The 115,343-nt window shown below is 46.8% G+C and carries 96 protein-coding genes and 4 pseudogenes (1 of these 100 running past the window's edge); 83 read left to right on the top strand and 17 right to left on the bottom strand.

Features of this window, described 5'->3' with window-relative positions; translation table 11 throughout:
- The 27 genes and pseudogenes from ARB69_RS04785 to srtB form a co-directional block, all read left to right on the top strand.
- Positions 1 to 3,285: the 3' portion of a SpaA isopeptide-forming pilin-related protein gene (locus ARB69_RS04785; RefSeq protein ID WP_055151461.1), read on the top strand. The gene continues 861 nt to the left of window position 1, outside the view; 3,285 of the gene's 4,146 nt are visible here — the last part of the coding sequence; the start codon falls outside the window, past its left edge; its stop codon occupies positions 3,283 to 3,285.
- 147 nt (positions 3,286 to 3,432) lie between these two features.
- Complete coding sequence (locus ARB69_RS04780; RefSeq protein ID WP_002607887.1) at positions 3,433 to 3,738, top strand: hypothetical protein; 306 nt, start codon at positions 3,433 to 3,435, stop codon at positions 3,736 to 3,738.
- 9 nt (positions 3,739 to 3,747) lie between these two features.
- A complete protein-coding gene (locus tag ARB69_RS04775) occupies positions 3,748 to 4,023 on the top strand; it encodes a hypothetical protein (RefSeq protein WP_055151459.1) in 276 nt (91 codons plus the stop codon).
- Positions 4,024 to 4,154: 131 nt separating this feature from the next.
- On the top strand, positions 4,155 to 4,751 hold the full coding sequence (locus tag ARB69_RS04770) for a hypothetical protein (protein ID WP_002607885.1): 597 nt from the start codon (positions 4,155 to 4,157) through the stop codon (positions 4,749 to 4,751).
- Between the two features lies 1 nt (position 4,752).
- Positions 4,753 to 5,445 carry a hypothetical protein gene (locus ARB69_RS04765; RefSeq protein WP_055151457.1) on the top strand — a complete coding sequence of 231 codons (693 nt, stop codon included), beginning with the start codon at positions 4,753 to 4,755 and terminating at the stop codon, positions 5,443 to 5,445.
- A 12-nt stretch (positions 5,446 to 5,457) separates the two neighbouring features.
- Positions 5,458 to 5,682, top strand: coding sequence for a hypothetical protein (locus ARB69_RS04760; RefSeq protein ID WP_003433202.1), 225 nt, complete (start codon positions 5,458 to 5,460; stop codon positions 5,680 to 5,682).
- A gap of 754 nt (positions 5,683 to 6,436) precedes the next feature.
- Entirely contained in the window at positions 6,437 to 6,889 is a 453-nt protein-coding gene (locus tag ARB69_RS28220) for a TnpV protein (RefSeq protein WP_334291931.1), read from the top strand.
- Positions 6,890 to 7,377: 488 nt separating this feature from the next.
- Positions 7,378 to 13,710 (top strand): LPD25 domain-containing protein, encoded by a 6,333-nt coding sequence (locus ARB69_RS04755; protein WP_334291932.1) that lies wholly within the window; start codon positions 7,378 to 7,380, stop codon positions 13,708 to 13,710.
- Between the two features lie 80 nt (positions 13,711 to 13,790).
- Positions 13,791 to 14,120: a DUF6664 family protein gene (locus tag ARB69_RS04750; RefSeq protein WP_032512170.1), complete on the top strand. Its 330-nt coding sequence runs from the start codon at positions 13,791 to 13,793 to the stop codon at positions 14,118 to 14,120.
- 1,409 nt (positions 14,121 to 15,529) lie between these two features.
- Positions 15,530 to 15,607 (top strand): annotated as a pseudogene (locus tag ARB69_RS28215) (SEC-C metal-binding domain-containing protein); the annotation flags it as partial.
- A gap of 29 nt (positions 15,608 to 15,636) precedes the next feature.
- Positions 15,637 to 16,836, top strand: a complete 1,200-nt coding sequence (locus tag ARB69_RS04740; RefSeq protein ID WP_003433206.1) for a hypothetical protein — start codon at positions 15,637 to 15,639, stop codon at positions 16,834 to 16,836.
- 79 nt (positions 16,837 to 16,915) lie between these two features.
- Positions 16,916 to 17,899, top strand: a complete 984-nt coding sequence (locus tag ARB69_RS04735) for a DUF3991 and TOPRIM domain-containing protein (protein ID WP_003433207.1) — start codon at positions 16,916 to 16,918, stop codon at positions 17,897 to 17,899.
- A gap of 73 nt (positions 17,900 to 17,972) precedes the next feature.
- Entirely contained in the window at positions 17,973 to 18,266 is a 294-nt protein-coding gene (locus ARB69_RS04730) for a hypothetical protein (protein WP_002607879.1), read from the top strand.
- Positions 18,267 to 18,372: 106 nt separating this feature from the next.
- Entirely contained in the window at positions 18,373 to 18,513 is a 141-nt protein-coding gene (locus tag ARB69_RS26610) for a DUF3789 domain-containing protein (protein WP_148484482.1), read from the top strand.
- Positions 18,473 to 18,805, top strand: a complete 333-nt coding sequence (locus ARB69_RS04725) for a plasmid mobilization protein (protein WP_032512172.1) — start codon at positions 18,473 to 18,475, stop codon at positions 18,803 to 18,805. Before ARB69_RS26610 ends, ARB69_RS04725 begins: the two co-directional genes overlap by 41 nt.
- Positions 18,805 to 20,214, top strand: a complete 1,410-nt coding sequence (locus ARB69_RS04720; RefSeq protein ID WP_055151452.1) for a relaxase/mobilization nuclease domain-containing protein — start codon at positions 18,805 to 18,807, stop codon at positions 20,212 to 20,214. Before ARB69_RS04725 ends, ARB69_RS04720 begins: the two co-directional genes overlap by 1 nt.
- The gene (locus ARB69_RS04715; RefSeq protein ID WP_055151450.1) at positions 20,156 to 20,971 is read left to right on the top strand and encodes a PcfB family protein; all 816 of its coding nucleotides are present in this window, start codon (positions 20,156 to 20,158) and stop codon (positions 20,969 to 20,971) included. Before ARB69_RS04720 ends, ARB69_RS04715 begins: the two co-directional genes overlap by 59 nt.
- Positions 20,972 to 20,977: 6 nt before the next feature.
- The gene (locus tag ARB69_RS04710) at positions 20,978 to 21,841 is read left to right on the top strand and encodes a hypothetical protein (protein ID WP_055151496.1); all 864 of its coding nucleotides are present in this window, start codon (positions 20,978 to 20,980) and stop codon (positions 21,839 to 21,841) included.
- A gap of 15 nt (positions 21,842 to 21,856) precedes the next feature.
- Positions 21,857 to 22,054, top strand: coding sequence for a hypothetical protein (locus tag ARB69_RS04705; RefSeq protein WP_002607873.1), 198 nt, complete (start codon positions 21,857 to 21,859; stop codon positions 22,052 to 22,054).
- On the top strand, positions 22,041 to 23,834 hold the full coding sequence (locus ARB69_RS04700; RefSeq protein ID WP_055151449.1) for a VirD4-like conjugal transfer protein, CD1115 family: 1,794 nt from the start codon (positions 22,041 to 22,043) through the stop codon (positions 23,832 to 23,834). Before ARB69_RS04705 ends, ARB69_RS04700 begins: the two co-directional genes overlap by 14 nt.
- Positions 23,835 to 23,848: 14 nt before the next feature.
- Positions 23,849 to 24,202: a hypothetical protein gene (locus tag ARB69_RS04695; protein ID WP_003433223.1), complete on the top strand. Its 354-nt coding sequence runs from the start codon at positions 23,849 to 23,851 to the stop codon at positions 24,200 to 24,202.
- A gap of 67 nt (positions 24,203 to 24,269) precedes the next feature.
- Entirely contained in the window at positions 24,270 to 24,875 is a 606-nt protein-coding gene (locus ARB69_RS04690) for an MT-A70 family methyltransferase (RefSeq protein WP_003433225.1), read from the top strand.
- The gene (locus ARB69_RS04685; RefSeq protein WP_003433227.1) at positions 24,868 to 25,704 is read left to right on the top strand and encodes a hypothetical protein; all 837 of its coding nucleotides are present in this window, start codon (positions 24,868 to 24,870) and stop codon (positions 25,702 to 25,704) included. Before ARB69_RS04690 ends, ARB69_RS04685 begins: the two co-directional genes overlap by 8 nt.
- A gap of 14 nt (positions 25,705 to 25,718) precedes the next feature.
- Positions 25,719 to 26,159, top strand: a complete 441-nt coding sequence (locus ARB69_RS04680; protein ID WP_032512173.1) for a PrgI family protein — start codon at positions 25,719 to 25,721, stop codon at positions 26,157 to 26,159.
- Positions 26,156 to 28,489: a VirB4-like conjugal transfer ATPase, CD1110 family gene (locus tag ARB69_RS04675; RefSeq protein ID WP_055151447.1), complete on the top strand. Its 2,334-nt coding sequence runs from the start codon at positions 26,156 to 26,158 to the stop codon at positions 28,487 to 28,489. The genes ARB69_RS04680 and ARB69_RS04675 overlap by 4 nt, the downstream gene beginning before the upstream one ends.
- Positions 28,490 to 28,502: 13 nt before the next feature.
- On the top strand, positions 28,503 to 28,907 hold the full coding sequence (locus ARB69_RS04670) for a DUF6075 family protein (RefSeq protein WP_003433231.1): 405 nt from the start codon (positions 28,503 to 28,505) through the stop codon (positions 28,905 to 28,907).
- Positions 28,908 to 28,921: 14 nt separating this feature from the next.
- Positions 28,922 to 29,695: a class B sortase gene (gene srtB, locus ARB69_RS04665; protein ID WP_003433232.1), complete on the top strand. Its 774-nt coding sequence runs from the start codon at positions 28,922 to 28,924 to the stop codon at positions 29,693 to 29,695.
- A gap of 129 nt (positions 29,696 to 29,824) precedes the next feature.
- Here srtB and ARB69_RS04660 read toward each other — a convergent pair whose 3' ends face one another.
- Positions 29,825 to 31,126, bottom strand: a complete 1,302-nt coding sequence (locus tag ARB69_RS04660; protein WP_055151443.1) for an IS110 family transposase — start codon at positions 31,124 to 31,126, stop codon at positions 29,825 to 29,827.
- 425 nt (positions 31,127 to 31,551) lie between these two features.
- Here ARB69_RS04660 and ARB69_RS04655 point away from each other — a divergent pair, with 425 nt between their 5' ends.
- A complete protein-coding gene (locus tag ARB69_RS04655) occupies positions 31,552 to 33,315 on the top strand; it encodes a lysozyme family protein (protein WP_003433233.1) in 1,764 nt (587 codons plus the stop codon).
- A gap of 29 nt (positions 33,316 to 33,344) precedes the next feature.
- Here the strand turns inward: ARB69_RS04655 and ARB69_RS04650 are convergent, their stop codons facing one another.
- The gene (locus ARB69_RS04650) at positions 33,345 to 33,704 is read right to left on the bottom strand and encodes a helix-turn-helix transcriptional regulator (protein WP_032512174.1); all 360 of its coding nucleotides are present in this window, start codon (positions 33,702 to 33,704) and stop codon (positions 33,345 to 33,347) included.
- A 171-nt stretch (positions 33,705 to 33,875) separates the two neighbouring features.
- Between ARB69_RS04650 and ARB69_RS04645 the strand changes: the two are divergent.
- The 22 genes and pseudogenes from ARB69_RS04645 to ARB69_RS04550 form a co-directional block, all read left to right on the top strand.
- Positions 33,876 to 34,349 (top strand): annotated as a pseudogene (locus tag ARB69_RS04645) (ATP-binding cassette domain-containing protein); the annotation flags it as partial.
- A gap of 14 nt (positions 34,350 to 34,363) precedes the next feature.
- Positions 34,364 to 36,100, top strand: a complete 1,737-nt coding sequence (locus ARB69_RS04640; RefSeq protein WP_003433237.1) for an ABC transporter ATP-binding protein — start codon at positions 34,364 to 34,366, stop codon at positions 36,098 to 36,100.
- Positions 36,101 to 36,111: 11 nt separating this feature from the next.
- A pseudogene (locus ARB69_RS26605) lies at positions 36,112 to 36,532 on the top strand (metal-dependent transcriptional regulator).
- A gap of 400 nt (positions 36,533 to 36,932) precedes the next feature.
- A complete protein-coding gene (locus ARB69_RS04630; RefSeq protein WP_055151440.1) occupies positions 36,933 to 37,361 on the top strand; it encodes an ECF-type sigma factor in 429 nt (142 codons plus the stop codon).
- 228 nt (positions 37,362 to 37,589) lie between these two features.
- Positions 37,590 to 38,213 carry a TetR/AcrR family transcriptional regulator gene (locus ARB69_RS04625; RefSeq protein WP_055151437.1) on the top strand — a complete coding sequence of 208 codons (624 nt, stop codon included), beginning with the start codon at positions 37,590 to 37,592 and terminating at the stop codon, positions 38,211 to 38,213.
- Between the two features lie 111 nt (positions 38,214 to 38,324).
- Positions 38,325 to 40,097 carry an ABC transporter ATP-binding protein gene (locus tag ARB69_RS04620; RefSeq protein ID WP_055151434.1) on the top strand — a complete coding sequence of 591 codons (1,773 nt, stop codon included), beginning with the start codon at positions 38,325 to 38,327 and terminating at the stop codon, positions 40,095 to 40,097.
- A 1-nt stretch (position 40,098) separates the two neighbouring features.
- A complete protein-coding gene (locus tag ARB69_RS04615; RefSeq protein ID WP_055151431.1) occupies positions 40,099 to 41,832 on the top strand; it encodes an ABC transporter ATP-binding protein in 1,734 nt (577 codons plus the stop codon).
- A 23-nt stretch (positions 41,833 to 41,855) separates the two neighbouring features.
- On the top strand, positions 41,856 to 42,662 hold the full coding sequence (locus ARB69_RS04610) for a class I SAM-dependent methyltransferase (RefSeq protein ID WP_044986622.1): 807 nt from the start codon (positions 41,856 to 41,858) through the stop codon (positions 42,660 to 42,662).
- Positions 42,663 to 42,886: 224 nt separating this feature from the next.
- Entirely contained in the window at positions 42,887 to 43,843 is a 957-nt protein-coding gene (locus tag ARB69_RS04605; protein WP_055151493.1) for a helix-turn-helix domain-containing protein, read from the top strand.
- A gap of 126 nt (positions 43,844 to 43,969) precedes the next feature.
- On the top strand, positions 43,970 to 44,581 hold the full coding sequence (locus ARB69_RS04600) for an MptD family putative ECF transporter S component (protein WP_055151428.1): 612 nt from the start codon (positions 43,970 to 43,972) through the stop codon (positions 44,579 to 44,581).
- Entirely contained in the window at positions 44,578 to 45,279 is a 702-nt protein-coding gene (locus ARB69_RS04595; RefSeq protein ID WP_004611453.1) for an energy-coupling factor transporter transmembrane component T family protein, read from the top strand. Before ARB69_RS04600 ends, ARB69_RS04595 begins: the two co-directional genes overlap by 4 nt.
- Before the next feature lie 10 nt (positions 45,280 to 45,289).
- Positions 45,290 to 46,768 carry an ABC transporter ATP-binding protein gene (locus tag ARB69_RS04590; protein ID WP_004611452.1) on the top strand — a complete coding sequence of 493 codons (1,479 nt, stop codon included), beginning with the start codon at positions 45,290 to 45,292 and terminating at the stop codon, positions 46,766 to 46,768.
- A gap of 2 nt (positions 46,769 to 46,770) precedes the next feature.
- Complete coding sequence (locus ARB69_RS04585) at positions 46,771 to 48,597, top strand: ABC transporter ATP-binding protein (RefSeq protein ID WP_055151425.1); 1,827 nt, start codon at positions 46,771 to 46,773, stop codon at positions 48,595 to 48,597.
- A complete protein-coding gene (locus ARB69_RS04580) occupies positions 48,590 to 50,323 on the top strand; it encodes an ABC transporter ATP-binding protein (RefSeq protein ID WP_055151422.1) in 1,734 nt (577 codons plus the stop codon). The genes ARB69_RS04585 and ARB69_RS04580 overlap by 8 nt, the downstream gene beginning before the upstream one ends.
- Before the next feature lie 148 nt (positions 50,324 to 50,471).
- Positions 50,472 to 50,897, top strand: coding sequence for a metal-dependent transcriptional regulator (locus ARB69_RS04575; protein ID WP_044986668.1), 426 nt, complete (start codon positions 50,472 to 50,474; stop codon positions 50,895 to 50,897).
- 401 nt (positions 50,898 to 51,298) lie between these two features.
- Positions 51,299 to 51,739, top strand: coding sequence for an ECF-type sigma factor (locus ARB69_RS04570; protein ID WP_003433242.1), 441 nt, complete (start codon positions 51,299 to 51,301; stop codon positions 51,737 to 51,739).
- Between the two features lie 584 nt (positions 51,740 to 52,323).
- Positions 52,324 to 52,710 carry a type II toxin-antitoxin system PemK/MazF family toxin gene (locus ARB69_RS04565; RefSeq protein WP_055151420.1) on the top strand — a complete coding sequence of 129 codons (387 nt, stop codon included), beginning with the start codon at positions 52,324 to 52,326 and terminating at the stop codon, positions 52,708 to 52,710.
- An 83-nt stretch (positions 52,711 to 52,793) separates the two neighbouring features.
- On the top strand, positions 52,794 to 52,940 hold the full coding sequence (locus tag ARB69_RS27090; RefSeq protein ID WP_003433249.1) for a hypothetical protein: 147 nt from the start codon (positions 52,794 to 52,796) through the stop codon (positions 52,938 to 52,940).
- A gap of 51 nt (positions 52,941 to 52,991) precedes the next feature.
- Complete coding sequence (locus ARB69_RS04560; protein ID WP_242857532.1) at positions 52,992 to 54,752, top strand: recombinase family protein; 1,761 nt, start codon at positions 52,992 to 52,994, stop codon at positions 54,750 to 54,752.
- A 34-nt stretch (positions 54,753 to 54,786) separates the two neighbouring features.
- Positions 54,787 to 54,969, top strand: coding sequence for a nucleotidyl transferase AbiEii/AbiGii toxin family protein (locus ARB69_RS27605; RefSeq protein ID WP_242857530.1), 183 nt, complete (start codon positions 54,787 to 54,789; stop codon positions 54,967 to 54,969).
- Positions 54,966 to 55,109, top strand: coding sequence for a hypothetical protein (locus ARB69_RS27600; protein ID WP_242857528.1), 144 nt, complete (start codon positions 54,966 to 54,968; stop codon positions 55,107 to 55,109). Before ARB69_RS27605 ends, ARB69_RS27600 begins: the two co-directional genes overlap by 4 nt.
- Before the next feature lie 156 nt (positions 55,110 to 55,265).
- Positions 55,266 to 56,474 carry a GNAT family N-acetyltransferase gene (locus tag ARB69_RS04550; protein WP_055151417.1) on the top strand — a complete coding sequence of 403 codons (1,209 nt, stop codon included), beginning with the start codon at positions 55,266 to 55,268 and terminating at the stop codon, positions 56,472 to 56,474.
- Between the two features lie 148 nt (positions 56,475 to 56,622).
- Here ARB69_RS04550 and ARB69_RS04545 read toward each other — a convergent pair whose 3' ends face one another.
- Positions 56,623 to 57,204: a uracil-DNA glycosylase family protein gene (locus ARB69_RS04545; protein WP_055151414.1), complete on the bottom strand. Its 582-nt coding sequence runs from the start codon at positions 57,202 to 57,204 to the stop codon at positions 56,623 to 56,625.
- A gap of 423 nt (positions 57,205 to 57,627) precedes the next feature.
- Here ARB69_RS04545 and ARB69_RS04540 point away from each other — a divergent pair, with 423 nt between their 5' ends.
- The 10 genes and pseudogenes from ARB69_RS04540 (at position 57,628) to ARB69_RS04505 (ending at position 67,000) form a co-directional block, all read left to right on the top strand.
- Entirely contained in the window at positions 57,628 to 58,314 is a 687-nt protein-coding gene (locus ARB69_RS04540) for a flavodoxin family protein (RefSeq protein WP_055151411.1), read from the top strand.
- Positions 58,315 to 58,385: 71 nt separating this feature from the next.
- A complete protein-coding gene (locus tag ARB69_RS26600) occupies positions 58,386 to 58,538 on the top strand; it encodes an NUDIX domain-containing protein (RefSeq protein WP_157355614.1) in 153 nt (50 codons plus the stop codon).
- Positions 58,535 to 58,900: an MmcQ/YjbR family DNA-binding protein gene (locus ARB69_RS04535; RefSeq protein WP_050640704.1), complete on the top strand. Its 366-nt coding sequence runs from the start codon at positions 58,535 to 58,537 to the stop codon at positions 58,898 to 58,900. The genes ARB69_RS26600 and ARB69_RS04535 overlap by 4 nt, the downstream gene beginning before the upstream one ends.
- 176 nt (positions 58,901 to 59,076) lie before the next feature.
- Positions 59,077 to 59,160 (top strand): annotated as a pseudogene (locus ARB69_RS28425) (helix-turn-helix transcriptional regulator); the annotation flags it as partial.
- Positions 59,161 to 59,505 (top strand): XRE family transcriptional regulator, encoded by a 345-nt coding sequence (locus ARB69_RS04530; RefSeq protein WP_420319452.1) that lies wholly within the window; start codon positions 59,161 to 59,163, stop codon positions 59,503 to 59,505. It begins immediately after the preceding pseudogene.
- Positions 59,506 to 59,657: 152 nt separating this feature from the next.
- Entirely contained in the window at positions 59,658 to 60,146 is a 489-nt protein-coding gene (locus tag ARB69_RS04525) for an RNA polymerase sigma factor (protein ID WP_050640703.1), read from the top strand.
- Positions 60,136 to 60,723, top strand: a complete 588-nt coding sequence (locus tag ARB69_RS04520) for a zf-HC2 domain-containing protein (RefSeq protein WP_055151408.1) — start codon at positions 60,136 to 60,138, stop codon at positions 60,721 to 60,723. The genes ARB69_RS04525 and ARB69_RS04520 overlap by 11 nt, the downstream gene beginning before the upstream one ends.
- A gap of 149 nt (positions 60,724 to 60,872) precedes the next feature.
- Positions 60,873 to 63,662: a PAS domain-containing hybrid sensor histidine kinase/response regulator gene (locus tag ARB69_RS04515; protein ID WP_055151405.1), complete on the top strand. Its 2,790-nt coding sequence runs from the start codon at positions 60,873 to 60,875 to the stop codon at positions 63,660 to 63,662.
- A gap of 51 nt (positions 63,663 to 63,713) precedes the next feature.
- Positions 63,714 to 66,107, top strand: coding sequence for an ATP-binding protein (locus ARB69_RS04510; RefSeq protein ID WP_055151401.1), 2,394 nt, complete (start codon positions 63,714 to 63,716; stop codon positions 66,105 to 66,107).
- Positions 66,108 to 66,250: 143 nt separating this feature from the next.
- The gene (locus ARB69_RS04505) at positions 66,251 to 67,000 is read left to right on the top strand and encodes a class I SAM-dependent methyltransferase (protein WP_055151398.1); all 750 of its coding nucleotides are present in this window, start codon (positions 66,251 to 66,253) and stop codon (positions 66,998 to 67,000) included.
- Between the two features lie 175 nt (positions 67,001 to 67,175).
- On the opposite strand, the gene ARB69_RS28010 is transcribed toward ARB69_RS04505, so the two are convergent.
- Both ARB69_RS28010 and ARB69_RS04500 read right to left on the bottom strand, forming a co-directional pair.
- Positions 67,176 to 67,550, bottom strand: coding sequence for an EAL domain-containing protein (locus tag ARB69_RS28010; RefSeq protein ID WP_330377524.1), 375 nt, complete (start codon positions 67,548 to 67,550; stop codon positions 67,176 to 67,178).
- A gap of 41 nt (positions 67,551 to 67,591) precedes the next feature.
- On the bottom strand, positions 67,592 to 69,277 hold the full coding sequence (locus tag ARB69_RS04500) for a PTS sugar transporter subunit IIC (protein WP_330377523.1): 1,686 nt from the start codon (positions 69,275 to 69,277) through the stop codon (positions 67,592 to 67,594).
- A 255-nt stretch (positions 69,278 to 69,532) separates the two neighbouring features.
- Between ARB69_RS04500 and ARB69_RS04495 the strand changes: the two genes are divergently transcribed.
- From ARB69_RS04495 to ARB69_RS04470, 6 genes are all read left to right on the top strand, one after another.
- Entirely contained in the window at positions 69,533 to 70,180 is a 648-nt protein-coding gene (locus ARB69_RS04495; RefSeq protein WP_242857526.1) for a GntR family transcriptional regulator, read from the top strand.
- A gap of 24 nt (positions 70,181 to 70,204) precedes the next feature.
- Positions 70,205 to 71,548: a hypothetical protein gene (locus ARB69_RS04490; protein WP_242857525.1), complete on the top strand. Its 1,344-nt coding sequence runs from the start codon at positions 70,205 to 70,207 to the stop codon at positions 71,546 to 71,548.
- A gap of 24 nt (positions 71,549 to 71,572) precedes the next feature.
- Complete coding sequence (locus ARB69_RS04485) at positions 71,573 to 72,550, top strand: threonine ammonia-lyase (protein ID WP_050640695.1); 978 nt, start codon at positions 71,573 to 71,575, stop codon at positions 72,548 to 72,550.
- Between the two features lie 40 nt (positions 72,551 to 72,590).
- Positions 72,591 to 73,601, top strand: coding sequence for an asparaginase (locus ARB69_RS04480; RefSeq protein ID WP_055151389.1), 1,011 nt, complete (start codon positions 72,591 to 72,593; stop codon positions 73,599 to 73,601).
- A gap of 33 nt (positions 73,602 to 73,634) precedes the next feature.
- Entirely contained in the window at positions 73,635 to 75,053 is a 1,419-nt protein-coding gene (locus ARB69_RS04475; RefSeq protein WP_055151386.1) for a purine-cytosine permease family protein, read from the top strand.
- Between the two features lie 130 nt (positions 75,054 to 75,183).
- Entirely contained in the window at positions 75,184 to 75,945 is a 762-nt protein-coding gene (locus tag ARB69_RS04470; RefSeq protein WP_050640692.1) for a creatininase family protein, read from the top strand.
- Between the two features lie 120 nt (positions 75,946 to 76,065).
- Here the strand turns inward: ARB69_RS04470 and ARB69_RS04465 are convergent, their stop codons facing one another.
- Together ARB69_RS04465 and ARB69_RS04460 are read right to left on the bottom strand one after the other, a co-directional pair.
- Positions 76,066 to 77,622 (bottom strand): response regulator, encoded by a 1,557-nt coding sequence (locus ARB69_RS04465; RefSeq protein ID WP_083487016.1) that lies wholly within the window; start codon positions 77,620 to 77,622, stop codon positions 76,066 to 76,068.
- Positions 77,600 to 79,426, bottom strand: a complete 1,827-nt coding sequence (locus ARB69_RS04460; protein ID WP_055151380.1) for a sensor histidine kinase — start codon at positions 79,424 to 79,426, stop codon at positions 77,600 to 77,602. The genes ARB69_RS04465 and ARB69_RS04460 overlap by 23 nt, the downstream gene beginning before the upstream one ends.
- 195 nt (positions 79,427 to 79,621) lie before the next feature.
- On the opposite strand from ARB69_RS04460, the gene ARB69_RS04455 reads away from it, so the two are divergent.
- From ARB69_RS04455 to ARB69_RS04435, 5 genes are all read left to right on the top strand, one after another.
- Positions 79,622 to 80,926: an ABC transporter substrate-binding protein gene (locus tag ARB69_RS04455; RefSeq protein ID WP_055151377.1), complete on the top strand. Its 1,305-nt coding sequence runs from the start codon at positions 79,622 to 79,624 to the stop codon at positions 80,924 to 80,926.
- Between the two features lie 293 nt (positions 80,927 to 81,219).
- Positions 81,220 to 82,095: a carbohydrate ABC transporter permease gene (locus ARB69_RS04450; RefSeq protein ID WP_055151374.1), complete on the top strand. Its 876-nt coding sequence runs from the start codon at positions 81,220 to 81,222 to the stop codon at positions 82,093 to 82,095.
- Positions 82,088 to 82,918 (top strand): carbohydrate ABC transporter permease, encoded by an 831-nt coding sequence (locus ARB69_RS04445; protein ID WP_025655876.1) that lies wholly within the window; start codon positions 82,088 to 82,090, stop codon positions 82,916 to 82,918. Before ARB69_RS04450 ends, ARB69_RS04445 begins: the two co-directional genes overlap by 8 nt.
- A gap of 34 nt (positions 82,919 to 82,952) precedes the next feature.
- Positions 82,953 to 85,079, top strand: coding sequence for a glycoside hydrolase family 36 protein (locus ARB69_RS04440; protein ID WP_055151371.1), 2,127 nt, complete (start codon positions 82,953 to 82,955; stop codon positions 85,077 to 85,079).
- A gap of 79 nt (positions 85,080 to 85,158) precedes the next feature.
- Positions 85,159 to 91,002 (top strand): LamG-like jellyroll fold domain-containing protein, encoded by a 5,844-nt coding sequence (locus ARB69_RS04435; protein WP_167702482.1) that lies wholly within the window; start codon positions 85,159 to 85,161, stop codon positions 91,000 to 91,002.
- Between the two features lie 106 nt (positions 91,003 to 91,108).
- Here ARB69_RS04435 and ARB69_RS04430 read toward each other — a convergent pair whose 3' ends face one another.
- Positions 91,109 to 92,794, bottom strand: a complete 1,686-nt coding sequence (locus tag ARB69_RS04430; protein ID WP_055151365.1) for an ABC transporter ATP-binding protein — start codon at positions 92,792 to 92,794, stop codon at positions 91,109 to 91,111.
- Positions 92,795 to 92,999: 205 nt separating this feature from the next.
- Here ARB69_RS04430 and ARB69_RS04425 point away from each other — a divergent pair, with 205 nt between their 5' ends.
- The 3 genes from ARB69_RS04425 to xylB all read left to right on the top strand — a co-directional run bounded on the left by ARB69_RS04425 (position 93,000) and on the right by xylB (position 96,066).
- Positions 93,000 to 93,761 carry a DeoR/GlpR family DNA-binding transcription regulator gene (locus tag ARB69_RS04425; protein ID WP_025655880.1) on the top strand — a complete coding sequence of 254 codons (762 nt, stop codon included), beginning with the start codon at positions 93,000 to 93,002 and terminating at the stop codon, positions 93,759 to 93,761.
- A 133-nt stretch (positions 93,762 to 93,894) separates the two neighbouring features.
- Entirely contained in the window at positions 93,895 to 94,566 is a 672-nt protein-coding gene (locus tag ARB69_RS04420; RefSeq protein ID WP_050640684.1) for a fructose-6-phosphate aldolase, read from the top strand.
- A gap of 21 nt (positions 94,567 to 94,587) precedes the next feature.
- Positions 94,588 to 96,066: a xylulokinase gene (xylB, locus tag ARB69_RS04415; RefSeq protein WP_050640683.1), complete on the top strand. Its 1,479-nt coding sequence runs from the start codon at positions 94,588 to 94,590 to the stop codon at positions 96,064 to 96,066.
- A gap of 102 nt (positions 96,067 to 96,168) precedes the next feature.
- Here xylB and ARB69_RS04410 read toward each other — a convergent pair whose 3' ends face one another.
- Both ARB69_RS04410 and ARB69_RS04405 read right to left on the bottom strand, forming a co-directional pair.
- Positions 96,169 to 96,375, bottom strand: coding sequence for a hypothetical protein (locus ARB69_RS04410; protein WP_050640682.1), 207 nt, complete (start codon positions 96,373 to 96,375; stop codon positions 96,169 to 96,171).
- A gap of 2 nt (positions 96,376 to 96,377) precedes the next feature.
- Positions 96,378 to 96,812 carry a hypothetical protein gene (locus tag ARB69_RS04405; RefSeq protein ID WP_197278214.1) on the bottom strand — a complete coding sequence of 145 codons (435 nt, stop codon included), beginning with the start codon at positions 96,810 to 96,812 and terminating at the stop codon, positions 96,378 to 96,380.
- A gap of 248 nt (positions 96,813 to 97,060) precedes the next feature.
- Between ARB69_RS04405 and ARB69_RS04400 the strand changes: the two genes are divergently transcribed.
- Positions 97,061 to 98,092 carry an ArsR/SmtB family transcription factor gene (locus ARB69_RS04400; protein ID WP_050640680.1) on the top strand — a complete coding sequence of 344 codons (1,032 nt, stop codon included), beginning with the start codon at positions 97,061 to 97,063 and terminating at the stop codon, positions 98,090 to 98,092.
- A gap of 867 nt (positions 98,093 to 98,959) precedes the next feature.
- Positions 98,960 to 99,889, top strand: a complete 930-nt coding sequence (locus ARB69_RS04395; protein ID WP_050640678.1) for a DMT family transporter — start codon at positions 98,960 to 98,962, stop codon at positions 99,887 to 99,889.
- Here ARB69_RS04395 and ARB69_RS04390 read toward each other — a convergent pair.
- The 6 genes from ARB69_RS04390 to ARB69_RS04365 are packed head-to-tail and all read right to left on the bottom strand — an operon-like array spanning position 99,828 to position 107,051.
- On the bottom strand, positions 99,828 to 101,900 hold the full coding sequence (locus tag ARB69_RS04390; RefSeq protein ID WP_055151362.1) for a diguanylate cyclase: 2,073 nt from the start codon (positions 101,898 to 101,900) through the stop codon (positions 99,828 to 99,830). The two genes, ARB69_RS04395 and ARB69_RS04390, sit on opposite strands and share 62 nt — an antisense overlap.
- A gap of 20 nt (positions 101,901 to 101,920) precedes the next feature.
- Positions 101,921 to 102,280, bottom strand: coding sequence for an Hpt domain-containing protein (locus ARB69_RS04385; RefSeq protein WP_050640676.1), 360 nt, complete (start codon positions 102,278 to 102,280; stop codon positions 101,921 to 101,923).
- A gap of 10 nt (positions 102,281 to 102,290) precedes the next feature.
- The gene (locus tag ARB69_RS04380) at positions 102,291 to 103,106 is read right to left on the bottom strand and encodes a Cof-type HAD-IIB family hydrolase (RefSeq protein ID WP_055151359.1); all 816 of its coding nucleotides are present in this window, start codon (positions 103,104 to 103,106) and stop codon (positions 102,291 to 102,293) included.
- A gap of 2 nt (positions 103,107 to 103,108) precedes the next feature.
- Positions 103,109 to 104,479 carry a UDP-N-acetylmuramoyl-tripeptide--D-alanyl-D-alanine ligase gene (locus tag ARB69_RS04375; protein ID WP_055151357.1) on the bottom strand — a complete coding sequence of 457 codons (1,371 nt, stop codon included), beginning with the start codon at positions 104,477 to 104,479 and terminating at the stop codon, positions 103,109 to 103,111.
- 15 nt (positions 104,480 to 104,494) lie between these two features.
- Positions 104,495 to 105,550 carry a D-alanine--D-alanine ligase gene (locus ARB69_RS04370; RefSeq protein ID WP_055151354.1) on the bottom strand — a complete coding sequence of 352 codons (1,056 nt, stop codon included), beginning with the start codon at positions 105,548 to 105,550 and terminating at the stop codon, positions 104,495 to 104,497.
- A 52-nt stretch (positions 105,551 to 105,602) separates the two neighbouring features.
- Positions 105,603 to 107,051 carry a nicotinate phosphoribosyltransferase gene (locus ARB69_RS04365; protein ID WP_050640672.1) on the bottom strand — a complete coding sequence of 483 codons (1,449 nt, stop codon included), beginning with the start codon at positions 107,049 to 107,051 and terminating at the stop codon, positions 105,603 to 105,605.
- Between the two features lie 200 nt (positions 107,052 to 107,251).
- On the opposite strand from ARB69_RS04365, the gene ARB69_RS04360 reads away from it, so the two are divergent.
- The 7 genes from ARB69_RS04360 to ARB69_RS04330 all read left to right on the top strand — a co-directional run bounded on the left by ARB69_RS04360 (position 107,252) and on the right by ARB69_RS04330 (position 114,250).
- Positions 107,252 to 108,184: an AEC family transporter gene (locus tag ARB69_RS04360; RefSeq protein WP_055151351.1), complete on the top strand. Its 933-nt coding sequence runs from the start codon at positions 107,252 to 107,254 to the stop codon at positions 108,182 to 108,184.
- 160 nt (positions 108,185 to 108,344) lie between these two features.
- A complete protein-coding gene (locus ARB69_RS04355; RefSeq protein ID WP_070102333.1) occupies positions 108,345 to 109,553 on the top strand; it encodes a PucR family transcriptional regulator in 1,209 nt (402 codons plus the stop codon).
- 140 nt (positions 109,554 to 109,693) lie between these two features.
- Positions 109,694 to 110,773, top strand: coding sequence for a DUF917 domain-containing protein (locus ARB69_RS04350; protein WP_055151490.1), 1,080 nt, complete (start codon positions 109,694 to 109,696; stop codon positions 110,771 to 110,773).
- 47 nt (positions 110,774 to 110,820) lie between these two features.
- On the top strand, positions 110,821 to 111,759 hold the full coding sequence (locus ARB69_RS04345; protein ID WP_050640669.1) for a DUF1177 domain-containing protein: 939 nt from the start codon (positions 110,821 to 110,823) through the stop codon (positions 111,757 to 111,759).
- A gap of 88 nt (positions 111,760 to 111,847) precedes the next feature.
- Positions 111,848 to 112,528, top strand: a complete 681-nt coding sequence (locus ARB69_RS04340) for an AroM family protein (protein ID WP_050640668.1) — start codon at positions 111,848 to 111,850, stop codon at positions 112,526 to 112,528.
- Between the two features lie 27 nt (positions 112,529 to 112,555).
- Entirely contained in the window at positions 112,556 to 113,506 is a 951-nt protein-coding gene (locus ARB69_RS04335) for an aminopeptidase (protein ID WP_050640667.1), read from the top strand.
- Positions 113,507 to 113,596: 90 nt separating this feature from the next.
- Entirely contained in the window at positions 113,597 to 114,250 is a 654-nt protein-coding gene (locus ARB69_RS04330; RefSeq protein WP_050640666.1) for an aspartate/glutamate racemase family protein, read from the top strand.
- A 110-nt stretch (positions 114,251 to 114,360) separates the two neighbouring features.
- On the opposite strand, the gene ARB69_RS04325 is transcribed toward ARB69_RS04330, so the two are convergent.
- Positions 114,361 to 115,098 (bottom strand): lysophospholipid acyltransferase family protein, encoded by a 738-nt coding sequence (locus ARB69_RS04325; RefSeq protein WP_050640665.1) that lies wholly within the window; start codon positions 115,096 to 115,098, stop codon positions 114,361 to 114,363.
- Between the last annotated feature and the right edge of the window lie 245 nt (positions 115,099 to 115,343).

Raw genomic sequence — 115,343 nt, 5'->3', positions numbered from 1 at the left:
AGCCTGCAGGATGTTGTGACCGGTGTGGAAAATGCAGATGCAGTAAAAGCATATCTGAATGTGGAGACACCTACCGGTACAATCGCACTGAAAAAGACCTCTGAGGACGGCGTCGTTGCAGGTATTTCCTTTACGATCAAGGGCGAGAACTTCAACAAAACCGTTACCACAGACGAAAACGGCAATCTGACTGTGGAGGGATTGTTCCCCGGCACTTACACCATTACGGAACAGTCCATTGATAAGTATGAGCCGCAGGAAACTCAGACCATTACGCTGATCGGCGGCAAGACCACCACGGTAAACTTCAATAATACGCTGAAAAGAGGCAGCCTTGAAGTTGTAAAAACTTCAGAGGACAGTCTGGTTGAGGGCGTGACGTTCCACCTTTACGGAACATCATTAAGCGGTTTACCGGTAGATGAGTATGCTGTGACCGATGCCGAGGGTGTGGCAAAGTTTGAAAATATCCTGATCAGCGGCAATACCCCGTATGTCCTTGAGGAAGTAGATACCGCCATCCGCTATGTGATTCCGGCAAGCCAGACTGCTCCGGTGGAATGGAATAAGGTCACAGAGCGCAGCTTTACCAACATCCTCAAAAAATTCAATGTAACTGTCACAAAGACAGATGCTGAAACCGGGACACCCCAGGGGGATGCTTCCCTTGCCGGTGCAGTTTATGGCATCTATAAGGGCGAAGAGCTGATTGACACTTACACCACAGACGGAAACGGACAGTTTACCACAGATTACTATGTGTGCGGCAATGACTGGAGTATCCGTGAAATCAGCCCATCGGAAGGCTATCTGCTTGATGAAACTATTCATCATGTAGGGGCAGAGCCGGAGCTTTATACCGTAGAGCTGAACAGTACCGCCAACGATGTAAATGAACAGGTAATCAAGGGAAATATTGCGATCATCAAACACACCGATGACGGAGAAACCCAGATTGAAACACCCGAAGAAGGCGCAGTTTTTGAAGTCTATTTGAAATCGGCAAACAGTTATGCCGACGCCAAAGACAGCGAGCGTGATCTTCTGACTTGTGACGAGAATGGTTTTGCCCAGACAAAGGACTTGCCTTATGGGATCTATACGGTCAAGCAGACATCCGGCTGGGAAGGCCGTGAGCTGATGAAACCGTTTGATGTGTTTATCAATTCGGATGGACAGACTTACCGTTATCTCATCAATAATGCCAACTTTGAAAGTTATATCAAGATCGTGAAGAAAGACGCTGAAACAGGCAACACCATCCCGTATGCCGGTGCCGGTTTCCAGATCTATGACCCGAATGGCGAGCTGGTAACGATGACTTTCACTTACCCGGAAGTCACAACCATTGACACGTTCTATACTACGGTAGACGGCGAACTGATTACTCCGCAGACACTGGAGTATGGAACCGGATATTCCCTGGTTGAAGTGCAGGCTCCATATGGCTATGTTCTGAATTCTGAACCTGTCTATTTCGATGTGGTACAGGAGGATTCTTCTGAGGAAAGCGGCATTACCGTCATTGAGGTGGTCAGGGAAAACGTAGCCCAGAAAGGAACCATTACCATTTCCAAATCCGGCGAAGTGTTCAGCTCTGTTACGGAAGCTGGAGGAATGTATCAGCCTGTTTTTGCCGTCGGCAGCCTGGAAGGTGCGGTATATGAGATCACCGCAGCCGAGGACATCTATACACTGGATGGAACCCTTCAGGCTTCTAAAGGCGAGGTTGTGGATACCATTACCACAGGTGCAGACGGGACGGCAACCAGCAAGGAACTGTATCTTGGCAGCTATGAAGTAAAGGAAATCACGGCCCCGTATGGCATGGTTCTCAATGACGAAATTCACTCGGTTGAGCTTATCTATGCCGGTCAGGAAGTAGCGGTGACCGAAACTTCCACCAGCTTCTACAACGAAAGGCAGAAAGTTGAAATTGACCTGACCAAGAGCCTTGAAGTCGATGAGGATTATGGCGTTGGAAACAACGGTGAGATCTTTGATGTTTCCTTTGGGCTTTATGCAGCCGAGGAACTGACCGCCGCTGATGGAACGACCATTCCGGCTGACGGTCTGATCGAGGTGATTACCCTTGATGAGAATGGACACGGAAAGGCAGTCAGCGACCTGCCGATGGGCAGCTATTATGTACAGGAAATCAATACCAATGCGGCCTATCTGAAAAATGAAACCAAATACCCGGTTGTCTTTGAGTACGCCGGTCAGGAAACCGCTGTCGTTTCCATTACTGCCAATGAGGGTGAAGCCATTGAAAATGATCTGATCTATGGAGCTGTCAGTGGAAAGAAATCCGATGAGGATGGAAATGCTTTAGGCGGTGCGCTTATCGGTATCTTTAAGATTGGTACCGAGGAATTTACAACCGAAACAGCGATTGCAACTACCACATCGGAAGATGACGGTAGTTTTTCTTTTGCTAAAGTGCCATATGGAAACTGGATCATCCGTGAGATTGAAAGCCCGACGGGTTATGTACTTTCCGATGAAGAAATTCCTGTAACCATCCGCAAGGTAGACGAGGTTGTGGAAATTGAACTGGTCAATGAGTTTATTACCGGCAGCATCGAGCTGGCAAAGGTGGATGAAGATTATCCTGACAATAAGCTGACCGGTGCTGTTTTTGAAGTCTATGCAGATAAAAACGGTGACGGAAAACTGGATGACGGCGATGAACTGCTGGGAGAAATGGGCGAACTGGGCGATGGTGTTTACCAGATGAGCGACCTTCGCTATGGAAAATATCTTGGCCGTGAAAAGACAGCGCCGGAAGGATTCCTGCTGGATGAGAATGTTTATCCGGTGTCCATTGAGGAAGATGGAAAGGTCTATACAGTTGAAAACGAAGCAGGTGTTGGATTTATCAATGCAGCGCAGAAAGGCTCTCTGAAGATCGTAAAAACTTCTTCTGACAAAAATGTAGAGGGCTTCTCCTTCCGTGTGACAGGAACAAACGGATATGACCAGACCTTTAAGACCGATAAAAACGGTGAGATCTTCATTGAAGGTCTGCGAATTGGCGAATACACGGTATCTGAGGTCAGCGACAGCGTTTCTTCTGGATATATCCTGCCTGCCGATAAGCAGGTAACCATCAAGGTAGATGAAACAGCTACCGTAGAAATGCACAACGAACTGAGAGAAACACCGAAAACAGGGGATGACTTCAATCCTGCTCTTTGGATCGGGCTGGCGGCGGTTTCCGTGCTTGGTGCCGGTGTCTTAGGTTTTGTTGGCTTCAAGAATAAAAAGAAAAAGGAGGATTAAAGCATGGAGGTAAAAACAATCCTTGTAATCGCACTTGTTGTGTTCATTGCAGGCGGAGCCATCTGGCTGAACATCCGCCACAGAAATAAGAAGTGATCGTGGAGGGGCGGCAAAACATGCCGCTCCTTTCCTTTATGGAGGTATCCAATGGAAAATCTGAAAACCATGGAGGGCAAGATCAAAGCCATCCTGAAAAAAGACGAGGAAACCAGGGATGATGATATGCTGCTCTACCTGAAGGTGTGCAATGCCTATCTGAAAGATGCCGGGGCGATGCCTCTGGCTGAGGTCATGACGCAGTACAAATATCTTGGCTTGCCGAGTTTTGAGAGCGTATGCAGGATACGGAGAAAACTTCAGGCAAAGCACCCGGAGCTTGCTGGGAGCAGCCATGTGCGCCGTGTCCGTGCCAAAGGAGAAAAAGATTATCGCAGCTATGCGAAAGAATCGTGAGGTCTGCCTATGAATGAAGAAAAGCGCATCAATGCCGGTTATGAGATCATGGAAAGCTGTACCATCGGGAGTACGGAATTGGTGATCGGCCATAACCCGAAAGCCTCGAATCCGTATGTCTGCTGGTATTGCAAAAACGGAACGGATTATTTCTGGGGCTGCTATGTCAATGAACTTTCTGCGGCGAGGGAGAAACTGAATGAGCGGTATCAGACGGAATGCCGTCTGCCTTACAACAACCCTTCTTCCCCAAAGCAGAAAAGCGGTGATGACCGTGAACGGTAAAAAGAAGAAATATGACTGTACGACCTGCCCCTATCCCCGATATAAGGACAGGTCAATGATTTTCTGCGATGTCTGTATCCGAAAAATCTTAGACGAGCAGAACAGGAAAAAACAAAGAAAGGATGATGCTGATGAATGACGAGAAAAGGATGATCGGCAACTATGCTGTGGAACAGAGTATCCACATCGGAAAGAAAGAAGTTGTTTTCTGTGTCGATAAACGGGCGGAACATCCCTATGTAGTCTGCTACTGCGATTACAATAATCCGTTTTCCGCACCATGGCCAACCGACGCCGTAGGCACAGAGGATTATCTGGAAGCTATGCAGATTTTTTGTGATCGTGTGCAGACACAGATCGAACAGACACGAGCCGAACAGGAAAAATTCAAGTTTAACCCTACCCCCTTTACAGTCGCTGACTGTATTCCTGACATGAGGAATAAAAGCATTGTGGGCAAGGTGGTTGTGATCAATGCAGAACCGAAGCGATACGAATATCAGCACGCTGCTTACCAGCTTGTACTTGCGGAAGGCGGAAACGGTGCCACCGGCGGCAGAGGTCAGGCAGTCTTTGGTACCTGCCTTGCTACCGGCGAGCATAGCCGCTGGGAACGGTATGATGTCCTTGGTGAGATCAAGCCGGAGCGTATGCCCCAATGGGCCAAGGATGCCTTGAAAACTATCCAGAAAGAGCAAAAAGCGAAACACAGCCGGGAGGAACGTTGATATGGAAATCAGACCATTAACTGCGGCTGAACAAAATTATGTGTATTCACAGAGTTCTCAAATCAGCGGACAGACCGGCAATATTGGCCATTTGCGGGGCGATTTTGCTGACTCTGGATATGGTTTCTATACCATATGGTTTGATACCAGACCGCAATGGAAATCAGAAGAATTTAAGAATGAGCTTGATGAAGTAGTGAATACCCTGCGGGAAAATCACGGATTATTGCATAACCGATATGATATGAAGGCTTTCGCAAAGAGCTATCCTTCAAGTGCTTTGCAGGGAAATTACTGCACAGAATATGGGTTTCGGATGGACACGGAGAAATATGCCTTTTTATTCCGGTGCAATCCGACAAAGGGTGACTATAACTTCTATTGGTACTGTTATGTGAAAGAATGGCTGGACAGACATATGGAGAAAGTAGCACAAGGGATTCGATTTATTGATCCGCATTACAAAGAATTGTTCCGTATTCCTGACGGAGGGAAAATTATTCTTCATTTATCATGGGGCGAAACTGCGGAACGTTCCTGCCGCTTTATTGATGAATACCATACAGAGATCGACGGAAATATCTATCACATTTGTGAATTTGCCGAGCGTATGGAAAGAAACGGCCACACTTATGAACCCAAACCCCAGGAACCACCACATAAAACCGTCAGGCATAAAGAATATGAACGATAAGGAGGATAGATAATGGCGATCAACCAGAAAGCGGTCAAAGTCATCAATAAGATTCTGGACGCTGGTTTTACCGATGAAAAAGCAATCTCCGCCATGACGATGGACGATATTCTCTCTATCCAGGGCATTACCGTGGCGGATATTGCGCTCATCAATGAATTGCAGAAAAGCATAAAAGCAAACAGGGTGATTTCCTTTTTGACGGAGAGGACAAGGAATAATCCTGAAAATCAATAAGGAGGTGGAAATGAAATGGCTGCAAAGTATCAGCTGATTACCGAGCTGTATCGGCGCACAGAAATTGCGGTAGCTAAGAACCCGCAGACATGGCAGAACTTTCTTGCCGCTGCCTGCCGGAATTACAAATGCCGCTTTGACGAACAGCTCTTAATCTTTGCCCAGCGCCCGGATGCGGTTGCCGTGGCACAGCTTGAAACCTGGAACAAACAGTTCCGGCGCTGGGTAAATAAAGACAGCAAAGGGATTGCGGTATTTGACCCCAAAGGCCGCAGGAATACCCTGAAATATTACTTTGATGTGTCAGACACACACGAAGGTTATTACGGCAGCCGTCCTGTTCCGATATGGCAGATGGAAACCCGATACGAGCAGCCTGTGATGGAACGGCTTTCTGACAGGTTTGGAGAACTGGAAAGTACCGATCTTGCCTCTGCCCTGATGGAAACAGCGAAAAATGCCGTGGAAGATCATCTGCAGGACTATCTTTCACAGCTCAAAGATGTGACAGCGGACAGTTTCTTAGAAGAACTGGACGATTTGAATATTGAGGTCATGTACCAGCGGCTGGCCGTAAACAGTGTGGCATTTATGCTGGTCAGCCGCTGTGGTCTGGATACGGGCGAATACTTTGAACGTGAGGATTTTCAGGACATTGTGAACTTTAATACCCCTGCCACTATTAACGCCCTTGGTATTGCAACAAGTGACATTGCGGAAATGGCACTCCGGGAAATCTCACAAACGATCCGGGATGTGCAGGTGGCAGAAAAAACACAATCCCGCACCTTTGCGCAGGAAACACAATCTTCGTATGATAGAAGCAGAAAACAACCCGAAAGGAGCAATAATCATGGAGAACATCACATATACCCGTCAGGGGGATTATCTTATTCCCGACCTGACATTACCGACAGAGCCAGAACTTCCGCTTGGCAGATACGCATTGATGCACCGGGATTATCTGGAGCAGCACAAGAGAGTGACCTATCTCAACCTTCTGACACAGGGCAGGCTGAACGAGCATCTGTACCAGACGGAACAGACAGCGCTCCAGAGGCTGGAGCTTCTGACGAAGCAGCTGTCAGCCGAGCAGGGCGTGACGGAGGAACTGAAAGAGAAAGCACCGATGCAGTGGGTGGGAATGATGAACAACATTCGCAGTCAGGCGGAGGAGCTGATCCTGAACGAGCTGATCTACCGCTAAGCACAGCCAATGAAGAAGAAGTCATAGCCAATCTTCCTACCGTAGAGGAACAAATCGAACAGATTGCAGAAGCAGAGGACGAAAAATCCTCTGCTTTTTCTGTTTCACAGGAAGATATTGACTCTGTCCTGGTAAGAGGAAGCGGCTTTGAAAATGGCAAGTACCGTATCTACCGTCAATTTCAGAAGCATGAGGATAAGAAAGCCAACATTGCCTTTCTTAAAAATGAGTACGGCACCGGCGGCGGTACGCACAGTTATCCCGATGGGACACAGGGCGGGACATGGCATGACAGTAAAGGGATCGGAATTGAAAAGCATGGTTCCTATACCAACCCCGACCTTGTACTTTCGTGGTCAAAAGTAGAAAAACGGATCAGGGAACTGATTCAAAATGACCGCTATTTCAATGCCAAGGAAAAAGACCACTATCCTGAATTCCTGGAAAGTGTGGAAGCTCCCCAGTATGAAATTGATGCACAGCGGAAAATGGCAAGGCAGCGTTTTATTGATGCTCACCGTGAGCTTCCGCCTGCGGATAAGAGAGATACCCTTTCTTTGCGGCTGTCTGATTTTATCCGTGATCTGGATCATTACGAAAAGGATCTGCTCAAAGAAGTGGATCGTGCCGATCTTGCCGATGTTCCTGCCGAACAGATGGAGCAGCTTCTTTCAGAGCCTGCCACTGTCCAGCAGCTGCTTGATTTTCTGACGAAAGTGCAGAGGCAGACTGTCAGCGTTTACAGCCGGAGCAATGCATGGCGCTTTTCCCAGGAACTTCTGGAACTTCACCCTGTCCGCTACCTCTATCACGAGGGAGATACGGTGTATCTGGGAGCAGATAAATATGAAGTATCTGCCTTTGATGAAACTGCTGTATCCCTTCAAAATCCTGAATTTCCCCTGTTCGGGAAAGAAATGAGCCGGACGGATTTTGAAGAAAAGCTCCGTGAAAATCCTGCCAATGACCACCTGAAGGTCATCATTACAGAAATGCAGGACAAGGAAACACCTGCCGAAACAAAGCCTGACCGTCTGGTATTTTCTATTGGCTTTTCAGAACACCCCGCCTTTTATGACCGGGAACTGAAGGATCGATACACCGACCTGAGCTTTGCCCTTGGCAATTATCTTCTGGGTGTTTTGGACGAGAAGCAGCACCGGGAAAGACAGGCGGAAGAAAATCATGTTGGATGGTATCACAAGACCGATTTTGAGATTACGGCCACTATCGGCGGCGAGGATTTTCACTATGAGGGACGCTTTGACATTGGAGATGGCGAGGGCGATCTGATTGCCCATATCAAAAACTTCTATGAATACTCCCTTTCCCCCAACTGTCCATTTATTCCCGAATGGAAGAAACAGGGCGAGGATTTCTATCGTGAGAAACTAGAGAGCCTGCAATGGGGACGAGATGTATTCCTTCCCTATCTGGAACAGCATAAGACGCTGACGCCAGAGGACGAGAAGCTCTTTGCGGAAATCATGTCAACCGAAAATGACTGGTTCCGTGTCCCGGAGGACAAGAATACAAGCCTTGCCGGGCGTTTGGTGGACTTCATTGAGGAAGTTGATCCATATGAGTATCAGGACACCTTGGAAGTTGGAGAAACCAAAGAGGATGCTATTCAGAAAATCGAGGCAGATTTAGCTGATCCGGCGCATGTGCAAAGTTATGTGGAACAGCTGACGCAGTGGCAGGAAGAATTGGAGGATGAAGAACAAAAAGAGATCTGCAGACAGCTTATTGCTGAATTGCAGCCCATTGCCAGACAGGAAGAAAAAGAACAAGATGGAGTTTCACAGGATTCTTCCGACCTGATCGGTAAGGAAATCGTGATCGACAACCGAAGATACCGGATTGAACGTGTAGGAGAAATCAGCGGTGATGTGTCTATGCGTGACATCACGTTCCAGAACCATGTTGGTTTCCCGATCAATCGTGTGGAAAAAATCAGTTATATCCGCAGGCTTTTGGAGCAGCCACAGCCAGAGCTTTCCTCGGAAGAACACACAGACAAATCCGCTGCGCCTTCTTCTGACCGGCACAATTATCGGATTACGGAAGATACTTTAGGTGTCGGCGGTGCAAAAGAAAAATTCAGAAACAACATGGCAGCCATCCATCTGCTCCATGAGCTGGAACTGGAAAATCGTCTTGCTACACCCGAAGAACAGGAAGTCCTTGCCCGTTATGTTGGCTGGGGCGGCCTATCCATGGCCTTTGACGAGAACAATGCTGCCTGGGCAGAAGAATTTAAGGAGCTGAACGCCAGCCTCTCCCCGGAAGAATACCGGGCAGCTATGGAGTCCACTCTGACAGCGTTCTATACCCCGCCGGTTGTCATCAAAGCCATGTACGAAGCACTTGACCATATGGGATTTTCCGGCGGTACGATTTTGGAACCGTCCTGCGGAACCGGCAATTTCTTTGGCCTGATCCCGGATGGTATGGCAGGCTCAACGCTTCACGGTGTAGAAATCGACTCTCTTACGGGAAGAATTGCAAAGCAGCTTTACCAGAAAGCCAGCATTGCCATTGAGGGATTTGAGCAGACGAGGCTTCCCGATGACCACTTTGATGTCGTTGTCGGCAATGTGCCGTTTGGCGATTTTAAGGTCAATGACAGCCGTTACAACGCCCAGAAATTCCTGATCCACGATTATTTCTTTGCGAAAGCATTGGATAAAGTCCGCAGCGGCGGCGTAGTGGCCTTTATCACTTCCAAGGGAACGATGGACAAAACAAGCCCGGAGGTGCGGAAATATATCGCACAAAGGGCGGAACTTTTAGGAGCCATCCGCCTGCCGAACAATACGTTCCGTGCCAATGCAGGGACAGAAGTCACCAGTGACATCCTCTTTTTGCAAAAGCGTGACCGCATTGCAGATGTGGAACCGGATTGGGTACACCTGGATACCGATGAGAACGGGATCACGATGAACCGCTATTTTGTACAGCACCCGGAAATGATCCTGGGCGAAATGAAAATGGAAAGTACCCGTTTTGGTTTTGACTCTGTCTGTAAGGCATACAAAGACATTCCACTTGCAGACCTGTTAAGCAAAGCTGTCCAGAACATTCAGGGAGAAATCCCGGAGTATGAAAAAGGGATTGATGAAATCTCGGATGAGCCGGACGCTTCTGTTCCTGCCGACACAAATGTGCGCAATTTTTCCTTTACCATGGTGGATGGAAAAGTCTACTTCCGGGAAAATGACCGCATGACCCCGGCCACAGTATCTATGACCGCAGAGAGCCGCATCAAGGGATTGATCCAGATCCGTGACTGTGTCAGAAAGCTCATCGAGTATCAGACGGAGGATTATCCAGAAGAAATGATACGCACCGAACAGGAAAACCTGAACCGGCTGTACGATGCGTTTTCCCAAAAATACGGGCTGATCAACAGCCGTGGCAACTATCTGGCCTTTGCATCAGACGAAAGCTACTTCCTGTTATGCTCTTTGGAAGTGCTGGATGATGAGGGCAATTTCAAACGAAAAGCAGATATGTTCACGAAGCGGACGATCAAGCCCCACCGGGAAGTTACTTCTGTGGAAACGGCCAGTGAAGCCCTTGCCCTTTCGATTGGGGAAAAAGCGCTTGTTGACCTGCCTTATATGGAGCAGCTTACAGGCAAACCCCAGGAGGAACTGGTACAGGATTTGCAGGGCGTGATCTTCCGTATCCCTGTTTCGGAACCGGCAAAATATGTGACTGCTGACGAATATCTGTCCGGCAATGTGCGGACAAAACTTTTAAGCGCACAGGCTGCGGCAAAGGAAGATCCAGCGTATGAAATCAATGTAGAAGCCTTAAAGCAGGTGATCCCCAAAGACCTGTCAGCGGCAGAAATCTCCGTCCGTCTGGGTACCACCTGGATACCGCAGGAGGATATTCAGCGGTTTGTTATGGAGCTTCTTACCCCTTCCAGCTATGCGGCAGGAAGAATCCGAGTGCGCTACACCCCAATGAATGGCGACTGGTTTATTGAAAATAAGAGCTCCGATTTCGGAAATGTCAAGGCGGACAGCACCTATGGTACAAAAAGGGCTTCCGCCTATCGTATTATTGAGGACACCTTAAACCTGCGTGATACCCGTATTTTTGATTATGTGTATGATGAAAACGGAAATAAAAAAGCCGTATTCAATGCCAAAGAAACCACGGCAGCGCAGGCAAAGCAGGAAGCAATCAAACAGGCATTTCAGGATTGGATCTGGAAAGACCCGGCACGCAGGAGCCGACTGGTGCGGTATTACAACGACACGTTCAATTCCGTCCGCCCCCGTGAGTATGACGGAAGCCATATCGTATTTGGCGGTATCAGCCCGGAGATCACACTCCGGCCCCATCAGGTCAATGCCATTGCCCATATCCTGTATGGCGGCAACACACTCCTTGCCCACAAGGTGGGCGCAGGAAAGACCTTTGAAATGGTTGCTGCGGCACAGGAAAGCAAACGCCTTGGATTATGCAATAAGTCGATGTTCGTTGTTCCCAATCATCTTGTGGGGCAATGGGCTTCCGAGTATCTCAGGCTGTACCCAAGTGCCAATATCCTTGTAACCCGCAGGCAGGATTTTGAGACGGGCAACCGGAAAAAGTTCTGTTCCCGCATTGCCACCGGCGATTACGATGCGGTCATTATCGGGCATAGTCAGTTTGAGAAAATCCCTATGAGTATTGAGCGGCAGAGAGAACAGCTTCAGCGCCAGCTCGATGACATTGAGCGTGGGATTGATGATGTGAAGGCAAGCAAAGGCGAACAGTTCACGGTCAAGCAGCTGATGAAAACCAGAAAGGCGATTCAGGCAAAACTGGATAAGCTCAATGACACCAAGCGAAAGGATACAGTTATTGATTTTGAACAGCTCGGCATCGACAGGCTCTTTATTGATGAGAGCCATTTTTATAAGAACCTGTATCTTTATACCAAGATGCGAAATGTAGGCGGGATCGCCCAGACGGAAGCCCAGAAATCCAGCGACCTTTTTATGAAGTGCCGCTATCTGGATGAAATCACAGGCAACCGGGGAACGATCTTTGCCACGGGAACCCCGATCAGCAACTCCATGGTCGAGCTGTATTCGGTACAGCGCTACTTGCAGTATGATGCGCTTTTACGGAATGGTTTGCAGCATTTTGACAGCTGGGCATCCACCTTTGGTGAGACAGTCACCGCTCTGGAGCTGGCTCCGGAGGGAACCAATTACCGGGCGAAAACCCGCTTTGCCAAGTTTTTCAACCTGCCGGAGCTGATGCTGATGTTCCGGGAGGTGGCGGATATTCAAACCGCCGATATGCTGAAGCTCCCTGTTCCGACGGTCAAGTACCACAACATCAAGACCAAGCCAAGTGAAATCCAGACGGAACTGGTCGCTTCTCTTGCCAAACGAGCAGAAAAAGTCCGTGCAAGGCTTGTGGAGCCGAATGTGGACAACATGCTCAAGATTACCAACGATGGTCGAAAACTTGCCCTTGACCAGAGGATGATCGACCCCATGTTGCCGGATGATCCCAACAGCAAGGTGAATGCCTGTGTGGACAACGTGTATCGTATTTGGGAAGAATATGCGGATACGAAAGCAACCCAGCTGGTGTTCTGCGACCTGTCTACCCCGAAAAATGACGGGACTTTTAATGTCTATGATGACATCCGGGAAAAGCTGATCGCCCGTGGCATCCCTGCCGAACAGATACGGTTTATCCATGAAGCTACCAGTGACGCACAGAAAAAGGAACTGTTTGCAAAGGTCAGAAGCGGCGAAGTCCGTGTGCTGCTGGGTTCAACCCCTAAGATGGGCGCAGGTACCAATGTACAGGACAGACTCATTGCCATTCATAATCTGGATTGCCCGTGGCGTCCATCCGATCTGGAACAGCGCCAGGGACGTATTGAGCGCCAGGGAAACATGTTCCCGGAAGTTCAGGTTTACCGTTATGTGACGGAGCAGACCTTTGATGCTTATCTCTATCAGCTGGTGGAATCGAAGCAGAAATTTATCTCCCAGATCATGACCAGCAAAAGTCCTGTCCGCTCTGCGGAAGATGTGGATGAGGTGGCCCTTTCCTTTGCGGAAGTCAAAATGCTTGCCACAGGGGACGAGCGTTTCAAGGAAAAAATGGACTTAGACATTCAGGTTTCCAAGCTCAAAGTGCTGAAACAAAGCTATCTATCCGAGCATTACGACCTTGAGGACAGGATACTGAAATATTTCCCGCAGACCATTAAGGAATGTGAACAGCGGATTGTCTGCTATGAAGCCGATGCTTCCCTTGCCCGGCAGCATCAGCCGCAGGGTGAAGAAAAGTTCTGTCCGATGACCGTAAAAGGAATCACTTATACGGAGAAAGCAGCCGCAGGAGAGATGCTTCTTGCGGTTTGTAAAGAATATCCGATGGCAGAGCCTGCGGAAATCGGCAGCTATCGTGGGTTCAAACTGGAAGTTTTCTATGATACCTTCAATGCCCATTACTGTTTATATCTTTGCGGAAAGGCAAAGCACAAAGTAGATTTAGGTACTGATCCACTGGGTAACCTGACCCGAATTGAAAATGAGCTTGCGAAAATTCCTGCAAAACTGGAAGCCGCAAAAATCAAAAAAGCAGAAACGATGGAACAGCTTGAAACCGCTAAAATTGAGGTGGAAAAGCCGTTTGGCTTTGAAGATGAACTGAAAGAGAAATCAGAACGGCTCAATGCCCTCAACATCGAGCTGAATTTAGATCAGAAAGATCCCGCTGTGCTTGATGCAGAGCCGGAGCAAAGTGAGGAACCGCCCGAAAGAAAATGCGCAAGCCGGGAGAGATAAATTCCCTTTTTGCACATTTGTATTGCATAAATATGGGCAGTATAATAAGTGTAGAATTGAAACTATCGGAGGTGAGAGCGGTGTCTGACGAGTTCAGATTTGAAACCTTTGTAGATACCCACAGCAATATCTTTCGTGAATATCTAAGCTCCGTGATTGCGAAACTGCCGGAAAGCAATGAGGACTACCGTGCCATTCAGGAACAGATGGAAGCGATATTTCAACAATATCCCAAAGTGCTGGAGGCTGTTGATACCGAAACCGCAGCGGAATTATCCCAGCAGGAATGTGCGGCTCTGATCAAGGTTATGGAGCTAAGAAACAATCTTACAGATATTGAAATGCAGACGGTTTACTTCCGTGGCTGCTACGATAGCGTTGGGTATCTGAAAAAAGCAGGAATTTTATAACAGTCTGATTGAAAAAGGCGATATTGGCAAGGAGCTGATATCGTCTTTTACATATAGGAGCATATAGATATAAGTTATAGAAAAAATATCAGAAAATTGCTATAATTATAAAAATGGGAAGGAGGTAAAATATGGTTAATAATGTGTTTATTCAGTGTAATGCTTGTAAAATGAGGATAAACCTTCGCATTCAGATGGGATTATTTGATATTCCCTTTCATGTTCATTGCCCTAAGTGTCATTCAACAATATCTGGAAAAGTTTTTGTAGAAGATAATAATATCAATGTAGAGAATGCTGATATTATAAAATGTGATGATAAGGAATTTTATTCAGTTGAATTATCAGCAGAATTCCCTACCAGAAAAGCAATTCACAAAAAAATAGATGAAATTGAATTATCTCCATATATGCGAAATTTTTTTCTTTATGGAGGCGAAGAAAAGGCAATAGAGGAAACCCAAAAAACCATGGATTTTGCTAATTTTGTTAAGTCTGGCTTGAGTGAGATGAAACAAAATTTTGAATTGTTTTGGAATGACCAAGATAGGATACTTTTTGAAAGGGTTACGAATACGATTAAACAGTACCCTTACATTCCCTTTTCAGAAGTAAAGAACAATTTTGATGCGGCAGTAGCTTTGCACCAGCTTTTACTAACCACAACAGGCATATCAATTATTATCGGAAAAGATACTTTAGGCGAATATACAAAAATAGGGAAATTAGTAATTGGGGATAGAAGTCGTTTTAACCAGATTAGTGCATTTATTGACAGTGGCAAGGTTGATTTAAATACTATTGAAAAAAAGGGCTTTAAACTAATTGAGTTATTTGCTAAAGTATACGAGCAATTGATTCCCGTAATAGCTCTTAAAAATGGAGATTGCCTTGGAAATGTTGATAAAAATCAGCTGGGTATCATGACCGCTAATTTCGATGAGCTGACAGATTTTTATGCCAAGAGTTATGAATGGATATTTGATAATCTTAAATTGATTTTAGGTCTGAATAACATTTTTGTTCGGAATGATTCAACAAAGTGTGTAAATGGTAAGTTATACCAAGATTTTATTAAGGAATCTAATGGGAATAAACTGAAAAATGGGTATATAGACGAAAAAGAACCATTTAGCAAACCTATTAATAGTTTGAATAATCGAGTTAGAAACGCTATTCAACATTTTGATAGTGATATTGACTATGAAACACAATTGATTACTTTTAATGACAGAAACAAGTCTGTTGATTTGTATTTAATAGACTTTGCGGATTTATGTATAGAAAATTTCCGCATAATGTTTTATGTGTTAGAGTTAGTATATAATTTAAGAAAAGTCGATTTTATACAAAGGGGGATTGCTCCAAGCTTTGTTGCAAGTAAAATAAGAATGGATGAGCAACAGCACAAAAAAAAGAAAATCGGAAGAAACGAACCTTGTCCTTGTGGTAGTGGAAAAAAATACAAACGCTGTTGTGGTAAATAATAGGATTTTATGTATTAGGAGATATAAGTGTGGATTATGATTTCAAATGGATTCGTCCCAATATGTCATTATATCATATAGATAAAAACTGCCCATTTCCAATAACATTATTAAACAGTGGCGATTTGGCAGATGATTTTAATAAATATGCAGAAGATTTTTTTTATGCGGCAGAGAGCGTAATTCATTATTTGGGTGAAGAAGCAGCTGAAAGAGGTGATATAGCAAAACTTGATTTGTGGTATTTTGCTATGGTTTATTTGTACAGGCAAAGCATAGAACTTCTTTTGAAAGCAAATATATTTAAGCTTGTTATATCTGACCAAGATAGAAAGCGAATCATTGGAGATGTTCGTCACGACCTCAAGCAAGGGTATGATAAACTATTGCAATTAAAAAATTTAGAAGAAACAAATAATGCCAATGCTAATTGGTTACGGAAATATTTAGCGGATATTTCTCGTATTGATAAAGAATCAGATATGTTTCGATACCCTTTCGGTAATAACTTAAATGTATTATTCGATAGGCAGACCCACATTTCTTTGGTAGCAACTCATGATAATATGAACAAAGCTTATAATGTTTTAAGTGAGATGTATAAAACAGGATGCTTTTCAGAACAAGAATACGAGGCATACTCCCCAAAACTAATTATTGAGGGAGGACATTATTATCAGCAAAGTGTTGTAGGCTATAAATTTGCCCAACATTCTTTTTATCCCTATTATTCGTCGTATGAAAAAGTAGGAAATTTTTTGAGAGAAAAGATCTTGAATGACAATAAAAAAGAATTATTCATGCCAATGTGCTATATGTATCGCAATGCAGTTGAGCTTGGGTTAAAAAGGATAATTATTGAAGACAGCCACATAGATAGGACAAGAGCATTAAAAATACTGCAACGGAAAAAGCATAGCATTCTGGGACTTTGGAATAGTATTGTTGATGAAGTTGACAAATATTCAAATGCACCAAACGATGATACAACATTAAATGATACAACAAAGTATATTCAGGCATTTCATGATTTTGATCAAAGTTCTGATTTGTTTAGGTATCCATGCAATAAAAAGTTACAGATATACTTTTCGAAAGAAAGGACATTAGATATAGAAAATGTATCATCCTGCTTTGTGGAATTATGTAATTTCCTGGATGCTGTTGACAGTATGTTAAGTGCAATTAAGGATTATGAAGCAGAAATGGCAAGTTACTACGATTATTAGATGAGATTTTTACATAGCCGAGAGGTTTTCATTACGAAAATCCCTCGGCTTTTTCTATTTCAGGAGGTGATTGTATTGAATGAAAAGTAACAGATCCTATGTACAGCTTGACCCTGCTGTGATTGAGCAGGCACGGCAGATGGACTTGCTTTCCTACTTGCAGAGGTATGAACCAGACAATCTGAAGCATGTGGCGAGGAATGTTTACTGTACCAGAGAACACGACAGTCTGAAGATTTCCAATGGCAAATGGTACTGGTGGTCAAGAGGTTTTGGCGGTGTTTCTGCCCTGGACTATCTGATCAAAGTCAAGGAATACAGCTTTGTAGAAGCCGTGGAAGCTCTGGCAGGTATTACCGCAAGTTGGAGTCCGCCGCCTGTTTCTGCACCCAAAGAGGAACCCAAGGTGCTTCTTCTGCCACCCAGGAATAAAAACTGTGACCGAGTGACCCAGTATCTTTTCGGACGTGGCATTGATTTTCAGATCATTCAGGAGTGCATTGCAGACGGTACGATTTATGAAAGTGCCAGGTATCACAATGTTGTTTTTATCGGCAAGGATGAAAGCGGAACCCCTAAGTATGCAGCCTATCGTGGTACGATGGCCAGCTCCTTTAAGGGCGATGCATCGGGAAGTGACAAGCGGTACTCTTTTCGCCTTCTGGCAAGAGAGCCTTGCCAGTCGGTGCATCTGTTTGAAGCAGCCATTGATTTACTCTCCTATGCGACCCTGCTCAAATGTGAAGGTAAGGACTACAAAAAAGAAAATCTGCTTTCTCTTTCGGGTGTATATCAGCCAAAGAAAGAGATAAAAGACAGCAAAATCCCCATTGCCCTCTCCACTTTTTTGAAGGTAAATCCACAAGTAAAGACCATTTTTCTGCATCTGGACAATGACAAAACAGGCAGGCTCTGTACTGCCGCCTTAAAAGAATTGTTGCAGAAAGACTACCAGATCGTTGATGATCCCCCGCCTGTTGGCAAGGATTTCAACGATTTTTTATTGTCCTATTTAGGAATTGCAAGGCCAAATCGGAGCCATGAAAGGAGGGATGCCCGTTGATTGTCCACTGATTTGCAGAAGGAAACACCACGGCATTGAAATTAAATTGAACAAAGAAAGCGAGGAAAATTCATTGAAAAAATTTAAGGTTACTCTGACTGGACACTATCAAAAGACCATTTCCGTTTATGCGGAAACCCCGGAACAGGTAAAAGAAAAGACAGAAACCATCCTGTTTGACACTGACCTGATCGACTTTTCGGATGAGGATTTCATTGGCGGTGAAGCTGTCGTCACCGTAGACCGGGAGGACGGTCTTGAAGAATCGGTCGAGGAAGAAACGGATGAGGACGACTGCTGTTCGGGCTGCCCGTACTTCTGTTCCGTTTGCGGAGAATGTGTGTACGAGGACGAGTGCGAAGAGTGATGTCTTACCAAGCACTGAATTTGGTTATCCAGAAATCTTCTGGATGCCAAATTCGCTTGTTAGGGGGGCAGCCCCTAATACCCCGGCAAAGGAAAGGAGTTTAAGAATGAGTGAATTTATTGCGTTTACCATGGGCGGAATTTTCGGCGTTGTACTGATGTGCTGCCTGCAGATCAACCGGCTCTATGCCAGAAAGGATGTGGAAAATGAGAAACCGAAGCGTACAGATCCTGTTTCGTCTGAATGAGGAAGAAGCACAGTATCTCTATGAGCTTGTAAAAAAATCCGGCCGCTCCAAAGAAGCGTTCCTGCGGGAAATGGTCAAGGGCTACCGACTTTGTGAAAAGCCTGATCCTGAATTTTATAAGATCATGCGGGAACTGTCTGCTATCGGCAACCGTATCAACCAGCTTGCCGCAAAAGCCAATGCCTTGGGATTTGTGGACGCCCCTATGCTTTCACAGGAAGCAAAGAAGTGGCATGAGTTTCAGGTGGATGTCCGAAAAAAATATCTGCTTCCCCAAAGGCAATCAGGATAATGGCAGTCTGTGAGATCTGGGATGTACGGGGCAGGCTTGACCATCCGATTGACTACGCTGAAAACCCGGAAAAGACTGCCAATCCCAATTATTCGGGAACAGACCTTCAGGCTTTGGTGGATGTGATGGAATATGCGACCAATCAGGATAAGACGGAGCAGCGTTTTTTTGTCACGGGTGTCAACTGTGACCCTGCCTCTGCCAGAGAGGAAATGATGATCGCCAAAGAACAGTGGAATGATGAAAGTGAGATCATCTGCTATCACGGGTTCCAGAGTTTTAAATCGGGAGAGGTCACGCCCAAACAGGCACACGAAATCGGTGTCAGACTTGCCCAGCGGATGTGGGGCGACAGATTTCAGGTAATCGTTGCTACTCATCTGAATACGGATTGCCTGCACAATCACTTTGTTGTGAACTCGGTTTCTTTTATGGACGGGAAACATTACCACGACAACAAAGCCAATCTTCGATTGCTTCGCCAGCGTTCCGATGAGCTGTGCCGGGAATATGCCCTTTCGGTCATAGAACATCCAAGCGGCAGAAAGAAACCCTATGCGCTTTATCAGGCGGAAAAGAATGGGATGCCCACACGGGACAACGTGGCAAGGCAGGCAGTGGATGAAGCGATCAGCAAGTCCTTTACCCTGAAAGACTTTGATCGTCAGATGGCGGAAATGGGATACCATGTCCGATTTGATCCGAACCGAAAATACTGGACGATCATAGGGAAAGGAGGGAAGCGCCCCAAGCGGCTTTACAAGCTGGGAGAAGATTATACCAACGAGAGGATTATGGAGCGCATCCGGGAAAATTCCTATGCCGTTAAGTTTTCCCGGTTTGCCGGGCCGCAAAAACCAATCCCGGTGTACCGCCTGAAAGGAACTCTGAATGGAGCAAAGAAAATCGGCGGGCTGCGGGGGCTGTATCTGCATTATTGCTACAAGCTCGGTATTCTTCCGAAAAACAGAAAACAGAATTATGCAAGGCTTCATTATCTTTTAAAGGATGACCTGATGAAGATGGAAGCTATATCGCAGGAAACAAGGCTGCTTTGCCGGAATCGCATTGATACGGTAGAGCAGCTTTGTTCTTATAAGGAATCTTTGGAAACGGAAATGGCTGCCCTGCTTCAAAAGCGCAAGGGACTTTATTCTCAATCCCGCAAGATGGGCGGTGAAGAAAAGGAAGCGATACGGTCACAGCTTTCCGATCTTTCCAAACGATTGCGAGAAATCCGAAAGGAGGTGAAACTGTGCGAGGGGATCGAGGCCCGTAACGATACCCTCAAGGAAAAGCTGAAAACCATACGGGCGGATGAAGAACAGCAAAGAAAGGAGCTGATGACGAATGAACACAAGCGGCGAAGCGGCAGAACAGATCGTCCGAATGAGCTTGGAGGGATTTGAAGTCGCCGCCAGGATTACCGGTGCTGGTGCGAAAAACATTGCGATCCTTTTGTATTCGATTCTCAAAGAAGAAAAGAAAACCAAAGGCAAGGCAAGACTCACCAACATGCTGCGCTCTGGAAAGGAACTGAAAGTCTTTACCGTCAAGAATGGTGATTTGAAGAAGTTCACACAGGAAGCCAAGAAATACGGTGTGCTCTACTGTGTGCTTGCTGACCGAAAAAACAAAGATCCAAATGCCGAGGTAGATGTGATCGCCCGTGCGGAGGATGCATCCAAGATCAGCCGTATTGCGGAGCGCTTCAAACTGGCATCGGAAAGCACGGCTTCTATTGTGACGGAAAAAGAAAAGTCCAAAGATACGAAGGACGGCCAGCCGGAGCCAGACATCGGAGTACAGGAAAAGGCAGAGAAAGATAAACTTCTTGACGCACTGATGGGTGCGCCGGTTCAGAAGGTGGAACATGCCCCGGAAAACCCCTCAGTGGCAAAGACCGAAAAATCCCCTCAGTCCGAGCCTATCTTAGAGCAGCCAAAGAAGTCCGCAGAGGGGGCTACTATGACTAAGGAAAAACCTTCTGTCAGAGAGGAACTGCGGAAAATCAAAGAGAGCCGTAAGGAGAAGGAAGCGGAGACTTCCCCTTCCCTGGACAAAAGCTCTGCTTCCGACAAAGCAAAGAAATCGCCAGCAGGAAAAACAGAGCATAAACAGCCGCCAAGGCGGAAAAAGAAACCCAAATCCAAAGAAACGAGGTAAATGATAATGAGTATTTATGATGTATTTAACGGCGGCAGTAAACCGTTTGATAAAGCGGAATGGGCTGCCCAGAAGCAGGCACAGCGAAAGGAAGCCTATGAGCTGATTGACAGTACCTGTGCGGAAATGATGACAAACGGCGACAGCTTCCGCCAGTACCTGGATGTGCAGAGCCGTTTTGACCGATACTCGGTTGCCAATGCCATTTTGGTATCTGCCCAGAAACCCGATGCAGTGCAGCTGAAAGATTACAGCACATGGAAGCAGAATCGGATCTATGTCAACAAGGATGCACACAAGATTGTGATTCTCGAACCGGGTAAGGAGTATACCCGTGAGGATGGTTCAAAGGCAGTCGGCTATAATGCAAAGATTGTTTATGACATTTCTGAAACCTCTGCGGCAGGAAAAGTACAGGCACCAGATGCGAAAACCATGCGGGAGCTTGTTTCTGCCCTGATTGATGCAAGCCCGGTTCCCTTTGTTCCGGTTGACGATCTGGAAATGCCTGCCTACTACGATAGTAAGCAGCAGACGATTTTTATTAAGACCGGTCTTTCCGAAGAACAGCTTTTTGTGAGCATGGCAAAGGAAGTTTCTGCAGCGGTCTTTGACTTCAAACACAATGAAAGCCGTGATGCTTCCGATTTCAAATCCTTCTGTGTCGCCTATATGGTCAGTGAACGCTATGGCGTAGATACCAGAGGGTTCAGTTTCGACCGGCTTCCGGGAGAATTTTCGGAAATGGATACGCAGGTGTTCAAAGGCGAACTTAACTCCATGCGTGATGTTCTGGGAGAAATCCAGAGCGACATGTTTAAGAGCCTGGAAAAGAACAGACCGCCTAAGAACAAGGAGCAGGAACGCTAATCGGAGGTAGAGCCTATGAAAGAAGAACGATACCATATCGCACTGGATAAGTACGACAGAAATATCGTGATCAATGCCTTAAATACCTTGCGGACACGGCAGATACAGGAGGAACGCCCCACCGAGCCTGTGGATGAACTGATCGACAAGGTAGCCAATGCCCCGACAAAGAAAGTCAGGGTGATTCCCTGTAAGTGTCATGAGGAACGATAACAGCCGGAAAACGAGCATCATCCTTTCTGTCTGCGGGATTGTTCCTGTCGTATGGTTTGCTCTGCTGACAGCACCCTATGTCAGTGGAGGCATGGTAGAGATCGTCAACGGATTACCCGTGGCAATGAGCCACCCTTTTGCAATCAGGATGTGTGAGGACAGCTTAAAAACTGTCCTTCTTTTTTTGCTTGCTTATGCAATGGGAATCGGCATTTATTTCTCTACCCGCAGGAACTACCGCAGACGGGAGGAGCATGGCTCGGCAAAATGGGGCAACACCGGGGCTTTGAATAAAAAGTACCGGGATAAAGATCCGTCCGCAAATAAGCTGCTGACACAGAATGTCCGTATTGGCCTGGATGGCAGAAAACACCGCAGAAACCTGAACATTTTAGTATGCGGCGGTTCCGGCGCAGGAAAAACAAGATTTTTCTGTAAGCCCAATGCCATGCAGTGCAATACCTCTTTCGTGATCCTCGATCCGAAAGGAGAAATTGTCCGTGACATTGGCGGCCTGTTCGAAAAGAAAGGCTATGAAGTGCGTGTCCTTGATCTGATCAATATGCACCGAAGCCATTGTTACAATCCTTTTGTTTATCTTAGGAATGACAACGATGTGCAAAGACTGGTGACTAATCTATTTAAAGCAACCACTCCCAAAGGCGCACAGTCACAAGATCCCTTCTGGGATACAGCGGCCAGTATGCTGCTTCTGGCACTGGTGTTCTATCTGAAATACGAAGCACCGCCCGAAGAGCAGAACTTCCCAATGGTCATGGAGCTTTTACGGGCTGGTGAAGTCCGGGAAGATGATGACAGTTATGTCAGTCCTCTGGATGAACTGTTTGACCGGCTGGAACTGGATAACCCGGAGCATATCGCCCTGAAGTATTACAGGGATTATCACTCCGGTTCGGCTAAGACCTTAAAGAGCATTCAGATCACCCTTGCCGCAAGGCTTGAAAAATTCAATCTGGAGAGCCTTGCCGGTTTGACAGCTACGGATGAGCTTGACCTGCCCTCTTTGGGCGAAAAGAAAGTTGCTTTGTTCGCTCTGATACCAGACAACGATACGAGCTTTAACTTCCTTGTCAGTATCCTTTATACGCAGCTTTTCCAGCAACTCTTCTATCTTGCCGACCACAAGTACGGCGGCAGCCTGCCTGTCCACTGCCATTTCATCATGGACGAGTTTGCCAACGTGAGCCTGCCGGATGATTTTGACAAGATCCTTTCTGTGATGCGCTCCCGTGGCGTATCCGTCAGCATCATTCTTCAGAATCTGGCACAGCTGAAAGCACTCTTTGAAAAGCAATGGGAAAGCATTGTGGGAAACTGCGATGAATTTTTGTATCTGGGCGGCAACGAACAAAGTACCCACAAATATGTGTCCGAGCTTTTAGGTAAGGAAACCATTGACACGAACACCTATGGAAAAAGCTCCGGGCGCAGCGGAAACTATTCGACCAACTATCAGATTTCAGGACGTGAACTGATGACCCCGGATGAGGTGCGTATGCTGGATAACCGTTATGCACTGCTGTTTATCCGTGGGGAGCGTCCGGTTATGGATCTGAAGTACGACATCCTGAAGCACCCGAATGTGAAGCTGACGGTGGATGGCGGCCAGCCGCCGTATATCCACGGAGAGCCGACCCAGGCTGTCGCTACGCTCGTGTTTGACAGTGAAATTCCAGAAAATGCCGTAAGCATTGCATCTGTCAACACAACTTATGAACTTCTGTCCGATGAGGATTTGGAAGAAATGTTTAACATCTAAAGGAGGATTTATCTATGAAATTTTTTAGCAAGAAGGATACCCAGAAGAAAGAAACCGTGAAGCTGCCGATGAGCAGAAAGACCAAAAGAGCGTTGATGGCGTATGCAGGTGCAGTGCTCTGTATGACCTGTTTTACCACAACGGCATTTGCCGCCAACGATCCCATTACCGTAGTCAACAACCTCTCCGACTTTATTTTCGGACTGGTCAGGGCTGTGGGTATGATCATGCTCGGCTTTGGTATCGTACAGATCGGCCTTTCTCTGAAATCTCATGATCCGTCCCAGAGAGCGAATGGATTCCTGACTCTTGCGGGCGGCGTAGTCATTACCTTTGCAAAGGAGATCCTTACCCTGATCACAGGCTAAGATAACGGACGAAACAAGACAATGGGAGCAGATCTGCTGCGGCAGAAATGCTCCCACTGTCTGTTTTATGACAAGAAAGGAGGTTGAATTTATCGAGAATATAAAAAAATATGGCATCATCTACGCCGATCCACCGTGGCGCTACAACCAGAAAAATCTTTCTGGAGCAGCAGAACATCATTACCGCACCATGAGCATCGAAGAAATCTGTAAGTTGAAAGTGGCAGAAGTGGCCGATCAACATTGTGTCCTGTTTTTATGGGCGACATTTCCTCAATTACCCGAAGCCTTAAAGGTAATAAAAGCATGGGGCTTTCAATATAAAACAGTTGCATTTGTTTGGCTAAAACAGAACAAAAGTGGAAAAGGATGGTTCTTCGGTCTTGGATTTTGGACAAGAGGAAATGCGGAAATCTGCCTGTTCGCCACAAAAGGAAAACCTCGCAGACAATCAAAACGTACTCATCAGTTTATCATCAGCCCTTTGCGTGATCATAGTCAGAAACCGGATGAAGTCCGAGAGAAAATCGTTGAGCTGATGGGCGACCTGCCGCGATTGGAATTGTTTGCCCGCCAAAAAACAGATGGTTGGGATGTGTGGGGCAACGAAGTTGTAAGTGATGTTGAAATCAGCAGTTATGCAGAGAAAACAGGAGGTGGTTTATGTGTCTGATAACTGGGTCGTACAAAATCTTGAAAATGCCCTGAATACATGGAATGAAAAGTTAGCCGAGATATGGCAGCTTATTACCCAGTCACCGGAGCAGTTCAAAGGCGGTACGATATGGTCTGTTATCCTGAATATCCACGGCGCACTACAGGCAATCGGGCTTGCCCTGCTGGTGCTGTTCTTTGTCGTTGGTGTCATGCGTACCTGCGGCAATTTTGCAGAAGTCAAAAAGCCGGAACATGCTTTAAAGCTGTTTATCCGTTTCGCCCTTGCAAAAGGAGTCGTCACCTATGGTTTAGAGTTGATGATGGCTCTCTTTAATATCATTCAGGGTGTGGTTTCCACGATCATGAATGCCGCTGGGTTTGGCTCTGCCACACAAACGGTACTGCCACAGGAAATCGTTACAGCCGTTGAGGACTGTGGCTTTTTTGAGAGTATCCCCCTCTGGGCAGTCACATTGATCGGCGGTCTGTTTATTACGATACTGTCGTTCATTATGATTATGTCTGTCTATGGCAGATTTTTTAAACTGTATCTCTATACGGCGATTGCTCCCATCCCTCTTTCCACTTTTGCAGGGGAACCGAGTCAGAGTGTTGGCAAGAGCTTCATCAAAAGTTATGCCGCTGTCTGCCTGGAAGGAGCGATCATTGTGCTTGCCTGCATCATCTTTTCCCTGTTTGCAGCGGCTCCACCGGCAGTCAACCCGGATGCGGCAGCGGTATCTATGGTATGGAGCTACATCGGGGAACTGGTATTCAATATGCTCGTCTTAGTCGGTGCGATCAAAATGGCTGACCGTGTTGTACGGGAAATGATGGGCTTATAAAGGAGGTATCCATTTTGGAAGTAAAGATCAATAAAGAAATCCGTAACTATACGGAAAGTATGTTTTTCGGACTGTCGTTAAGGCAGTTCATTTTTTCTGTCCTTGCCTGCGGCGTTGCGGTAGGCTTGTATTTTCTTCTCCGCCCATACTTTGGCATGGAAACCCTTAGCTGGGTATGTATTTTAGGGGCATTCCCCTTTGCGGCGATGGGCTTTATCAAATATAACGGTATGACCGCAGAACAGTTTGTCTGGGCATGGTTTAAATCCGAATTTCTGATGCCCAAGAAACTGATGTTCCGTCCAGACAATCTTTATTACGAAGCCATGAAGTCCAGCATCGAGGCCAGAGAAAAAGGACTTCCCGTTGTTCCCAAAAAACAGAGACGAAAAGAGCCAAAGGAGCAAAAACAGAATAAGAAGAAAGCGAAAAAGAATAAAGGAGGTGCAGCATGATCAAGACCCTGAGAACCCTGTTCAAGCAGGATAAGGAAAAATTCGTCGTGCCTAAGTCGGTACAGAATGTCATTCCCATTTATACCATCTGGGAAGATGGCATTTTCCTTGTCGGCAGGAACAAATATGCAAAGACCTTTAAATTTGAGGACATCAATTATGCCGTGGCCAGCCGTGAGGACAAGGAAGCCATGTTTTTGGAATACTCCGAACTGCTCAATGCTTTTGACAGCGGCGCTACCACAAAGCTCACCATCAATAACCGCCGTCTGAACCGGGTGGATTTTGAGCAGACCATCCTGATCCCCATGGCAGAGGACGGTCTGGATAAGTACCGTAAGGAGTACAACAAGATGCTGCTGGATAAGGCAACCGGAGCAAACTCTATCGTGCAGGACAAATATGTGACTATTTCTGTGTGCAAAAAGAATATCGAAGAAGCACGGAACTATTTTGCCCGTGTGGGTGCCGACCTTGTCACTCATTTTTCCCGCCTGGGCGCACGATGCGTGGAACTGGAAGCGGAAGAAAAACTCCGTATCTTCCACGACTTCTACCGTACCGGCGAAGAAACCGCTTTTACCTTCGATATGGTACAGAGTATGCGCAAAGGCCATGATTTCAAAGACTTTATCTGCCCGGACACCTTTGAGTTTGAAAAGGACTGCTTCCGTATGGGAGATCGATACGGGCGTGTGATCTTCCTTAGAGAATACGCTGCTTATATCAAAGACAGCATGGTAGCGGAGCTTTGTGAGCTGAATCGAAATATGATGCTGTCGATTGACGTTGTCCCGGTTCCCGCGGATGAAGCTGTGCGGGAAGTGGAAAACCGACTGCTCGGTGTTGAAACCAATATTACGAACTGGCAGAGAAAACAGAATCAGAATAATAACTTCTCCGCAGTTGTCCCGTATGACCTTGAGCAGCAGCGCAAGGAAAGTAAGGAATTTCTGGACGACCTGACAACCCGTGACCAGCGGATGATGTTTGCGGTGCTGACAATGGTGCATACCGCTGAAACCAAAGAGCAGCTGGACAGCGATACGGAAGCCCTGCTGACCGCTGCCAGAAAGCATTTGTGTCAGTTTGCGGTGCTGAAATATCAGCAGATGGACGGACTGAACACGGCGCTGCCGTTTGGTGTGCGTAAGATCGATGCCCTGCGCACGCTGACAACGGAGAGCCTTGCCGTATTTATCCCGTTCAGGGTGCAGGAGATCTACCACAAGGACGGTGTATATTACGGGCAGAATGTGATCAGCAAGAACATGATTATTGCCAACCGCCGCCACCTGCTCAACGGAAACTCCTTTATTCTCGGTGTGTCTGGTGCAGGTAAATCCTTTACGGCAAAAGAAGAAATGACCAATATCATCCTCACAGATCCCAATGCGGATGTTATTATTATCGACCCTGAGCGAGAATATTCTCCACTGGTAAAAGCCATGCAGGGCGAAGTAATCCACATTTCTGCGACCAGTGAAAACCACATCAATGCAATGGATATGAACTCCGATTACGGTGACGGCGCAAACCCGGTCATTCTGAAATCGGAGTTTATTTTGTCTCTCTGTGAACAGCTCATTGGCGGTGCAAGTCTGGGGGCAAAACAGAAATCCATTATCGACCGCTGTACGGCCAGTGTTTACCGCCACTATCAGCAGGGAAATTATCAGGGTGTCCCGCCTACTTTACAGGACTTCCGTGAAGAACTGCTCAAACAGAATGAGCCGGAGGCGCAGGAAATCGCTCTTGCCATTGAGCTGTTTACCGATGGCAGCCTGAACACCTTTGCCAAGAACACCAATGTGGATACCCACAGCCGTCTGATCTGCTATGACATTCTGGATCTGGGCAAACAGTTGCAGCCGATCGGTATGCTGGTTGTCCTGGACAGTATTCTAAACCGCATTACGCAGAACAGAGCCAAGGGCAGGAACACGTTCATTTTCATTGATGAAATCTATCTGCTGTTCCAGCATGAATACTCGGCAAACTTCCTCTTTACCCTCTGGAAGCGTGTGCGTAAATATGGTGCATACTGTACCGGTATCACACAGAATGTGGACGATCTTTTGCAGAGCCATACCGCAAGGACAATGCTTGCCAACTCTGAATTTATCATCATGCTCAATCAGGCGTCTACGGACAGGATTGAGCTTGCCAAGCTTTTGAACATCTCTGACCTTCAGATGGGCTATATCACCAATGTAGGCGCAGGCCAGGGACTTTTAAAGGTAGGCAGTTCCCTTGTACCGTTTGTCAACAAATTCCCGCATAATACGGAACTGTATAAACTGATGACGACCAAGTTTGGAGAGGTTTAAGAAAGGAGAAGTTATGTCAGAGATACGCTTTAACGGAACAGCCCACAGAGATTTTTTCCTTGAAAACATGAACAAGTGCAGAGTCAACGACTGCTATCACCGGGCATTTTTCTATGTCATGGGGATTGCTTCAGAAACCAGGGCAAATATCAACCAGATGTTTGACTTTAAAAATGACTGTATTAACCCGGATGGGATGCATGGCGGATGGCAGACCAGCGGAACTGTTAGGGTCTGCCGCCTTGCCTTTAACCTCTGGAACGGTTACACCGATATGGACAGCCCCCAGTCTTTTACACCGGAAGATCTGTTCTGCTGTGAATTTGCCCCCTACTTCATGGAGGGCATCAAGGTCAGGTATCCCGAATATTGCAGGGATCTTCCTGCACCCAGAAAACAAAATGAACGGTTACGATAAGAAAGGAGAAGCCCATGAAAAAGTATCAATCTATAATCTGCCTGGTTGCCGCCGTGTGCCTTTTAGGTACGGCGGCTTTTTCTATTTATCACATCTATGATCACTATGAACAGCTGGACGAACAGACGGAAGTATTTGACGAGATTGCGGAAGTGGTGGCACAGGCTCCCGATGAAGAACCTGTTCCTGATGATGTCCCCGTCAGCGAAGGCCAAGATGTCCTGTCCAAGTACAAGGAGCTGTATTTGCAGAATGAAGATATGGTAGGCTGGATTTCCATTTCCGGCACGTCTATTAACTACCCTGTTATGCAGACGAAGGATGAACCGAATTACTATCTCAAACACAACTTTGAAAAGCAGTACAGTGATTTAGGTACTCCGTATATTCAGGAAAACTGTGATCTGCTTACCAGTGATAATCTCATCATTTACGGGCATCACATCAGTGGAAACCGCATGTTTGGAGCTTTGGAGGATTATAAATCCAAGAGCTTTTATGAGGAACACAAAACCATTCAGTTTGATACCCTGACAGAGCAGGCAGAGTATGAGATCGTTGCTGTATTTAAGACGGTCGCTTACAGCTCCAGCGGTTATCGCTATTATGATTTTGTGAATGCGGAGAATGAGGAAGAATTTAATGCCTATATCGAAACGTGTAAAGAGCTTGCCCTGTATGATACGGGTGTCACTGCTGACTATGGTGACAGGCTGATTACCCTTTCTACCTGTGAGTATTCGGCTACAAATGGAAGGCTTGTCGTGGTAGCAAAAAAGACTGCATGAGGAAAGTACAGCTTCTAAGAAAGCATTCTGGTGATATGTCAAGAACTTTTTGAAGAAGATTTTGATATGTTTTTCAGAAAAAAGGGTAACTTTAACAGACCTTCGGTATATTTTACGTATAACCGAATGTCAGTTCGACTCAATATTATATTCGGTGTCCAGCTTTTCGCCGGTGTACAGTTGGTTTTTGACCAGCAATCCAAAAACGAGTCGTACTAATTTACGAGATGTAAGCGCGAGTGCTCTTTTGTGCTGATGTTTGGTTACCTCAGCATATTTTCTGGCATAGAAATCAGCATATTCAGGGATGTGCTTCCTGACGCTGTTTGCCGCTTCGCCAAGATAGCAGCGAAGATAGGGATTTCCGGCTTTCGACATTTTGTTGTCCTCAGAAGTGAAATCTCCGGAATCACCCTTAGGCCAGTAAAGGCCGGCATATTTGGCAAGGGCATCGGATGAATGGAACACGGTTATATCGCCTATTTCTGATAGAATTCCGGATGCCCATATCGGACCTATTCCAGGTATGGATTGAAGGATGAGCAGGGCGTTAGGGTTCATTCCGTTGATGCATTTCTCAATCGCCTGCTCGATCAGCTTGATTTCTTTCTGATAGGCGTGGATGCAGTTAAACGAGCTTGCCAGTGATATGCTCAGTGGTTCATACATGCACTTGTCTAACCGGTAGGAATCCCTGGCTGCCTTGCGCAGGAGTTCCGAAGTTTTTGATAGGTCAGAGATGCGGTTCCTGCTCTTCCCCGCAAGGAAGGTAAGCAGCTCCTCTTCTGGCATATCGATAATCTCCTGTGGAGACAAAAATTCCGTCAGGACAGCTGAGGACGTGGCCCCATAGAGACTGCCAAAAGGCTTGTCATCACCTTCAAGGAGCTGAAGTTCACTGAACTTCAGATAAAGATTAGAAACCATATAAGTCTTCTCCCTGGTGATGCACTCAGAAAGGTGCATACGGTGCCTTGTAAGGCGTTTAAGGGCTATGAACTGCCCGCCGCGCCATGGCTCCAGTTTTTTCGTACGGCCTACCCTGCCAAAGTCTGCGATGAGATATGCATCTGTGGGATCGGTCTTTTCCATTCCGATATAGGACTTTCGGTAATTCGAAGTGGCCTTTGGGTTTACACAGAAGACGTAAGGCTTGTAGGGCATGAGAACCTCACTGGTCGATAGGAAGTTTGAAATATGCACGCTGTATACATAAGTAAATTCCAGCACGATAAGAACCGTATCCAGGTTTTTATGCTTCTGCATGCATTCGGCAATCATATTTACAAGCTGATCGGCGCCTGGCTGGTTATTGCCAAACGACGATGAGATGTATTTGTTTTCCTCAAAGTCCATGGCATAGACGGCATTGGTCTTTGAGCTTACATCAATACCTACAAACAAGGTGGACATATAGTTGAGCTTTAACATGATATCACCTCCATTCCGATGTGGATTTGTGAAGCCTGAAGCAAAAGGTTTATCCTGTGCCGCATACGGTGACCGAACCCTCGCGCAATGAGCATGCACCCAGTCAGCCTTTTTTGCTGGGGCTAACGGCTGGGGATGAAAATTCTGTGTCAGCGGAATGTGCCGTATGTGCCAGGCTGAATGCTTTCAAAGCAGTCTCGGACGAAGCCGGCTGAAAGGAGGAGAAGCAGTGCCTTCGGACATCAGACTCTACCTGATATCATACCACAGGATCTACCTATATTGAAATGTAACTATCAACTGTATAGATGGGAATCGGGATGAGGGGAGTACCTCTTAGATATCCTTACCATTTATACCCAAAAAAGAATAAGTCTGTAAGCGGTTTTTCTTGCTTACAAACTTATTATACGAGGAGGGCTTCTATGGCAGATATTAAAACCAGAGATGCAGTCAAAGGCACGATTAAGACCATAGATAAAGCCGCCGTTGCTTCAGAGCGTATGAAAGCTGCCTATGCAAAGACAAAGGAGAAAGCGGAAGAAGGATATTACGCCAATGAAGGCTCTGCTACGGAATATGCTGCGGATAAGATCTCCTATGCTTCTGACCGGGTAAAGGATGAAGGTATCCACCAGTTCAATAAGCAAGGGCAAAAAGGCGTTAAGACCACCAAAGAAACTGTCGTTAAGGCAAAGGACAAAATGGCTGATTTTAAGCAGAAGCGGGCTGTCAAAGCTGCTGAGCAGAGGTCAGCAAGGAATGTGTCTGGACAGAACGGCTTGCAGATCCATCGTGGAACTGCAGGCCGTTCTCCTGTTTCGGATGCTTCTGTCCAGACCATAAAAACAGCAACAGATACCAAAAGAACGATTAAGCAGTCTGCCAGAAGCGCAGGAAAAACTGTTAAGACAGTGGCAAAAGGCTCTGTAAAAACAACCGAAAGAAGCGTAAAAACAGCACAGGTGACTTCCAAAGCGGCCATTAAGACCACACAGCAGGCTACCAAAACCGCACAGGCAGCGGCAAAGGCTTCTGCCAAAACCGCACAGAAAGCAGCGCAGGCGGCAAGAGCATCCGCAAAGGCATCTGCAGCGGCGGCTAAAACAACCGTCAAAGCCACCATAGCGGCTGTCAAAGCGATCATTGCAGGAACAAAAGCATTGATAGCAGCGATTGTTGCAGGCGGCTGGATCGCAATAGTGATTATTTTGATCGTGGTATTGCTTGGTTGTGCGATCTCCCTGTTTGGCGGCGGCAGTGAAAGCACTTCTTATACTCCGGTCAGTGCCGAGGTAGAAGCTTATGAACCGCTGATCCAGAAATATGCAAAGCAGCATGGGATTCCTGAATATGTGGAGCTTATCAAGGCGGTCATGATGCAGGAGTCTGGAGGACAGGGAAACGATCCCATGCAGGCATCGGAATGTGGGTATAACACACAGTACCCAAATACACCGAATGGCATTACAGACCCGGAATATTCCATCAATGTCGGTATCCAGAATTTAGCTGCTTGTCTGAATGCCGCACAAGTGGAAAATCCCGTGGACATGGATCGGATCAAACTGGCCCTGCAGGGATATAACTTCGGAAATGGCTATATCACATGGGCGCAGACCAATTACGGCGGCTACACTTATGCCAATGCGGTTGAGTTTTCCACAATGCAGGCAGAGCGATTGGGATGGGACAGCTATGGTGATACCCAGTATGTTTCTCATGTACTGCGCTATTATCCTTTCGGGCGGGCATTTACCAGTGGCGGTAATCAGGCAATCGTGGAAGTTGCCCTGACGCAGCTTGGCAATGAGGGCGGACAGCCCTACTGGTCATGGTATGGTTTCAGCAGCCGGGAAGAATGGTGTGCCTGCTTTGTTTCATGGTGTGCAGAGCAGTGCGGTTATATCGAAGGTGGCTTTATCCCGAAGTTTGCAGGATGCGTCAGCGGTGCAAACTGGTTCAAAGAACGGAACCAATGGCAGGACAGAAACTATGAGCCTACTGCGGGGGACATTATTTTCTTCGATTGGGAAGGCGATGGTTCAACCGACCATGTAGGTATTGTAGAGAAATGCGAAAACGGAGTTGTCTACACCGTAGAAGGAAATTCCGGCGATGCGGTAAAACAAAGACAATATACGGTTGGAAGCAGCTCCATCTATGGATATGGTGTTCCAGCCTACTAAAAATCAGCAAAAGAAAACCAGAGGATTTTTTATTCCTCTGGCTCTTTTGCCATACATAACCCGTTCACAGTTGCTTCTATGACGGACAGTTCTCTATCGTTGAGTTTGTCGAGCTGTGCGTCTAAACGTCTGCGGACGGAACTTTTCTTCACTTCTTTTTTAGGAAATACGTATTCATCAACAGACACATCGAACATGGTAATCAGCTGAATAAACAGCTCAATACTTGGGTGTTGTCCCTCGTTCTCAATGGACTGAATGTGTCGTGGAGCATATCCAATAATCCCGGCAAGTTGCTCCCTGGTCATTCCTCTGGCTTCACGGGCTTTTTTGATTGCCTGTCCAATGGGCATAAAATCAAAGTCAAAATCGTTGTTTCTTTCGTCCATAAGCTCACCACCTTGTAGCAATATAATGTTACTTTTCTATTGTACAGAGGTCATAGTTCTTATGAAACGATGTGAAATTTCCTGTAATAAGAGATTTTATATCTTATATATAGAGATATAATTTCAGATTTCCTATTTGCATTATTTTTTGGAAAACAATATGACTCGTGATTCAAACAGCATAAACGTGAGAATATCCGCATGGGAAGACCCAGCGCCACAGACGCGGAGGTGGAACAGGCCGCCGAACAAAGTGGTTGCGACGCCTTTATCCGCAGGCTGGACAATGGCTATGATACGGTTGTCGGCAGCGCCGGTTCCCACCTTTCCGGCGGGGAGCGCCAGCGTATTGCCATCGCCCGTGCCATGCTGAAAAATGCACCGGTTGTCATTTTGGACGAGGCAACTGCCTACATCGACCCCGAAAATGAGGCACTGGTACAGAAAGCCATTTCCGCTTTGACTGTCGGCAAGACCCTGATTGTGATTGCACACCGGCTGTCTACCATTGTTGGAGCGGACAACATCGTTGTGGTGAAGGATGGAACCGTCCACGCACAGGGTACGCATAAGAAACTGCTGGAAACCTGCCCCCTCTACCGGGATATGTGGCAGGCGCATATTGGTGCGAAAGATCAGATGTAAGGGGGTGTTGTCAGATGTACGGAACATTGAAAAAAATTTTTGCTTTTGCAGGTAGCAAAAAGGGGCTACTGAAAAAGTCTCTGTTGTTTGCGTTCCTGTCCGGGCTGTTTTCAGCCATGCAGTTTGCTGCCCTCTTTGTGGTAATTGGCGCGCTGGTATCTGACAACCGGGACGGAAAGTTTATCTGGATTTCGCTGGGGATTATGGCTGTTTCCCTCATTGGGCATATCATCACGCTCTATTTCTCCACGATGGAGCAAACGGAAACCGGCTATTGCATGGTGGTGGAAAAGCGTATCCACATCGGGGATCGGCTGCGCTATATCCCGATGGGCTACTTCAACAAGAATAGCATCGGGAATATTACCGCTATTGTTACAACAACTTTGGGCGATGTAGAGAACTCGGCAGCCCGTGTCCTGGTGTCAGTGCTGGGCGGATTTTTCAACTCAGTGGCTCTTGTCATCGTCCTACTGATATTCGACTGGCGGATTGGTCTTATGGCCGCTGCCGGTGTCCTGATTTACCTTGCGGCGGCGGAACTGGCACTTCGCAAATCTGTCACGCTCAGCGGGGTACGCCAGCACACACAGGAGTCCCTTGTGGAGTCCGTGTTGGAGTACATTCAAGGAATGGGGATTGTCAAAGCATTTGGGCTGGAACAGGATAGCACGCAGTCTATCGGCAGTGCAATCCATGCAAGCTGCCGGGACAATCTGAAATTAACAAAAGCCAGTGTCCCCTATGACGCTATCAAACAGGCCGTTGTCCGAGTGTTCAGCGTCTTGCTGCTTTTGTCCTCGGTCTGGTTCTGGTTGGACGGCTCCCTGCCGTTGGCCTACGGTCTGATTTTGGTGATTGCTTCTTTCATGGTGTTCAACGACTTGGAGAATGCCGGGAACATGGCTTCTCTGCTCCAAATGCTGGCGGCCTCAATGGATACGGCAAATTCCATTGACGATACGCCGGTGATGGACGAGAAGGGCACGGACATTACGCCGAAGTCCAGCGAGATCGTGTTTGACAAGGTGGATTTTTCGTATGCAGACCGCAAGATACTGGATCAGGTCAGCTTTACCATTCCCGAAAAAACGACTACGGCTATTATTGGCCCTTCCGGGGCAGGTAAGACAACGATGTGCAACTTGATTGCCCGTTTTTGGGATGTGAACGCCGGAAAGATTACCATAGGCGGCACAGATGTACGGGATTTCAAACTGGACGGTCTGATGAAGAATATCTCGATGGTGTTCCAGAGCGTGTACCTGTTTGCAGATACGATTGAAAATAATATCAAGTTTGGCTGCCCGGACGCCACCCATGAGCAGGTGGTTGAAGCGGCAAAAAAGGCTTGCTGCCATGACTTTATTTCTGCTCTGCCGGAGGGTTATGATACTGTGATCGGCGAGGGCGGCGGCACTTTGTCTGGTGGTGAAAAGCAGCGCATCTCCATCGCCCGCGCCATGCTGAAAAATGCGCCTATCATTATTTTGGACGAGGCAACTAGCAGCGTTGACCCGGAGAATGAGGACGAATTGCAGCGGGCTATCGAGGCACTGACTCATGACAAGACCATTATTATGATTGCCCATCGCCTGAAAACCGTTCGCAGCGCTGATCAAATCCTCGTGTTAAACAATGCTCACATTGTCCAGAGCGGCACTCATGCGGAGCTGATCCAGCAGAAGGGCTTGTATGCCGACTTTGTGACGGCCAGACAGGAGGCCATCGGCTGGAAACTGGTGCAGTAAAGGAGGTAGCGATGAAACTTCATGCGTCCGGGGAGGACTATCTGGAAACCATCCTTGTTCTCCATAAGAAACTTGGCATGGTGCGCTCCGTAGATGTTGCCCGGCACATGGGAGTGTCAAAACCGAGTGTTTGTGTGGCGGTCAACACTCTGAAAGACGGCGGCTTTGCTCACAATGGATGAAGATCACTTTCTCCATTTGACCGATGTAGGCCGCAAGGTTGCTGAAAAGATTTATGAACGTCATTGCTTTTTTACGGAACAGCTTATCGCGGCAGGTGTTGATCCTGAAACTGCAGAAGTTGATGCCTGCCGGATAGAACATGTGATCAGTAATGAAAGTTTTGAACGTTTGAAAGAGGCCGCCTTTAGAAATCAGGAAAACGAGATTTCTGCCCTGTCAAAAGAGATAAAGGATAAGCCCACCGAATAAAAAAAACGGTGTTTCGGTGGGCGGATTCATCATGCCTGATTACACATCTTCCCTCTGAACCCGTTTTGGGTTTGGAGGGATTTTTTATGTGCTGGTCTGCTTCAGCCGCCCCGCTGCTTATCCAAAGCAGCAACTACCTACATAATTTCATACAGGAATGAGGATAGCCTCTCAAAAAAATCTTCTGCTGTTGGTGGCACTCTCACGCCCCTAATGTAGAAGTTTTAGCTCTACAACGTAGTTCTCATTTTTCTCACTGCCGCAAAGGTTTAACAGCCTTTGCGGTTTTTTGTTTGTCGATATTTGTCGGGAAAAAGGACAAGCCTTCTTCCGGTATCGGCTGTCGTTCTCCGCCCTTTCCAATCTGAGTGTTCAAACAAATCAGATTGGAGGTAAGAAAATGGCATATAACCATGGAAAAGCAGAGCGCAAATGGAAGCTCTGGAAAGAGAAAGAAGAAAAGATTTTAAGAGACAGCGGTGTTTCTGAAGATATAATTGAAGCAATCCGTTTCTATGACCGTCAGGCATTTAATTCAGATAGACGCTATTATGAGCGTGTGCAGGAAACAGGTACATATCTGGATACCGTAGCAGCATCCACAGATCAGCCGGAACCGAAAACAGTACAGGACTTCTTAGATTATATTGAGAATCAGGAATTGTATCATATACTGATCACAGTGGACAGGCTTACCCTGCAGATCGTTCTGATGAAGATCCAGGGGTATAGCACCCATGAAATCGCCAGGCATCTAAAGATTACCGAAAAGGCGGTTTACAGACGTATGGACAGGCTGAAAGAAAAAGTGAAGAAGATCTTTGAATAATTCATTATAATCACAAAGCAGGGTGTGAGAACAAACTCCGCCCTGCTTATCATTTATTAGAAAAAATAAAACTGTTATCAAAACCAGTATTTAAAAATTTTATCAGTAATAAAGTGCAGAATGATGTTTGGATTGCTATTTTTATGCAACTATTTCTTGTTGCTCTTGACAAAACCTTTTTTAGAGATTAAAATTATAACAGTGTTATATAGCACTGTTATATAGGAGGTGTGCAAAATAAACGGAAATGGAACGACTTTAGAAAATATCCATCGGGCAGCGAAAGCAGAATTTTTAGAAAAAGGATATAAAGACGCTTCCCTGCGGAATATTGTGAAATCCGTGGGAATGACTACCGGAGCCTTTTACGGATATTACAAAAGCAAAGAAGAACTTTTTGAAGCCATCGTTGGTGAACATTATGAATATATTCGTAACCGTTTTATAAAGGCACAGCAGGAGTTCGCCGAACTACCAGCTGCCCAGCAGCCGGAAGTCATGAGTGATATTTCGGGAATCTGCATGTACGATATTCTCTATTATGCGTACGAACATTTAGAGGAATGTAAACTGATCCTCTGCTGTTCGGAAGGGACAAAATTTGCCGGGCTAATTGATGAAATGGTGGAGATTGAGGTAGATGGGACGCATGCCTATCAGGATGTCTTAAGGCAGCTTGGACGGCCCTCTCCGCATATCGATCCTTCGCTGGAGCATATTCTGATCACCGGAATGTTTCATACTTTTTTTGAATTGATCATCCACGAAATGCCGCTAAAAGATGCCGAAAACTACGTTAGAGAAATGCGCGCCTTTTATACAGCAGGATGGATGAAAATTATGGGGCAGTAATGCCTTATAATTTTTGTTCGACAGTTAGCTACAGCTAACCTAAATTCGGATATTGTAAGAACATAGACGTGTTCTCTTTATCATAAACACAAAGAAAAGGAGGAATTTTTTTTGAAAAAACAATCCAATTTATCACGCCTGCTGGAAATTGCAGGCAGCCATAAGTACCTGACCTATGCTTCCTGGGTGCTTTCTGCAATCAGTGCCCTGATTGCTCTGGTACCCTTCTATTACATCTGGAAAATGATCAAGGAAGTATTGGAGGTGGCACCGAATTTTGGCCAGGCACAGAACCTGACCGGTAATGGCTGGATGGCAGTATTGTTTGCGGTTATAGCGGTGCTTGTCTACATAGCAGGGCTGATGTGTTCCCATTTAGGGGCATTTCGTATCGCCACAAACCTGCGTATCCAGACCATGAAACATATTGTCAGACTTCCCTTAGGTTTTGCCGAAAGTTTTGGCAGCGGAAAACTGCGCAAGATCGTCAACGAATCCAGCGCAGCCACTGAAACCTATCTCGCTCATCAGCTTCCCGACAGAGCCAATGCCATTGCAACCCCCTGTGGTCTTTTGGTGCTGTTGTTTGCATTTGACTGGAGACTGGGACTGTTGAGCCTTGTTCCGGTTGTGCTGGGATTTCTGATCATGATGACAATGACCGGAAAGCAGATGCAGGAAAAGATGAAAGAATACCAGAATGCGCTGGATGATATGTCCAACGAAGCGGTAGAGTATGTCCGTGGGATTCCGGTGGTAAAAACCTTTGGCCAGACGATCTTTTCCTTTAAGAAGTTTAAAGACTCCATTGACCGGTATAAAGTATGGGTGATTGCTTATACCAAGCAGCTTCGGACACCGATGATGTTCTATACAGCTGCGATCAACGGAGTTTTTGCCACACTGATCGCCGGAGGACTGTTGCTTACACAAGACGGTGTGACTTCCGGTTTCTTACTGGATCTCATTTTCTATATCATTATTACGCCGGTTATTTCTGTCACACTGACACGCATTATGTTCCAAAGTGAAAACGCCATGATCGTAGACGACGCTTTACAGAGAATTGACAGCGTTTTGAATTTGAAGCCTCTGGAGGAAACGAAACATCCAAAGCATCCTCAAAACGCTTCCGTGGAACTGAAATCGGTTCATTTCAGCTATGATGGAGAAAAAGAAGTATTAAAAGATATTTCACTGACCATTCCTGCAGGGCAGACGGTAGCTTTTGTAGGCCCGTCCGGCGGTGGTAAGACAACCCTTGCCAACCTGATTTCCCGATTCTTTGATCCCCAGAGCGGAATGGTAAAAATCGGTGGTGTTAATGTGAAAGACATCCCAAAAGAGGAACTCATGAATACGGTGTCTTTCGTATTTCAGAACAGCCGTCTCATCAAGGCGTCCATTCTGGAAAATGTGCGTATGGGAAAACCGGAAGCTACCCGTGAGGAAGTTCTGACTGCCCTTCATCACGCGCAATGCGATGATATTCTGGAAAAACTCCCACAGGGTGTGGATACGGTCATCGGTACAAAGGGGGTCTATCTTTCCGGTGGAGAGCAGCAACGAATTGCCATTGCCCGTGTGATGCTGAAAAATGCGCCGATTATTATTCTGGATGAAGCCACTGCCTTTGCTGACCCGGATAACGAAAGCCGTGTACAGGCTGCTTTCTCAAAACTTTCCGAGGGAAAGACAGTGATTATGATTGCCCACAGGCTTTCTACCGTAACAAATGTGGATCAGATTTTTGTCATTCAGGACGGACAGGTTGCCGAGTGCGGGAACAGTCGTGAATTGCTTGCAAAAGACGGCATTTTCAGCCGTATGTGGAAAAATTACCAGACTTCCGTGCAATGGAAGGTAACAAAGGAGGTGCAGTGATATGATCAAAAAACTGCAGAAAAAATATGCCCTGTCTGAACAGGGAGCAAAAGACCTGATCAAAGGCTGCCTGGCCTGTGTCCTTCAGAATCTGTCTTTTATGTTTCCGGTGGGACTTTTATATTACCTGGTTAGCGATCTGATGAACGGGGGTGTTCCCGGTGGGAAAATTCCATTTTATGTGGCAGGCTGCGTGGTGTGTATCGGCTTGATTCTGCTGACCACTTTCTTTCAATACAATGCGACCTATTTTGCCACTTACAAAGAAAGCGGTATCCGCCGCATTACCCTGGCAGAGCATCTGCGCAAAATCCCCCTTTCCTTTTTCGGGAAAAAGGATTTAGCCGATCTTACCAGTACCATTATGGCGGATTGCACCTTCCTGGAGCAGAGTTTTTCGCATTTTATCCCTGAGCTTGCGGGTTCGATCATTTCTACAGTTCTGATTTCTGTCGGTCTGCTCTTTACGGACTGGAGAATGGCACTGGCTGCCTTATGGGTTCTGCCGGTTGCCTTTGCGATTGTGGGATTTTCCGCAAAGATTCAGGAAAATCTGAATCAGAAAGCCATGGATGTAAAGATGGCCTGCGCAGACGGAATACAGGAGTGTATTGAAACGGTACGTGACCTGAAAGCAAATAATGCGGAGCAGGCATATTTAAAAGGGCTGGAAAAGAAGATCCGTGCTGTGGAGCATCGTTCCATCCTCAATGAATTTGGTCTTGCTGCTTTTGTGGTTTCCGCGTCACTGGTGCTGAAGCTTGGTATTGCAACGGTTGCGCTGGTGGGAGCTGTTCTACTCATGCAAGGAAGCCTCTCCGTGCTTACATTCTTTATGTTCCTTCTGGTAGTATCCCGTTTATATGACCCTCTGCAGGGCGCGCTCCAGAATCTTGCGGCAGTCATCAGTACACGAACCAACATTGCCCGAATGAATGAGATTCTCGATCATCCAATCCAGCAAGGCAGTGACAGGCTTTCCAATCAGGGGTATGATATTGTCTTTGACCATGTTGGGTTTGCCTACAATACCGGAGAAACGGTATTGAAAGATGTTTCCTTTACGGCAAAACAGGGAGAGGTTACGGCTTTGGTCGGCCCATCTGGCGGCGGGAAAACAACCGTATCCCGGCTGGCTGCAAGATTCTGGGATATTAACAGAGGAAAGATTACCGTGGGAGGTATGGATGTATCCCGAATAGACCCGGAAACACTGCTTTCTCTGTATTCCATCGTATTCCAGGATGTCACACTGTTTGACAATACGATTCTGGAGAATATCCGAATCGGAAACAAAGACGCCACAGATGAACAGGTCATTGCGGCTGCGAAACTTGCCAATGTGGATGAATTTGCCAAAAAACTGCCGGATGGATGGCATACCAATATCGGAGAAAATGGCTGTGAACTATCCGGCGGAGAGCGTCAGCGTATCTCTATTGCCCGTGCATTTCTGAAAAATGCGCCGATCATTCTTTTGGATGAAGCGACTGCTTCCCTGGATGTGGAAAATGAAACTCTGATACAGACAGCCCTTTCCCGTCTGATCGCAGATAAAACCGTTCTGGTTATCGCCCACAGAATGCGTACCGTAGCCGGAGCGGATAAGATCGTTGTCCTTTCTGATGGCACCGTGGCAGAAGAAGGATCACCAAAGGATCTGGAAGAAAAGAATGGTGTATATGCCCATATGGTAAAACTGCAGACAGAAAGTCAGAACTGGAAACTTTCGTAAAGAGGCAAAAAGGAGGACTGGTTATGCAAAAATTAGGCGTTTTGGAGGATACCTTGTTTATCCCTATGCTGGGCAGAATCTATGCCAGTGAGCATTGCCCGCAAATTTTATATGATAAAAAAGCATTGGAATTGAAAAAGAAGCTGCCTTCAGGCTTGATCGAACAGAATATGCAGAACCAGTATACCCTCTTGGCCTCTGCTTCCCGGTCTGCCAATATGGATCGGATTATTCGGTCTTTTCTGGAACGCAGACCGGACGGTGTGATTGTTCAGCTGGGCTGTGGTCTGGAAACAACCTATCACCGATGTGATAACGGAAAGGCACACTGGTATGCCGTGGATCTGCCTCATGTGATCGAATACCGGCGAGATCTTCTTCCCGAACCGAAGCGGGAATTTTATATTTCCGGGGATGCCTTTGTGAAGGACTGGATCAAAAAAGTTCGCAATGATGTACTTGATGCTCCTATTCTCGTTACTGCAAGCGGGTTATTTCATTATTTTGAGGAACATAAGGTCATTGCCCTTCTGCGTATGATTGGGCAATTTGGAAATATGGAAGTTGTTTTTGATACGGTGAACAAAAGAGGCATGACCATGATGAAGAAAAAATATATGAAACAGGTCGGCCATGCCGATGCACAGATGTTCTTTTATGTGGATTCAGCGGAAGAACTGGCAGCAAAGATCGGGGGTAATGTGAAGGTGATTGCGGAGGAACCATACTATCGTTATATTCCTAAAAACGACTTAAAGCTATCCACAAAGGTCAGTATGGCAGTTTCTGATCAATTCAAGATGGTGAAGATGATACAGTTGAAATTATAGATACTTTTGCGCGGAAAAGAAAAGAGGTGAAATCTTGTTATGACATATAATAATTGTTACCTCAATCAACTCTACAGTGATTTGCTTTTCAATGAATTAGAGCGAGGATGTATTACTCAAATAAAAATTAAGCACGGGGTGATTTTTTCTAATTGGTAATGAAACTACCAAAAAAACTATTATATAATTAGTTTATATCAACTGATAGGGAGGTGGAAATGAGCATGAGTGAACTCCACAAACCAGAATGGTATGGGGAATATGCTGTAATTAAAAATAAGTATAATGATTATGTTCAAGTGGAGTATAAATGCAATGGAACAGGAAGCCTATATGACTATGATCTTTTCCCTGGTATTGACTTGATTTTTATGGATTTTAATTGTTCAGATATTTTCCATGAGCCTATTCCTAATAAGAATATCATTGAAATCCGGCATTACCAAAAAGGACGTGTTGAGTTTGAGCTAAGAAATAACAAAGTGTTCCACATGAAAGAAGGAGAATTTTGCATTAATGCTCTTGCAAATATTCCTGCGGCGTATTCCTTCCCCTTTGGATATAGTGTGGGGCTAAGCTGTGTGATCGATAAAGATTCTGTCGATGTGCAAACGCAACAAATTTTTTCTTACTACAACATTGATGTTCTAAATCTTGGGCGAGAATTGGAATTAGAAAAAAATTGGTTTTTATGTCGAACACCACAGCGATTGTTGCATATCTTCGATGAATTGTACGCCGCAAAAGGTATTGAAGGGAGAGATTACTTCCGTATTAAATTATTGGAACTCTTTTATCATATCAAACAACTGCGGATTGAAGATCAGTATGAAGCAACATATTATGCCAAGGAACAAATTGAAATTATCAAGCGAATCCGGCAACAGCTTATAGAAAACCTCGACAAAAAAATACCTATAGAAGAACTCTTACAAAGAGAGCCAATGAGCAAAGTCACATTTCAGGCTATTTTCAAACAGATTTATGGCGACACCCCCTATGCGCATATCAAAAATTACAAAATGAATCTTGCAGCTGTTTATTTGCAGGAAACAGATCAATCTATCACGCAAATAGCTGGTGAACTTGGATATTCAAATATTAGTAAGTTTGCGAGGGCTTTTCAAGAAGTGTTTGGAATGCTTCCAAAGGATTATCGTAAAGTAAAAAAATCAAATTAACTTTTGGGCTGTTTTGGGCGACTGTCTTTTCATTTGGAGTAGTTAGCGGATGCGAACTACTGTATAATAGCGTCGTGGTTAGTTTTAGCTAACCACGACGCTATTATATTTAAGGAGGGTTCTGGAATGGAACAAACGGTAAAGAAAAAAATAGGTGTTCGCGATGTTATGACGATTGCCGCAATGATGGTCATCAATTTCGCGATTGCAATGGTGATTGGTATGGTTACATTGCCTTTCCCGGTAGTATATTTGTACGGTTCCGCTGGAATTGATGCATTTGTCGGAGCAACTTTTTATTTGGTTGCGGCAAATCGCATTAACAAACACGGATTGTTGTTTGCTTGGGCTGCAGTTTATGGACTAATCCAAGGTGTTATGGGTTATATGTTCTTGGTTCCCTATTTCTTGATTGTAGCCCTCATTGCCGAGTTATGCATGGTTGGCAAGAATACATACCGAAGCGCAGTTCGCAACCGAATTGGCTGGATGGTCAACTCAATCGGAAATTTTGTAGGCTGTGCCGTACCGCTGTGGTGGTCTTGGGACAGCTATCAGGAAATGGCAGCAAGCAGCGGTTTTGATGCAAATACCTTGAATATGCAGCTCTCTATGGTGACTTCTCCGGCGCTGATGCTTCTGGGTGTTGTCATTACTGCGGTTCTTGCAATTCTTGGTACATTGTTCGGCCAGCGGTTGCTCAGAAAGCATTTCCAAAAAGCAGGTATTGTAGGATGATGGTCGGAGAAAAAAAGCAAAAACGCATTGACCAGATCGATGGGCGCACAGTTCTTTTCCTTACGCTGTGCGCCTGCATCGTGACCTTTCTTACAACAAGTTTTTTAGGGCATGGTTGTTTTAGCTTTTTGATCTTTTTAATCCTCTGCTGGTTCGGCTTATATAAACAGGCTCTGGGATGCTTTGCGGTCTATTTAGTGGCGATTGTATGGCTGATGATCGAGACAAAATATCAGATCAGCATCCCCTCTCCGCTACTACTCAGCATGATTTACAAGCTGTTGCTTCCCGCTATGCCAGCTTATCTTCTGGCTAAAATCCCGTCCGGGAAACTGACAGCCAGCCTGCGAAAAATGCCGATTCCTACCCGTATCATGCTTGTATTGATTGTCATGCTCCGGTTTGCTCCTACTGTGCTACATGAATTTGGAGAAGTCAGGGAGGCCATGAAAATTCGTGGTTTCTTAAAATCGGTTGGCAATGTTTTGAAACACCCAATGGACACATTGGAATATGCCATTGTCCCGATGGTATTTCGCTCCTTAAAGATCGCGGACGAGTTAGCCGCTTCTGCCATAGTCAGGGGAATTGAAAGCCCCTACAAGAAAGAAAGTTACTATGTCAGCCGGATTGCTGCGCTGGATTGCTTTTTGATTGTTGTCAGCGTGGGAGCTACTATGTGCTGCTGTCTTTTATAGGAGGAATGGAATGGGAAAAGAAATAATGATCCGTGACCTGACCTTTTCCTATGGCGGGAACGGAAATCAACTGGAACATATATCGTTAGACATTGCTGCCGGAGAAGTCATTGTTATGACCGGCCCATCAGGAAGTGGAAAAAGCTCTTTGACAAGAGTGATTAACGGACTGATCCCCTATTTTTACGAGGGGGAATTAAGCGGGGATGTTTTTGTGGACGGGAAACCGCTGAAAGAAATTCCGTCCTGGGAGCGCGGCAAAATCGTAGGGAATGTATTCCAAGACCCCAGGAGCCAGTTTTTTGCCAATGAGGTTGCCGGTGAGGTTGCTTTCGGCTGTGAAAACTACGGTTATTCCCATGAGGAAATTCGGAACCATGTTCACCGGGCGGCGGCGGACATTAAGATTCAAAACATTCTGGATCATAGCCTGCACAGCCTGTCCTATGGAATGCGCCAGAAGGTTGCGATTGCATCGGCAGAGGCGATAGACCCGGAAATCTATGTAATGGATGAACCGTCTGCCAATCTGGATATTGCATCTACTTATCGCTTTGCGGACATTATCTGCGATTTGAAACAGCAGGGAAAAACCATTATCATAGCAGAACACCGGCTTTATTATCTGATGGATCTGGCAGACCGCTTCCTGTGTGTGCAGAAAGGAAAAATTGTGCGTGAATTTACCGCACAACAAATGAAAGCTCTGACTAATAAGGAAATCCAGGCATTGGGACTTCGCACTCCTGACCTGCATCAGATTGAGCAGACGGAAATCCCGTCTGCGGCAACCGGCGAGGTTGTCCTGAAAGTGAAAAAACTGAACCACTCTTTTGGTGAAACAATTGTAGCTAAGGATATTGACTTTCAATGCCGTAAGGGAGAAGTGATTGCCCTGATCGGCCCCAACGGAACGGGCAAAAGCACCATAGGGCGAATCTTGGCAGGGCTTTTGAAAGAGAAATCCGGCGAAGTCGTTTTATTCGGAAAGCATTGCAGACCCAAAGACCGCTTGGGAAAGGTCTGGTACATTCCCCAGGATTTAGACAGCCAGCTATTCGGTGAGGATTTGCTGGACGAACTGACTACTGGCTCAGAGGCCAGCCCGGAGCGGAAGCAAGCGGCAGAAGAAATTCTGGAAGCCCTGGAACTGACGCCGTTCATCAAACAGCATCCCTCTACGCTGTCAGGAGGGCAAAAGCAGAGGCTGGCTCTTGGCGTAGCTCTGATACACGAAGCACCTATTATCATACTTGACGAACCTACAAGTGGGCTGGACGGCACGAATATGCGGAATGTCAGCCGGATGATCCGCAAACTGGCGAAGATGGGGCGCACCATTATCGTCATTACCCATGACGCAGAGTGTGCGCTTGCCTGTTGCGAGCGGGCAATGCGCCTTGAAAACGGATATATTACTGATGATTTTCAAATCAGAGGAGCAGAGCTTCTTTTGAAAAAAATTGGGTATGACCAAAAGGAGGGTTAGGAATGACACAGCAAAATGAGAAACAGCCGAAGGCAAAGACTGGACTGGCGCGTTGCCTGGAATTAGCTTCGGGTCATAAATGGCTTTTGTTTCTATCAGGGTTTCTGGCTGCGCTGGCAGCAATTTGTTCTTTTGCACCTTATTTATCAATTTATTACATCGTTCGGGAAATCCTGTTTGTTTACCCGGATATGTCGCTCTTGAATGTTTCTGCAATCTCAACCTGGGGCTGGCTTGCCCTGGCTGGTATTTTGGGGAACATCGTATTTTACTTTTTTGCCTTACTGTGTTCCCACATTGCAGCGTTTGGAACGCTTTATGAATTGAAGGTGGCCTTTGCCGACCACATTATGCATATTCCGCTTGGGTATCATCTGACCTTGGGCAGCGGCAAACTGAGAAAAATCATGGACGAAAACATTGAAAGCGTTGAGAAATTTATTGCTCACCAGCTCCCGGATTTTGTCGCCTCTTTGGTCGCACCGCTTGTTCTGGTCATTATTCTTCTTGGGATTGACTGGCGGTATGGTGTGGTTTGTCTGGTTGGTATTGTTCTGGCCTTCATCGTTCAGTTTGCAGGATTCAACGGTGAAGCAAAGGAAAAAATGCACCGTTTTCAGACCGCCCAGGAGAACATGAACAGCGCCTCTGTGGAATATGTGCGCGGTATGCCGGAGATCAAAGCATTTAATCAGACCGCAGATTCTTTTAAGCGGTTGAGCAAATCTATTAAGGACTATACCTCTTTCGTGCTGGAGTACGCATTGGGCTGGCAAAACTGTATGCCTGCATTTACCACAATCATCAACAATATTTATCTGTTTTTAATTCCGGTAGGTGTTCTGATCGGGATGCATACTACGGATTTCAGAGAGTATTCGTTGACATTCATTTTCTACCTGATTATTGTACATGCGATTTCCGGTATCCTGAATAAGATCATGTTTATCTCGGAGTCCTTTACGCAGATTGACGGCAATGTAGAGCGCATGGATGAAATCTTGCGTATCCCGGTTCTGCCGGAAAAGAATACAAAGGCTGTTATACAAAACTATGACATTGCTTTTCAGGATGTCAGCTTTTCCTATGAAACTGATTCCCAAGTCAAGGCCCTGGCTCATGTCTCTTTCCTTGCGCCTCATGGCAAGGTAACAGCCGTTGTCGGCCCTTCCGGTGGCGGTAAAAGTACCATAGCCAACCTAATCTCCCGATTTTATGATGTGACGGACGGAAGTATTCAAATCGGTGGTGTTGACATTCGGGATATTCCGCTGGATGCGCTGATGGATAAGGTCAGCTTTGTATTTCAGGATACATTCCTCTTTAAGCAGAGCATCCTGGATAACATCCGCATGGGAAATCCAGATGCTACGGAGGAACAGGTGATTGCGGCGGCAAAGGCGGCAAGATGCCACGAATTTATCGAGCAACTTCCAAACGGTTATCAGACTGTGATTGGAAGCACCGGCGTTCATCTCTCAGGTGGTGAACGCCAACGGATTGCCATTGCAAGGGCTATCGTAAAGGATGCCCCTATCATCGTACTGGACGAGGCAACCGCATTCAGCGACCCGGAAAATGAGTACCTGATTCAAAAAGCCTTTGAAAAGCTAATCCAGAATAAAACGGTTGTAATGATTGCCCATCGTCTGTCTACGATTCGCAACGCTGACCAGATCCTTGTCATGGAAAAAGGACACCTGATTGAATCTGGCACCCATGACGAGTTGCTGAAGAAGGGTGGAAAATACGCGCAGATGTGGAGCAGCTATACGGAGTCGATCAACTGGAAAATCAGTACAAGGAAAGGCGGTGTGATCTATGAGTAAGCTGAAAGAAAAGTTAATGCTATCGGAGAAAGGCTACTCCGACTTAAAAAAAGCAATTACAGCCTGCACAATAACCAATATTGCACTGCTACTTCCTTCAATGGTAGCCTGCCTACTTTTTTGGGAACTGCTGAAACCGTTCACCGGAGAAGCAATTTCATGGGACGCACTGTGGAAGCTGCTGGGACTGGGAGTGGTTGCGGCTATTCTGGTATTCCTGGCTGCAAAAAATGATTATAGAAAAACCTACATTGCTTCTTATAAAGAGGCCAGCACGACCAGACTTCGGATCGCAGAACATCTTCGCAAGCTCCCCATGAGCTTCTTTAACACAAAAGATTTATCTGATATTACCACAAACATGATGGCGGATTGCAGCAGCATGGAATCCATGCTCAGCAGTACCATTCCGCCGCTGATCGCAAATATTATCTCTGTCACCCTGACCTGCATTTGTCTGGCATTTTTTGACTGGAGAATGGCCCTTGCGATTTTCTGTACGATGCCGGTCACATTTCTTATCATCTGGTGCAGACGCAAGCTGCAACTCCGTCTGTTTGATAAACAGGTGGATGTGAAGTTGGAGGCGTCCAGCCAGATTCAGGAATACCTGGAAGGTATCAAAATTATTAAATCCTGCGGCCTTAGCGGTTCCCGTTTCTCCACGCTGGACAAAGCACTCCAAGCCATGAGAAAAATCGCCATCAGGGTGGAACTGGCCTCTGGTATTCTGGTTCAGGGAGCCAGCCTGGTTCTGCAAGCAGGTCTTGGTATCACCATTTTTATTGGAACGGTACTGATAACTGGCGGTCAAATTGAACTGCTTCCTTTGCTGGTGCTGTTCATGTTCTCCACGCAGATTTACGGCCCAATCCTTGCCATCCTTTCGCAGTTAACCTCTCTGTTTCATTTGGGGACTGTTACCAACCGTATGCGTACCCTGCTGACCACCCCTGTTATGGAGGGCGAAGATAAGGATATGGCTAACTATGACATTGAATTGAAAAATGTCACTTTCGGATATAACCGGGACGATGTTATCAAGGATGTATCTTTTTCTATTCCAACTGGCAGCGTAACAGCCCTAGTAGGGCCTTCCGGTAGCGGCAAAAGCACAATTTCCAAACTCATTGCCCGCTTTTGGGATGTAAGAAAAGGTCAGATTTCCATTGGTGGTATGGATGTCCGCACCATTGAACCGGAACACCTGATGCGCTGTATGTCCTTTGTATTTCAGGATGTGACCTTGTTCAACGACACTGTTTTTAATAACATCCGCGTAGGCAACATGAACGCTACCGAAGAGCAGGTCATGGCGGCGGCAAAGGCAGCGTACTGTAACGAATTTATCCAGCGATTGCCGGATGGTTATCAGACTATCTTGGGGGAGAACGGCAGCACTCTTTCTGGAGGAGAACGTCAGCGAATCTCCATTGCCCGCGCTCTGCTGAAAGATGCCCCGATTATTCTTCTTGATGAAGCAACAGCATCTCTTGACCCGGAGAACGAGGTTTTAATCCAGCGGGCCATTGCAAAGCTGGTGGAGGGTAAGACGGTCATTATGATTGCTCACCGGCTCCGTACTGTGGTGGATGCCGACCAGATCATCGTTTTGAAAGATGGTAAACTGGTCGAGCAAGGAACGCATGGAGAATTGATGAAAAAGAAAGGGCTGTATGAAAAGTTGTATCATATTCAGCAGGAAAGCCTTGGATGGACTGTGTAATTGGTATATGCAGGAGCATAACACTGGGAGTATTTGGAAATCATCTGCTAGCAAGAAGAAAGGGGGGCGCACATGGATGTTTTCATTGGTTATTCGTGAAGCATGGGAAGAATTGCAAAAAAAACAGACGAAGGAAAGCAAAGAGTTTATGAAGCCCGTAATAACTCCGTCCGGGGAGGACTATCTGGAAACCATCCTTGTTCTCCATAAGAAAATGGGTATGGTGCGCTCCGTAGATGTTGCCCGGCACATGGGAGTGTCAAAACCGAGTGTTTGTGTGGCGGTCAACACCCTGAAAGACGGCGGCTTTCTCATAATGGATGAAGATCACCTTCTCCATTTGACCGATGTGGGCCGGGAGGTTGCCGAAAAGATTTATGAGCGCCATTGCTTCTTTACGGAACAGCTTATCGCAGCAGGTGTTGATCCTGAAACCGCAGAAGTCGATGCCTGCCGGATAGAACATGTAATCAGTAATGAAAGCTTTGAACGGTTGAAAAAGGCTGCCTTTAGAAATCAGGAAAACGAGATTTCTGCCCTGTCAAAAGAGATAAAGGATAAGCCCACCGAATAAAAAAAACGGTGTTTCGGTGGGCGGCTTCATCATGCCTTATTACACATCTTCCCTCTGAACCCGTTTTGGGTTTGGAGGGATTTTTTATGTGCTGGTCTGCTTCAGACGCCCCGCTGCTTATTCAAAGCAGCAACTACCTACATAATTTCATATAGGAATGAGGATAGCCTCTCAAAAAAATCTTCTTCTGTTGGTGGCACGCTCACGCCCCTAATATAGAAGTTTTAGTTCTACAACATAGCTCTTATTTTTCTTACTGCCGCAAAGGTTTAACAGCCTTTGCGGTTTTTTGTTTGTCGATATTTGTCGGGAAAAGGGATAAGCCTTCTTCCGGTATCGGCTGCCGTTCTCCGCCCTTTCCAATCTGAGATTTCAAACAAATCAGATTGGAGGTAAGGAAAATGGCATATAACCATGGAAAAGCAGAGCGCAAATGGAAGCTCTGGAAAGAGAAAGAAGAAAAGATTTTAAGAGACAGCGGTGTTTCTGAAGATATGATTGAAGCAATCCGTCTCTATGACCGTCAGGCATTTAATTCAGACAGACGCTATTATGAGCGTGTGCAGGAAACAGGTACATATCTGGATACCGTAGCAGCATCCAACGATCAGGCAGAACCGAAAACAGTACAAGATTTTTTGGATCATATTGAAAATCAGGAATTGTATCATGTACTGATCACTGTGGACAGGCTTACCCTGCAGATCGTTCTGATGAAGATCCAGGGGTATAGCACCCATGAAATCGCCAGGTATCTGAAGATTACCGAAAAGGCGGTTTACAGACGCATGGACAGGTTAAAAGAAAAAATCAAAAAATATTTTAACGTGAGGGGAAATTGATAGGTTCCCATTGGCGACAGGGTGAGAGGACGAAATCCTCCACCCTGTTTTCCTTTGTGTGGCAAAAACAGGATTGTTCCTTGACAACCGAATAGTCATTCGCCAAATACTTCCTCTTTGTGATTGTGATGAGCATAAGCGTGCGGAGCAGTACGCCAAGACCTGCCGACAAGCAAATAGCGATGAAAGGTGGTGAGCGAGCCTATACTGACTCCAAATATCGGGTAGCCCCCGGTTTCGCCATAACCCACAAAGAGCATAATGGTACTCCCGTCCAGTCACAGTCCGAGCGGTATCCAATCCGCCGCAGGCAATGAGGGCGGCTCTGGCAGACCGTCAGTTGGGGTGAAACTCCCGTGGAGTCAGTTCGCTGCTGACCGTTTGGCGACTTCCCTGCGCTTTTTCGTATTTGCATTTCGGGGTGTCGAGGACAAATAGAAATGCCATGATCATAAAGCCAGACACAAGGTTATCAATGAGAACAGAGCTTTGTTTTATATGCTCCAGACCTCAAAAAGCCTTTTGCCTGGCTTATTACATAGACAGAATTATTATTTGTCGAATATAGATTGGAGGTTATAAAGATGGAAAAAACATATAGACGTGGTCAAATATATTACGCCGACTTAAATCCTGTGATTGGTTCAGAACAGGGCGGGATAAGACCTGTACTTATTATCTCTAATGATATAGGCAACAGATATAGTCCTACTGTAATCGTTGCAGCAATCACAAGTCGGGCAAGAGGAAAGACAAAATTACCCACACACATTCCTACTGAAAATTTCGATGGTCTGGAAAAAAATTCAATCATCCTTCTTGAACAAATACGAACGATTGATAAGCAAAGATTAAAAAGTTATTTGGGAATTATCCCGGAAAATATAATGGCAAGAGTTGATACAGCTCTTGCCATTAGTATTTCGCTTCGCATTTGTTCGGATAGAAAATGTACAATCAGAAAGAAATAACGGTAATCGCACATTGGTAATATCAAGATTGTATTTTTATAATTTGAGCATACAGTCGCTTTGGATATAGCGGAGGTATTTGAATGGAAGATGTAAAACAAAATGCGGAACAATTATTTTCTAATTCAGAAAATGAACAAGAAGCGTTTGAGGTTTTTATTAAAGCAATGACACAGATCATTGAAAAATATGGAAAGATTGTTTTGCATGAGTTAGATTATGCTGCGTAAATTTGCGCAGCTTTACATATCACATTTTCCTGAATTTTCGGAGGTGGAAAGATGAATAGAGAAGGAAAAAAATGTGTTTTGTATCCAAGAGTAAGTACTGAGATGCAGGTTGATGGATATAGTCTTGAAGGACAGAAAAACAGTTTAAAGCGGTTTGCGGATCGTGAAGAAATGGAGATTGTGGGTATTTATGAGGATGCAGGGAAATCTGGAAAATCTATCGAAGGACGGCCAGCATTTAAGAAAATGCTTTCCGATATAAAGTATGGATTGGAAATTGATTATATTCTGGTATATAAACTTTCTCGTTTTGGTAGAAATGCAGCGGATATTCTAAACTCTTTGGAATTTGTACAATCTTATGGGATAAACCTTATCTGCATAGAAGAAGGAATCGACTCATCACAAACCAGTGGCAAACTTTTGATTTCTGTCCTTTCGGCTGTGGCTGAAATAGAGAGAGAAAATATTATAGAGCAGACGATGAACGGACGAAGAGAAAAGGCAAGACAAGGCGGTTGGAATGGAGGATTCGCTCCGTATGGATATTATCTGAAAGATAATAAGCTCCTAATTCAAGAAACTGAGGCAGAAGCCATAAGAATTATATATGATAAATTTGGTAATTCAGATATTGGACTTGGTGGGATTGCAAAATACCTGAATCTTCAAGGAATCAAAAAGATACCTCGTCAAAATGGTAAATTAGAAACATGGAGCAGTCATTTTATACGTTTAATATTAGATAATCCTGTTTACTGCGGTAAAATTGCTTATGGAAGAAGGACACGAGAAAAGGTTAAAGGAACGAAGAATGAATATAAACAAGTTCATACAGATGATTATATTTTAGAGGATGGGCAACACGAAGCTATTATCAGTGAAGAACTTTGGCAAAAAGTTCATGCGAAACGATTGGCAACAGGAGTTAAGCAACCATCAAAAATCGGAAAAGATAGAGCGCACCTTTTAACCGGCCTATTAAAATGTCCGATTTGTGGAAGCTCAATGTATACCAATAAACATGCATGGACAAACAAAGATGGCACATATAAAGAAGTTTACTATTATATATGTGGAAGAAATAAGCAGGAGAGGGGCCATCATTGTGATTACAAAGCTTCATTGAGAAAAACAGAAATAGAGCCTTTGGTAATTGAAGCAGTGAAAGAATTGGTCAGCGACAAATACTTTGCCCAGGAAATTGAAAAACGAATTGGTGCACAGACAGATACTTCTATGATTGATAAAGAGCTTGCTAATTATGAGAGAAAGTTAAAAGAAGTTGACCTAAACAAGGCACGGTTGGAGCGAGAGATTGATAATTTACCAATTGATGCTCGTTATAGAGAAAGAAAACTTCACGATATGATATTACGTCTTGATGGACTGTATGATACGATTGTGGAGCTGGAAGAACGAATCGAGGATGCAAAACTTAGGAGAAATTCCATTGAGATGGAGGCAATCACTCTGGACAACATTTACAAAATCATGCTTAATTTCGGAAAACTCTATGATATAATAAGTGATGAAGAAAAGAAGAGTATAATTACTTATCTTATAAAGGAAGTTCAAATTTATCCGCATGGTGAATCGGAAATGCCGTTAAAGTCTATTGAGTTTAACTTTCCGATATATCGTGATGGTAAAGAAGTAAGGAAGATTTTGTGGGAATCTGGTAATACCGTTGAGACGGTTGCGCTCTTAACCCGTAAAAAGGATGTGGAGAGAATCGACATTGAGATGACTATGGACAAGGAAGATGTGACGGAAAAAACTATAATACAACACATTACAATCTTGGTTTGACGCAATTTCGCAACGCTTTGAACTGACAGGCAGAATGAAAGATTTTTACGATATCTATTATCTTTCAAGAACATACCACTTTGATGGGGCAAAATTGCAAGCTGCTCTTTTTGAAACTTTGCAGCGGCGTGGTACTTCATACGATAAAGATAGTTTTAAACGAATTGTTGTACTTGCTGGCGATGCGGATATGAAAAAGCGTTGGAAATTTTTTTGAAAACAATAAAAGATGATATGCTTGAGTTTTTGGTTGTAATTGCAGAAATTCAGACTTTCCTTGAACCTGTATTTGAGGCGATAGTGAATGAAGAAGAATGGCAGAGTAGTTGGAATGCTTCAGTAATGAGCTGGAGGTGAGAGTATATGTTATCACTTGTTGAGTTAAATAAACCGCAGATAGACCTTGAGTTGTATGGGACAGATAGGACAATTCAAGACAAAGATTATTGAAGTGACTATATTTCCTAATACAACTTACAATATGAATATCTAATCAAGAAAATGGAGAAGAATATGTTACCTAACACAGAATATGATATACGTTATCTAAAAACAAATGATCTGGAACAGTATAACTCGCTTTTGCGCTATGCCTTTCAAATCACGGAACAAGACCTTTCGATTTATGGATGGCGCGGCGATGAAATCAAGCAGTCTAAGTTTCCAATTTTGGAGCGTGCCGATGTATTGGGGTGTTTTGATCACGATACGCTGGTTTCGCAGATTGCGGTATACCCGCTGAAAATGAATATTTACAGCGCTGTTTATCCGATTGGATTTGTTACCAGTGTATGTACCTATCCGGAATATACCGGAAATGGCATTATGAAGCGTCTGATGCTGCAGAGTCTTGAGCATATGCGTCAGAAGAAACAGCCCCTGGCTCTTCTGTTCCCGTATTCGATTCCACTGTACCGGAAAATGGGATGGGAGATTATTTCCAACAAAATTACATACTCCGTGAAAGACCGTCAAATTCCTACAAAAGCGTCTGCACCGGGATATGTACGCCGAGTTGACTGGGAGAATGAGGATTTTCGCAATCTGCATGCGCAGTTTGCAGCCGCAACACATGGCTGCCTATTCCGAAATGCACTTGCGTGGGAGGAATACTGGCGTTGGGATGAAGATGATACTGTTGTTGCGGTCTATTATGATGTGAACGGGAAATCCTGCGGTTACATGGTGTATCTTATCAAAGATGATATGATGCACATCAAAGAGATGATTTATTTAACCAGAGAAGCCCACGAGGGATTATGGGAATACATACGGGCACACGATTCAATGATTGATGAAGTGCGGGGGAGTTCCTATTACAATGATCCCATCGCGTTTGAGTTAGAGGACGGTGATATCCGGGAAACCATTCGTCCTTACATCATGGGACGTATCGTGGATGTTGAACAGTTCTTCCAGAAGTATCATTGTGATTCCTCTGCGGATAATATTTGTATTTCTTTTGAAGTTGAGGATAAATTCCTGTCATGGAATAACAAAACGTTTTCCGTTCGCTTCCACAAGGGAGAATGCTCACTGACAAAGGCACAGACGCGCCATCAAGTAAAACTGTCCATCGCCACATTGACTACAATGCTGTTAGGATATAAAACGGCCGCAAAGCTACACCGAATGGGCAGAATGAAAGCAGATGAACAGACCATACATTTACTAGATGATGTTTTATTGCATGAAACACCGTATATTTCGGACTATATTTGATGAATACAACAAAAAGAAATAGCATCCCCATCCTAGATAGTAAACGGTCAAGAAGATTCGAGCAAACGTCTTAGATTTATATTCAAAGGGAGGACTTAGGGAAAAACAGACGTACCCGTAAATTACCATAAAGCCCTCCCTGTTTAATTTATTCCATCTCCAGCACTCGATGAACAATTGCTCTAATCTCTGGCATTCTATCCCGTTCAAATTCCGGATGATCTTTAAACCATTTCACATTCAGCGGTGAAGGATGTGGCAGAATATATGCTGGTTTTCCATTAATCCGATGATCCCGAAATATATTTTCCGTAAAATTACCCTTCGGGAAAAAATAATCTGCTGCGTATTTTCCAATTAATATATAGATCTGATTATCAACTAATGTCAATTCTTGCTGCAGCCACTTCCTGGCACAGTCCTGCGGTGGTCTTCGATCACCTCCTCCCGGGTTCTTACCCGGATAGCAATGGGCTGTTGAAGTAATATAAAAATTTTTCGGATCATAAAACACGGCATCTTCTATTTGGTACCATTTCTCCCGCAAACGCCTGCCACTCAGATCATTAAAGGGCTTACCGGTTTCATGCACAAGCAGCGAGGGAGCCTGGCTAATCTGCATAATCTTCGAATCCGCACAGCCGTTAAAAATTGGACGCGGTTCGTAACCAAACAATTCACGGCAATCCCTGCATCCCAATACGCCTTCTCTCAATTCTTCCATATTCATGAATCGAACCTCCTATTATTCATGAGTATTGTAACAGCTCAGACAGCCCTGAACTGATACGCATTCAGCCCATCGAAATTCGTCTGCTGCGAAGGGTGCTGTGCGCCAGCGGCGCACGTTTAGCACGGACCGAAGCGGAGCGGTGACAGGATGCCTGCCCCAACCAACTTTTCGTACGGTCTGTTACTGAGTATTGCCATAATCATATCATACTATGATTGGATTTCTTTCCTTTTTGGCATGATAGAGTTATAATAACTTACAAGAGAGTGTTTTTCCGCGAGATATGCATCTGAACTGTAACTAAAGTTTTGAACTCCTGATCTGCCGGATTCTTATCTGCAGGCCTTTAGAATCCTAATTCCCAGGGAAAACGAGTTTATGCGGCTGTGGCATTGCCATACTAGAATGGAGGGTTAAAAGGTGAAAATAACGATTATACACGGACAGAGTCATAGAGGTTCGACGTATCATATTGCAAAAATGCTTGCAGAAAAGCTGCAGGGAGAGATTACAGAATTCTTCCTGCCGAGAGATTTCGGCTCCTTATGTACAGGTTGTACAAACTGTTTTGCGAAATCTGAAACATTATGCCCTCATTACGAAAAACTGAAACCCATTACGGAAGCCATAGATAACGCAGATGTAATCATTCTGGCAAGCCCGGTATATGTATATCATGTAACAGGTGCAATGAAAGTATTTTTAGACCATTATGGTTATCGATGGCTGGTGCATCGCCCGGAAGCAAGCATGTTCCGTAAGCAGGCCGTCTGCATTTCAACGGCCGCAGGCGGAGGTATGAAGAGTACGAATAAGGATATGGCAGATAGTACATTTTATTGGGGTGTTGCAAAAACTTATAAATACGGGGTGGGCGTGAGGGAAGTATCATGGAATAGAGTGAATGATAAAATAAAAAACAGTATAGAGAAAAAAACCACATCTTTGGCAAGAAGAATAAGAAAAAATTATGGTAGTTTAAAACCATCTATAAAAACAAAGGCATTTTTTAGTGTCATGCGATTGGTACAAAAAAATGGCTGGAATGAAACAGACTCAAGGTATTGGCATGAAAAAGGATGGATAGGGAAAAAACGTCCGTGGTAAAAGTAAACGATTAAGTGTTAAAGAAGAGTAGAATAAAGTTATTTATATGTAATAAGCATGAGGGGATGAATATGCGTAGAATTATAGCAGCAGCCATCGTAAAAGAAAATAAGGTTTTAATAGCGAAGCGTAAATACGGAACCCTGGCAGGATATTGGGAGTTTCCAGGAGGAAAAGTAGAAGATGATGAAACAGATAAAGAATGCTTAGAGGAAACCATATGACAGAAAAAAAAGAAGCCATCGCCTTCTGCCTGATCCTGCCCAATGTTTTTGAGGACTACCCTTTTCAAGACCAGAACTGGTGTGTAATCAGGCATCGCAGCAATAAGAAGGTATTTGCATGGATATTTAACAGAAACGGACATGTGTGGATAAATGTAAAATGCAGTCCTGAGTGGAGAGACTTCTGGCGGCAGGCATTTGTTTCGGTTCAGCCGGCCTATCATCTGAACAAAGAACATTGGAACTCAATCATATTGGACGGAACAGTACCAGAAGAAGAGATACAGAGGATGATTTGCGAGAGTTATGATTTGACCGCGCCAAAAGTACGCGCAAAAAAAGGGAAAAGAAAGATTTCCTGAATATGAGAGGCTTTCTTTCAATTGCCAGTCCGATGCCCGTACCGGTTGCGCAGATATACAGCGCAGCCGCTGGAATGCAACTGACGGATCGGGTATTGTTGAGGCAGAAAAAAGAAAGGAAGGAAACAAACATGGAAATATCAGAAAAAATTTTACATTTAAGATAAGCAAATAGTCTGACGCAGGAGGAACTCGCAGAAAAACTAAATGTATCGAGGCAATCTGTCTCTAAATGGGAATCAGGACAGACAATTCCGGAGTTGGAAAAACTGATAGCTCTCAGTGAGGTTTTTCAAGTTACAACAGACTATCTGCTGAAACCCTCTGAATTGGATGAGCTATCTATAAAGACTGAGATACTGGAAAAGAAGCAGCAGGAGCTGGAGCTGGAAAGTAAGAAGAGAAGGGATTCACAGATCTGTATATTTAGCTGTGCCGGTGTCTATCTGGCAGCAATCGCGGCGGTGATATTACTTCATAATATATCCCAGGTGAATGATGATTTATGGAATATTCTTCCGGGGATTACTTTACCGTTAATTGCGTTCCTGATTGCAACGGCAATTTCCGGCTGGATCTGTGTCAGACATAAAAAGAGAGTCTGATAAGCAGATGCCAAGGCTGTTTATTAATAAAAATCAAGACACATCCACAAGGCTGTTGCCGCTCTTATGCCGCAACAGCCTTTTTACAAAAATAATGAAAAAAGCCGTAACGAAAATCATTTCACAGGCACTTATAGGCAAGGAGGTGGAACATGAATGATATGGAGCAGATTTATAAGAAGTATATGCCGCAGGTATATAAATTTCTGTTCAGTCTTTGCCATGATGCCCATTTGACCGAAGAACTGACACAGGAAACCTTTTATCAGGCCATGAAAACCATCGATGATTTCCGGGGAGACTGTAAGCTGTATGTGTGGCTGTGCCAGATCGCCAAACATCTCTGGTATAAGGAGCTGAAAAAGAAAGAACGGGAGAAGCCGGCAGAGATAACGGAAGAAACTGCGTCTTTTGATCACGGACCGGAAACTGCGGTCATTCAAAAAGCAGAGGTTTTGGAGCTGTATAAAAGACTACATACCTTGGAAGAGCCATTGAGGGAAGTAATGTATCTGCGGTTAAACGGTAATTTTTCTTTTAAAGAGATCGGGGAGATCCTGGGCAGAGATGAAAACTGGGCCAGAGTTACATTTTACCGCGGCAAGCAGAGGATAAGAAAGGAGCTTTATTATGAAATGTGAAATGATTCGGGATTTATTACCGTTATATATCGACGGTCTGACAAGCGAAGAGAGCAATAAGGAGATTGATAAACACCTGAAAACCTGCAGAGGGTGCAAAGAATACTATCGGGAAATGACAGGGGAAATCAGTGAAGCAGTGACTATAAGCGAGGAAGAGATCCAGGATGTGGAACTGATAAAAAAAATAAAAAGGCAGAGACAAAAAAGGATACTGGGGGTGATATCTGGTGCGGTTTTGGTATTCGCTGTGCTCACAGCTCTGCTGCTGCCGAGATTTTACAGCCACGTGAAATATGATGAGATTAAATTAAACTATGGAACCAGGGGGAATATCGCATATATAGAGCTGGAAACGAAACCAGGTTACGAAATATATTTTACGGGGACAACGAAAGAAAATGAGTCATATTTAAAAGCCTTATCGATTCGAAAAATCGGCGGGACAGAAAAAGATGTAAGCGGATGGGAAGATGAAATTGGCACGAAAGAAGATCCCTGTAAATGGACAATAGAATTTGAAGACAAGATCGTGGTTTTCGAAAATGGTGAACTGGTGGAGCAAAAGGATAAATAATCAAAAAAATAATCTGTTTCACCAGCCAAATTTTATACATGTGGATTTGGAAATCTTTAAAACCGTGTTATAATGATAGAAAACCCAGTATTTATTCTGAAAACAAAGGAAAACAAGGCCCCTGGCAAAGAGGCGGGAGGAGTTAAACGATGTCGGATCATTTTAAAAATATAGAAAAAGTTCAGGAGCTTCTGCAAGGGGCCCAGACCGGTTTGTGGGCAATTGAGCTGGATGAGGGCAAGCCGCCCAGGATGTATGCCGACAGAGCCATGCTGGAGCTTTTGGGGTTTGAACGGGAACCGTCGCCGGAGGAGTGCTATGATGTATGGTTCGGGCGAATAGACTCCGGATATTACCCCATGGTTTACGACGCCGTGGAGCGGATCAGCGCCAACGAGCGGGCCGAGGTGCAATATCCGTGGCTTCATCCCGTGTGGGGGCAGATCTATGTGCGCTGCGGAGGGGTCAGGGACTGGAGCTACAAGGACGGCGTCTGTCTCATAGGATACCATCAGAACATTACGAATACGGTGATGCTGAAGCAGGAGTATGATACTGTGATCCGCACGCTCAATGAAAACTACAGGGGAATCTATCTGTGTAACATCATAGATAAAACTTATAAATCTGTTCAAATGAACCAGCTGGATATTCATTCCGAAGTCCTTCCGGAATATGAAGGCTTTTTCCGCCGTTATGCAGAGGAGGAGGTGGCGCAGCAGAGCCGGGAGCTCTTTATGCATGCCGTTGCTGCCGATTCTATTCGCGGAAAATTGTCAGAGGGCGGAGCCGGACCCGAGGCATTTTACCGGAACAAAGAAGGGAAATGGTGCAGGGTCCGGGTGCTGCCGCTCAAAGGATATACTGCGAAATATCCCTGGGTACTTGTGACTCTGGAGGATCAGGCCGGTGAGGTGGAAAAACGGCTGAATGAGGCGGTATCCCAGGAGGCAGTGTCCCGGATGTACCGCCTGGTTGTCAGTGTGGACTTAAAGAAGACAGAGTATAATTGTGTGCACTATTCGGGAGAGATGCTTAAGCTTTCGAAGCAGGGGCAGTTTACAGAATTATACGGTCAGATCGCGCAGAGAATGCCATCCGAGGACCGGCGGGAGCTGGACCGTATTTTCCGTATAGAAAATTATCGTAAATATGGAACTCTGGAAGGGACGTTTCGTATGTTTGATTCCCATGGAGTCCTGCATTATTATGCTTATTATTCTGCCTGTATACGCAGAGATTTTGAGGAGCGCATTCTGATGACGGTGAGAAATGTGGATGACAGACAGGAGCAGCAGCGCAGGGAAGCCGTGCTGGCGAATCTCTGCAGCTGCTACTATTCCATCTATCTATTTGATCTGGAACAGAACACAGAGGAAGCAATCTGGCAGGAGGATATCATCCGGGAGAAAGAGTTCCCAAAAGGCAGAATGGATTTCTACTATGATAAATTTGTACAGAACTATGTCTGTCCGGAAGACCGGGAGAAGATGAAGAAGGCCGGAGACAAGGCGTTTCTTCAGAAGACACTGTCGGAGAAGCATCCGGTCTATGACATTGATTTCCGCAGGATCTATCCGGATGGAACAAAATGGGTGCGCTCCCGTTTTAGTATTGCAGAGATCCGGGACGGAGAAGTAACGAAGGTCGTATTTGCCAATATGGGCATTCATGAGCAGAAGCTTCAGGAGATCAGGGAAGAGGAGCTGAATCGGCAGGCGCTTATGGCAGCATATGAAAAGGCGAAGAATGCGAATGAGGCAAAGAGTAGCTTTCTGGCACAGATGTCACATGACATCAGAACCCCAATGAATGCTATTATGGGAATGACATCTATAGCGTATGGACAGTTGGAGCATCCGGATAAGGTGAAAGACAGCCTAGATAAGATCGGTTCCGCAAGCAGACATCTGCTGGAGCTGATCAATCAGATCCTGGATATGGCTAAGATCGAGAAGGGGAGTCTGGAGCTGGAGGAGGCGCCTTTTATTCTCAGCAGTATGCTGAGTGAGCTTGTATCCATTATGCGTGGGGAAGCGCAGGCAAAGAACCAGGAGATGCGGCTTGAAATATCGGATCTGGTACACGATAGTCTGATCGGGGATGCGGGGAGGCTCCGCCAGGTCCTGATGAACCTGATCAGCAATTCAGTGAAATATACCCCGGAGCACGGGAAAATACATATCACGCTGCGGGAGGTATCCTCGGGGACTCCGGGAGCAGGCAGTTTTGTCTTTACGGTGGAGGATAATGGGATTGGAATGTCCCCGGATTTCGTGGAACGCATCTTTGTTCCCTTTAACCGTGAAGACGATGTGAGGGCACGTAACATACAGGGGACCGGGCTTGGTATGCCGATTGCGCAGGAAATTATAAATGCGATGCGGGGAAATATCCAGGTAGAGAGCCAAAAAGGAAAGGGAAGCCGCTTTGTTGTTACACTTACGCTGAAGACAGCGGAATCGGAAAATGACGCACGGAAAGCTGTCCGGGAGGAAGCCGCCTGGGTTTCTAAAACAGAGGATCAGGTTCCGCCCGGTACGCTGCGGGGACAACGGCTCATGCTGGTGGAAGATAATGAACTGAACATGGAGATTGCCAAAACAATACTGGAAGAATCCGGTATGGCAGTAGACAGCGCAGAAAATGGGGAAAAGGCACTCCAAATGTTCGTGTGTTCGGAACCGGGTACCTACCAGGCGATCCTTATGGATCTGCAGATGCCGGTTATGGATGGATATACGGCGGCCAGAGAGATCAGGAAGAGCCGCCATCCTCAGGCGGCTGGGATCCCGATCATAGCGCTGACAGCCAATGCATTTGCAGAGGATATCGCAAAGGCACAGGCAGCGGGGATGGACGATCATATCCCGAAGCCGATTGATTTCAGCAGGCTTTTCGGGGTACTGGAAAAGTATGTAGGGCGGGAGCAGAATTGATTCGCTGTCAGGGGCTGAGATTGTAATAAGCAAAGAGAAGGAGGGGGAACCATGCTTGCTGATAATCTCATTCATCTATTGGATTCACTGACTGAGACAAGTATCTATGTTATAGAGGAAGAGACACATAAGTTATTATATTTTAATCAGCGGTGCCGGGAGATTGGGCGGGGCAGGGCTGTATTAGGGGCAAGATGCTGCGACGTATGGCCGGAAGTGTGTGCGAATTGCCCGCTCGATGGTCTGGGAGACAGTGGAACGAACCATATTGTCTGTTATGACCCCCTGCTTAAAACAACGGTGGACGCAACCGCAAGCCGGATCCTTTGGGACGGGCACATTCATGCAGTGGTGGTAACGGCAGCGCCGCACCGGCTGAACCTTGAGGACGAACAGGGATTAGAGAAAATCGGGCAGATGTATGTTCAGAGCCTTGTAACAGTCTTCGATGAATGTATCATAGCCAATCTGACGGCAGATTATTATGTCAACTGCCAGAAGCATATGATGTGGGGCCGCATCCCGAGGCAGGGGCATTTTGGTAAGGAAAACAACAGATATGCCAGAGCGGTGATTCATCCCGATGATATGCAGCTTTTCTCTGAGCATTTTTCCAGAGATGCCATGCTGAGGCTTTTCGGGCAGGGAAAAAAGCAGATATCGAAGCGGCTTCGCAGGAAGGTCAGCAACGGAAGCTACCATATGGTGGAGTTTACCGCCGCTAAGATCCAGAAAACAAGAGAAGAAGAATGCTGGTGTGTCCTGGTCTTCCGCGACGTGCAGGACGAATTCCTGATGGAGCAGCAGCGAGGGCTGGAGAACAGCCAGCTTGCGACCGCTGCCCAGATCGCCTATCAGATGCTGATATCGGTCAACCTCACGCAGAATACTTACCACATGCTGCAGTATGATAGAAATACGGTTCAAAAACCGGGGGAGGCCGGCTGTTTTAACGATCTGATTGAGCGGGAGCTCTCCACGGTTCATCCGGACTATCGGGAGGAGTTTTTCGGGAAATTTTCAAGGCAGTCTCTAATCGATGTTTATTCACATGGGAAACGGATTGTGACGATGGAGGTGCCCCATCTCGGGGAGGACGGGGAGTATCACTGGTACTTTACACAGGTCGTGCGGGTGGAGAGCCCATATACCGATGATTTGATCGAAATCACTCTCTCCAGAAATATTGATGAGGAACGCCGGGTGCAGAGAGAGACGCTGGAAAAGGAGCGGAGGGCCAAACAGCTGCTGGAAGATGCACTTCAGAAGGTTGAGAAGGCCAGTCAGGCCAAGAGCGATTTCCTCTCCAGGATGAGCCATGATATACGCACACCGATGAATGCGATTCTTGGTATGACCGAACTGGCCCGGCTTCATCCAGGCGAGGAGGAAAAACTGCAGGATTATCTGGAAAAGATAGACACCTCGGGGCAGCATCTGCTCAGTCTGATTAACGAGGTTCTGGACGTAAGCAAGATTGAGAGCGGTGCGGCTCAGCTGGAAGAGCATCCGTTCGATCTGCGGTCTCTGATGGAGGAGGCGGCGGAGATGATCCGCCTTTCACTGCAGCGCAGGCAGCAGGAGTTTGAACTTTGGATCGACCCGGAGCTGCATTCACAGGTGATCGGTGATGCAAGAAGAATCAAGCAGGTGCTGGTCAACATCCTTGAGAATGCGTCTAAATATACCAATAAGGGGAAGAAGATAACATTTTCTCTGGAAGAGCTAAAAAAACAAGAGCAGCAGGCAGGTACCTATCGTTTTACAATAGAAGATGCTGGTGTTGGGATGAAACCTGAGTATCTGCAGCATATTTTTGAACCATTCAGCAGGGCCGATGACAGCCGGACCAGTAAGGTTCCCGGAACCGGACTTGGTATGACGATTGTGAAGAGCCTGGTCGATATGATGAATGGTGATATCCAGGTGGAGAGCGAGTATGGGAAGGGTTCCCGCTTTGTCATTTCCCTATGCCTGAGTAAATGTGATGTTCCCGCAGCCGCCTTACAGGAAGAGCAGCCCCAATCCGAAGAATCATTTGCAGGCCTGCGGGTTTTGCTGGTGGAAGATAATGAGCTTAATATGCAGATTGCGGCAGAGATGCTGGCGGCTCTGGGCGTGCAGGTAGAGATGGCTGAGGATGGGAAGCAGGCTGTAGACGCCGTGCTTACAAAGCCCCCATTCTACTATGATTTGGTTTTTATGGATATTCAGATGCCGGTATTGAATGGTTACGATGCGGCCCGCAGAATACGGAGTTCAGGAAAAGAATGTATTGACGAACTGCCGATTATTGCAATGACGGCTAATGCATATGCAGAAGATGTAAAGCAGGCACAGATGGCAGGAATGAGCGGTCATATCGCTAAGCCTATTTCCATAGAACATCTAAGGAATGCACTCGCCAGCTGTCTGGCCTGGCGGCAGAAAAACAGCAGGGTGTGAGAACAGAAAAAGATAAGAGTGGAGCGTAAAAGAATGATCAAAGGAGGAGAACGTATATGTGGGGAGGAATCATTACACAGAAGATTGCAGCAACCCATGCAGAAACAGGAAAACAATAACATTTTGCATGGGAGGAATATATAGTGAAAGAAAATAAATATGAAGATAAAATATTTTTTGAAAAATACAGCGAAATGAGCCGTTCAAAGGACGGCCTGAAGGGCGCAGGCGAATGGTCCGAGCTGCAAAAAGTACTGCCGGATTTCCGTGGAAAGCGGGTACTGGATCTGGGATGCGGCTACGGCTGGCACTGCAGCTATGCCGCACAAAATGGGGCAGAGTCCGTACTGGGCATCGATATCTCAGAAAGAATGCTGGCGGCAGCGCAGGATAAAAACGGCCATAAGAGTATAGAATACCGCATGTGTGCCATGGAAGACCTGGAATTTCCGGACGATACATTTGATGTTGTATTGAGCTCCCTGGCATTTCATTATGTGAAAGATTTCGAGGGGATCGTACGTAAGATCAGCCGATGGACGGTACCGGGAGGGAACTTTGTGTTCTCCGCGGAGCATCCGGTTTTTACAGCCTCTGGTTCACAGGACTGGTATTACGATGCCGCGGGGAATATCCTGCACTTCCCTGTCGATAACTATTATTACGAGGGGGAAAGAGAAGCAGTATTCCTGGGGGAACGGGTGATAAAATACCACAGGACGCTTACTACATATTTGAATACACTTCTAATAAATGGATTTGAGTTGAGAAATATTATAGAACCACAGCCGCCGGAAGAGATGATGGGGATACCGGGGATGAAAGATGAGATGCGCAGGCCTATGATGGTGATTGTGTCAGCGTTCCTGAGAGAGTGCTCCAAATGCCCTTGAAGCAATATGGTAAAACGGGTATAGAGGTGTCCGGATGCGGTGTAAGACAGCTAGCTGGAATAGAAGTAAAAAATAAGGAAAAACGGGGGGCCCGTTTTTCCTTATTTTTTACTTTATTCCAGCTAACCGCCCCGCGATGCATCCAGTCACCCCATATTCGTTTTACCAGATTGCGTTAATGGCGTGTTCCCTCCGCTATATATTCTTTCAGACCTGAAAGTTCTAATGGTTTGCTGTAGTAGTAGCCCTGGTAGAGGTCGCATCCCAAGGCTAGGAGGAGGTCCCTTTGTTCTTTGGTTTCTACGAATTCAGCTACAATCCGGAGTCCGAGTCCTCCGGCCATATGGATGATGCTGGAGATGATTTCTTTGGAGCGCTCGTTGGTCTGGATCTGGGATACGAGCTGGCCGTCCAGTTTTACCTCGCTGAATATTCCTTCCTGCAGGTAGAGGATGGAGTTGTGGCCCATGCCGAAATCGTCCAGACTGAACTGGATTCCGTAGTTTTGGAGAATTTTTACATCCTGGCTGAGTGTTTCGGATACGCGCATCGCCGCACGTTCAGTTACCTCGAGTACCAGGTGGACAGTTTTTAAATGATAGCCTGTATAATTTCGTTTACCTTTTCAAAAAATTTCTCTTCCTCCATCTGCTTTGACGAAATATTGTAGGATAGGAAAATCTCTTTTTCTGTATATTTCTGGATCTCCAGGGCGTCTTTGCATGCCCGGTTCAGGAGATAATAACTCAGTTCATTTAGAATGCCGCTCTCGTATGCCAGGCCGATGATGACCGGCGGGGCGATGTATCCTGCTACCGGATGTTTCCAGCGGAGCAGGGCTTCGACTCCATGGACCTTTTCCTGTGCGGTCAGCTGAGGCTGGTAGAACAGGTCGATCTGGCTGCGGCGCAGAGCATTGCTCAAATCCATGGCAAGCGTCTTGGCGTAATAGTTGTCAGAATAGTCGTGGCTCAGGAACAGGGGGATGCTGCCGCTCTTTTCGCCGGCTGCCATATCCTCACTCATGCGGCGGACCGCCTGTTGGAAGTCCTGGGTCTCCCTTTTCTCGCTGCGCCTGATAAAGGGGATATAGATCAGGACGCCGAGGGCTACATTAAAAAGCTGCAGTATACTCCCCGCGATGGAACCTGTGGCCTCATAACCACTTAGGAAGAGCGGGATGGTCCATTCCACGGACTGTGTTACAACGGGGACCAGGCCAAACCAGGTAGCCAGGGTGCTGGTAAGCGTCAGCACTACCGGTGTCAGGAGGAAAGGAACTGCCATCGTAAAGTTAAAGATGATAGGAAACCCAAATACAGCGATTTCGCTGATGTTGAACAAAACGGAGGGCAGCGCCACATGTGCAATCTTCCTGTGATGGCTCTTGCGTGACGCAATGCACAGCGCCAGAACAAAGCTCAGGGCACAACCGCAGCCGCCCAGAAATACAAAGGTGTCCAGAAACGTCTTGGAAAAGATCTCAGTCGGAGCCATTCCCGCGGTCAGCAGCGTTTGATTGATTGCTATTTTATCTTCAAATAAAGTCTGGGACACTGCTTCCAGTGTGTTCGTGCCGTGGATACCGAAAAACCAAAGTGTATGAGTAATAATAACATATAGAAGGATACCAAATATATTACCGCTGATCCCCCGAAAGATCTGCAGGAATATATAGGAGCCAAAGTTTGTAATATTGCTGCTGCCCCAGGCAGAACGAAGCAGATAACCAACCACGGTGAAGACTAAAACAATTAATATGGCAGGGACAAGGCTCTGGATCGTCAGGTTAAACAGATATTCGGCGCCTGTTGTATGGAGACGCTCCAGCCGGCTGCCCAGTTCCAGGATCTTTCGGAACAGCACACAGGATAACAGGGTAATACACATAGCCGTAAATACCCATTCCGCGCTGAATATGTAATCGTCCTGGCTTTGGATTCCTCCACAGAAAGCCAGATAAGAGCAGATGGATATGATGGGATAAAGGATAAAGCGGTCCGGTTCCGCCAAAAGTCCGTAAGACAGGCTGATCGTGATGCACAGCACCATGGCAAGGGATCCCAGAGTAACGGTGTAAACCGTATCCAGAAGCGTTGCTGCGCCCCCATTCTGCCAGGTCTCCAGAAAAAACTGATATCTGTCATTTGGAAAATTTCTGAACAGCAGCGAAAAGGAGCCCATAATCAGAAACGGGATGGCAAGCGTCAACCCGTTCCTGACAGCCCTGGCCAGAAATGAATTATGAAAATGCGTAGAGAGAGTATGAGGATTCATGATTACTCCTTATCCGCTATCAGCTGTACCAATAGTCTAAATGGAAGATACGTACTTTTATCTATTATACACGCTAACAGAAGAGATGTCATTGATAACTTTTAATATCCATATTGTGGAAAACATCTTGTGCCCTATACAAAGTTCACAATAAGTATTGACAAAGAATTAATGGCTTGTTAATATTAACTAAAATACATCAGTGATATATCACTGATACATCGTTAGAATATGACAGGAGAAAGGAGGCTGGAGATGGCAAAGAAACAGTCTATGACAGAAAGGGTGCTGAATGAGCTTCGGAATGATATTATCAACTGGAACTACAATGAGAACGATATGATTACCGAGGCCGAGATCTCCCAGAAATTTGGAGTCAGCAAGACCCCGTCCAGGGAAGCGCTGAATTACCTGTGTATGGAAGGATTTCTGGAGAAGATTCCGAACAAAGGCTACCTTGTCAAAGGCATTTCCGTCATGGAACTGCAGAGTCTGTTTCAGTACAGAGGCATCTTAGAAAAGGCCTGTGCGGAAATGGCGATCCAGTATGCAACAGCCGATGAACTCAAGTTTTTACAGGAACTGACTGAGGAGCACGTGAAGAAGGCGGAGGGCAGTACTTATCAGGAATACAGCGAGATGAATATGGATTTTCATATGTCCGTTGCATATTTGTCCCGCAACAGGTATTTGGTGTCTGCATTGGAGAATGTGCTCAACAACCTTCGAAGGGTCTTTGTCCGGGAATGGAAGAGCTCCGGCGCCAAGGCGCTTCTGGAGGCACACATGGAGCTGGTGGAGGTGCTGATCAAACGGGATGTGGAGCAGGCAAAGCAGTATGTGGCAAGAGAGCTGGAAGGTGCGGAATACCGTATTTACTTTCGGGATACAAGAGGTTACTGAGAACAGGTAAAAGAGGTGATGAAGATGAAACAGATCAAAGTATTGCTGTGGTTTGATGTTGAAGACTATCTGACGGCGGAATCGGACGATGCATTTTATGATATCCTCCGGATTCTGGATGAGTATGGAGTGCGTGCGACACTGAAGTTCTGTACAAAAAAGGTGGAACTTTTACAGAAAAAGGGGCGTACCGATATTCTTGAGAAGTTAAAGCGGCATGAGCTCTGCTTCCATACAACGGAGCACAGTATTCACCCGCTGCCCACGGAATACCTGGAACATTACGGGTTCCGGGAGGGGACGGAAGAATTCTTCCGGAGGGAATATCCGGGCTTTTTGAAGCTGGCGGAGCTTACCGGACAGCATCTGATGAGCTACGGCCATCCGGGCGTGGCATGGGCGCCGCAGGCATTTGCAGCATCCAGAAGGATGGGAGTACCTACTTATATGGACGCACATCCGATCATGGACGTGAATGGCGGGATATTCTGGTATGCGGGCCTGTACTGTATGACTGGGCTTGTGAATCTGATCCACTCCAGGCATGAGCCAAATCAGCTGGAGCACATGATCCGGGCTTTTGATGAAATGGATATGCGTGGGGAGGACGTTGTATTCCTGAGTATTTATGATCATCCGACAGAGTTAGTGGCGGAAGAGTTCTGGGATGAAGTGAATTTTGCCGGAGGGGTAAACCCCGTAAGTTGCCGGCCGTCACCGCTTCGCAGCCAGAAGGCATATGAAGATAACCTGGAGGCGCTCCGGGGATTTCTGAAATATACGGGGGAGAAGGAGAATGTAGAATACATAACGGCCACAGAGGCCATGCGCTATGAAAAGCAGAGGCTGGTTCCCTTGCAGGTATCAGATCTGAAGGAATATGCAGAGGGATTTGACGGCGGAATTACGTATCATTCCCTAAAGGGCGGTATGCTTGCACCGTCTGAACTGCTGACTTTGCTTGCAAAGGCAGTGACAGGCAGAATGCTTGTTCCGGAACTTTTGTACGGACCGGAGAAGGAAGAGCGGTCTATTGTTCACGCAGCAACCGTCAGCGCGCAGGAACTTGCGGAGGCAGTCTTAACGGAACGGGACTACGTGATGGGATATCCCCAGTTAAAACCGTTGTATCGGGTGGGCGATGATTTCCTGAATCCGGCAGATCTCTTCTGCACATTGGCGAAAGCGCTTCGGGAAGGCACGGATACCGTGGAGGTGCAGACGGGACGATTGGCGGCAGCCGACCATGTGGATGAGTCATATCAGTTCGGCGGAAACTGGATCGTATGGGCGGAAGACTTTGATGCTCCGCATATTGTTGAGCAGACGAAACTGCAATGCTGGACTTTAAAGCCGGCTGTAGTATAGAGGAAGAAGAGAGGAGGTATTAATATGGATTCCGCAGGAAATCTGCAGATTGCAGATGTCATGATGGCTAAAAGACGGATACAGGATTATGCAAGAGTAACGCCGCTGATCCGGGCGGAAGGACTGGAGAAACTTTTTGGAGGTGCTGAAGTCTGGCTAAAGCTGGAAAACCTGCAGCATACAGGATCTTTTAAAGTGCGGGGGGTTGCCAACAAGATGCTCAGCATGACGGAAGACGAGAGAAAACGAGGGGTCACAGCAGCTTCCAGCGGGAATCATGCGCAGGCTGTAAGTTATATGGCCAGAATGCTGGGAACCAAAGCGGTGATTGTGATGCCTGAAAATGCCCCAAGGACAAAGGTTGCGGGGGCAAAAGGGTATGGGGCTGAGGTGGTGCTCTGCGGATTTACCGGAGAAGACCGGGACCGGAAGTGTGAGGAGCTGATCCGGGATTACGGATACTGCCTGGTGCATTCCCATATAGATCCCTATGTCATTGCCGGACATGGGACGGCGGCTGTTGAGGCATGGGAACAGTGCGGCGGTTTTGACGAAATTGTGGTGCCGTGCGGAGCAGGAAGCCTGACGGCCGGTGCAGCATTTGCAATAAAGCAGATAGATTCGGGGGTCTGTGTGACAGCGGTGGAACCGGAACAGGTTCCCAGATTTACAGAAAGCCTCCGTGCGGGACATCCGGTTACGGTAGAGATGGGAACGACCATTGCAGACGGTCTGCGGGTAAGCAAGGCGGAAGAGATTAATTACCGGCTGATCCGGGATCATGTGGACCACCTTCTGACCATAGATGAGGATCATATCTCACGTGCAATGAAAGAAGTGGCTCTTTTGGGCAAGATTACTGCGGAGCCTTCGGCATGTGTCGGTATAGCGGCGGCAATGACCGGCAGAATTGATACCAGGCCGGGCAGAAAAATATGTTTTGTCATTACCGGAGGCAATATAGATGCTTCGATGCTGCAGCAGGCACTGGCAATTGCGTAGAACAGGTGCCCGTGAATATCAGGAAAGGTGTAATTAGGTTATGAAGAAGGTATTGTTATTGACCACGGGAGGTACGATCGCGGCCAGACAGGGAAAGCAGGGACTTACCCCGGATATTAAATGCGGGGATATTCTGGATATGCTTCCCGAATTAAAACAGCATTTTCTGATAGAAAGCAAGGATATACTGAATTTGGACAGTTCCAATATTCAGCCGGAAGAATGGCAGTACATCGCAAGAATTGTGGCGGAGAGGCTTCCGGATTTTGACGGAGTCATTATTACACATGGAACCGATACAATGGCTTATACGGCTTCCGCTTTAAGCTATATGCTTCAGAACCTGAATAAACCGGTGGTATTCACCGGTGCGCAGATTCCGATTGAGCAGATGTTCACAGATGCAAAACGGAACCTGCAGACGGCGTTTGCCGCGGTGGACGCGGGGATCCCAAGGGTTATGATTGCATTTGACGACAAGATCATCAATGGATGCAGGGGCGTGAAGGTTCGGACCCTTGGATTTAATGCATTTGAGAGCATTTCGGCGCCCTACCTGGGCGAGGTGTATGCGGACGGCGTACACCTGTATGATAAACTGGATATCAGCGGCAGAGAAGGAAAGGATTTCTGCCTGAAAGAAAATCTTTGCCCGGATGTCTTTTTACTGAAGCTGATTCCGGGAACCAACCCGGATATATTTGACAGGTTGCTGGAAATGAAATACCGGGGAATTATTATAGAAGCATTCGGTGCAGGCGGGACACATTTTGAAAGAAGAAACCTGGTCCCTAAACTGGAGAAACTTATCCACAGCGGGATTTCTGTAGTTGCGAGGAGCCAGTGTTTATACGAGAAGAGTGATTTCTCTCTTTATGAAGTTGGGAGAAAGCTTTTGGATTGCGGGGTGATACAGGGAAGAGATATGACGACGGAGGCAATAGTTACAAAACTGATGTGGGCCTTGGGCCAGACAGAAGACAGCAGCAAAGTGAGGGAGATATTCAATACGGATTATGCCGGCGAGGTTACGCTGGGATACGGTAAATAGCCCGGGAATGAGGGTAAGATTAAGGAGGTATTTATGCAGGAGAAAGTAAAAAACATAGCACCGGAGGAAACAGTTGACGAAGAATTCATGCTGGAAGCCGTTCCTATGAAAAAACGCCGTTCTACCTACAGCCAGGTCATGGTATGGGTAGGGTTTGGCTATGTGGCAACAGGCCTGTTTGTCGGCGGTACGCTGGCAGGCTACGGCGGTGCTCCGGGACTGAACCCCGGGGAGGCAATTCTGGCGATAATCCTGGGGATGGGGGCATTATTCGTAATGACTTCCCTGCTGGGAGTAGCGGCACAGAGGACGGGACTCAATCTGGCGTTAATTTCCAGATACTCATATGGAAGCAAGGGATTTATCATACCAATGGCAATGATGGCACTTATGACATTCGGCTGGTTTTCCAGTATCGTAGGTATGGTAGCCGATATCTGGGGCGGCCTGATCGGCAATCCATCCGGCATTATTGTATTCAGCCCGGCGGCATGGGGATACCAAGCGGTACCGGATATTACGCTGGAAGTCCTGATTGCGGTTGTTGTATGGGGTGTTGTATTTACATACAGTGCGGTGAAAGGGATCAGTGCAATCGAAAAAGTTGCCAAATTTGCATGTCCGATTATTCTGGTAGTTGCCATTGTAGTAGGCGTGGGGATGATGAGAGAAGGCGGCGGCTTTGGAAGTTTTATGGATAAAGCAAACCATCTCGGAGGCCTGGGGCTTGGGACTGGTATCACGGCGGTTGTAGGAAGTTGGATTGCCGGCGCAGTTATGGGCGTGGATATGTTCCGTTTTAACAAGAGCGTTAAGGCGGTGTGGCTGTGTGCTGCATCCTGCTTTATTTTCACCAATCCGCTGCTTAACATTGTAGGTTATATCGGAAGTGTAAGCGTAGGACAGTATAACTATGTGGCATGGATGATGGGACTGAATGTGGTATTTGCATTTATCGGTGTATTCGCATGGACCACGTCTCTGTGGACAACTGATAACAGCGAGCTGTACTGTAACTCCCTTTATACAGGGCCGATCCTGGATGCTGTTGGCATTAAGGCAAACAGAAAAGTGCTGGTTGCGATCTGCGGTATCCTTGGAACCATATTAGGGGCAATCGGATTTTACCAGATATTCTTTGCGAACTTCATTAATACATTGGGAGCAATGGCTCCGCCGCTGTGTGCACCGATCCTGGCTGACTACTATCTGATCGGGCATAAAAAGTATGACCACAAACTTCTCCATAAACAGCCGAAATGGCGCTGGGCAGGAATCGTTTCTTTTATCGTGGGCGCTGCACTGGGATATATCTTCCAGTACGTTACAACATTGCCGTACAACCTGCCGGCAGGTCTGTTTGCAATGATCGTATCGCTGTTTGTATACTATATCATCTATCGTTTTACACCGGATAAGAAGGAAGACGAGAAATTAATGGAGACTTTGTAGTATTGCTGCAAAAGCAAGGTATACCCAAAGGGCGCCCCGTAATGCATGCCCCGCGGGCGGTTTTTTAAGCAAGCTGAAAAAAATAAGGTATAATGGAATTAGCAGATCAAAAAAAGAAAGGGGTTTTAAAATGAAAAAAGTATTTTTAAATGAATTCAGCGCTCTGGAGGTGCAGGAATTACTGAAAAATGCAGACCAGGTAACAGCGATCACCTGTTTCGGATCCTGCGAGAGCCACGGCTGGCACTGCTGTCTGGGACCGGATTATTTTGTCCCCACAGAGGTGGCAAAAAGAGTGGCGGAAAAGCTGGATAATGTCATTGTAGTTCCATGCGTTCCATTTGGAACATCCATCCATTACAACCAGTATCCAATGTCAGTCACCCTTCGTTATGATACAGAAATCGCAATCGCAGAGGACATATTTGAGAGTTTGATCAACAACGGAATCAAACATATCTATATCCTGAACGGGCATGACGGAAATATACCGGCGCTTGAGATTGCGGCGCATAACGTAAAGAACCGCCATAAAGACGCCAAATTCCTCTATCTGCCTGACTGGTGGACCAAGGTAGGCCCGATCATGGGAGACCGCTTCGAAGTATGGAACGGCCTGGGCCACGGCGGAGAGGGCGAGACATCCATCATGATGGCTGTACGTCCTGAACTGGTGAACCTGGAGCATGCCAAGAGCCAGGTACCGGAGAAGGTGATCGAGATCAACGAGACAACGGGCATCATCTGGGATATTAAAGAGATCACAGAGACCGGAGCTACGGGAGATCCGACCAAGGCAAGCATCGAAAAAGGGAATCAGATGCTGGATATCCTTGTTGGACTTGTGGCCGATGCGATTGAAGAAATGAATAAAAACGGGTGGACTTACTAGATCGAAGAAGCAGCATGAAAATAAGCACTGGAATGCAAGTCATTCCGGTGCTTATTTTATACTCCTAAGGCTTTCTGAAACTTACGAATTGAAAAATGATAGCAGGGACTGTTTACACTGCTACATGTTCCGGTATTCGTTCGGGGACAGACCGGTAGAATTTTTAAAGCTTCTGCTGAAATAATGCTGATCAGAGAACCCGAGCATTTCACTGATTTCCCGGATGGAGAGCTCGGGGTTCAACAAAAGTTCTTTTGCATCCTCGATTCTCAGCGAATTGATTAATTTCAAAGGGGACTGCCCCTTTTGCTTTTTAAATATTCTGGTCAGATAGGAGTGGTTAAAATGATATTTATCAGCCAGATCAGTTAGATTCAGATTTTCCCGGTAATGGAGGCGGATATATGCATCAAGTTCCTCTATCGTAACCTCTATATCAGTAGGAATCGCTGAGGTTAAGGCGATCCAGTGTGCAAGTTCTGAAGCGATCATTTCACCGGAAGCAAGCAGATCATTTTGTGTTTCCAATATATCAAAGACATGCAGGTACATCTTTTCATAGTCGTGATCCGAGATATATAAGTCCTGCTGCAGCATGTTTAATAACTGCATCAGTACCTTTTCCACCCAGGTCTGGGGATAGGGATGCTCCTTCCATTCTTCAAACAACTGCATCAGTGCGGTTTTGAAACCGGCAGTGTTATTGGATGAAATCATGGTATGCATGTAGCTGACAGAAACCTTTGAAAGAATTGCGGGGGGAAGGATAGGATCCTCTGCCGGCAAAGCTATTAAGGAAGACTTTCCAATTACAAGGGAAGAGAGCATACGGTTTCTCAATGACTGGAGAGACTGATTCAGCAGCGGGAATGTTACGTAATTCCTGTCATAGACAAGATTAACGGTGGACGTATGCAGGGATTGCTGTATATATTGGAAAATCAGCGGTGCAGTGCATTCCGGAGGCCCGGATAACTCCGCCGTAACCAGTAAGAATATATTCTTGTTTTCAAATGGAAATATCCAGTATCCCGAGCATGAAAATTCCGCATCATTGACCAGCGAATCCCAGGAAAAACGGGGCAGTGAATCCGGCATACCGGAACAGATGGCGGATTCAGAAAAGTGTTTGTGTTTCTGGCTGCGCAGATAGAGATTATCCAGGCAGACTAAAAATAAGGAAAAAGAAGTCTGACCGAGTGTCCTGCTTAACTTAACCAATTCGGGCGGGAATTCTTCGGCGTTCAGCTGGTGCCGCAAGGTGCGGTATATATCCGCCTTCTTTTTTCCCATAATAGCATCCCTGAGTGAAAACAAAATATTTTTCAGCTGCTCCGGCTGCAGCGGTTTTAAAAGATAATCCTTTACGCGATAGGTCAGCACTGTGCGGGCATACTCAAAATCATCGTAACCACTGACGATAACCGTTGAAATATCGGGATAATCTTCATACAGAATCCGGGCCAGTTCCAGGCCGTCCATAATGGGCATCCTGATGTCTGTAAAAACAATATCGGGGGGATTGTCCCGGATGATTTCCAGCGCTTCTTTTCCATTATAAGCCTCCCCAATAATCTGAAAATCGGGGGATACTGCGGATATTTTCTTCTGGATGTTTTTTAAAAGAAGGTTTTCATCCTCTACGACTAAAACCTTAATCGGATAATTTTTCATCATTCTTATCTCCTATGTTTTGTGTCAGGGGACCGCCGATGGTAACACACGCCCCGTTTCCGGGAAGGTTATCTAAACTGAAAATGAGGTCCTGCTTATATTTTAAAAAGAGCCTCATATAAAGGTTCAAAATCCCCATGCCATTTATGGAAAGCTCGGGAAGCGGCTTCTTCCAGTCGATTTCCAAAACCTTCTTATGAAAAGAATCCAGAAAATCGGGCGGAAAACCGGAACCGTTGTCCTTAACCTGTATGACCCAGCAGGAGTCCTTAATATATCCGGTTATATGTATCACCCAGGGAGGATCCACATTCAGTGCGTATTTGATACAATTTTCAACCAGCGGCTGAATGAGCAGCCGGGGAACCTTGATTGGTGAAAGGGAATCATCCATATTGATATGAAACTGGATTCTTTCACCATATTTTACCTTGATCAAATATATATAGGAACGAAGATGTTCCAGCTCCTGCCAGAGCGCCACGTCCATTGAAGAGTTGGATGACATATAGCGCAGAAGAACAGACAGTGAATCACACATTTTAACCGCCTGCTCATTTTCCCCATCTTCGGCCAGAATACTGATAGAAGCCAGAGTATTATATAGAAAATGCGGATTCATCTGTGACTGCAGTGCCAGCATCTTGGCGTCGGCAGCCATGGTATGGGCAGAAATGGCATCCTGCAGCGAGTCCTGCAGATTCTGCTGCATCTGTTCAAAGGAGCGGTACAGAGAATCCAGTTCCTTGAAGGTACTTTTATAATCCGGCAGTTCGTATGAGCTTAAGTTGTCAAAGGTAAGAGCATGCGCCGTTTGCTCCAGCTTCTTCAGCGGGATGGTCATCTTATTGGCAATCTGCCAGGTGATAAACAGGAGCAGGATTAATAATAGGAAGGATGCAGTAATCAAAAGCGTCCGGAATTGATAGAATGAAGCGAAAATCTTTGATTCTTCTGCAGTGACAAACACGGTCCAGTTCGTAAAGTCGGAAGCATGGCACGCGAACAGGGTGGAAGCGTTATCCCGGGTTTGGTAAATCGTGGACTGGGGGGCGGACTCCGGTGACCTTGCGAGCTCCAGCATACGTTTTTTCAGGTTCTGAGGGGGTCTGGCCTCATAAGGATATACCAGTGTCCCACCGCTGTCATAAACGTATATATGTTTGATTTCCTTTTGGTTGTGAAGCGCGTTCTTTATCTTTTTATCTAAATAAGAATACTCCAGCTGCAATTCCAGAACTGCAGTCTGATTCATGGTATCATCCGGGGAAAAAGCGCGGCAGAGAGATACGACCGGGGTCTCGGAGCTGTTAAGCTCGGGAATATGAGGCGGTAGGATCTTTTTCTTGCCATAAGCTAAAAGGGTTGGGTTAAACCAGGAGATCTCGTGAAAACTTTCCGGATCCCGGATGGAAAAAATACTGTTATTGCCTACATAGATATAATGTCCTTCGATGTCTGCAATGTTGAGGCTCATATGGTTGAAAGAAAGCTTAATAATATCAAAAAGCGTGGTGGAAAATGCCAGCTTATTATTATAGGAATCGATATCATGGGAATATAGATCCCGGACAAGATAGGAGTGGAGTGGATCAGAGCTGACAATACGTTTGGAAAGCTCATCAATCTGCTCCATCTGTGCATCCAGGAGTGTGGAGATATTATCACAGTCGGCCTGGAGCTCGCTGGTTGCATTCTTTTGGAGTGTGTTGCCCAAAATAATATAAAGAATAACCATAAAAATCACAATAATTGGGAAAATCAATGCAGCGTATCTAAAAAAAAGTTTAGAGTGTAGAGATTTCATTTATTGCACCTCGTTTCACAATTAGAGTACTCAAATATTACTTATAAAAATTATAGAGGAACTAATGAGAAAAATCAATAGAGCCGGAAAGCTGGTACAAAATGTGCACAACATCAGGTAGATTTTTTCTAAAGCTTTATTTGAGAAAGACGATATAATAGCATTATAAGGTTTACAGGAAAAAGGAGGAAGGATATGAGAAACAAAAAGTTAGTAAAAATGACAGCTATGGCGGCCACCGCGGCAATGATGATGACGCTTGCGGCAGGATGTGGGAATTCGGGTTCTGATACATCGGACAAGAAAGAAGACGCCACGGCATCAAAAGGCGGATCAACAATCACAATCGCGGCGTCCGCAGGATGGGTAAAGGACATTGATAAAGAACTGGCGGCAAAGTATGAGGAGGAATCAGGCAATACGATTGAGTGGCAGGTCAGCCCGGACGATCAGTATGAGAATGTACTGAACTCCAAATTATCGGTAGGGGAAGGCGCGGATATCTTTTACATACGTTCCGGAGTAACGATCAACAAATACCAGCCGGAGAAATACATGATGGATATGTCGGATCAGGAATGGGCGTCCCGTTACACCGACTGGGCAAAGGAAGGCGTATCGAACGACGGAAAAATAGTACAGTTCCAGACATGGAGCGTAGACGGCTGGGGAATCCTGTATAACAAGGACATTTTTAAAGAAGCCGGCATTACAGAAGTTCCAAAAGACTATGAGAGCTTTAAAGCGGCATGCGACAAAGTCCTGGCAGCAGGCAAAACTCCAATTTATGAGCCGGGCGCAGCACAGTGGCATCTGGGAACCTGGCTGGGCGGAATGACAACCCAGGAAGAGGCAGAGAACGAAGGATTTTATGCAGGCCTGAATGATAACAGTGAAGTCTTTGCAGGAAAAGAAGGACTGGCAAAATCACTGGATCAGATGGTTGAACTGGAAAAAGCCGGATACTTCGGCAAAGACTTTATGGCAAACACCTGGGAAGACATGGTAGCCAAGATGGCATCCGGCGACTATGCAATGGGCGTTGTATACACCACATTCCCGGCAGAGGTCGAGGCAGTGAATCCGGAAATGACACAGGATACCTGGGGCATGTTCCCGATTCCGTTGAATGACAACAAAGAATTCGGCGTATCCGCAGGCGGAATTGGACGTTGTGTAAATAAGGATACAAAAGTAGCGGACGCTGTTATGGACTATTTCGAATTCTTATCACAGCCGGAGAACCTGACCGCATATTATGATGCACGAAAAGACCTTGGACCATGTTCCTTCACCGATATCCCGGGTAATGTGCCGGCGGCATACGAAGACGTTATAAACAATGCATCAGGCACAGGATTTACGGCGGAAGACGGTGTTTTATACTGGGACAACGCACAGGTTGGAAACTTAATGCAGGGCATGTTCCTGGGCAACTCCAGTGCAGAGGATGTACTCAAAGGGATTGATGACCTCAGACAGCCGAGTTTTGGCAAATAGGGAATAAGTTATACCCAAAGGGCACCCCGTAACGCATGCCCTTCGGGCGGTTCTGCAGCAAAGCTGCAGAACAATGTATGGCTGGGAGAATGGCTTTTGTCGGCCATTCTCCTTTTTTATGACATAGGAATTCCTCCGGGAGGATGCACACGCCGCGATAAGATATATAGCCGCAAAGCGGCATCGCGGCGGCACCAAAGTGTGCAAGCCCCTCATGAGTGAGAGGGTGGGGCGTTGAGGTGGGCTTGCCCACTTTGTTATACAAAAAATACTTAAAAAGTTAGAGGCGAAATATGTATAAGAAAAAATTATATGGGATGAGGTTCATACTGCCTGCATTTATTTTATATACAGTTTTGTATATTATCCCAACCATTGCAGGAATGGTAATCTCAATGACAGACTGGAATGTAACACGTCCGGATATACAGTTTATCGGTCTGCAGAATTTTGTGGACATCTTTACATCAAAGGGCGGGAATTATCTGGCAAGCATAGGACACACGTTTGAGTTTACGGTAGTTACCGTCATTTTAAAAACACTTTTGGGCTTAGGCCTGGCGCTTTTGCTGAACAAGGGCCTGAAGAGCCGGAATCTGTTTCGGACGATATTCTTTCTGCCCTATGCGCTGGCTCCGCTGATTATAGGTATTACATTTGTATCAGTTCTCAAGCCCAACGGACCGCTGAACATTATTCTGGAATCCCTGGGGATGTCTGGGCTGACGCATTCCTGGCTGACGGAGAGCGCCACTGCCATGGGCTCCACGATGATGGTAGAGGTGTGGCGGATGGCAGGCTGGAATATGATGATTCTCCTGGCGGGCCTGCAGATGATACCGGAAGAGTATTACGAGGCAGCATCCATAGACGGCGCCGGGGCATGGAAAAAGTTTACAAAGATCACGCTGCCGTTTCTGCGTCCGTCATTGATGACAGTGACCGTATTAAATACAATCCACGGCCTGCGGGTATTTGACATCATCTACTCATTGACAGGCGGAGGACCGGGCGGCCTGACGGAGGTCATTAACACGCAGGTATTCAAAGAATTCGGCATGGGCCGTTATGGAATGGCGAATGCGCTGAATGTCGTCATATTCCTGATGACAGTCATCATAGCGGTAGGGCTCCAGAGAGCGCTGAGCGGAAAGGGGAAAAATGAATAAAAACAAAACATATAAAAACCTGAGAAAATTACTGAAGTTTCTGTTTATTGCCGCCAGCAGCTGCATCATACTTGTGCCGATCTATTTTATTGTGGTGAATTCCCTGAAAACAGTGGAAGAGTCCAGGATGCTGAGTTTCAGTCTGCCAGAAGTTTTCCAGTGGGGGAACTACCTCGAGGTAATCAAAGCAGGATCCCTGGTGCGGGCTTTTGGCAACAGCATGCTGATGGCAGGTGTGTCTACGGTGATCGCTGTTCTGGTCTCTTCTATGGCGGCCTATGCCTTGAGCCGACGGCGTTCAAAGGCGCATAACAGGGTTTATCTGTACTTCTTTATGGGGCTGATCGCACCCGTGAATTATGTTACCACACTGTTCACCTTAAAGTTTCTGCATCTGCAGAATACATATCTGGGGATTATCCTGGAATTTGCGACCCTGGGAATTCCATTCCTGGTGTTCCTGTACTATGGATTTTTCGATAATATCCCCCGGGAACTGGATGAAGCGGCTGTCATAGATGGATGTACCCCGTTTCAGTTATTTTTCAAGGTCATCTTTCCGCTGCTGAAGCCGGCAACCATAACGGGGATCGTTCTGAATTTTCTGGGTGCATGGAATGACTTTGTCACACCGCTGTATCTCCTCAGTGATAATAAAAAACTGGGAATGACAAACTCAATCTATAATTTCTTTGGCGAGCATTTCAATGACTGGAATATGGTATTTGCGGACATTATCCTGACAATCGCGCCGATCTTAATCATCTATATCTGCGGACAGAAGTACATTGTCAGCGGAACGGCCGGCGCGGTTAAGGGGTAAGCAAGCCCCAAAATAAAAATGCGGGGAGAAGACTATGAAACAGTGGGATTATATATTAGGCGGTATAACCTTGCGTTATATCCGGGAGGATTTGACAGGCCATATTTCCATGGTGCTGCTGCCAGAGGGGATGGATTCCTGCTTTGAAAAGAGAAGAACCGAAATGAGAATGCGGAATAACATCTGCAATGCATGGGATATAGGGGCGCTCTGCCATCTGTCTCTGCGCCATCATGCCCAGGGAAACGGTGCGGGCTGTACACTGAAATATGGAGAGAGTACAGAGAAGCTGCGGTATAAGAGCCAGGAAAAAACGAAAGAAGGAAATGTGGTCCGCATTATTACCTTATTAGAGGCCGAAGAGGGGTACTGCGTCAGGCATACGGTGACATATACCGAGGGGGAAAGCGGCATTGAAGTGGAAAATGAGTTTCAAAACCATTCGGAAAGACCCTTTACGTTAGATATGATGACCAGCTTTTCTTTGGATAATCTGAGTCCTTTTCAACCAGATGATGCGCCGTATCAGCTGAGGCTGCACCGATTCAGAGGCGGCTGGAGCCTGGAGGGAAAGCACCAGGCGGATACAGTGGAAGAACTGAACCTGGAAGGCACCTGGTTCCGGGCATTTCCAGAGAGTGAACGTTATGGCTGCCTGGGGGCCCATACGGTAAAGCGCTGGTTCCCGTTCGGATGCGTGGAAGACCGGGATGCGGGGGTATTCTGGGCGGTTCAGATGGAAGCGGCCTCCTCCTGGCAGATGGAATTTTCAAGGGACGGAGACTGCTATTCCTTATCCGGAGGCGTGGCGGACTGTGAGTTCGGCGGCTGGTGGAAAAAAATATCTCCAGGCGGGAGCTTTCTGGCCCCAAAGGCATATATAAGCGTAAGCTCCTGCGGACTGTGGGACGTGTGCCAGAATATCACGGACATGTTTCATAAATATGCGGATCTGCAGCCGGATTGTGAAAAGGAACTTCCGATTCTTTTTAATGAATGGTGTACAACCTGGGGGAAACCTACCGAAGAGGAAATACTCATTTTGGCAGAAAAATTAAAAGAAACGCCGGCAAAGTATCTGGTGATTGATGCCGGGTGGAGCAAAAAAGAGTGCGAAGACGGGGACCCTCAGGGCGGAAACGGGGAATGGGAACCTGATCAGGATAAATTTCCGCATGGCCTTAAGTATCTTTCACGGTGCCTTAAGGACGCAGGACTTCGAACAGGGATCTGGATGGAGTTCGAGGTGACGACAAAGGGGGCAAATGTGCACAGCGGCACATATGATTCTATGCATTTATACCGGAATGGGGAGGTGATACAGACAGGGGGAATCAGGCGCTTCTGGGACTTCAGGCAGACGGAAGTTACGCAGTATCTGAAAGAAAGGGTGCTGGATTTTCTGAGGGAGAACGGGATCCAATATCTAAAGGTGGACTACAACGGCTCCATCGGATACGGGTGCGACGGTGCGGAAAGCCCGGGTGAAGGGCTGCGGCAGCAGATGCAGGCGGTTCACCGATTCTTCGGTATGCTCCGCAGGGAATATCCGGAGCTGGTTATTGAAAACTGTGCGTCGGGAGGACACCGGCTGGAACCCTCCTTAGTAAAACTTACCGCCATGAGTTCCTTTTCCGATGCGCATGAGTGCCGGGAGATTCCGTATATAGCGGCAAACCTTCATCAGCTGGTGCTGCCCAGGCAGTGCCAGGTCTGGGCGGTGATCTCTCCTGAACTTGAGCTGCAGGAAATCCAGTACCGCCTGATTTCCGGAATGCTGGGGCGCTTCTGCCTGTCGGGGCCCGTGCAGGATTTAAACGCGGAACAATGGCAGGAAGTGAAGGACGCCATGCGTTTCTACGGGAAGGCTCGGGAAATCATCAAGAAGGGAAGAAGCAGGCTTGTGCGGACCGGCAGGAACAATCAGCACCATTTGGAAGGCGCACAGATTTTATTTCGGGAAATGGAAGGAAAAGTATTAGTGATATATCATGCTTTTTCGAATCCTCCGACCAGCATCGGGGGGATTCTGCCGGAAGGAAAGTGGAAAATAACAGACGCTTTTGGCAGAAAATGCAGATTAGAACTTGGAAAGGAGGAATTAAAGATCTGGCCGCAGGACTCCTGGGAGGCCGGGGCGGTCTATTTGGAAAGAGGTTAAGGAAAATGGCTGCTGTTAGACAATTGCACTAATTATGAGACGATCTACCAGAATTATGAGGAAGGAAAAGGAGATTAAGGTGAAATCAAAGAAAATAAAACGCACGCTGCCCGTGCTGCTTTCGGCTGCACTGCTGTTCTCGTCGTTTAATACGGCGGCTGCCCCGCTGGGGACAGAAGAAGCGGTGGAACCGGCGGCGCTGGTAAACGATGGATTACTGATTGATTTTGATATGGATTCACTGGAAGGAAATTCGATACTGAATAAGGCAGATGGCAAGGCTTATGCGGTTTTGGGAGATAATCCTGCACTGACAGACGGAAAAGACGGACATGGCAAAGCGCTGCTGATGGACGGCAGAACAAATTATGTAAACCTGGGGAAGGATTACCAGGTTACAGAGAATGCTCTTACTATAGCCGCCTGGGTAAAACCGGACTCTGCACATAGCGGTATGATGCGGATCTTCGGAAGAGGGAGAACCGCGGTTACCGGAGAAAAGGAACTTTCACTTTATATGCGGCAGAACGGGGCTTTGGAAGCACAGTGCCCGGAATGGTCCGCATCAGATCCCGGAACAGTAACTATGGATGAGTGGCAGCACGTAGCAGTCACGAATGACGGCACAACACAGAGACTCTATCTGAATGGAGCCGTTGTAAAAGAGGAAACATGTGCGGGGCCGACAGAGAAATGGGATTTGGATCTCTTATTAGGTTCCTGCTGGAATACGGATGCATCGGCAGTATTTTCTGACCATTTGTTCCAGGGGGGAATGGATGATGTAAAACTCTATTCCCGTGCTTTGTCGGAGGAGGAGATTCAAACGCTGGCCGATATTGATAATGGCGGTGGCGGCGGAGAAGGCGGCGGAGAGGACATTGAACTGCCGGACGCGCTTTATGAATTTACCATGGATGAAGTCAAAGACGGAACCGGAGAGCTGGAAGGCCAGAAGGTGATCGTCAATCATGCGGATCAGAAAGAATATCCCATCTACGGAAATTACCGGGTGGACGATTTTGGTATTTACGATAAGTCCATTGAGTTTGACGGAGCCACCACCTATGTTGATATCGGAAGGCCGCCAATACATACGCAGTATACGTTCGAGGCCTGGACGAATATTGATAATTCATCCGCCAATTCCCTGAATAAAATATTCGGCAGGGATAAAACAACGGTGCCGAGAGATGCATTTTATTTTTGTGTAAGGAATAACGGAAATATTGAGGCAGAAATCAGGGATGATGTAAACAACGGCTGGATGGAAGCGGGGGCGGGATCCTATGAGTTTAACAACTGGAATCATCTTGCCCTGACCTGTGACGGAAAAGTTTACAGCCTGTATTATAACGGAGAATTGATTGCACAGGAAACCTTTGCGGAAATGGACCTGGACACCAATCCTCTTTCCATGCTGATTGGCTGCGGATACAATAAAGACGGTACAGGTCTGTTTAATGGACATGCCTTTAAAGGAAGAATGGATGATGTACGCATTTATGACAAAGCGCTGACCGCAGAGCAGATTAAAAAGAGTACGGAAGGAATCAAAGACAGTATTCCGCCGGAAGTAGTCAGTATCTCTCCGGCAGAAGGCAGTCTGCTGAGTGTAGAAGGAAAACTCAGCATCGAATATAATATGAGTATTGCACTGGGCAGTGAAAAGCCGCAGATTCTGGACAAGGATCAAAAGCCGGTTCCTGCAGAAGCAGTGGCGGAAGACCGCAATGAATCCGTGGAAGGCACAGAAACGCTGGTAGTCTATCCGACTGAAAAGCTGAAAAGCGGTATGAATTATACCTATCATATACCGGCAGGCGCAGCGGTGAATGCGCAGGGAACCGTGAATCAGGAAAAAGAGTGGACCTTTTCTGTCTCAACTGACCTGGCTGGTGATTCGGAAAATAGTGATTTAAACTACTGGGCTTCCGGTGATGTCGATGTTCCTTCTTCCATAGAGAAAAAAGAAGGGAAATTGATTCTTTCTAACGGGCTGGTGGAAAGAGTATTTGACATCGGGAAAAATTTCCAGACAATTAGCTATAAGAATCTGTACACTGGACTGGAACTGCTGAATACGGAGGATCTGCAGGCAGATGCGAGCATTACATTAAATAAAGAATATGCGGATAATTCGACGCAGGGCGATCAGTTATTCTACATTGGCGGTGAGAATCAGGATGTTTCTTCCTTCCAGTTTGTTGATTATGAGATTGAAGAGAAAACAGAAGAGCCATTCCACTGGGAATGGGACGAAAGAATTTCTCCGGAATCCATGAAGGATACACAGTGGCCGGCGGCAGGCAAAGCGCTGGTTGTAAACTACAAAGCTCCAAAAGGAATTGACAAGGATTTTGCAGATGTGAAAGTCCAGGTGAGATATGAGATCTACGACGGCATTCCTTCCATCTCCAAGTCCATACATGTAACCAATGAAGGAAAGAACGACGTAATCGTTGATAAAATGGAAGTGGAAATACTTCCCGTACCTGTCACTCTGAAAGATGCTCTGTATGTAGAGGGAACCATGAACTCCGGCAATGAAAACCATGACCGGAATAATGGGAAAGAGCGCTACAAGCAATGGGAAGATGTAGATGGTACGAATGGAAAAATCATCAGCCGTTATGCGGCTCCCGCGGGTGATAATACGATCGCCGCAGGCATGGGATATGATACCGGGAATATCGGGCCGAATTACCGCCTTGCCAAAGATGAGACTTTCGATTCCTATAAAGTGTACCAGATGTTCTACTCGAACAGTTATTATGAGTGGCAGATGATGGAAGTAAAGAAAATGTACCGGGTGCTGTTTCCACAGACGGCGGATGCCCCATTAATTTACCATATTATCAGCTCCGACGATGCAACGGTCAAGAAGGGAATTGACCAGGCGCACAATGCAGGATTCAATATGGTACTGCTTTCCTTTGGCTCAGGGGTCAATGTGGAAGATACCTCTGCATCCAATATTGCAAAATATAAAGCGCTCTGCGATTATGCCCATGAGAAAGGAATGCTGCTTGGTGCGTATGTGATGCAGGCGGCGCGCGGCGGCAGTGAAAGCTTCAGCGGATGCTGGGGAACCATGCGCTGCATGTGCGGAACGGATGCCCATGAAACGCTGGAGAGCACGCTGGAATTCATCGACCAGACAGGGCTGGACTGCCTGGAGGTTGACGGAATCTATCCGGGGGCAATCTGTACGGCCACAAACCACAGCGGACATGAGGGCGTGGAAGATTCCCAGACAAAGCAGTGGGAATACGCAGTACATGATTTTTACAGAGAATTAAGGGCTAGAAATGTATATATCAATTCTCCTGACTGGAACTTTACGGTCGGAGCCAGCATGGCGGTTATGGGCTATCAGGAGCCAGGGTTTAACGTAACGCCATGGAGGCAGCTGATTTACGGCAGGGAAATGGCTTATTACGGTACATTTGAGAAAATTCCGGCGATGGGCTGGACTCTGGTGCCTCTGTCACCATATCAGGGCGGTTCGGATTCTTCCTTCTGGCCGTATGATGAGAAAATTATGGCCTATGATTTTATGATCGGCATGAATATGATGTATGGTATTACAGGTTCCTACCGTGGAGGGAACGGACTGTATCAGGGAGAAGTTTCACAGAATGTAATCGAGACCTGGGGAGAATTATATAATAAGTATAAGGACATCCTTGGGGAAAGCGTTGTTCACATCGCACCTCCGCTTGCTACTAGCGATACCAGCCTGACTACAGATGCAATAGACGGCATCATCCATGTGGACAGTGACGGAGTGCAGAAAGGGCTGGCGGCCTTCTTCAACCAGACAACGGAGACCGTGACCCAGACCGTAAAAATTCCGCTGTATTATACCGGACTGACAGGCCTTGCATCCCCTCCGGCGCCGGTGGAAGGTTCCCATTACCGTGCAAGCGGTGTTTTTGCGGAATTGGTCAAGATGCCTGAAGTACCGGAGATTCCGGAAGTGAATGCTGTTCCTACAGAGAACGAGGCTTATGTATGCATAGGGGATATGAATGGAAAGAAGTATACCATCGACAGCAACGGAAATATCGAAGTCGAGCTGACATTAGAGCCGAATACTTATACATGGCTCACGGTATATGATCCTGAAAATATCCCGGAAGACGCGGCTAAGACCGTTGAAATTCCGGCACCGGATCATGCATCGGTAAAGGAAGCTGCATCGGATCATGCGTCACTAACCTGGGATCCGGTACAGATGGAAGGACGAAATGTAAAGGAATATCATATCTACCGAAACGGGGAATATCTGGATAAGACCTTTACGAATGAGTATGTGGATACCACACTCGCGGCAGAGCAGGAATATGAATATAGTATCATGGCAGTCCATAATTCTGTGGCAGGTAAGGGCGCGGCAGTCAGGGTAAGCACAATGGCTGATGAGACCGCACCGCAGGCTGTATCAGCAAAAGCAGTTTCTAAGAACCAGATTCAAGTTACATTTAACGAATTTACAGAAAAAGAAACCACAGAAAATATCCAGAACTACACAGTAGAAAACGGATCCGTTATTAAGGCGGAGCAGGGAACAGACGGCAAATCCGTCGTTCTGACGATAGAAGGAACGCTGGAAGCGTTTAAAGAGATCAATATATCCGTAAACCACGTGAAAGACCTGGTTGGAAATGAAATGACCGAAGAGAATGTTCTGAAGGTTGTATTCGGATACCTTGGAGAGTATAAATTCGAAGAGGAAGAAGGCAATACGGCCCAAAACAGTAAAGGCGGCATAGAAGGAACGATCCAGGGGGCAGTTGCACGGACAGAAGGTATTGAGGGACAGGGACTTTTACTGGACGGAGCGACTTCTTATCTGGACTTGGGCGATATTCTGAAAGGGAACGGAGAATATACGCTTAACGGCTGGATCAATGTTGAAAATACGGATGGTTCACAGGTCATAGTGGGCCGAGAGCGGGATTCCTATGACAGTTGGAAATGGAAACTGTATATTGAAGATGGTCAGTTGAAATTCAGCATGAATAACGGAAAAGGCGCTTACCCGGGACACGAAGCAGACGGAGAGATCGTGATGCTGCTGGAGAGCGGGCAGAGTGTAGTAGAAGCCGGAAAATGGCAGCAGTTTGCTCTGTCACAAAATGGCGATACTGTTACACTTTATTTAAACGGTGAAGCCGTTGCCGAACAGACCCAGGAAGGCATTTCAAATGCCCTGACACCTTATACCACATGGTTTGGTGCAATGCGGAATAATGCAGGAGGAGAACCGGTTCTGAATCTGAAAGGAATACTGGATGAAGTCAACGTATATAACACTGTATTAAATGGGGATCAGGTAAAAGAGCTGTATAATCTGCATGCCCAGCCCGTAGATCCGGACCCGGACAAACCAAACCCAGACGATCCGGACCCGGACAAACCGGATCCAGACCAGCCAGACCCGGACAAACCAGATCCGGACCAGCCAGATCCGGATAAACCAAATCCTGATCAGCCCGGATTTGATACATCCATATTATCAGACCTGATTGAGAAAGCAAAGGCAATCAAGAGTGACGGTTATACGCAGGAAAGTTACAATGCACTGCAGGATGCAATTAAAGCGGCAGAGGATGCACTTGGAAAAGTGAAGACAGACGATGAGCTGAACCAGGCTGTTGCTGAGCTGCAGAAAGCGGTCGATGGATTAGTGAAGGAGGGCACAGATCCGGGAAAAGAGCCTGGAGACAAGCCGAACCAGGGCGGTTCCAATTCGAATAAGCCTTCCGGAGGAAACGGAAATTCCGGCGGAACATCCGCGAAGACAGTAAAGACTGGGGATGAGAGCGGGAATATGATCGCATTGTGGGGAATTTTACTTGCATGCGCAGGAGCCGGAATAGTGATCGTAGTAAGAAAAAAATATAAAAGGCAGTAACTTGAAGGCAGGAAGATTGTAAAAAACAGGGCTGTGCACTTGATTAGTGTACAGCCCTTTATCAGTGTGTACGGCAGCGGTAAAGTCGCAGACAAAGAAAAGTATCCTAAATAAAGTTGATATCTGCAGATTTAAGGTGAAAAATATCATCGTATCTGTTTTCCAGATCCGGGTTCATATGGTGAGTGATGGTGATAACCGTAAGTTCCTTCTGTTCAAGCAGCCGGCTCTCAATTTCATAAGCGGTCTGCTGGTCCACCGCGGAGGTCCCCTCATCAATGATAAGGATCGGGGTATGGCGGATGAGCGCCCGGGCCACTGCCACACGCTGACGCTGGCCGCCGGACAGGAGGCTGCCGTTTTCTCCAACAGGAGAGTAGATGCCCTGGCTGAGTCCCGGCAGAAACTGGCTGACACCGCTGTTCTCCAGGGCAGCTTCCAGTTCCTCCTTCAGAAAACACTCTCCCAGGCAGATATTGGTGTAGATATCCGCATCAAACAGGAACACATTCTGATGAATTACAGAGACCAGACGGTTCAGCTCAGACTGCGTGAAATCCGTCACGGACCGCCCGCCATAGCAGATTTCTCCCTGGAAACCTCCGGAATATCCTGTCAAAAGCTTGATTAATGTTGATTTGCCGCAGCCGCTCTCACCCAGAAGGGCATACTTCTTTCCGGCTTCGATGCAAAGATTTAAGTTCTTTAAGACGTCCGGGCCGTCCTGATAATGAAAAGTAACATCATGGCAGACGAGGGAGTCCCGGAAAACAGCAGGTCTTTGGACTGCTGTCTTCTCTGCGTTTCGAGAGGGCTCCGGTCTGGAGGCGGGTGCGCTTGGGATGACAGAGTCCGGCAGCTGCCTGCCCGCCTCTGCATATTGGGCAAGGTGCTCCAGAACGGGTTTCATACTGGAGACCTTGGGAATATTCTGCATCAGCATGACGACCGGGGTTACAAACATGCTGCTCAGCTGGATGAGGGCCAGCAGAGTACCCATGGTTATCTGTCCTTTCAGCAGCAGATATGCAGCGGCGAATACGATAACAATCACGCTTAGAGAAGAGAGGATGTCGGAAATACATTCGTTGACGGCCAGAAGTGTATCCGCAGCAAACTTCTTTTTCGCGGTTTCCTTATTGACGGTGCGATATTTTTTAAATATATAAGAATGCATGCTGTATCCGCGGATGACCTCATATCCGTTCAGGTAATCTTTGGCTTTCGCCGTGAATTCAGCCAATTTTTCCGAGTAGGCATCCTGTCGTTTCTGCATCTGCTTTCCGAGCAGTGCAGGAATCAAAAACATAAGGACCAGGAAAACCAGCAGGATTCCTGTGATAACCGGACTTAGATAGAACAAGATTCCAAGCGTAGACAGGAACAGGACGACCATCTGGGAACAAAGCATGAGGGGAGTCAGATAATTTTCCTCCACCAGCTTTACGTCATTCACCAGTGCCGAAAGATAATCCGCCGTGTTGCGGGAGGTATATGCGACGGGCTCCTTTGTGATAACTCCTCGGAAAATGTCATCCCGCAGATGACGGGACACATTGCGAAGCAGCAGTTTTCCAAGGAATGCTTCCAGAAATCCCATAATACCAAGGGCTGCCAGATAAATCAGCATGATGATAAACAAATCGGAAAAACCGCTCAGATCTTTCTGTGTAGCCACATCTATGATTTGCTGCAGCAATATGGAAATGAAAGCCGCGAGTGCGGCATTGATTCCTCCGCTTAAGACAGCGCCTGCCAAAAGGACGCGGTCTTTTTTCTTAAATAAACTCATAAACAGACTCCTTTATAATATGTAAATTTGACTATACTGAAATATATTTCATGAATATAGAATACAATAGAATTTCAAGAATGTCAAATAGATATTATATAAATCGAATTTACAAAATAAGGTTGACTGATAATTAAAAGCGTAATATAATATATTTACAAACGCAATATAAATATATTTCGTTCGAAAGAAAAGAGGAATCCATATGGGGAAAGTTGAGGAAAGACAGGCAAAGATACTCGAAATATTAAGTGAAAAAGGAAGATGCGAGGTTACGGCAATAGCTGAACATTGCCAGGTTTCTCTTGTGACGGTTCGAAAAGACTTGACAGAGCTGGAAGAGCGTGGACTGCTTCGAAGAGAACAGGGTCATGCCATTCTGAATGATGACAGCGATATGAGACGGCGGCTTGCGGTAAACCATTCTACCAAGCTTCAGCTTGCAAAAGCAGCTGCATCGCTCGTGGCAGACGGAGATACGGTGATGATCGAATCTGGTTCCTGCTGCATTCTTCTGGCAGATGAACTCAGCCGGACAAAGCAGAATGTCACCATCATTACGAACTCCACCTTCATGGCAGAGTACATAGGAAAACGCCCAAACGTGCATCTTGTGCTGCTGGGAGGCGATTATCAGGCGGATTCCCAGTCTGTAGTAGGGCCTGTCACTAAGCTGACGGCTCAGGCTTTCCATGTGAAGCGTTTCTTTGCAGGCACGGACGGATACCGGCCGGGAAGCGGTTTTACCGGGGATAACCATCTGCGTGTGGAGACATTAAAAAATATGGCTGATAATGCAGAAGAGATTGTAATTATTACGGAATCCGCCAAATTTGCCAGACAGGGTATCGTATCTCTGTGCTCTCTTGATGAGGTGCAGTATCTGATCACAGATTCCGGGCTTCCGGATGATGTACTGGATGATCTTGTCGATCATGGCATTCATATCATAAAGGCAACTATATAAACCAACTTTATATACCCTAAGGGCATCTTGGGTACCAGTTCAGGTTCGCCTGAACCGGTGCTATCCCATAGCACATGCCCCGCGGGTGGAGCCGCGGTAAATTGCGGAATTTATTAAAAAGGAGATCAATATTATGGAAATCATACTGGACACAGCAAATCTGGAAGACATTCGCAGGTACAACGACATTTATGACATCACGGGAATTACATCCAATCCTACTATACTGGCAAAGGAGAAAGCGGAATTTTTCCCGCTCCTTCTGGAAATCCGCAGCATCATCGGAGAGAAGCAGCTCCATGTGCAGGTGACAGGAAGTACATGTGAGGAGATGCTGAAAGAGGCCGAAGCATTGACAGACAGGCTTGGAAAAGATACCTACATTAAGGTGCCCACTAATGAGGAAGGAATCAAGACGATGAAGGTGCTGAAATCCCGTGGAAACCGTGTGACAGCGACTGCAATCTATATGCCGCAGCAGGCCATGCTGGCAGCATCCGTAGGTGCAGACTATGTGGCGCCATATTTTAACCGTATGAACAATATGAATGTGGACAGTAAAAAAGCAATCGGTGATATGGCATGGCTGTTTGAACACAACCAGATTCAGACGAAGATCGTAGCCGCCAGCTTCAAAAACACACAACAGGTTATGGATGCGCTTATGGCAGGAGCCCAGGCGGTGACGGTATCTCCGGAGCTTTACACACAGATGGTGGAAAATCCGATGATTGATTCTGCAATTGCAGGCTTTGCAGCCGACTGGGAAGCAACCTATGGGGATAAAAGAATTTACGAATTATAAGAAGACAAAGGAGGCATCTACATGGCTCAATATATCATTGCCCATGACCTGGGAACATCGGGGAATAAAGCGACTTTATTCCATATCGACGGCCGCTTCGTAAAAAGCTGTACCATTCCCTATGAAGTGCATTTTTTCGGGAAGAACTGCGCGGAGCAGGATCCTGAGGACTGGTGGGCCGCGGTCTGCCGGGCGACCCAAAATGTAATAGAGGGTATCGAAAAAACGGATGTAATCGCAATTTCCTTTTCCGCGCAGATGCAGGGCTGCCTGTTGGTAGACGGAGAGGGAAAGCCCCTGCGTCCGTCTATTATCTGGGCTGACCAGCGCGCAGTAAAAGAAACGGAACATCTGAACCGCGAGATCGGGTTTGACAGAATGTACGAACTGACAGGCCATCGCCTGAATCCCAGTTATACGCTGGAGAAGATCATGTGGCTGAAGGAACACGAACCCGAGGTATATCAGAAAGCCAGCAGATCACTTCAGGCGAAAGATTATATTCTATTCCGCCTGACAGGCGAGTTTGCCACGGATTATTCGGATGCCTCAGGAACCAATGCCCTGGACCTGGAAAATCTCTGCTGGTCGGAGGAGATTCTGGAAGCCTCCGGTATCCGGCGCAGTCTGCTCCCGGAACTGCACAATTCCACGGACGTGATAGGAAAAGTGACCAAAGAGGCGGCCAAGGCATCGGGATTATGCGAGGGTACTCCCGTTATCTGCGGCGGCGGGGACGGTCCCTGCGCCGCGGTTGGCGCCGGCTGTATTCACGACAACGAACTTTTTGCAACATTTGGGACATCGGCCTGGATCGGCGGAACAACAAAAGAAAAATTCCTGGATGAAGAGAAAATTTTCTTCTGCTTTGCGAATATTATCCCAGGAAAATATATGCCCTGCGGAGCCATGCAGGCGGCCGGAAGTTCGTATTCTTACATACGCGGGCTTTTAGAACCGGGGAGACCATATAGCGAGCTGAACGCCATGATCGAAAAGTCCCCTGCCGGGGCAAAAGAACTGCTTTTCCTTCCGTATATGCTGGGCGAGCGCTGTCCCCGCTGGAATGAAGAGACGAGCGGGGCGTTTCTCGGCATCAAGATGCACCATACAAAAGAGGACTATATCCGTGCGGTAATTGAGGGTGTGGCATATAACCTGGAACTGATCCTGGCTGCCTACAGGAAATACCTGTCTGTCGACTCGCTGATCCTGACGGGCGGAGGAGCCAAAGGGGATGTCGTGTGTCAGATACTTTCGGATGTATTTGAGGCAAAGCTTCGGACCCCGGACCACGTGGAGGAGGCAACCTCCATAGCCGCAGCCGTAACGGCAGGCGTGGGGGCAGGTGTTTACCACAGCTTTGAAGAGATCACCCGCTTCCTTAAAATTCAGAAAGAATATACCCCGAATACGGACAATGAAGCAGTCTACCACAAGATGAAAAAAATATTTGATGCCAGCTATTATGCCCTGGAATCTGTATACAAAATGTTCTGAGCGGGGAATTGGCGGCATGGGAGCGCAAATCCGCCCGCAGGGCATGGATTACGTGCCTTTCGGATAACTATAAAAGCTCTGGATAAACCAGAGCTTTTATAGTTATTCCGTCTGCATTTTTGAGTATTCTTGCGCTTTTTTACTTAACTGCCTGACTCCTAAACCATCATTAAGGTTCGCTTCTCTCCATTTCGTATAATCAAACGGCTCCTTATTCATTAATACAATAAACCGTTCTGCATCAACATATCCCAGATTAGAAATCAAAGCATCCATTCCTTCCTGTTTTACAATTGCATCTGTACGCATAATTATTCCTCCATTTCATTTACAAATATAACCGGGTTCAGAATTTTTATTTCAGGTATTGGGGTATTTATCAATTTTTTATCAGTAGTCAGGTAATAGTCACAATTTGCTGAAACTGCACAAGCAAGGTGGAGAGCATCATATGTTTTAATTCCCTTTTCACTAAGTGATTCTGCAAAAATCAGGATTTCTTCAGATTCCTCGGAGATACACTCTGAAGCTATCTTCCTCCAGGGGCTGATAGCTCGTCGTTTTTCTTCATAAGGATTACGTCCATTTTCGTAGTCTAAAATGTAAGACCATACTAAACCATATAAACCATCCTTTATTTTTGCCTGAATATATAGTTTTGCTTGTGTTTCTAAATGTATTTTAATCTGTGTTTGGTCATCAAAAGGGCGATTGAAGCAACAATTATCTAAATAAATCTTAACCAATATTATCACACTCCATCTAAATAATTTACCTGATGTCATAAGAACTAATCTATATCAATTATTAATTTGTGTAATGCATTTATAGATTTTAATTGTATCTACAGTATAAGGTAAAAATCATCTATATTCAAGCATTTAAAACGCCAAGTTTCTTTTAATAACGTATTTGGCAGTTATTCTTCTGAGCTTGCACTTTGCGTTCCTTGTATGCTATTCTATATTCATGAAATTAAGAACGGGGGAATTTTATGAGTATCGAGATTTATAACGAACTAGATCCGGTATTTGAAATACTGGGGCTTCTTACCATTGCACATGGCGGAGACTGGAAGACAGATGTCATAAAAGCGATGGATGATTATGGGATAGACGGCGAAACATTTTATAATAAACATTTAAAGACAGTGGAAAAATATATAGAAACTTTTCAAAAGTATAAGGTAGAGACGCCTTCCGAGGATTTTTTTTTCCAGAACGCATCGCAGGAATTATTTATGATGGTTCTCACCATGGCAGTAGAGAACCGGAAGTACCTGGAGGGAGAGGAGCAGTTAGATCCCATGAAGCTCAGAAGTTTTATCGCATTTTACATCACCGATACGGTAGAGCATGCCCAGCTGCCTGAGATAAAAGATATGCCCCAGCTGCCCGATGAAAAGTCTATGCTGGAATTTTTGGACAGTGCGGATCTGAAGAGCGAAGAAAAATGGTATGTGCTGGATCTTCTGCGAAGACCCGACTACTGGTTTTCACAGCTGTTTGAGACCATACGCCTCAATATGCCCGCATTCGAGAAAGCCCGTGCAAGCGTTGCAAAGCCACTGGAAAAGCAGCTAAAACGTCTTGCTAAATATGAGAATAACGGATTCCTGAAGCTTGTCAACACATGCGGTGACAATCCCATCGTTTACCCAACCCTTGTATTTCCAATGATTCAGATCGTGCTGTATTCTCACTGCTACGAGGGCATACTGAATGAAGAATTAGAGAAAAACGAGTCGGCATCGATCAGCATAAAAGAGGAAGTTATCCGTCAGTCAAAATCCCTCGCTGACAAGAGTAAGCTGGACATCCTGTGTTCCCTGAAAGAATCCAGCAAATACAATTTAGAACTGGCCGAAGCACTGGATCTTTCCCCGTCCACCACCTCACACCATATGAGCATCCTAATGAGCAGCGGCCTCGTAACCGTTCAGAAAAAAGATGGAAAAGTATACTACTGCCTGCAGGAAGAAAACATAGAAAAATACATCCAGTCCCTAAAAAAACTGCTACTATAGGGGGGGACGCCTGCGTGGATCGGGAGTGAGGGCTTCTCAGGGGACACATCCGGTGATTTCAGGGGCGCCATTTGCGAAGAAACCGTAACATCAAATCGGAAGCCCCGCATGGAACCGACGACATTCACCGTGAAATTCTGATGAATTTCACGGCTCAGGTCGTCTCGGAATTTGCTTTGGAGAGCAAATTCCGCCCATGCGGGGCTTCCGATTTGATGCAACGGTTTCTAACGCGCATTCTAAGCCCCTGAAATTACCGGATGTGTCCCCTGAGAAGCCCTCACTCCCGATCCACACAGGCTGGTGCATCCCGGCGGGAGACGAGGTCAGAACGGGGAGGGGCAAGGCGTAGCTGTCTTGGCCCCAGAAGCCATTATAAAAACTAACTACAAAAATTAGCCACTAAAACTGGCTGGGGATATTGTGATGCACCAGTTCAGCTCAATCCGCTGCCCCCGTCCGGAATTCCCACCCTGGCAGCGTGCAGTTCTGCCTTGATGCACCCAGCCGCGGGGGATTCGGAGATGGGGGGCGGCGGGGCGTCAAGAAGAATGGGATAAGCGCCTTCAATAAAATCTCCGGTGAAACAGGGACCGATTCCCGAACCACAAGTTCGGGAATCGAGCGAACCCGCAGGAAAAAGCCATCAAGGCTTTTTCTGAGTGTTCGCGCGTCCCCTGTTTCACCGGAGATTTTATTTAGGCGCTTACCCATTCTTCGCCCGCCCCGCCGCCCCCCATCTCCGAATCCCCCGCGGCGTCCCATCAAGTCGAATTCCCCCGCCGCCCCCCAAAATTCCGTCTGGTAATATGTGGTGGGGGGTGCTATACTTTACCATGTATTATTTTGTTGAAAAGGATGAGAATGATGAGGAATCAGAAGTTTAAGAATAATGTGATGCTTGTGCTGACTGCTCTGATCTGGGGGAGCGCTTTTGTGGCTCAGAGTGTGGGGATGGATTATATTGGGCCGTTTACGTTTAACTCTCTGCGGTGTTTTTTGGGCGGGATTGTGCTGCTTCCTGTTATCTGGGTTATGGGCAGGAAGAAAAAGACGGAGCAGGCAGGGGGACAGGGGAACGCCGTGAATAAGAGCGGTAAGACGCTCTGGATCGGGGGCCTGTTCTGTGGGCTTGCGCTTGCGGTGGCGAGTTCGCTGCAGCAGATTGGGCTTGTGTATACGAGCGCCGGGAAGGCAGGGTTTATTACGGCCCTGTATATTTTGATTGTACCTGTTCTTGGGCTTTTTCTGGGCCGGCGGGCCGGGGGGAAGACCTGGGCAGGGGTTGGACTGGCTGTTGTGGGGATGTATTTCTTGTGTATGAAAGAGGGATTCTCCATAGCTTATGGAGATGTTCTGATGATCATCTGCGCTTTTGTTTTTTCGTTACATATTTTGATTATTGATTATTTTTCTCCGAAAGTGGATGGCGTGAAGCTCTCCTGCATACAGTTTTTTATCTGCGGGATTCTCTGCGCGGTGCCGATGTTTGCCAGCGAGAAGCCGGCTCTGGGGAGTATTCTGGATGCATATCTGCCGCTTCTCTATGCGGGGGTTCTCTCCTGCGGTGTTGCTTATACGCTGCAGATCATTGCACAAAAAAATACGGACCCCACGGTGGCTTCGCTTATACTAAGTCTGGAATCCGTATTTGCCGCGCTTACCGGCTGGCTGATTATACAGGAAACACTTTCTGCGAAAGAGCTGTTTGGGTGTGCCCTGGTGTTTGCCGCAATTATTCTGGCACAGCTTCCGGAGAAGAACCCTGTGTGGAAAGAGAATCATGATAACGGGTAAAACAATTTTTCCCTCTGCGTTTTGATGTCTCCAGGGCCTGCCTGGTATGCCGGAAGAGTTCTTCGTATGTAGTCCCATCCTGAGGATACATGGCGGCTCCCATGCTGACCGTGTATTCGGAGTCTTTATACTTCTGCGTCAGAGCCTTCGTAAGAGAGGCGCAGTATGGCTGGACAAATTCTTCTGAAAAGAGTTCGCTGAAATACATCAGGAACCTGTCTCCGCCGATCCGTGAGCAGATATCCATTTTACGGATATTGTTTTCGGAAAGACGGGCGATATGCTTTAAGATCTGATCCCCGAATAAGTGCCCGTTTTTCTCGTTCAGTCTTTTGAAGTTATCCAGGTCAAACATGATCATGAGGCCGGTTGTATGCGGATTATTGGTTATGTTCTGTGTTATAATTTTCTGCGCAGTTGTCTGTGTGTACAGATTTGTCAGAGCGTCCCGGTGGGGGAGCTCCTGCACCTGCCGTTCTTTTCCGTTCCGGGACAGCGCTATCCTTCCGACACAGCTGTACAGCTCTTCATTCCCTTCATTATCAGCCCAAAGCGTCCGGCCCATGAATTCATACCATTCCTGCGTCCCGCTAATGGTGGTCAGCAGCATTCTTTTCTGAAATACAGGAGAGGAGGGGGTGGTAGACTCTATACGTTCCATCAGTTCCTGAAAATCATTTTCCGCAAGGACCCCATATAACCGGCTCTTTTTGACAAAATCTGTTATGATAGACGGAAAATTAAATTCTTCCTGACACTTCTCTGAGAACAAGACCGTGTCCGTACTGAAATCATATTCGAATAAAACATCTTCTGATAAGGATGCGATAAACTGATATTTGGTCCGCTCCTGTTCCAGGAGAAACAGCGTGCGGTCGGACAGCTTGACACCCTTTTTCTGAAATAGTTCCTTTGAGAGCTGGTTGATATTGAACACGTGTACGGGATCCTGGCTTCGAAGGCTGACTGCATGCTCCAGATAGGTATCGACCGCTTTGAGGCAGTCAATCAGCTTGCTGTTAAACATGCCGCATTCTCCGTTCAGGATCATCTGCATGGCCTGTTTATGAGTATAGGGAGGTTTGTATACACGTTCGCTCACCAGTGCATCATAGACATCCGCGAGGGAAACAATCTGTGCAGCGATCGGAATCGCATCCCCTTTCAGGTGGTCAGGGTATCCATTACCGTCCCAGCGTTCGTGATGCCAGCGGCAGATCTGCCTTGCATATTTTACCAGTTCCTCATTGCTGCCAAAACGCAGTTCATTGAGCATCTGCTCTCCGCGTGCGGAGTGGGTTTTCATGACTTCGAACTCTTCAGCAGTGAGTTTGCCGGGTTTATTCAGGATCTCTTCCGGAATCTCGATTTTACCGATATCGTGCAGTGCGGCTGCGTTGGAGATCAGCGCAATATGGGATTCATCCATCGCATACTCTGGATAACGTTTCCGCAGCGCTTCCAGAAGTATCTCGGTTATAATGCGTATGCGGATGACGTGGAGCCCGGATTCCCCGTTACGGAATTCGACGATTGTACTGAGGATATTGATCATAAGGGCGTTGTTGCTCTCTTTCTCAATCACCTGCTCCTTTACGAGACCTTCCAGCTCCTTTTGTTTCGAGTAAAGGATGATGGTATTTTTTACACGCTGAAGGACGATATTCGAGTCAAAGGGGCGGCTGATATAATCCACAACACCGTATTCGTAACCCTTTTCAATATATTCCCTGGAACTTTCCGATGAAATAATGACTACAGGGATCGTCTCGTGCCAGTGGTTCTTCTGCATGATGGTCAGGACATCAAATCCTGACATTTTTGGCATTAAAATATCGAGCAGAATCAGGGAAATGGAAGCGTCATTCTTTTTCAGAATCTCAATCGCCTCTGTCCCATCTGCTGCCTCAATGATATTGTAATCCTCCTGCAGTATATCAGACAGGACGGCCCGGTTCAGTTCCGCATCATCTACGATTAAAATGGTTTTCTTTTGTTCTGTGCTTGTCATTCACTTGCTCCTTAGGCTTATCAGAACCTGGCCAGCAGATCCCGGACAGTTTCATATTCCTTCACGATATCCGCATATTTCTCTTTTACCACTGAGCTGTCCGCCTCCCCGGGGGACAAGGTCCTCAGGTACTCTGTCAAAGAAGAGGATGCGGCCGTAAGAGGGGGCAGTTCCAGGTTAAGCGCCATTCCTTTGATGGTATGAGCAGCTCGGAATATCTCTTCATGATCGTTGGATTCCACTGCATGCTGCAGAGTTTCAAAAACCGGATCTTTCAGAAGAAGATGCAGGTATTTATCGATCAGAGATTCTCTGCGCAGTCTCTGTAAAACGACTTGATAATCGGCGCCAATATTTTCATAAAATGTTTGTAATTCCATTTGATCGGCCTCATTTTTCTTTCATAAATTTTTCTATTACATGAAGGATCCCGTCATCATCGTTGGAGCGGGTAATAAAGTCGGCGGTATCCTTTACGACACTCTGGGCATTTTCCATGGCTACGCCAAGACCGGCATATTCAATCATGGATACATCGTTATAACCGTCCCCGCAGCAGATCATCTGGTCTGCAGTCAATCCGATGCTGTTCAGCAGCTTCTGCAGGGAATAGGCCTTGTCGATCTTCTTGGGCATAATCTCCAGAAAGAAGGGCTCGGAACGGTATATGTTAAGGAACGTGTGAAAACGCTTTTTCAGAACTTCCATCATCTTTTCCATGATGTCAGGGTCCCCGGCAGCCAACAGCTTATTAACCGGGAAATTCAGGTGTTCGACAAAATCAGGGATCTCTGCCACGGGCATTTTGTTAAGAAAGGATTCCTGCTTTGTGTACTTGTTGACTGCGATTCCGGACAGTATATGGCTGTCGTTATACGACAAAAGGTCCACACCTGGAAATGAAGCCGCAATATCATAGACAACAGGTATAATTTCCGGAGGGAGCGTTTTGTTGTAAATATCAGTTCCGTCGGAGCATCGGGTGATGCGTGCCCCATTAAAGGAAAGTATATAACTGCCGAACCGATCCAGATACAGTTTCTTTGCCAGCGGAAGGACTCCGAATATGGGACGTCCACTGGCCAGAACCACCTTTTTTCCCTCTCTTTGGATTTCGATCAGGGCGTTTCTTGTGGAGTCCGTAATTTCTTTTCTGGAATTAGTCAATGTGCCGTCCAGATCCAGCACGAGCATTTGATATTCCATCTTTACCTCTTTTTTAATACGTCGACAATCTCCGGAAACTCCATTGCATGGGAGGCTTTTACCAGAATTGTATCGTTTGTGTTTATCAGGGGATCTATATTTTCCAGAAATTCGGCCTTTGTTTCATAATAATGCACGTGCATTTCCGGATTTACTCCTATTGCTCCGCGGGCGATGTCCTCTGCAAGGGAGCCAATGCAGATCAGCTCGTCTATGCCGGCATCTGCGGCGAATGCTCCCGTCTCACGGTGCATCTCATGTTCTTTAGGGCCAAGCTCAAACATATCGCCAAGGATCGCGACGGTGCGTCCGCCAGCTTTACTCAGGACATCCAGGGAAGCCTTCATGGAGGCCGGGTTGGCATTGTAACAGTCATCGATGATTGTTAGATTCTCTGTCTCAATCAGATGGTTCCGCCCGGCCAAAGGCGCCAGGGATTCGATTCCCTGCCGGATTTCCTCATCATTCATGCCCATAACCCGTCCGACGGCAATGGCGGCCAGTGCATTATATACCATATGCGCCCCGGGGATAGAAATATGTGCGCGGAATTCGGAATCAGGCGTGTGGAAGCGTGCAGCCGTACCCTTTAATCCCAGGTTCTCTATCTCGTCTGCATAGTATGCCAAATCCGGGTCCAGGCCAAAGAAAACAGGCTCAATATGGTTGGCAGGCTTAACGGATGCCAGCATATCATCGTCCCCATTGAGTATAATATCCCCTTCCGGATTCATATAGAAAAACATTTCCGTTTTGGCTTTTAATATGCCTTCCCGGGACTTCAGCTGCTCCAGGTGGGCACAGCCGATATTGGTCAGGACGCAGACATCCGGGCGCGCGATTTTTGCAAGACGTTCCATCTCGCCAAAATCGCTGATGCCCATTTCCAGAACGGCCGTCTCATGTTCTTCCCGGATGTTAAAGATTGTGAGAGGCAGTCCGATCTCATTGTTGAAATTGCCCTCGGTTTTCAGGACGCTGTATTTTTGTGCCAGTACGGAGGCAATCATCTCTTTTGTACTTGTCTTGCCCACACTGCCGGAGATACCCACCACTTTCAGGCGGAGGGAGCGGCGGTAGTGCTCTGCAATATCCTTCAGGGCCTGCGCGCAGGAATTTACCATGATATAGGGGTAGGATGCGCTCTCGATTCTTTTTTCTGAAACGGCGCACAGCGCTCCGTCCTGAATGGACTGGGGGATGAACATATGGCCGTCCACACGGGCGCCGCGAAGCGCAATGAACAGACAGTCTTTTTGGATCCTGCGGCTGTCAATGGTAACGGATGTGACCTGTTTGTAATAGCTTTCCTCGTCTCCGTAATAGATTCCGCCGCATGCAACGGCAATTTCCTTCAATGTCATATTTTTCATCGTTCGTACCGTCCTTTACTGGTATCTGGCTTCCAGGGATTTTTGGATAATCAGTTCGCACAAATCTCCGTACTCTATGCCTGCCGCTGCTGCCTCCTTTGGCAGAAGACTGGCAGCTGTCATGCCGGGCAGGGTGTTTACCTCAAGGCAGTAGAGATTTCCACTGCTGTCCAGAAGAAAGTCTGCGCGGCTGTATACATTCAGCTTCAGGGAACGGTAGGCTTTAACAGTGAGTTCCATCATCCGGTTTGCAGTAGCTTTGTCAATATCGGCGGGGCAGACTTCCTCTGTGGCGCCATCCTGGTACTTGTTGGCATAATCGAAGAACCCGGTCTTTGGAATGATTTCAATGGGCGGGAGAGCCTTGCCGTCTATGATACCGCAGGCAAACTCCCTTCCTTTGATATATTTTTCGACAACCACCTCGTCTTCGTAGCGAAAAGAACTGCTGAGCGCCTCTTCGTACTCGCTCTCTGTGTTTACGATGTATACCCCGATGCTGGATCCGCCGGAGCACGGTTTTACAACTACGGGGAGTGTGAGTCCAAGAGCATCGAGCGATTTTTCTGACGCTTTTTTATGAATGCAGGCTCCGGCCGGCGTGTCAATGCCCGTCTGCAGGAAGACCTGTTTGGTAAATCCTTTGTCCATTGCTACAGCGCAGCCGAGAGAGTCCGGACCGGTGTATCTGATTCCAAGCAGGTCAAAGGTAGCCTGCAGCTTTCCGTTCTCCCCCTCTCCGCCGTGCAGCCCAAGGAACGTGATGTCTGCCATGCGGCATAGTTCGATGACGTTGGGACCGAGAAAACAGTCCGGCTGATCCGGGCGGGAGGCTTTGACCGCCTCGATGTCCGGTTCGGTGGTATCGATGTTTTTGACGATCCCAAGGCCGTGGTCAGGAAGGGTAAATACCTCTTCCAGGTGTTCGGGATCGTAGGGGAAACCGAGGAAAACATCCAGCAGAAAAGCATCGTGTCCCTTTTCAAGCAGGGTTCTGCAGATGCCTGCACTGGAGGAAAGGGATACGTCGCGTTCTGTGCTGAGTCCTCCGGCTAATACGATAATCTTCATTTCTTAAATCTCCTATCTTCATTGAGTTTATACTAGCGAGCAAAGCGTTGCGTTATCTGCTCAGGTCGTTCAGCAGGCGTGATTTCGTGTCGTAGAGCTTCTGGGATAAATCCACATATACGCGGTGGGGATAGAAAAGCCGCTTTGTCTCGTCCCAGAGCGTGTCTTTTTCCTGACGGCAGTACTGGGCGATCTCCATAACCGATGGTGAATTGTATACGCACTCACCGTGGATGAATACAGGCTTTAAGATCTCTCTCATGGTGTAGCTGCCTCCGGGAAGCCTTGTTTTCTTCCAGGTTGCATTGGGGTCAAATAATAAAAGTTCTTCCGATGTGTCGTATGTCTCATCGGCAAAACAGATCAGATCGGCACGGATTTTGCCCGTCTCTTTATCATATACACGGAAGATTGTTTTGTTGCCTGGATTAGTGATTTTCTCCGTATTCTCTGAAATCTTGATCTTGGGTACGAACTCGCCTTCTGCATTCTGAATTGCGGCAAGCTTATATACTCCGCCGAAAGAAGGGCAGTCCTTGGAGGTGATCAGGTTCGTACCCACTCCCCAGGAGGTGATGGCCGCACCCTGCATCTTCAGGTCGTGGATCAGCAGCTCGTCCAGGTCATTGGATGCCGCGATTACTGCATCGGTGAAACCGGCGGCATCCAGCATCTTGCGGGCCTCCTTGGATAAGTAGGCAAGGTCCCCGCTGTCCAGGCGGATGCCGTAGGATCTGGGGCGGATTCCCTCCTCGCGCAGCTCCCGGAATACCCGGATGGCATTGGGAACACCGGATTTGAGCGTATCGTATGTGTCCACCAGAAGCGTGCATGCGTTGGGGTATAGCTTTGCGTATTCTTTAAATGCTGTGTATTCGTCTTTGAAGCTCATGATCCAGCTGTGGGCGTGGGTACCCATGATAGGCACGTCAAATAGTTTGCCGGCCAGTACGTTGGATGTGCCCACGCAGCCGCCGATCATGGCCGCTCTTGCACCGTAGAGTCCCGCATCGGGGCCCTGGGCGCGTCTCAGCCCAAATTCCATAATTCCGTCGCCCTGTGCTGCAAATACGACGCGGGAGGTCTTTGTTGCGATCAGGCTCTGATGGTTGATTATATTTAATATGGCAGTTTCAACAAGCTGGGCCTCCATAATGGGCGCGATTACTTTAACCAGTGGTTCTTTTGGAAAAATAACCGAACCCTCCGGAATTGCGTAAATACTTCCGCTGAAATGGAACCCGCTCAGATAATTCAGAAAGTTCTCGGTGAATATTCCGAGACCTCTCAGGTAATCCACGTCTTCGTAAGAAAAATGCAGATTCTTGATATAGTCTATAACCTGTTCGAGTCCTGCCATAATGGAATATCCGCCTTTATTGGGATTGTCCCGGAAGAACACATCGAACACAACGGTTTCATTTTCCTGAGTTTCAAAATATCCCTGCATCATGGTTAGTTCGTACAGGTCTGTCAGCAATGTAAGATTCTGAGCACTCATATTAATCTCCTTAATAATAAATACCTTAAATAAATATTTAGCAGGCCTTATGGGGCATGCTACCAGCATTTAGTATACCACATGTGAAAAAAAAGTAAAAGAAAAGTAAGCTTTTTTCATTGAAGCGGGCTGTGGAATGTAGTAAAGTGAATTCTAAAGAGGGTTTTTACATATTTAAAAGGAAAGAGAGTTGTGCTGCTATGGAGTATTTCTGGATAGTCCTTCCCAAGATGGGCGGCTTTCTGCTCCTGGTTCTGATCGGGTTTCTGGCATCCAGGCTGGGGGTTGTGAAAAAGGAAGCGCTGACTTCTATTTCGGGTTTTTTAATTAAGATCGTGCTGCCGGCGCTGGTGATCTCATTGATCTGGGAGAATCACACTACAGTATTTACTTTGTTTCACTATGGCCGGATCGTGCTGTGGCAGATGGGGGCATATTTACTGCTGGCCTTAACGGGATTTCTGGTGAGCCGGATTTTTAAGCTGCCGGAATCCGTCAGAAATGTTTTCTGCGGCTGTATGGTGGGCGGTAATTTTGGGTTTTTGGTGATTCCGCTGATTATGGCGTTGTTTGCGGAGACGGGAGGGGACAAGTATATTCCGATCTGTTCGGTCGTAGATACGACAGTAGTATGGACACTGGGCCTGCTTTTGTTTCTTGGCCGCAGCGGGAAACAGGAAAATCTCTGGAAGAGGGTTGTCAGCACTCCTATTTTTATTTCTATATTGATAGGGATGGCGCTGACCACATTTGCTGTCCCGGTGCCGGCGCTGGTTATGGATGTCGTGACTGCTGTGGGAGAGACGAGTTACAGCTGGGGGCTGATATATCTGGGATGCAGTATTGGGTTTATGGAATTTGGCGGTATCCTGCGCTATAAGTCGGTGCTGCTTCTGGCTGCATGCAAGCTTGTGGCGGTACCGGCGGCCGTGTATGCCATTGCATCCCATTTTCTGCCGCAGACGGAGAGTCTTATGCTGATGCTGATCACCGGCGCGCCGACGATGACGTCTTCCAGTATGCTTGCGAGGCAGTACCATTTGAATGAAGATTACGCTTCCGAGGCTGTGGTGGTTACCACGCTGCTCTGTATGGCAACACTGCCGCTGCTGTTTTTAATCACTGCACTGTAGACAAGTACTCTCAGAAATTTAGGGCGGCTTATGCTGCAGTTAATGATGATACGATGTACTGGAATGTGAAGTGAGGCGGCGTATTGCTGCAACGTATTTTTAAATACGCCCTATGGCTGGGAAACGGACTGGTGTATGGGAGCTTATAAAAGGAGTCAAGATGAAGATCAGAGTGCGTGATATAGAAGAATTATGGAAGGACAGATTTGCTGCACTTGTCGCAGGCAGAGGTGGGCTGGACAGGATTGTGGAGTTTTACGATATGATGGAACAGCCGGATATTAAACCCTGGCTCAGGGAGAATCTCCTGGTGATTACGACGGGGTATGCGATCCGCAACGACAAAAAGGCGCTGCTGAATCTGATCCGGGATCTGCGGGAGGTGAACGCGTCGGCGCTGGCGATCAAGACGCGGTTTTTCGATGAATTTCCCAAAGAAGCGCTGGCTCTGGCTGATGAGTGTGAGATCCCGCTTTTTTTTCTGAATAATGACGTCGGGTTTATTGAGGTTGTGTATCCGGTTATGACGGCGATCGTGGAGGCGAGAAATCAGCTCGAGATGTCCAGCAGGTACCGGATTGGCACTTACAGCCAGATGGAGATGAACGGGAAGTTATTTCTGGATCTGCAGACCGGTAAGATCACACAGGCGGAGGAAGCGGAGCAGAGGGTGAATTCTCTGAGCTGGCCGTTCCCGCCGCTGCGTATGATCTTGATTCAGGCAGAGCAGAATCCACGTATGGCGGAGGCTCAGGAAAAAGATATGGAGAGCATTTACCAGATGATGAAAGGGGCTATGGAGCAGGCGGGGATCTGGGGGGCCGGTATTGTGCGCCAGTACCAGTACATCTGTATTATGAAGGATGTGGAGGAGGAAAAGGCGGACAGCCTCTGTTCGACGATGGTTGAAAAGATCTGCAGCATGTTGAAGTACCGTGTGGCAGCCGGGATATCGCAGCAGTTCTACGATTATCTGGAACTGGGGGCGGTTTATAAGGATGTAAAAGATGTTTTCCGTATCCGGGAAAAAAAGGGGCTGTCCGGAAATGTCCTCTGGATGGAAAAGCTGAGATATGAGCAGATTGTGATGCATATGGCACAACAGCGTGAAGTGCGGGCATTCGTGCAGGAAAAGCTGGCGGCCCTGGAGATCTATGACCGGGAACATGAGAGTCATCTGGCGGAGACGCTGGAGATGCTTTCTGCGTGCCGCGGCTCCCGCAAAACAGCTGCGGAAAGGCTGTATCTTCACCGGAATACGATGTCTTACCGTCTGAACCAGATCGAAGAAGTTCTGGGGTGTGACCTGAGTGATGCCGGGCAGCTGGAGGAACTGGGGTTTGCCTGCAGGGTGAAAGAATACATGTGATTGTGCACTGTGCACAAAAGATCGGCGCAGATTCGGTACTGGTGAATAAGGACTTTAGCGGTTTGACGTGCTATACTGATAGAAAGAGCCAATGTAGGAGATGTATGCATTGGCTTATATCTTATGAAGGAGCAGCGGGAATGGATAAAAAAGGAATTCGTTTGACAAAAGAACTTTTGGACGCAGCGCTTGCCGGCGGGACGATTTTAGGCGGCGGGGGCGGCGGAGACGCGAAAAAGGGGAGGAAGTTCGCAGAGATTGCGGTGGATTACGATGATCTGCGCCTGCTTCCCATTGAGGCTGTGGATGAGGATGCTGTACTGCTGACGGCTTCTCTTGTGGGAGCGCCCAATGCTGCGGAGCAGTATATGGCCGCAAAGGATCTGGTCCGCACGGTGGAGATTTTAAAGAAGAATTGTGACTTTACGATCGGCGGCATTATCACAAATGAACAGGGAGGAGAGGCGACTGTGAATGGCTGGCTTCAGGCCGCGGTACTGGGGATCCCTGTGATCGATGCCCCCTGCAATGGACGTGCCCATCCTACTGGCGTGATGGGAAGTATGAATCTGCACAAGCAGGCGGACTATCGGACCGTACAGGCATGTGCGGGCGGCAATCCGGAGGCGGGCAGCCGCGTGGAATGTTATTTTGAAGGGACGATTGAGCATACGTCCCGGCTGGTGCGTATGGCGTCCATTGAGGCCGGCGGACTGGTGGCCGTGGCGAGGAATCCGGTGAAGGCGTCCTATGCCAGGGAAAACTGTGCGCTGGGCGGCGTCAGCCATGCGATTGAGACAGGAAAAGCATTTTTGAAGGGCCTGGAGCATTCGGTGGAGGCAGCTGTGGAAAGTGTGTGCGGATTTTTGGGCGGAAGGATTCTGGCAAAGGGAAAGGTAGATGCATTTTCAATAGAAACCACGGGAGGATTTGACGTGGGGTATGCCTCGGTGGATGGATGTGAACTGACTTTCTGGAATGAATACGCGACGGCGGAGAAAGACGGGGAACGTCTGGCGACCTTCCCGGATCTTATTATGACGATCAATGCCGTAAGCGGCGAGCCGGTGACAACGGCCATGATGGAAACCGGTCTGGACGTTTATGTGATTGCGGCTAACCGGGAGAATCTGAAGCTCGCGCCTACGATGTTTGAGCCGGAACTTCTGCGGGAAACGGAAAAAGTGATTGGGAAAAACCTGGTATCATATCTGGAGTAGCATAGCGGCAGAGAAGTAAAAATTCATATTATAAGGAGGACGAATTTATGTTAATGAAACAGATTATCGATGCGTACGAGGTACTGGACAGTGCTTATGTGACGGGGAAGAAGGTTGAGGAGTATCTGCGCACAATACAGCCTGATGCGGACATCACCGTATATGAGCTGAAGGGACCCAAGGGGACTACGGATATGCTGAAGGTCAGAATCCCGGGAAGCAATGGCAAGATAAAGGGCGGCAGTGCGCCGACCATTGGTCTTCTTGGCCGGCTGGGCGGGATTGGAGCGCGTCCGGAGCGTATCGGTTTTGTATCGGATGGAGACGGCGCCCTTGCAGCAGTTGCCCTTGCGGCAAAACTTCTGGATATGCAGAATAAAGGGGATGTGCTGGACGGGGATGTATTTATTTCCACACATATCTGTCCGAACGCGCCGACTGCGCCGCACGATCCCGTGCCCTTTATGGGTTCACCGGTTGAGATGTCCCAGGTAAACAGAGAAGAAGTATCCGATGAACTGGATGCCATCCTGTCAGTAGACACAACAAAAGGCAACCGCGTGATCAATACTAGGGGATTTGCAATCTCACCGACCGTAAAAGAAGGGTATATCCTCCGCACATCCGAGGATCTGCTGGATCTGATGCAGATCACAACCGGCAGGCTCCCATATGTATTTCCGCTGGCAACCCAGGACATCACGCCTTACGGCAATGACCTGCACCACCTGAACAGCGTACTCCAGCCATGTACTGCAACCAATGCTCCTGTAGTAGGAGTGGCAATCACCGCGGAGACCATGGTGCCGGGATGCGCAACCGGGGCAAGCCATGCGTCAGACGTAGAAGAAGCGGCGAGATTCATGCTGGAGGCGGCAAAGGCATTTGGCCGCGGACAGTGTAAGTTCTATGACGAGGAAGAGTATGCACGGATCCAAAAGCTATATGGTCCGATGAAACATCTGCAGACACTGGGAGAAGAGTAAAAAGGGGTCTGACCCCTTTGCAGTCGGTTTTCAGAATATTCTTAAAATTTAGATACGAAGTAATTATATAACGCAGGAGGTGCACTGGATGAAGATAGGTGCGGTTACGATAGGACAGGCTCCCAGGGTGGATGTGACTGTCGATATCATGGATATATTTGGCGGAAAAACTGAGCTGATACAGGCTGGCGGACTGGATGGCCTTACAAAGGAAGATATTGCTGAGTTTGCTCCCGGGGAGGGAGACTATGTACTGGTGTCCCGGCTGAAAGACGGGAGCTCCGTGACGTTTGCAGAACGCCATATTCTCCCGAGGCTTCAGGAGGCGATGAATAGGATGGAGGAAGAGGGCTGCCGCCTGATTATGATGTTCTGCACCGGCAGTTTCCCGGAGACTCTTACAACAAAGAGTATACCTGTGATTTATCCGTGCGAGGTTCTGGACAGGCTTGTTCCTCTGATGAGCAAAAAATCCAGTATCATCTGTATGACGCCGTCTCCGCTCCAGATTGAGCAGACGGAGGAAAAGTGGAGACACTATGTGAAAGAAGTGAAAGCCGTAGCGGCTTCGCCGTACGGCGATTGGGAGACTTTGGAAAAGGCTGCCGATGAAGTAAAAGATATGGATGCTGATCTCATAGTTCTGGACTGTATCGGGTATACTCAGGAAATGAAAGAGATGTTTGCCAGGAAGACAAAAAAGATGGTGGTTCTGCCCAGGACACTCCTGGCACGCGTGGTATCTGAACTGACCGATGCTGCAGAATAAATCAGATGACAGGGAGAAGGGGAAAAGATGAGTGAATTAGTAAAAATAGCGGAGGGCGTCCTGATATCTTGTCTGGATGCAAAAGCCGGGGAGGCTGTTTTAATCGTGACGGATGACAGCCGGAGAGAAATCGGGGAAGCGCTTTACGAGGCATCCAAGAATCTGGGATGCGAGGGCATGATGCTGGTCATGAAGGAGAGGGAACTAAGCGGGGAGGAGCCGCCCAAAGCAGTAGCGGAAGCAATGAAAGGCGCCGATATCGTAATTGCACCGACGGCGAAATCACTGACGCACACCAACGCCCGGATTCAGGCGGCAGCAGCGGGTACGAGAATCGCCACGATGCCTGGTATCACAAAGGAGATGTTCAGCCAGGGCGCGATGACTGCAGATTATGCGAAGGTTGAAAAACTGACGGATAAGATCACTGCAATGCTGACCAGTGCTGACACGGCCCGGATAGAAAAAGACGGGAAGGTACTGACAATTTCATTGAAAGGGCGTAATGGAGTACCAAGCCCCGGCGTCTACAAAGCGCCTGGAAAATGCGGGAATCTACCATCAGGTGAGGCGTATATTGCACCGCTGGAGGACGGTTCTGACGGAGAAATGATAATTGACGGTTCCATGGTTGGCATTGGCAGGCTGGATGCCCCGCTTCATATGGTAATCACGGCCGGAAAACTGCGGTCTGTTACAGGGGAGAAAAGTGAGAATCTGGAGGTACTGCTCAAAAATGAAACCAACGGAACTCTCTGCGAACTGGGGATCGGAACCAACGAGGCAGCCATATTGAATGGCATCATTCTGGAAGACGAAAAGGTATACGGAACGGTTCATATCGCATTTGGAACAAACACCTCATTCGGGGGAATAAATAAGGCAGAGTGCCATATGGATGGGATTATATTAAAGCCCACCCTTTATCTGGATGATGTTCTGGTGATAAAAGAGGGCGTATTTACAGACACGCTTTAAGAAAAGCTGCGGGAAAGATAAGTCTGGCGGGCGCGCGGAAGGCGGAAAGAACCGGTCTGATGCACGCCCGCTTTTTGAGGAGGAAGAAGCATGGGAACGTTTAAGGTAGGATTAATACGCGTATTGACGACAGAAGACCAGGACGTGCTGCAGGCACACGGTAAAGTAATCATGGAAAATTTCCCCGGTATTGAAGTGGAAACAAAATGCATTCCCGATCAATATGAAGGAATACATAGCGACGAATTATGTGAACTGGCCATTCCCAAAATCGTAGAGACAGCGAAAACATTTACGGACGTGGATATGTTTATCGTCAGCTGTGCAGACGATCCGGGCGTTGAAGAGATCAGAGAGGCGCTCCCGGGAATCCCGGTTACCGGCGGAGGTGAGACTACGGTGGCCCTGGCGTTAAAATATGGAGATAAAGTAGGCGTGCTGGGCATCACCGACTATGCACCGCAGGCTTATGAGAGGATGCTGGCCGGAAAGATGATACTCGGTAAGCCGGACGGAGTCGACAGCACGCTGGATCTGATGACGTCGGAAGGACGGGAGAATACCATCAAAAAAGGAATAGAACTGAAAGAGCAGGGCGCTCAGGTTATAGCGCTGGCGTGCACAGGTCTTGGCACAATAGGCGTAGCAAAAGAGCTGGAAGAAGCAACGGGACTGCCGGTGATAGACCCGGTCATAGCAGAAGGAATGTTTGCCTATTTCGAAAAAATCCGCAGAGGGGTCTGACCCCTTTGCAAAAGGGTCAGACCCCTCTGCAAAAGGGTCAGACCCCTCTGAAGTCCCCTGAAAATAAAGAGGTGCTGTTGACGACAGCACCTCTAATTTCATACAATCGATTATGACACGATCTCAGCATTTTTAATAATCGTTTTCTGTATAATATTCTGTACGTAATTCCCAATATGTTTTTTATCTTCCTTTTCCAACTGATCGGGATAAATTGGCTTTCCGTATTCGATCACGACATGGACTTTGCGAATCCTGGGAAATTGTTTTTCGAAGATGGCACATGTATTATTCATGGAAACTGGTACAATAGCACAGTTTGTTTTCGTAGCGATCTTAAAAGCACCGTCTTTAAACGGGAGCATACTTAGTTCTTCCCCATTATTGCGCGTTCCCTCCGGGAAGATACAGATCGAAATCCCCTTTTTTATGTAGTCGATCGCCTGTAGAATGGTCTTTAACCCCTCTTTTGGATTTTCGCGGTCCAGAAAGAGGCAATACAGATAGCGCATCCATGTAGAAAGCAGCGGGATGTGCTCCATCTCTTTCTTGGCAACGTATCCGGTCAGCCTTTTACAGCGGGAGTAGGTCAGCAGAATGTCAAAAAAACTACGGTGGTTTCCGATGAAAAGCACAGGTTCATCGGGAACATTCTCCTCGCCGATGACGGTGGTGCGGACGCTCGTCATTTTTAAGATAACTTTAAATGCCCACTGCACGAGCCGCAGAGAGCTATAGTCCCTTTTTTCACGGTTGAATTTGCCGATCACCCATTCCACGAAGAAGATCGGAATGGAAAGAATCAAAAATGTAACCAGGAAGATCACAATACAGATAAATCTAAACATCAGGAAATACCCTCTTTTCTGTTCTTGTCTATGCATTTCTCAAACCAGTGTTAACAAGTACCGGCTCCAGAATACCATGCCCTCCAATTATACAAAACCCTGCCCTAAAAAACAAGTAATGTACAGAATATAATTCTGTAAAAAGTTAGTTTGGTGTTACTATTCACAGTCGATTTAGCGTTCATTCTTTAGGAAGCTCGTAACAGAGCTTCTTTTTCTTTGCCATAATGCACAAACATAGTGGT

The sequence above is a fragment of the Faecalicatena contorta genome, assembly GCF_001404335.1.
Classification (GTDB): Bacteria; Bacillota; Clostridia; order Lachnospirales; family Lachnospiraceae; genus Faecalicatena; species Faecalicatena contortus_B.
This window is presented reverse-complemented; position numbering and strand designations above follow the sequence as displayed.

Excerpts from the sequence above, each read along its gene's own strand:
- ARB69_RS04780 (WP_002607887.1), top strand. The coding sequence starts at position 3,433 with ATGGAAAATCTGAAAACCATGGAGGGCAAGATCAAAGCCATCCTGAAA.
- ARB69_RS04775 (WP_055151459.1), top strand. The coding sequence starts at position 3,748 with ATGAATGAAGAAAAGCGCATCAATGCCGGTTATGAGATCATGGAAAGC.
- ARB69_RS04770 (WP_002607885.1), top strand. The coding sequence starts at position 4,155 with ATGAATGACGAGAAAAGGATGATCGGCAACTATGCTGTGGAACAGAGT.
- ARB69_RS04765 (WP_055151457.1), top strand. The coding sequence starts at position 4,753 with ATGGAAATCAGACCATTAACTGCGGCTGAACAAAATTATGTGTATTCA.
- ARB69_RS04760 (WP_003433202.1), top strand. The coding sequence starts at position 5,458 with ATGGCGATCAACCAGAAAGCGGTCAAAGTCATCAATAAGATTCTGGAC.
- ARB69_RS28220 (WP_334291931.1), top strand. The coding sequence starts at position 6,437 with ATGTGCAGGTGGCAGAAAAAACACAATCCCGCACCTTTGCGCAGGAAA.
- ARB69_RS04755 (WP_334291932.1), top strand. The coding sequence starts at position 7,378 with ATGGCAAGGCAGCGTTTTATTGATGCTCACCGTGAGCTTCCGCCTGCG.
- ARB69_RS04735 (WP_003433207.1), top strand. The coding sequence starts at position 16,916 with ATGAAAAGTAACAGATCCTATGTACAGCTTGACCCTGCTGTGATTGAG.
- ARB69_RS26610 (WP_148484482.1), top strand. The coding sequence starts at position 18,373 with ATGAGTGAATTTATTGCGTTTACCATGGGCGGAATTTTCGGCGTTGTA.
- ARB69_RS04725 (WP_032512172.1), top strand. The coding sequence starts at position 18,473 with ATGAGAAACCGAAGCGTACAGATCCTGTTTCGTCTGAATGAGGAAGAA.
- ARB69_RS04720 (WP_055151452.1), top strand. The coding sequence starts at position 18,805 with ATGGCAGTCTGTGAGATCTGGGATGTACGGGGCAGGCTTGACCATCCG.
- ARB69_RS04715 (WP_055151450.1), top strand. The coding sequence starts at position 20,156 with ATGAACACAAGCGGCGAAGCGGCAGAACAGATCGTCCGAATGAGCTTG.
- ARB69_RS04710 (WP_055151496.1), top strand. The coding sequence starts at position 20,978 with ATGAGTATTTATGATGTATTTAACGGCGGCAGTAAACCGTTTGATAAA.
- ARB69_RS04705 (WP_002607873.1), top strand. The coding sequence starts at position 21,857 with ATGAAAGAAGAACGATACCATATCGCACTGGATAAGTACGACAGAAAT.
- ARB69_RS04700 (WP_055151449.1), top strand. The coding sequence starts at position 22,041 with ATGAGGAACGATAACAGCCGGAAAACGAGCATCATCCTTTCTGTCTGC.
- ARB69_RS04695 (WP_003433223.1), top strand. The coding sequence starts at position 23,849 with ATGAAATTTTTTAGCAAGAAGGATACCCAGAAGAAAGAAACCGTGAAG.
- ARB69_RS04690 (WP_003433225.1), top strand. The coding sequence starts at position 24,270 with ATGACAAGAAAGGAGGTTGAATTTATCGAGAATATAAAAAAATATGGC.
- ARB69_RS04675 (WP_055151447.1), top strand. The coding sequence starts at position 26,156 with ATGATCAAGACCCTGAGAACCCTGTTCAAGCAGGATAAGGAAAAATTC.
- ARB69_RS04670 (WP_003433231.1), top strand. The coding sequence starts at position 28,503 with ATGTCAGAGATACGCTTTAACGGAACAGCCCACAGAGATTTTTTCCTT.
- srtB (WP_003433232.1), top strand. The coding sequence starts at position 28,922 with ATGAAAAAGTATCAATCTATAATCTGCCTGGTTGCCGCCGTGTGCCTT.
- ARB69_RS04660 (WP_055151443.1), bottom strand. The coding sequence starts at position 31,126 with ATGTTAAAGCTCAACTATATGTCCACCTTGTTTGTAGGTATTGATGTA.
- ARB69_RS04655 (WP_003433233.1), top strand. The coding sequence starts at position 31,552 with ATGGCAGATATTAAAACCAGAGATGCAGTCAAAGGCACGATTAAGACC.
- ARB69_RS04650 (WP_032512174.1), bottom strand. The coding sequence starts at position 33,704 with ATGGACGAAAGAAACAACGATTTTGACTTTGATTTTATGCCCATTGGA.
- ARB69_RS04640 (WP_003433237.1), top strand. The coding sequence starts at position 34,364 with ATGTACGGAACATTGAAAAAAATTTTTGCTTTTGCAGGTAGCAAAAAG.
- ARB69_RS04630 (WP_055151440.1), top strand. The coding sequence starts at position 36,933 with ATGGCATATAACCATGGAAAAGCAGAGCGCAAATGGAAGCTCTGGAAA.
- ARB69_RS04615 (WP_055151431.1), top strand. The coding sequence starts at position 40,099 with ATGATCAAAAAACTGCAGAAAAAATATGCCCTGTCTGAACAGGGAGCA.
- ARB69_RS04610 (WP_044986622.1), top strand. The coding sequence starts at position 41,856 with ATGCAAAAATTAGGCGTTTTGGAGGATACCTTGTTTATCCCTATGCTG.
- ARB69_RS04605 (WP_055151493.1), top strand. The coding sequence starts at position 42,887 with ATGAGTGAACTCCACAAACCAGAATGGTATGGGGAATATGCTGTAATT.
- ARB69_RS04600 (WP_055151428.1), top strand. The coding sequence starts at position 43,970 with ATGGAACAAACGGTAAAGAAAAAAATAGGTGTTCGCGATGTTATGACG.
- ARB69_RS04595 (WP_004611453.1), top strand. The coding sequence starts at position 44,578 with ATGATGGTCGGAGAAAAAAAGCAAAAACGCATTGACCAGATCGATGGG.
- ARB69_RS04590 (WP_004611452.1), top strand. The coding sequence starts at position 45,290 with ATGGGAAAAGAAATAATGATCCGTGACCTGACCTTTTCCTATGGCGGG.
- ARB69_RS04585 (WP_055151425.1), top strand. The coding sequence starts at position 46,771 with ATGACACAGCAAAATGAGAAACAGCCGAAGGCAAAGACTGGACTGGCG.
- ARB69_RS04580 (WP_055151422.1), top strand. The coding sequence starts at position 48,590 with ATGAGTAAGCTGAAAGAAAAGTTAATGCTATCGGAGAAAGGCTACTCC.
- ARB69_RS04575 (WP_044986668.1), top strand. The coding sequence starts at position 50,472 with ATGAAGCCCGTAATAACTCCGTCCGGGGAGGACTATCTGGAAACCATC.
- ARB69_RS04570 (WP_003433242.1), top strand. The coding sequence starts at position 51,299 with ATGGCATATAACCATGGAAAAGCAGAGCGCAAATGGAAGCTCTGGAAA.
- ARB69_RS04565 (WP_055151420.1), top strand. The coding sequence starts at position 52,324 with ATGGAAAAAACATATAGACGTGGTCAAATATATTACGCCGACTTAAAT.
- ARB69_RS27090 (WP_003433249.1), top strand. The coding sequence starts at position 52,794 with ATGGAAGATGTAAAACAAAATGCGGAACAATTATTTTCTAATTCAGAA.
- ARB69_RS04560 (WP_242857532.1), top strand. The coding sequence starts at position 52,992 with ATGAATAGAGAAGGAAAAAAATGTGTTTTGTATCCAAGAGTAAGTACT.
- ARB69_RS27605 (WP_242857530.1), top strand. The coding sequence starts at position 54,787 with ATGAAAGATTTTTACGATATCTATTATCTTTCAAGAACATACCACTTT.
- ARB69_RS04550 (WP_055151417.1), top strand. The coding sequence starts at position 55,266 with ATGTTACCTAACACAGAATATGATATACGTTATCTAAAAACAAATGAT.
- ARB69_RS04545 (WP_055151414.1), bottom strand. The coding sequence starts at position 57,204 with ATGAATATGGAAGAATTGAGAGAAGGCGTATTGGGATGCAGGGATTGC.
- ARB69_RS26600 (WP_157355614.1), top strand. The coding sequence starts at position 58,386 with ATGCGTAGAATTATAGCAGCAGCCATCGTAAAAGAAAATAAGGTTTTA.
- ARB69_RS04535 (WP_050640704.1), top strand. The coding sequence starts at position 58,535 with ATGACAGAAAAAAAAGAAGCCATCGCCTTCTGCCTGATCCTGCCCAAT.
- ARB69_RS04525 (WP_050640703.1), top strand. The coding sequence starts at position 59,658 with ATGAATGATATGGAGCAGATTTATAAGAAGTATATGCCGCAGGTATAT.
- ARB69_RS04520 (WP_055151408.1), top strand. The coding sequence starts at position 60,136 with ATGAAATGTGAAATGATTCGGGATTTATTACCGTTATATATCGACGGT.
- ARB69_RS04515 (WP_055151405.1), top strand. The coding sequence starts at position 60,873 with ATGTCGGATCATTTTAAAAATATAGAAAAAGTTCAGGAGCTTCTGCAA.
- ARB69_RS04510 (WP_055151401.1), top strand. The coding sequence starts at position 63,714 with ATGCTTGCTGATAATCTCATTCATCTATTGGATTCACTGACTGAGACA.
- ARB69_RS28010 (WP_330377524.1), bottom strand. The coding sequence starts at position 67,550 with ATGCGCGTATCCGAAACACTCAGCCAGGATGTAAAAATTCTCCAAAAC.
- ARB69_RS04500 (WP_330377523.1), bottom strand. The coding sequence starts at position 69,277 with ATGAATCCTCATACTCTCTCTACGCATTTTCATAATTCATTTCTGGCC.
- ARB69_RS04495 (WP_242857526.1), top strand. The coding sequence starts at position 69,533 with ATGGCAAAGAAACAGTCTATGACAGAAAGGGTGCTGAATGAGCTTCGG.
- ARB69_RS04490 (WP_242857525.1), top strand. The coding sequence starts at position 70,205 with ATGAAACAGATCAAAGTATTGCTGTGGTTTGATGTTGAAGACTATCTG.
- ARB69_RS04485 (WP_050640695.1), top strand. The coding sequence starts at position 71,573 with ATGGATTCCGCAGGAAATCTGCAGATTGCAGATGTCATGATGGCTAAA.
- ARB69_RS04480 (WP_055151389.1), top strand. The coding sequence starts at position 72,591 with ATGAAGAAGGTATTGTTATTGACCACGGGAGGTACGATCGCGGCCAGA.
- ARB69_RS04475 (WP_055151386.1), top strand. The coding sequence starts at position 73,635 with ATGCAGGAGAAAGTAAAAAACATAGCACCGGAGGAAACAGTTGACGAA.
- ARB69_RS04470 (WP_050640692.1), top strand. The coding sequence starts at position 75,184 with ATGAAAAAAGTATTTTTAAATGAATTCAGCGCTCTGGAGGTGCAGGAA.
- ARB69_RS04465 (WP_083487016.1), bottom strand. The coding sequence starts at position 77,622 with ATGATGAAAAATTATCCGATTAAGGTTTTAGTCGTAGAGGATGAAAAC.
- ARB69_RS04460 (WP_055151380.1), bottom strand. The coding sequence starts at position 79,426 with ATGAAATCTCTACACTCTAAACTTTTTTTTAGATACGCTGCATTGATT.
- ARB69_RS04455 (WP_055151377.1), top strand. The coding sequence starts at position 79,622 with ATGAGAAACAAAAAGTTAGTAAAAATGACAGCTATGGCGGCCACCGCG.
- ARB69_RS04450 (WP_055151374.1), top strand. The coding sequence starts at position 81,220 with ATGTATAAGAAAAAATTATATGGGATGAGGTTCATACTGCCTGCATTT.
- ARB69_RS04445 (WP_025655876.1), top strand. The coding sequence starts at position 82,088 with ATGAATAAAAACAAAACATATAAAAACCTGAGAAAATTACTGAAGTTT.
- ARB69_RS04440 (WP_055151371.1), top strand. The coding sequence starts at position 82,953 with ATGAAACAGTGGGATTATATATTAGGCGGTATAACCTTGCGTTATATC.
- ARB69_RS04430 (WP_055151365.1), bottom strand. The coding sequence starts at position 92,794 with ATGAGTTTATTTAAGAAAAAAGACCGCGTCCTTTTGGCAGGCGCTGTC.
- ARB69_RS04425 (WP_025655880.1), top strand. The coding sequence starts at position 93,000 with ATGGGGAAAGTTGAGGAAAGACAGGCAAAGATACTCGAAATATTAAGT.
- ARB69_RS04420 (WP_050640684.1), top strand. The coding sequence starts at position 93,895 with ATGGAAATCATACTGGACACAGCAAATCTGGAAGACATTCGCAGGTAC.
- xylB (WP_050640683.1), top strand. The coding sequence starts at position 94,588 with ATGGCTCAATATATCATTGCCCATGACCTGGGAACATCGGGGAATAAA.
- ARB69_RS04410 (WP_050640682.1), bottom strand. The coding sequence starts at position 96,375 with ATGCGTACAGATGCAATTGTAAAACAGGAAGGAATGGATGCTTTGATT.
- ARB69_RS04400 (WP_050640680.1), top strand. The coding sequence starts at position 97,061 with ATGAGTATCGAGATTTATAACGAACTAGATCCGGTATTTGAAATACTG.
- ARB69_RS04395 (WP_050640678.1), top strand. The coding sequence starts at position 98,960 with ATGAGGAATCAGAAGTTTAAGAATAATGTGATGCTTGTGCTGACTGCT.
- ARB69_RS04390 (WP_055151362.1), bottom strand. The coding sequence starts at position 101,900 with ATGACAAGCACAGAACAAAAGAAAACCATTTTAATCGTAGATGATGCG.
- ARB69_RS04385 (WP_050640676.1), bottom strand. The coding sequence starts at position 102,280 with ATGGAATTACAAACATTTTATGAAAATATTGGCGCCGATTATCAAGTC.
- ARB69_RS04380 (WP_055151359.1), bottom strand. The coding sequence starts at position 103,106 with ATGGAATATCAAATGCTCGTGCTGGATCTGGACGGCACATTGACTAAT.
- ARB69_RS04375 (WP_055151357.1), bottom strand. The coding sequence starts at position 104,479 with ATGAAAAATATGACATTGAAGGAAATTGCCGTTGCATGCGGCGGAATC.
- ARB69_RS04370 (WP_055151354.1), bottom strand. The coding sequence starts at position 105,550 with ATGAAGATTATCGTATTAGCCGGAGGACTCAGCACAGAACGCGACGTA.
- ARB69_RS04365 (WP_050640672.1), bottom strand. The coding sequence starts at position 107,051 with ATGAGTGCTCAGAATCTTACATTGCTGACAGACCTGTACGAACTAACC.
- ARB69_RS04360 (WP_055151351.1), top strand. The coding sequence starts at position 107,252 with ATGGAGTATTTCTGGATAGTCCTTCCCAAGATGGGCGGCTTTCTGCTC.
- ARB69_RS04355 (WP_070102333.1), top strand. The coding sequence starts at position 108,345 with ATGAAGATCAGAGTGCGTGATATAGAAGAATTATGGAAGGACAGATTT.
- ARB69_RS04350 (WP_055151490.1), top strand. The coding sequence starts at position 109,694 with ATGGATAAAAAAGGAATTCGTTTGACAAAAGAACTTTTGGACGCAGCG.
- ARB69_RS04345 (WP_050640669.1), top strand. The coding sequence starts at position 110,821 with ATGTTAATGAAACAGATTATCGATGCGTACGAGGTACTGGACAGTGCT.
- ARB69_RS04340 (WP_050640668.1), top strand. The coding sequence starts at position 111,848 with ATGAAGATAGGTGCGGTTACGATAGGACAGGCTCCCAGGGTGGATGTG.
- ARB69_RS04335 (WP_050640667.1), top strand. The coding sequence starts at position 112,556 with ATGAGTGAATTAGTAAAAATAGCGGAGGGCGTCCTGATATCTTGTCTG.
- ARB69_RS04330 (WP_050640666.1), top strand. The coding sequence starts at position 113,597 with ATGGGAACGTTTAAGGTAGGATTAATACGCGTATTGACGACAGAAGAC.
- ARB69_RS04325 (WP_050640665.1), bottom strand. The coding sequence starts at position 115,098 with ATGTTTAGATTTATCTGTATTGTGATCTTCCTGGTTACATTTTTGATT.